Annotated in this window: 104 protein-coding genes and 1 tRNA gene (2 of these 105 cut by a window edge); 56 read left to right on the top strand and 49 right to left on the bottom strand. The window is 60.2% G+C overall.

All coding sequences use genetic code 11. The annotated features are described in order from the left end of the window. The 3 genes in view from FIV39_RS00600 to FIV39_RS00610 are tightly spaced (at most 60 nt apart) and all read right to left on the bottom strand, a layout consistent with a single transcriptional unit that may run on beyond the window. On the bottom strand, window positions 1-1,229 hold the 5' portion of the coding sequence (locus FIV39_RS00600) for an NAD(P)/FAD-dependent oxidoreductase (RefSeq protein ID WP_090409555.1). 70 nt of this gene lie to the left of the window's left edge; 1,229 of the gene's 1,299 nt are visible here — the first part of the coding sequence; its start codon is at window positions 1,227-1,229; its stop codon lies off the left edge, out of view. 60 nt (window positions 1,230-1,289) lie between these two features. After that, window positions 1,290-1,463 (bottom strand): DUF3094 family protein, encoded by a 174-nt coding sequence (locus FIV39_RS00605; protein WP_016976295.1) that lies wholly within the window; start codon window positions 1,461-1,463, stop codon window positions 1,290-1,292. A 54-nt stretch (window positions 1,464-1,517) separates the two neighbouring features. Continuing rightward, window positions 1,518-2,147: a DUF1780 domain-containing protein gene (locus tag FIV39_RS00610; RefSeq protein WP_032886189.1), complete on the bottom strand. Its 630-nt coding sequence runs from the start codon at window positions 2,145-2,147 to the stop codon at window positions 1,518-1,520. Window positions 2,148-2,252: 105 nt separating this feature from the next. On the opposite strand from FIV39_RS00610, the gene FIV39_RS00615 reads away from it, so the two are divergent. The 3 genes from FIV39_RS00615 to FIV39_RS00625 all read left to right on the top strand — a co-directional run bounded on the left by FIV39_RS00615 (window position 2,253) and on the right by FIV39_RS00625 (window position 3,697). Beyond that, on the top strand, window positions 2,253-2,720 hold the full coding sequence (locus FIV39_RS00615) for an FAD/FMN-containing dehydrogenase (protein WP_090409553.1): 468 nt from the start codon (window positions 2,253-2,255) through the stop codon (window positions 2,718-2,720). Further along, window positions 2,717-3,406: an energy-coupling factor ABC transporter permease gene (locus FIV39_RS00620; RefSeq protein ID WP_090409551.1), complete on the top strand. Its 690-nt coding sequence runs from the start codon at window positions 2,717-2,719 to the stop codon at window positions 3,404-3,406. The genes FIV39_RS00615 and FIV39_RS00620 overlap by 4 nt, the downstream gene beginning before the upstream one ends. Window positions 3,407-3,481: 75 nt before the next feature. Continuing rightward, complete coding sequence (locus tag FIV39_RS00625) at window positions 3,482-3,697, top strand: hypothetical protein (RefSeq protein WP_003171680.1); 216 nt, start codon at window positions 3,482-3,484, stop codon at window positions 3,695-3,697. On the opposite strand, the gene yacG is transcribed toward FIV39_RS00625, so the two are convergent. The 4 genes from yacG to FIV39_RS00645 are packed head-to-tail and all read right to left on the bottom strand — an operon-like array spanning window position 3,694 to window position 6,582. After that, window positions 3,694-3,894 (bottom strand): DNA gyrase inhibitor YacG, encoded by a 201-nt coding sequence (gene yacG, locus FIV39_RS00630; protein ID WP_027604888.1) that lies wholly within the window; start codon window positions 3,892-3,894, stop codon window positions 3,694-3,696. The genes FIV39_RS00625 and yacG overlap by 4 nt on opposite strands. Further along, a complete protein-coding gene (gene coaE / locus FIV39_RS00635) occupies window positions 3,891-4,514 on the bottom strand; it encodes a dephospho-CoA kinase (protein WP_090409548.1) in 624 nt (207 codons plus the stop codon). The genes yacG and coaE overlap by 4 nt, the downstream gene beginning before the upstream one ends. Next, window positions 4,511-5,377 (bottom strand): prepilin peptidase, encoded by an 867-nt coding sequence (locus FIV39_RS00640; protein WP_090409546.1) that lies wholly within the window; start codon window positions 5,375-5,377, stop codon window positions 4,511-4,513. Before FIV39_RS00640 ends, coaE begins: the two co-directional genes overlap by 4 nt. Continuing rightward, the gene (locus FIV39_RS00645; RefSeq protein ID WP_090409544.1) at window positions 5,374-6,582 is read right to left on the bottom strand and encodes a type II secretion system F family protein; all 1,209 of its coding nucleotides are present in this window, start codon (window positions 6,580-6,582) and stop codon (window positions 5,374-5,376) included. The genes FIV39_RS00640 and FIV39_RS00645 overlap by 4 nt, the downstream gene beginning before the upstream one ends. A gap of 202 nt (window positions 6,583-6,784) precedes the next feature. Here FIV39_RS00645 and FIV39_RS00650 point away from each other — a divergent pair, with 202 nt between their 5' ends. The 4 genes from FIV39_RS00650 (at window position 6,785) to FIV39_RS00665 (ending at window position 9,250) form a co-directional block, all read left to right on the top strand. Next, the gene (locus FIV39_RS00650) at window positions 6,785-7,195 is read left to right on the top strand and encodes a pilin (RefSeq protein ID WP_090410148.1); all 411 of its coding nucleotides are present in this window, start codon (window positions 6,785-6,787) and stop codon (window positions 7,193-7,195) included. A gap of 35 nt (window positions 7,196-7,230) precedes the next feature. Next, a complete protein-coding gene (locus FIV39_RS00655; RefSeq protein WP_090409542.1) occupies window positions 7,231-8,631 on the top strand; it encodes an O-antigen ligase family protein in 1,401 nt (466 codons plus the stop codon). A 48-nt stretch (window positions 8,632-8,679) separates the two neighbouring features. Next, window positions 8,680-8,752, top strand: a tRNA-Thr gene (locus FIV39_RS00660). Window positions 8,753-8,944: 192 nt separating this feature from the next. Next, window positions 8,945-9,250 (top strand): DUF6388 family protein, encoded by a 306-nt coding sequence (locus FIV39_RS00665; protein ID WP_027604882.1) that lies wholly within the window; start codon window positions 8,945-8,947, stop codon window positions 9,248-9,250. An 81-nt stretch (window positions 9,251-9,331) separates the two neighbouring features. Here the strand turns inward: FIV39_RS00665 and nadC are convergent, their stop codons facing one another. Beyond that, complete coding sequence (gene nadC, locus FIV39_RS00670) at window positions 9,332-10,180, bottom strand: carboxylating nicotinate-nucleotide diphosphorylase (RefSeq protein ID WP_090409540.1); 849 nt, start codon at window positions 10,178-10,180, stop codon at window positions 9,332-9,334. Window positions 10,181-10,425: 245 nt separating this feature from the next. On the opposite strand from nadC, the gene FIV39_RS00675 reads away from it, so the two are divergent. From FIV39_RS00675 to FIV39_RS00695, 5 genes are all read left to right on the top strand, one after another. Next, entirely contained in the window at window positions 10,426-12,576 is a 2,151-nt protein-coding gene (locus FIV39_RS00675; RefSeq protein ID WP_090409537.1) for a DUF1631 domain-containing protein, read from the top strand. Window positions 12,577-12,637: 61 nt separating this feature from the next. Continuing rightward, on the top strand, window positions 12,638-13,201 hold the full coding sequence (ampD, locus tag FIV39_RS00680; protein WP_090409534.1) for a 1,6-anhydro-N-acetylmuramyl-L-alanine amidase AmpD: 564 nt from the start codon (window positions 12,638-12,640) through the stop codon (window positions 13,199-13,201). Beyond that, on the top strand, window positions 13,198-14,034 hold the full coding sequence (gene ampE, locus FIV39_RS00685) for a regulatory signaling modulator protein AmpE (protein ID WP_090409533.1): 837 nt from the start codon (window positions 13,198-13,200) through the stop codon (window positions 14,032-14,034). The genes ampD and ampE overlap by 4 nt, the downstream gene beginning before the upstream one ends. Window positions 14,035-14,215: 181 nt before the next feature. Beyond that, complete coding sequence (locus tag FIV39_RS34095; RefSeq protein WP_090409531.1) at window positions 14,216-16,246, top strand: methyl-accepting chemotaxis protein; 2,031 nt, start codon at window positions 14,216-14,218, stop codon at window positions 16,244-16,246. 126 nt (window positions 16,247-16,372) lie between these two features. After that, complete coding sequence (locus FIV39_RS00695) at window positions 16,373-16,804, top strand: hypothetical protein (protein WP_090409529.1); 432 nt, start codon at window positions 16,373-16,375, stop codon at window positions 16,802-16,804. Here FIV39_RS00695 and FIV39_RS00700 read toward each other — a convergent pair. Both FIV39_RS00700 and cra read right to left on the bottom strand, forming a co-directional pair. Beyond that, window positions 16,751-17,527, bottom strand: a complete 777-nt coding sequence (locus tag FIV39_RS00700) for a TatD family hydrolase (protein WP_090409527.1) — start codon at window positions 17,525-17,527, stop codon at window positions 16,751-16,753. The genes FIV39_RS00695 and FIV39_RS00700 overlap by 54 nt on opposite strands. Window positions 17,528-17,529: 2 nt before the next feature. Beyond that, window positions 17,530-18,525 (bottom strand): catabolite repressor/activator, encoded by a 996-nt coding sequence (gene cra / locus FIV39_RS00705; RefSeq protein WP_090409526.1) that lies wholly within the window; start codon window positions 18,523-18,525, stop codon window positions 17,530-17,532. 294 nt (window positions 18,526-18,819) lie between these two features. Here cra and ptsP point away from each other — a divergent pair, with 294 nt between their 5' ends. From ptsP to FIV39_RS00740, 7 genes are all read left to right on the top strand, one after another. Continuing rightward, window positions 18,820-21,678, top strand: coding sequence for a phosphoenolpyruvate--protein phosphotransferase (gene ptsP, locus FIV39_RS00710; RefSeq protein WP_090409524.1), 2,859 nt, complete (start codon window positions 18,820-18,822; stop codon window positions 21,676-21,678). Further along, a complete protein-coding gene (gene pfkB / locus FIV39_RS00715) occupies window positions 21,679-22,599 on the top strand; it encodes a 1-phosphofructokinase (RefSeq protein WP_090409522.1) in 921 nt (306 codons plus the stop codon). It abuts the gene before it with no gap. Between the two features lie 11 nt (window positions 22,600-22,610). Continuing rightward, the gene (locus tag FIV39_RS00720; protein ID WP_090409520.1) at window positions 22,611-24,329 is read left to right on the top strand and encodes a PTS fructose-like transporter subunit IIB; all 1,719 of its coding nucleotides are present in this window, start codon (window positions 22,611-22,613) and stop codon (window positions 24,327-24,329) included. 175 nt (window positions 24,330-24,504) lie between these two features. Then, on the top strand, window positions 24,505-25,287 hold the full coding sequence (locus FIV39_RS00725) for an HpcH/HpaI aldolase family protein (RefSeq protein WP_090409518.1): 783 nt from the start codon (window positions 24,505-24,507) through the stop codon (window positions 25,285-25,287). 48 nt (window positions 25,288-25,335) lie between these two features. Further along, window positions 25,336-26,256 (top strand): branched-chain amino acid transaminase, encoded by a 921-nt coding sequence (locus tag FIV39_RS00730; RefSeq protein ID WP_090409515.1) that lies wholly within the window; start codon window positions 25,336-25,338, stop codon window positions 26,254-26,256. A 216-nt stretch (window positions 26,257-26,472) separates the two neighbouring features. Then, window positions 26,473-26,946 (top strand): Lrp/AsnC family transcriptional regulator, encoded by a 474-nt coding sequence (locus FIV39_RS00735; protein ID WP_090409513.1) that lies wholly within the window; start codon window positions 26,473-26,475, stop codon window positions 26,944-26,946. 78 nt (window positions 26,947-27,024) lie between these two features. Further along, complete coding sequence (locus tag FIV39_RS00740) at window positions 27,025-28,566, top strand: alkaline phosphatase D family protein (RefSeq protein ID WP_090409511.1); 1,542 nt, start codon at window positions 27,025-27,027, stop codon at window positions 28,564-28,566. Window positions 28,567-28,622: 56 nt separating this feature from the next. Here the strand turns inward: FIV39_RS00740 and FIV39_RS00745 are convergent, their stop codons facing one another. The 6 genes from FIV39_RS00745 to FIV39_RS00770 form a co-directional block, all read right to left on the bottom strand. Then, window positions 28,623-31,148: a PepSY domain-containing protein gene (locus FIV39_RS00745; protein WP_146371461.1), complete on the bottom strand. Its 2,526-nt coding sequence runs from the start codon at window positions 31,146-31,148 to the stop codon at window positions 28,623-28,625. 141 nt (window positions 31,149-31,289) lie between these two features. Further along, complete coding sequence (locus tag FIV39_RS00750; RefSeq protein WP_090409507.1) at window positions 31,290-32,453, bottom strand: type III PLP-dependent enzyme; 1,164 nt, start codon at window positions 32,451-32,453, stop codon at window positions 31,290-31,292. 472 nt (window positions 32,454-32,925) lie between these two features. Further along, window positions 32,926-34,083, bottom strand: a complete 1,158-nt coding sequence (locus FIV39_RS00755; protein WP_090409505.1) for an osmoprotectant ABC transporter ATP-binding protein OsmV — start codon at window positions 34,081-34,083, stop codon at window positions 32,926-32,928. Continuing rightward, a complete protein-coding gene (locus FIV39_RS00760) occupies window positions 34,080-34,733 on the bottom strand; it encodes an ABC transporter permease (protein ID WP_027604864.1) in 654 nt (217 codons plus the stop codon). The genes FIV39_RS00755 and FIV39_RS00760 overlap by 4 nt, the downstream gene beginning before the upstream one ends. Before the next feature lie 12 nt (window positions 34,734-34,745). Beyond that, on the bottom strand, window positions 34,746-35,639 hold the full coding sequence (locus tag FIV39_RS00765; RefSeq protein WP_090409503.1) for a glycine betaine ABC transporter substrate-binding protein: 894 nt from the start codon (window positions 35,637-35,639) through the stop codon (window positions 34,746-34,748). 20 nt (window positions 35,640-35,659) lie between these two features. After that, window positions 35,660-36,376, bottom strand: coding sequence for an ABC transporter permease (locus FIV39_RS00770; protein WP_032886220.1), 717 nt, complete (start codon window positions 36,374-36,376; stop codon window positions 35,660-35,662). 331 nt (window positions 36,377-36,707) lie between these two features. Between FIV39_RS00770 and FIV39_RS00775 the strand changes: the two genes are divergently transcribed. From FIV39_RS00775 to FIV39_RS00785, 3 genes are all read left to right on the top strand, one after another. After that, window positions 36,708-38,291, top strand: coding sequence for a peptide chain release factor 3 (locus tag FIV39_RS00775; protein ID WP_090409501.1), 1,584 nt, complete (start codon window positions 36,708-36,710; stop codon window positions 38,289-38,291). 195 nt (window positions 38,292-38,486) lie between these two features. Further along, window positions 38,487-38,732 (top strand): hypothetical protein, encoded by a 246-nt coding sequence (locus tag FIV39_RS00780; protein WP_090409499.1) that lies wholly within the window; start codon window positions 38,487-38,489, stop codon window positions 38,730-38,732. A gap of 98 nt (window positions 38,733-38,830) precedes the next feature. Beyond that, window positions 38,831-39,097 (top strand): hypothetical protein, encoded by a 267-nt coding sequence (locus FIV39_RS00785; RefSeq protein WP_090409497.1) that lies wholly within the window; start codon window positions 38,831-38,833, stop codon window positions 39,095-39,097. Window positions 39,098-39,301: 204 nt separating this feature from the next. On the opposite strand, the gene FIV39_RS00790 is transcribed toward FIV39_RS00785, so the two are convergent. From FIV39_RS00790 to FIV39_RS00840, 11 genes are all read right to left on the bottom strand, one after another. Continuing rightward, a complete protein-coding gene (locus tag FIV39_RS00790; RefSeq protein WP_017138288.1) occupies window positions 39,302-40,273 on the bottom strand; it encodes a peptide ABC transporter ATP-binding protein in 972 nt (323 codons plus the stop codon). Next, a complete protein-coding gene (locus FIV39_RS00795; RefSeq protein ID WP_090409495.1) occupies window positions 40,273-41,241 on the bottom strand; it encodes an ABC transporter ATP-binding protein in 969 nt (322 codons plus the stop codon). The genes FIV39_RS00790 and FIV39_RS00795 overlap by 1 nt, the downstream gene beginning before the upstream one ends. A gap of 10 nt (window positions 41,242-41,251) precedes the next feature. Beyond that, window positions 41,252-42,163 (bottom strand): ABC transporter permease subunit, encoded by a 912-nt coding sequence (locus FIV39_RS00800; RefSeq protein ID WP_027604858.1) that lies wholly within the window; start codon window positions 42,161-42,163, stop codon window positions 41,252-41,254. A gap of 10 nt (window positions 42,164-42,173) precedes the next feature. Continuing rightward, the gene (locus FIV39_RS00805) at window positions 42,174-43,184 is read right to left on the bottom strand and encodes an ABC transporter permease subunit (RefSeq protein WP_003171721.1); all 1,011 of its coding nucleotides are present in this window, start codon (window positions 43,182-43,184) and stop codon (window positions 42,174-42,176) included. Between the two features lie 76 nt (window positions 43,185-43,260). Continuing rightward, complete coding sequence (locus FIV39_RS00810; protein ID WP_090409493.1) at window positions 43,261-44,856, bottom strand: ABC transporter substrate-binding protein; 1,596 nt, start codon at window positions 44,854-44,856, stop codon at window positions 43,261-43,263. 80 nt (window positions 44,857-44,936) lie between these two features. After that, window positions 44,937-46,334: an OprD family porin gene (locus tag FIV39_RS00815; RefSeq protein ID WP_090409491.1), complete on the bottom strand. Its 1,398-nt coding sequence runs from the start codon at window positions 46,332-46,334 to the stop codon at window positions 44,937-44,939. Window positions 46,335-46,505: 171 nt separating this feature from the next. Continuing rightward, window positions 46,506-48,050 (bottom strand): ABC transporter substrate-binding protein, encoded by a 1,545-nt coding sequence (locus FIV39_RS00820; protein ID WP_390620682.1) that lies wholly within the window; start codon window positions 48,048-48,050, stop codon window positions 46,506-46,508. 364 nt (window positions 48,051-48,414) lie between these two features. Then, complete coding sequence (locus tag FIV39_RS00825; protein ID WP_090409486.1) at window positions 48,415-50,043, bottom strand: ABC transporter substrate-binding protein; 1,629 nt, start codon at window positions 50,041-50,043, stop codon at window positions 48,415-48,417. Window positions 50,044-50,301: 258 nt separating this feature from the next. Next, window positions 50,302-51,903 (bottom strand): ABC transporter substrate-binding protein, encoded by a 1,602-nt coding sequence (locus FIV39_RS00830; RefSeq protein ID WP_090409484.1) that lies wholly within the window; start codon window positions 51,901-51,903, stop codon window positions 50,302-50,304. Window positions 51,904-52,023: 120 nt separating this feature from the next. After that, window positions 52,024-55,371 carry a dermonecrotic toxin domain-containing protein gene (locus FIV39_RS00835; protein WP_090409482.1) on the bottom strand — a complete coding sequence of 1,116 codons (3,348 nt, stop codon included), beginning with the start codon at window positions 55,369-55,371 and terminating at the stop codon, window positions 52,024-52,026. 192 nt (window positions 55,372-55,563) lie between these two features. After that, window positions 55,564-56,274, bottom strand: coding sequence for an SIMPL domain-containing protein (locus FIV39_RS00840; RefSeq protein WP_090409480.1), 711 nt, complete (start codon window positions 56,272-56,274; stop codon window positions 55,564-55,566). A 248-nt stretch (window positions 56,275-56,522) separates the two neighbouring features. Between FIV39_RS00840 and FIV39_RS00845 the strand changes: the two genes are divergently transcribed. From FIV39_RS00845 to FIV39_RS00855, 3 genes are all read left to right on the top strand, one after another. Beyond that, entirely contained in the window at window positions 56,523-57,785 is a 1,263-nt protein-coding gene (locus FIV39_RS00845; protein WP_090409478.1) for an ATP-binding protein, read from the top strand. Beyond that, window positions 57,778-58,338: a response regulator transcription factor gene (locus tag FIV39_RS00850; RefSeq protein WP_003171731.1), complete on the top strand. Its 561-nt coding sequence runs from the start codon at window positions 57,778-57,780 to the stop codon at window positions 58,336-58,338. The genes FIV39_RS00845 and FIV39_RS00850 overlap by 8 nt, the downstream gene beginning before the upstream one ends. A 100-nt stretch (window positions 58,339-58,438) precedes the next feature. Continuing rightward, on the top strand, window positions 58,439-60,163 hold the full coding sequence (locus FIV39_RS00855) for an ABC transporter ATP-binding protein/permease (protein WP_090409476.1): 1,725 nt from the start codon (window positions 58,439-58,441) through the stop codon (window positions 60,161-60,163). 69 nt (window positions 60,164-60,232) lie between these two features. Here the strand turns inward: FIV39_RS00855 and FIV39_RS00860 are convergent, their stop codons facing one another. Next, complete coding sequence (locus FIV39_RS00860; protein ID WP_003171734.1) at window positions 60,233-60,670, bottom strand: YhcB family protein; 438 nt, start codon at window positions 60,668-60,670, stop codon at window positions 60,233-60,235. 147 nt (window positions 60,671-60,817) lie between these two features. Between FIV39_RS00860 and FIV39_RS00865 the strand changes: the two genes are divergently transcribed. The 3 genes from FIV39_RS00865 (at window position 60,818) to zapE (ending at window position 64,001) form a co-directional block, all read left to right on the top strand. Next, entirely contained in the window at window positions 60,818-61,447 is a 630-nt protein-coding gene (locus FIV39_RS00865) for an alpha/beta hydrolase (protein ID WP_090409474.1), read from the top strand. Window positions 61,448-61,471: 24 nt separating this feature from the next. After that, window positions 61,472-62,827 carry a tryptophan--tRNA ligase gene (locus FIV39_RS00870; protein WP_090409472.1) on the top strand — a complete coding sequence of 452 codons (1,356 nt, stop codon included), beginning with the start codon at window positions 61,472-61,474 and terminating at the stop codon, window positions 62,825-62,827. Between the two features lie 79 nt (window positions 62,828-62,906). Next, window positions 62,907-64,001 (top strand): cell division protein ZapE, encoded by a 1,095-nt coding sequence (gene zapE / locus FIV39_RS00875; protein ID WP_090409470.1) that lies wholly within the window; start codon window positions 62,907-62,909, stop codon window positions 63,999-64,001. Window positions 64,002-64,111: 110 nt separating this feature from the next. Here the strand turns inward: zapE and FIV39_RS00880 are convergent, their stop codons facing one another. Further along, window positions 64,112-65,032, bottom strand: coding sequence for a GlxA family transcriptional regulator (locus FIV39_RS00880; RefSeq protein ID WP_186731499.1), 921 nt, complete (start codon window positions 65,030-65,032; stop codon window positions 64,112-64,114). Window positions 65,033-65,252: 220 nt separating this feature from the next. Between FIV39_RS00880 and FIV39_RS00885 the strand changes: the two genes are divergently transcribed. Continuing rightward, window positions 65,253-66,389, top strand: coding sequence for an acyl-CoA dehydrogenase family protein (locus FIV39_RS00885; RefSeq protein WP_090409466.1), 1,137 nt, complete (start codon window positions 65,253-65,255; stop codon window positions 66,387-66,389). A 113-nt stretch (window positions 66,390-66,502) separates the two neighbouring features. Here FIV39_RS00885 and FIV39_RS00890 read toward each other — a convergent pair whose 3' ends face one another. After that, window positions 66,503-67,543: an NADP(H)-dependent aldo-keto reductase gene (locus FIV39_RS00890; RefSeq protein WP_090409464.1), complete on the bottom strand. Its 1,041-nt coding sequence runs from the start codon at window positions 67,541-67,543 to the stop codon at window positions 66,503-66,505. Window positions 67,544-67,791: 248 nt separating this feature from the next. Between FIV39_RS00890 and rplM the strand changes: the two genes are divergently transcribed. The 7 genes from rplM (at window position 67,792) to FIV39_RS00925 (ending at window position 72,678) form a co-directional block, all read left to right on the top strand. Further along, the gene (gene rplM / locus FIV39_RS00895) at window positions 67,792-68,220 is read left to right on the top strand and encodes a 50S ribosomal protein L13 (RefSeq protein ID WP_090409462.1); all 429 of its coding nucleotides are present in this window, start codon (window positions 67,792-67,794) and stop codon (window positions 68,218-68,220) included. Window positions 68,221-68,234: 14 nt separating this feature from the next. After that, on the top strand, window positions 68,235-68,627 hold the full coding sequence (gene rpsI / locus FIV39_RS00900; RefSeq protein WP_003171743.1) for a 30S ribosomal protein S9: 393 nt from the start codon (window positions 68,235-68,237) through the stop codon (window positions 68,625-68,627). A 267-nt stretch (window positions 68,628-68,894) separates the two neighbouring features. Next, entirely contained in the window at window positions 68,895-69,488 is a 594-nt protein-coding gene (gene petA, locus FIV39_RS00905) for a ubiquinol-cytochrome c reductase iron-sulfur subunit (protein WP_027604843.1), read from the top strand. Then, on the top strand, window positions 69,488-70,699 hold the full coding sequence (locus FIV39_RS00910) for a cytochrome b (RefSeq protein WP_017845421.1): 1,212 nt from the start codon (window positions 69,488-69,490) through the stop codon (window positions 70,697-70,699). Before petA ends, FIV39_RS00910 begins: the two co-directional genes overlap by 1 nt. Next, window positions 70,699-71,475 carry a cytochrome c1 gene (locus tag FIV39_RS00915; RefSeq protein ID WP_090409460.1) on the top strand — a complete coding sequence of 259 codons (777 nt, stop codon included), beginning with the start codon at window positions 70,699-70,701 and terminating at the stop codon, window positions 71,473-71,475. The genes FIV39_RS00910 and FIV39_RS00915 overlap by 1 nt, the downstream gene beginning before the upstream one ends. A 148-nt stretch (window positions 71,476-71,623) precedes the next feature. Continuing rightward, complete coding sequence (locus tag FIV39_RS00920; protein ID WP_090409458.1) at window positions 71,624-72,241, top strand: glutathione S-transferase N-terminal domain-containing protein; 618 nt, start codon at window positions 71,624-71,626, stop codon at window positions 72,239-72,241. A gap of 17 nt (window positions 72,242-72,258) precedes the next feature. Then, complete coding sequence (locus FIV39_RS00925) at window positions 72,259-72,678, top strand: ClpXP protease specificity-enhancing factor (RefSeq protein ID WP_090409456.1); 420 nt, start codon at window positions 72,259-72,261, stop codon at window positions 72,676-72,678. 61 nt (window positions 72,679-72,739) lie between these two features. Here FIV39_RS00925 and FIV39_RS00930 read toward each other — a convergent pair whose 3' ends face one another. Then, complete coding sequence (locus FIV39_RS00930; protein ID WP_090409454.1) at window positions 72,740-74,329, bottom strand: glucan 1,4-alpha-maltotetraohydrolase domain-containing protein; 1,590 nt, start codon at window positions 74,327-74,329, stop codon at window positions 72,740-72,742. Window positions 74,330-74,606: 277 nt separating this feature from the next. On the opposite strand from FIV39_RS00930, the gene FIV39_RS00935 reads away from it, so the two are divergent. Further along, a complete protein-coding gene (locus FIV39_RS00935) occupies window positions 74,607-75,353 on the top strand; it encodes a FadR/GntR family transcriptional regulator (RefSeq protein ID WP_090409452.1) in 747 nt (248 codons plus the stop codon). A 552-nt stretch (window positions 75,354-75,905) separates the two neighbouring features. Here FIV39_RS00935 and FIV39_RS00940 read toward each other — a convergent pair. After that, window positions 75,906-77,060: a phospholipase gene (locus tag FIV39_RS00940; RefSeq protein ID WP_090409450.1), complete on the bottom strand. Its 1,155-nt coding sequence runs from the start codon at window positions 77,058-77,060 to the stop codon at window positions 75,906-75,908. Window positions 77,061-77,303: 243 nt separating this feature from the next. Between FIV39_RS00940 and kdgD the strand changes: the two genes are divergently transcribed. The 5 genes from kdgD to FIV39_RS00965 all read left to right on the top strand — a co-directional run bounded on the left by kdgD (window position 77,304) and on the right by FIV39_RS00965 (window position 83,861). Then, window positions 77,304-78,215 carry a 5-dehydro-4-deoxyglucarate dehydratase gene (gene kdgD, locus FIV39_RS00945; protein ID WP_053131601.1) on the top strand — a complete coding sequence of 304 codons (912 nt, stop codon included), beginning with the start codon at window positions 77,304-77,306 and terminating at the stop codon, window positions 78,213-78,215. A gap of 54 nt (window positions 78,216-78,269) precedes the next feature. Beyond that, on the top strand, window positions 78,270-79,715 hold the full coding sequence (locus tag FIV39_RS00950) for an aldehyde dehydrogenase family protein (RefSeq protein WP_027604836.1): 1,446 nt from the start codon (window positions 78,270-78,272) through the stop codon (window positions 79,713-79,715). A 98-nt stretch (window positions 79,716-79,813) separates the two neighbouring features. After that, window positions 79,814-81,178, top strand: a complete 1,365-nt coding sequence (locus FIV39_RS00955; RefSeq protein ID WP_146371463.1) for an MFS transporter — start codon at window positions 79,814-79,816, stop codon at window positions 81,176-81,178. Between the two features lie 11 nt (window positions 81,179-81,189). Next, a complete protein-coding gene (garD, locus tag FIV39_RS00960) occupies window positions 81,190-82,743 on the top strand; it encodes a galactarate dehydratase (protein WP_090409447.1) in 1,554 nt (517 codons plus the stop codon). A 176-nt stretch (window positions 82,744-82,919) separates the two neighbouring features. Further along, the gene (locus FIV39_RS00965) at window positions 82,920-83,861 is read left to right on the top strand and encodes an AEC family transporter (RefSeq protein WP_090409445.1); all 942 of its coding nucleotides are present in this window, start codon (window positions 82,920-82,922) and stop codon (window positions 83,859-83,861) included. On the opposite strand, the gene FIV39_RS00970 is transcribed toward FIV39_RS00965, so the two are convergent. The 6 genes from FIV39_RS00970 to gatC all read right to left on the bottom strand — a co-directional run bounded on the left by FIV39_RS00970 (window position 83,858) and on the right by gatC (window position 89,097). Further along, entirely contained in the window at window positions 83,858-84,238 is a 381-nt protein-coding gene (locus FIV39_RS00970; RefSeq protein WP_065924306.1) for a carboxymuconolactone decarboxylase family protein, read from the bottom strand. The two genes, FIV39_RS00965 and FIV39_RS00970, sit on opposite strands and share 4 nt — an antisense overlap. Continuing rightward, window positions 84,235-85,281, bottom strand: coding sequence for a calcium/sodium antiporter (locus tag FIV39_RS00975; protein WP_090409442.1), 1,047 nt, complete (start codon window positions 85,279-85,281; stop codon window positions 84,235-84,237). Before FIV39_RS00975 ends, FIV39_RS00970 begins: the two co-directional genes overlap by 4 nt. A gap of 58 nt (window positions 85,282-85,339) precedes the next feature. Continuing rightward, the gene (locus FIV39_RS00980) at window positions 85,340-85,711 is read right to left on the bottom strand and encodes a septal ring lytic transglycosylase RlpA family protein (RefSeq protein ID WP_090409440.1); all 372 of its coding nucleotides are present in this window, start codon (window positions 85,709-85,711) and stop codon (window positions 85,340-85,342) included. A gap of 174 nt (window positions 85,712-85,885) precedes the next feature. Next, a complete protein-coding gene (gene gatB, locus FIV39_RS00985; protein ID WP_090409438.1) occupies window positions 85,886-87,331 on the bottom strand; it encodes an Asp-tRNA(Asn)/Glu-tRNA(Gln) amidotransferase subunit GatB in 1,446 nt (481 codons plus the stop codon). A 10-nt stretch (window positions 87,332-87,341) separates the two neighbouring features. Then, a complete protein-coding gene (gene gatA / locus FIV39_RS00990) occupies window positions 87,342-88,793 on the bottom strand; it encodes an Asp-tRNA(Asn)/Glu-tRNA(Gln) amidotransferase subunit GatA (RefSeq protein WP_090409436.1) in 1,452 nt (483 codons plus the stop codon). A 16-nt stretch (window positions 88,794-88,809) separates the two neighbouring features. After that, entirely contained in the window at window positions 88,810-89,097 is a 288-nt protein-coding gene (gene gatC / locus FIV39_RS00995; protein WP_003171764.1) for an Asp-tRNA(Asn)/Glu-tRNA(Gln) amidotransferase subunit GatC, read from the bottom strand. 210 nt (window positions 89,098-89,307) lie between these two features. Between gatC and mreB the strand changes: the two genes are divergently transcribed. From mreB to tldD, 8 genes are all read left to right on the top strand, one after another. After that, on the top strand, window positions 89,308-90,345 hold the full coding sequence (mreB, locus tag FIV39_RS01000; protein WP_015093487.1) for a rod shape-determining protein MreB: 1,038 nt from the start codon (window positions 89,308-89,310) through the stop codon (window positions 90,343-90,345). 138 nt (window positions 90,346-90,483) lie between these two features. After that, window positions 90,484-91,593, top strand: a complete 1,110-nt coding sequence (gene mreC / locus FIV39_RS01005) for a rod shape-determining protein MreC (protein WP_090409434.1) — start codon at window positions 90,484-90,486, stop codon at window positions 91,591-91,593. After that, window positions 91,593-92,081 (top strand): rod shape-determining protein MreD, encoded by a 489-nt coding sequence (gene mreD, locus FIV39_RS01010; RefSeq protein ID WP_027604826.1) that lies wholly within the window; start codon window positions 91,593-91,595, stop codon window positions 92,079-92,081. The genes mreC and mreD overlap by 1 nt, the downstream gene beginning before the upstream one ends. A gap of 51 nt (window positions 92,082-92,132) precedes the next feature. Beyond that, window positions 92,133-92,729: a Maf family protein gene (locus FIV39_RS01015; RefSeq protein WP_090409432.1), complete on the top strand. Its 597-nt coding sequence runs from the start codon at window positions 92,133-92,135 to the stop codon at window positions 92,727-92,729. 70 nt (window positions 92,730-92,799) lie between these two features. Beyond that, window positions 92,800-94,257: a ribonuclease G gene (gene rng, locus FIV39_RS01020; RefSeq protein ID WP_010213134.1), complete on the top strand. Its 1,458-nt coding sequence runs from the start codon at window positions 92,800-92,802 to the stop codon at window positions 94,255-94,257. A gap of 76 nt (window positions 94,258-94,333) precedes the next feature. After that, window positions 94,334-98,149 (top strand): YhdP family protein, encoded by a 3,816-nt coding sequence (locus FIV39_RS01025; RefSeq protein WP_090409431.1) that lies wholly within the window; start codon window positions 94,334-94,336, stop codon window positions 98,147-98,149. 48 nt (window positions 98,150-98,197) lie between these two features. Continuing rightward, window positions 98,198-99,046 carry a carbon-nitrogen hydrolase family protein gene (locus FIV39_RS01030; protein ID WP_090409430.1) on the top strand — a complete coding sequence of 283 codons (849 nt, stop codon included), beginning with the start codon at window positions 98,198-98,200 and terminating at the stop codon, window positions 99,044-99,046. A gap of 16 nt (window positions 99,047-99,062) precedes the next feature. Then, window positions 99,063-100,505, top strand: a complete 1,443-nt coding sequence (gene tldD / locus FIV39_RS01035) for a metalloprotease TldD (RefSeq protein ID WP_090409429.1) — start codon at window positions 99,063-99,065, stop codon at window positions 100,503-100,505. 45 nt (window positions 100,506-100,550) lie between these two features. Here tldD and yjgA read toward each other — a convergent pair whose 3' ends face one another. Further along, on the bottom strand, window positions 100,551-101,072 hold the full coding sequence (gene yjgA, locus FIV39_RS01040) for a ribosome biogenesis factor YjgA (RefSeq protein ID WP_017138246.1): 522 nt from the start codon (window positions 101,070-101,072) through the stop codon (window positions 100,551-100,553). A 108-nt stretch (window positions 101,073-101,180) separates the two neighbouring features. Between yjgA and pmbA the strand changes: the two genes are divergently transcribed. The 6 genes from pmbA to FIV39_RS01070 all read left to right on the top strand — a co-directional run bounded on the left by pmbA (window position 101,181) and on the right by FIV39_RS01070 (window position 106,434). After that, complete coding sequence (gene pmbA / locus FIV39_RS01045) at window positions 101,181-102,527, top strand: metalloprotease PmbA (protein WP_090409428.1); 1,347 nt, start codon at window positions 101,181-101,183, stop codon at window positions 102,525-102,527. A gap of 146 nt (window positions 102,528-102,673) precedes the next feature. Further along, window positions 102,674-103,069 (top strand): FagA protein, encoded by a 396-nt coding sequence (locus FIV39_RS01050; RefSeq protein WP_090409426.1) that lies wholly within the window; start codon window positions 102,674-102,676, stop codon window positions 103,067-103,069. Further along, a complete protein-coding gene (locus FIV39_RS01055) occupies window positions 103,062-104,438 on the top strand; it encodes a class II fumarate hydratase (RefSeq protein WP_090409425.1) in 1,377 nt (458 codons plus the stop codon). The genes FIV39_RS01050 and FIV39_RS01055 overlap by 8 nt, the downstream gene beginning before the upstream one ends. A gap of 27 nt (window positions 104,439-104,465) precedes the next feature. Further along, entirely contained in the window at window positions 104,466-104,894 is a 429-nt protein-coding gene (locus FIV39_RS01060) for a hypothetical protein (RefSeq protein WP_090409423.1), read from the top strand. Between the two features lies 1 nt (window position 104,895). Further along, complete coding sequence (locus FIV39_RS01065; protein ID WP_090409420.1) at window positions 104,896-105,507, top strand: superoxide dismutase; 612 nt, start codon at window positions 104,896-104,898, stop codon at window positions 105,505-105,507. A gap of 33 nt (window positions 105,508-105,540) precedes the next feature. Further along, window positions 105,541-106,434: a ZIP family metal transporter gene (locus tag FIV39_RS01070; RefSeq protein ID WP_090409418.1), complete on the top strand. Its 894-nt coding sequence runs from the start codon at window positions 105,541-105,543 to the stop codon at window positions 106,432-106,434. Window positions 106,435-106,454: 20 nt separating this feature from the next. On the opposite strand, the gene FIV39_RS01075 is transcribed toward FIV39_RS01070, so the two are convergent. From FIV39_RS01075 to FIV39_RS01120, 10 genes are all read right to left on the bottom strand, one after another. Continuing rightward, window positions 106,455-106,727 carry an HPr family phosphocarrier protein gene (locus FIV39_RS01075; RefSeq protein ID WP_047283939.1) on the bottom strand — a complete coding sequence of 91 codons (273 nt, stop codon included), beginning with the start codon at window positions 106,725-106,727 and terminating at the stop codon, window positions 106,455-106,457. A 16-nt stretch (window positions 106,728-106,743) separates the two neighbouring features. Then, complete coding sequence (rapZ, locus tag FIV39_RS01080) at window positions 106,744-107,601, bottom strand: RNase adapter RapZ (RefSeq protein ID WP_027604814.1); 858 nt, start codon at window positions 107,599-107,601, stop codon at window positions 106,744-106,746. Window positions 107,602-107,603: 2 nt separating this feature from the next. After that, window positions 107,604-108,068, bottom strand: coding sequence for a PTS IIA-like nitrogen regulatory protein PtsN (gene ptsN, locus FIV39_RS01085; protein WP_027604813.1), 465 nt, complete (start codon window positions 108,066-108,068; stop codon window positions 107,604-107,606). Window positions 108,069-108,078: 10 nt separating this feature from the next. Then, entirely contained in the window at window positions 108,079-108,384 is a 306-nt protein-coding gene (gene hpf, locus FIV39_RS01090) for a ribosome hibernation-promoting factor, HPF/YfiA family (protein ID WP_090409416.1), read from the bottom strand. 75 nt (window positions 108,385-108,459) lie between these two features. After that, on the bottom strand, window positions 108,460-109,953 hold the full coding sequence (locus tag FIV39_RS01095) for an RNA polymerase factor sigma-54 (RefSeq protein WP_017526133.1): 1,494 nt from the start codon (window positions 109,951-109,953) through the stop codon (window positions 108,460-108,462). A 197-nt stretch (window positions 109,954-110,150) separates the two neighbouring features. After that, window positions 110,151-110,876, bottom strand: a complete 726-nt coding sequence (lptB, locus tag FIV39_RS01100) for an LPS export ABC transporter ATP-binding protein (protein ID WP_016974288.1) — start codon at window positions 110,874-110,876, stop codon at window positions 110,151-110,153. Continuing rightward, a complete protein-coding gene (lptA, locus tag FIV39_RS01105; RefSeq protein WP_027604809.1) occupies window positions 110,876-111,409 on the bottom strand; it encodes a lipopolysaccharide transport periplasmic protein LptA in 534 nt (177 codons plus the stop codon). The genes lptB and lptA overlap by 1 nt, the downstream gene beginning before the upstream one ends. Further along, entirely contained in the window at window positions 111,396-111,968 is a 573-nt protein-coding gene (gene lptC, locus FIV39_RS01110) for an LPS export ABC transporter periplasmic protein LptC (protein WP_090409415.1), read from the bottom strand. The genes lptA and lptC overlap by 14 nt, the downstream gene beginning before the upstream one ends. A gap of 8 nt (window positions 111,969-111,976) precedes the next feature. Then, a complete protein-coding gene (locus FIV39_RS01115; protein WP_090409411.1) occupies window positions 111,977-112,501 on the bottom strand; it encodes a KdsC family phosphatase in 525 nt (174 codons plus the stop codon). Beyond that, window positions 112,502-113,085, bottom strand: partial view of a KpsF/GutQ family sugar-phosphate isomerase gene (locus FIV39_RS01120; RefSeq protein ID WP_090409409.1) — the 3' portion only. The gene runs 391 nt beyond the window's last position; the window shows 584 of its 975 coding nt (coding positions 392-975); its start codon lies beyond the right edge, outside the window — the gene reads right to left on this strand; its stop codon occupies window positions 112,502-112,504.

A 113,085-nucleotide genomic window follows, 5' to 3' on the forward strand; every position in this document is an offset into this window, starting at 1 on the left:
AAGAAGCCATACAGCGCCATCTGGTGCATGCGGTACAGCGACACGTAGAACATCCGCGCCAGCCAGCCTTCCAGCATCACGCTGCCGGTCAGGTTGCCCATCAGGTTACCCACCGCCGAGAATCGTGACAGCGAGATCAGCGACCCATAGTCGGTGTACTTGTACGATGGCAGGTCCTTGCCTTCGATACGCAGTTTCAGCGACTTGGCCAGCAACGAGGCCTGTTGGTGCGCGGTCTGGGCGCGTGGCGGTACATTGCGGTCGCTGTCCGGTTGCGGGCAGGCGGCGCAGTCGCCAAAGGCGAAGATGTTTTCATCGCGAGTGGTTTGCAGCGTTGGCAGCACTTGCAGTTGATTGATGCGGTTGGTTTCCAGGCCATCGATGTCCTTGAGGAAACCCGGTGCACGAATCCCTGCGGCCCACACCTTGAGGCTGGCAGGAATCACCTGGCCACTGCTGGTGATCAGTGCGTCGGCGGTCACTTCGCTGACCGCTGAGTTGGTCAGTACCGTCACCCCGAGCTTCTCCAGGGTTTTATGCACAGGCCCGCCAATCCGCTCCGGCAGGGCAGGCAGTACACGTGGGCCTGCTTCGATCAGGGTGATGTGCATGTTTTCCGGCTTGATGCGATCCAGGCCGTACGCCGCCAGTTCGTGGGCCGCGTTATGCAGCTCTGCGGCCAGCTCGACGCCCGTTGCACCCGCACCAACGATGGCGACGCTGATCTTTTCCACCGCATCGGTCTGCCCGGCATGGGCGCGCAGGTAGTGGTTGAGCAACTGTTGGTGGAAGCGCTCGGCCTGCTTTCGGGTATCAAGGAACAGGCAGTGCTGTGCCGCGCCCTCGGTGCCGAAATCATTGGTGGTGCTGCCCACTGCAATCACCAGGCTGTCATAGCCCAGCACGCGCGCAGGCACCAATTCGCGGCCTTCTTCGTCGAGGGTGGCGGCCAGCTGGATTTTCTTCTGCTCACGGTCGAGTCCGCTCATGCGCCCCAGCTGGAACTCGAAGTGGTTCCATTTGGCCTGGGCGACGTAATTGAGTTCGTCTTCCGAGGAGTTCAGTGAGCCGGCAGCCACTTCGTGCAGCAAAGGCTTCCAGATATGGGTGAGGTTGGCGTCCACCAGCGTGATGCTGGCGGTGCCGCGCTTGCCCAGGGTCTTACCCAGGCGGGTAGCCAACTCCAGACCGCCGGCGCCGCCGCCGACGATAATAATACGATGGGTCATGGGGGTATCTCGCAAGGCTAAAGGAAATCGGAGCAGTTACCCCCGCGAGCGCCAGGCAGCTCATAGCGTCAGGTAACTCAAAAGGCGGCTCAGCAGGCCGAGCCCGATCACCACCACCAGCACCACACCAAGGAGCAGCCACGGCCGGAAAGGCTTGCGCTCGACTCGGTTTTGGGAGAGTTGCAGGTACTCTTCGACATGCTGTTGGTCGTCGGGGTTCAGGCGGCTGGTCATATAAGGCCTCGTCAGGTAGACGTTGCAAAGGGGCGCCACGTTACAGTCAGGGGATCAGAGGCTGATGCCCACATCGAACACTATGCTGCGCCCCAGGTTGTTGCGCAAGAAATCCGGCGCGTCCGGGTGGGCGAACAGCACCCGTGCAAATGTCGGCCCCACCAGCGACAGCGAGCGCCAGCCCTGGCGCAAGTATTCGGTGGGGGGTGGAAAGTGGCTGTTGAGGTCGAGCACTTCACGCTTGAGGCTGGTGAATGCGACAAGGTCCAATTCGCCCAAGTCCATCCCGCGCTCTTTGTAGTTGTGGGCCTTCTTGCGCAACGTGGGCGCCAGGCGCAGCAGGAACTCATGGGCCGGGATGCGCCGAGGCTTGGCTTCGCGCCGCACCAGTTGGCTCAGGGAGAATGCACTGCGTCGGCGCAGCAGTTCGTCACGCCATTCGTCGTTCAGTCGTCGCCCTTCATCGAGGACGAAAAAAACCTCGAAACTGGCATCGCGAAACAGCACGTCGGGCGGTTCTTGCCCGGCGGCGTGAAACTCTTCGGCGCGATAGGGCACATTCAAGCCTTGCAGCAGGCGCTGGCAGACCCAACGCTCACGCTCCCATTTGCGGGCATTGGACAGGAACGCATTGGCTTGTTCGGCTGCTACGGTGAGCAGGCGCAAATAATCTGAGTCATCCATGCTTGCAGCTTAGCGTCCAAATGATGACCGCAGGAAGTCCCGCTGCAAAAGCCAGGGTGTAGACTGGCCTTTCAAGCGTAATTCCCCCCTTATGAGGAGCGTACAGTGAAGTTTCTTGTGGTGCTGTTGCTGAGTCTTTTACCAGTATGGGCACAGGCTGTTGAAGTGGGCGAGCGCGTCGCTCCCTGGACCTTGCTCGATCAATTCGACCAAGCCTATACCCTCGATAACCAGGCGCAGATTCTGTTGGTGGCGCGCAGCATGGATGCGGCCAAGCTGGTAGACGCGGCGCTGCAAGGCCAGCCTAAAGGCTACCTCGAAGCGCGGCATGCAGTGTTCGTCGCGGACATCCAGCGCATGCCTCGACTGATCGCCAAATTGTTCGCGGTACCTGCCATGCAATCCTACAACTACCGGGTCATGCTGGACCGTGAGGCGCGTATTGCCCCACGTTACCCCGCGGCGGCGGATAAAGTGCTGTGGCTGCAGCTGGATAACGGTACGTTGGTTTCTCAACATGAATACGGCACTGCTGCCGAACTGCGCCAGGCCCTGGAGCAGGTGAAGCCGTGATCAGCGCCGCAGTGCTGGCGCCCACAACCCTCGGCATCGGCTGGCTGTTGTATGCGCCGGTGCTGTTATGGGCGATCCTGCGCTCGCCCTGGGTCGAGTTGTTTGCCGACCGGCGGCGCCAGCATTTGCTATTCGGTACGGTGTTCGCACTGTTCATGTTGTGGCTGGTACGACGGGATTTCGACACCGGTGTGTCCTACCACTTTATCGGTATGACCGCCGTAACCCTGCTGCTGGATTGGCCCCTGGCCATCGTCGGTGGTTTTGCCGCCCAGTTCGGGTTAGTGCTGCTTGGGCGCCAGGACTTGGCAGCCCTTGGCATCAACGGCCTGCTGCTGATCGTGCTGCCGGTGCTGGTCACCGAAGGTTGTGCGCTTGTGGTCGAGCGAGCCCAGCCGCGCAATCCCTTCGTGTATATCTTCTGCTCCGGTTTTTTTGCTGCCGCGCTGTCGGCCTTGTTTTGCCTGCTGCTGGGGCTGGGGTTGCTGTGGTTCGACGGTCGTTTTGCCATGCCGGAATGGCTGGAGGATTTCGTCGGCTACCTGTGGTTGATCATCTTCCCAGAAGCCTTTATCAACGGCATGGTGATCAGTGCCCTGGTGGTGTTTTGCCCGGAATGGCTGGAGACATTCAACCGCACACGCTACCTCTCGGCACCCTGGAAGGATGACGAATCGCGGCGTTGACCCAGATCAAATCCCGCGCAGCCGAGCGGGCCCATGCTCTGCAAAATTTTCCTAGGCAAGGCGGGAGCACGAATCATGAGTGTGTACGAGTGGGCAAGGCAGGAGTTGCGCAGAAGCCAGGATGCGGCACAGGAAATCGGTTTCGACCCAGGCTTGACCCTGCGCGCGATGCTCAGTGCGGTAGTGCAGCAGAGCAAGGGCGTACGCAGTTTTGAAGACCTGGCCGACGAGCTGCAATACCTTGCAGAGAACCTCGACGACCAGCAGGAATACGCCTTTATGCGGCCTTAGTGGCGCGGCGGTAAATCTTCGGAAAACAGCTCGTCTTCGGCATCCGGAGCCACGGGAATCTTGTGTTCCTCAGCGGCCCAGGCGCCCAGGTCGATGAGTTTGCAACGGTCCGAGCAGAACGGCCGGTTGGGGTTGGCTGCATTCCATTCCACGGGTGCGCCGCAGGTTGGGCAGTCGACGGTCAAGGGTTGGCTCATGATCGGCCTCCACGCAAAGTAAGGTAAAAGTGGTGCAGTCGCTCGACCTCGCTGTGCAGCCAAGCGAGGTCCTGGTCATTGACCAGCACGTCATCGGCATGGTTCAGGCGGTCTTCACGGCTGGACTGGGCCTTGAGGATCGCCTGAACCTGTTGTTCGCTGATGCCGTCGCGCTGCAGGGTACGCTGAATCTGCAGCGATTGCGGCACGTCGATCACCAGGATGCGCTGGGTCATGCTGTACTGGCCGGATTCGATCAGCAGCGGTGACACCAGGATCGCATAAGGCGACCGGGCGCGAGCCAGGTGACTACGAATCTCTTCGCCAATCAGCGGGTGCAGCAGGGCTTCCAGCCAGCGGCGCTCTTCGGGCACCTCAAAGATCAGCTTGCGCAGCGCGGCGCGGTCCAATTGGCCGTCAGGCTGCAATACGCCAGCACCAAAATGCTCGGCAATGCGGGCCAGTGCCGGCCGGCCGGGTTCGACCACCCAGCGCGCGGCGTGATCGGCGTCCACGACGTCAATGCCCAGGTCGATAAAGTGCTGGGCGGCCGCACTTTTCCCGCTGCCGATGCCGCCAGTGAGGCCAAGAATCCAGGGTGTTGCAACAGGAGTGGTCATCTGAAACCGACAGACTGCAAATAGAAGTCGGTTATTTGACCACCCCAGAGCAATGCAATCCAGCCGGCAATTGCCAAGTACGGACCAAACGGCATCGGCGTGGACGCCTGGGTCTTGCGCAGGCGCATCAGTATCAACCCGACAAACACCCCCACCAGCGACGACATCAACAGCGTCAGCGGCAATATCTGCCAGCCACCCCACGCGCCGAGCATGGCCAGTAACTTGAAATCACCGTGGCCCATGCCATCTTTGCCGGTGACCAGCTTGAATAGCCAGAACACGCTCCACAGGCTCATGTAGCCGATCACGGTGCCCCATAGCGCGTCGGGTAATGTCGTCAGTAATCCAAAGCTGTTGGCGATCAGCCCCAGCCACAGCAATGGCAGCACCAGCACATCCGGCAGCAACTGGTGGTCTGCGTCGATCAGGCTCATTGCCAGCAACCCCCAACTCAACACCAGCACCGCTGCGGCTTGCCAGCCAAAGCCGAAATGCCAGGCGACCCATGCCGAGATCAACCCACATGCGAGTTCGGTGAAAGGGTAGCGGGGGCTGATGGCTCCCTGGCAGTGGGCACAGCGGCCCCTGAGCATCAGGTAGCTGAGCAGTGGGATATTTTCCCACGGCCGGATTGGATGATCACAGTGCGGGCAGCATGAGTTGGGGTGCATCAGGTTGTAGGTCGGCCCGTCAGGTTCGGCAGGTAGACCGAGCGCCTCATGGGCCTGGGCACGCCATTCCCGTTCGAGCATTTTAGGCAGGCGCCAGACCAGCACGTTGAGGAAGCTGCCGACGATGAGCCCCAGTACCAACGCTATGGCGACAAAAGCCCATGGATGCTCGTTCAGCAGCACGCTCAAAATGCGCTCCCTAATTGGAAGACCGGCAGGTACATGGCGATGACCAGCGCGCCGACAATCCCCCCCAGGACCATCATGATCAACGGCTCCATCAGGCTGGTGAGGTTGTCGACCTGGTTGTCCACGTCCGTCTCATAGTGGTTGGCGACCTTTTCCAGCATGTGTTCCAGGGTGCCCGACTCTTCGCCGATCGCCGTCATCTGGATCGCCATGCCGGGAAACAGACCGCTGTTGGCCATGGATTGATTCAGTTGCATTCCTGTGGATACATCGTGACGCATATGTTCGATTGCCTGTTTGAACGGGCCATTTCCCACGGCTCCGGCGACTGAATCCAATGCCTGTACCAGTGGAACACCGGCGGCAAAGGTAGTCGAGAGCGTGCGGGCGTAAAGGGCCACGGCGGATTTTGTCAGCAGTTTGCCTGCCAGGGGCGCTTTCAACAAACCGGTGTCCAGCCAGTAGCGAAAGCCCGACGATTTCCGATAGGCCTGGCGCAGCCCAGCGGCTCCCGCGACTATGCCCAACACCAGCATCCACCATGCGTGCTGCATGAACGCCGACCAGGCGATCACATATAAGGTAAATGCCGGCAGTTTGCTGTCGACTCCGGCGAACAGGGCCTGGAACTGCGGCACCACGTGGACCAGCAGTATGCCGGTGACCAGGCTGGCAACCACCAGGACTGCAATGGGGTACGTCATGGCCTTTTTGATCCTGGCCTTGAGCTGCTGACTTTTTTCCCGGTGGATCGCCACCCTTTCCAACAGAGTCTCAAGCGCCCCGGCCTGTTCGCCGGCTGCCACCAGGTTGCAGTACAACTCATCGAAATAACGCGGTTGTTTGCGTAATGCTTCAGCCAGGCTGCTGCCGGCAGCGATCGCCTGTTTAAGCCCCTGCACGCGTTCACGCACAGCGCGATTGTCGACGCCTTCGCTGATGATGTCGAAGGCTTGCAGCAGTGGAACCCCAGCCCTCAGCAGCATAGCCAGTTGGCGCGTGAACAGCGTGATGTCAGCCGCTTTGACTGATGGGGCGAGGCTTGGCAGCAGCGGGGATTGCTTGCGCACACGGCCGGGGCTGATCCCTTGCTGGCGCAGTTGCGCCTTGACCAGGGCAGGGTTGTGCCCCTTGGTTTGCCCGGACACCCTGCGCCCTTTGCGGTTGATGCCTTCCCAGGCGTAAATCGTTGACGCGTCGTTCATGTCGCGGTTCCGCATACAGGCTGTCGAAGATTTATAGCTTAGTCAGGTGACGGATTCGGGCATGCCGATGGCGCAGGATAAAAATGTCAGAATGTGCGTCTTGAGCGCGATTGACCGCTTGCGGGTGAGTACACTGGCGCCGTTGCAAAAACGGGGTGCAGGACGCGCCTTGTCATGAGTTCTATTCTGGAGAGTGAATGTGATACGTCAGAAAGGCTTTACCTTAATCGAGTTGTTGATCGTCGTAGCAATCATCGGCATTTTGGCCACGATCGGCCTGCCCATGTACACCACACACCAGGCCAAGGCCAAGTTCACTGCCGGCCTGGCTGAAGTTGCCGCGTTGAAGGCCGGTTACGAAGACACTATCAACCAGGGCACCGTACCTACCTTGGCCTTGATCGGCGGCACCAGCCCCACCGCCAACTGCAAGATCGACGTGGCAGGCGACGTGGCCACGGGAGCCGGCTCCATCAGCTGCGAAATACTCGACGCGCCGGCACCGGTGCTGGGCAAGACCATCAGCCTGACGCGCAGCGCCACCGGCTGGAAGTGCACGACTACCGCTGAAGCGAAATATGTCGGCAAGGGCTGCGGCGCCGACGGGGCATAACTGCTAAACCATCCACAGGGAAGTAGAGGTGGCCGATGGCGTTATCCGTACAGCAGCGAGGCGGTGTTTTCCTGATAGCAGCGGTGTGCCTGTTGACTGTCGGGATTTGCGCACCGTTCGGTGGGCATGATCTACAGCGTGTAATGCAAATTGCCATCGGGTTTTGCGCGGTGCTGTATGGGTTATCAGTTACCTCCACTGAGCCCTGGGTGGACAGGCCCACGGCCTGGGGAGTAGCGCTGGTTGTCGGGCTGGGTCTGCTGTCTTCGGCGCTGGCCCATCAGCCGCTGTGGGCGCTCACCGAAGTGGCGCTGTTTGTCGGCTGCGCGGCGATCGCCGTCGCCTTTACTCTGCTTCGCCGCCATGGCGGCGAGTCTTTGGATCGCGTGCTGATCCTGGTTGTGGTGTTGCTGTGCCTGATCAAGTCGGTCCAGTATCTGTATGCCGGTACGCATGCGCTCTCCAGTGGCGAGCGCATGCTGGACCTTGACCGGCTGCTGACCGGCTTTTCCAACAAGCGTTTCTACGGTCAGTTTCAGACGTTTACCCTGCCCTTGCTGGCGCTGCCCTTGCTGATCCCCAATCTCTCCCGAGCCCTGCGCGGTGCGGTGTTTACGTTGCTGTGTGTCTGGTGGCTGATCGCAATTAGCGGCGGTACGCGGGGCACCTGGCTCGGTATGGGCGTGGCAGGCGTGGTGTTGGCGGTGCTCGGGCCTTGGGGCCGTCGCTGGCTGGGCTGGCAGTTGGCCGCAGCGTTGGTTGGGCTGTTGCTGTATTGGCTGATATTCACGGTGCTGGCGGATTACCTGGGGATTGAGCTCTCCAGTGGTGCCAGTGATCGCCTTACCACCTCGCTGTCGGGGCGCGGCCCGATCTGGTGGCAGGCGTGGCACATGCTTGTCGAGCGGCCGTGGCTCGGTTTCGGGCCGATGCATTTTGCCGATATTGCCAACAAGATTGCCGCTCACCCCCATCAGGCGGTTCTGCAGTGGGCCAGCGAATGGGGTGTGCCGTCGGCTCTGTGCGTGGCGGTTTTGGCATGGCGAGGCGGCTGGGCCACGTTGGCAGTGCTGCGCGCGCGAGCGCTGTCTGCCGAGCGTGTTGACCTGCTGCGTTTGTGCCTGTTTGCAGCGTTGATCGGTGCGCTGGTGCAGTCCATGGTCGATGGTGTGATCGTGATACCCAACTCCCAGGTCTGGTTGGCGCTGGTGGTGGGCTGGCTGATGGCGCTGCATGTGTCGCGCACGCCAGCAAGTGCTGCGCTGCCGTTGGCCCGGAACCTATGGAAAGCCTTGGGGGTGTTGGCCGTTGGTCTGTTGGTGTTTATCGCGATGCGCGATGTGCCTCATATCCAGCAAGCCCAGCAGCAGTACCTGGACGGCGAAGGCAGTCACCTGCAACCACGCTTCTGGGCTCAGGGGGTCATTGCCCGTTGAAGGGCGCAAGTTGCCGGACGCCCGATGCGGTGCTAGCTTTAGCCCACCGCCCGTGTAGCTCAGTTGGTAGAGCAGCGCACTCGTAACGCGAAGGTCGCAGGTTCGATTCCTGTCTCGGGCAAAAAGGCACTACTGTTTTAAGGGCGGTGTTTTAAGGCCAGTGTTTTAGCGGCAGTGTTTCAAAGGAAATGTTTTCAGATGATCCCAGAATGGTTCTGAAGGCCAGACGAGTTGGCACTTGTGCCCACTCTTTTGTATCTGCGCAACCTTGATGACCCAGATGCATCCCCATTCCTCGATCTAAGAGAACAACATGACCACGACTGAAATGACCCAGGAAGTTCGGCACCAAGCAGCCCTCGAAAAATACCTTGAGGAATCGCCGCAGCTTAAAGAAGAGATCAAGGACCTGAGCGCCGATGATCAGCGCGACCAGATCCAGTGGGCTTTCGAGGACGAGGCCGAGAGCCAGGGCTTCCAGCCTTGGGAACTGACCCTCAAGTACACCTCGACGCCGGAAGAATTTGAAGCGGCACGGCTGGCCCTGCACAAGGAGGCGGCCGAGGTGCTGGGTGTCGAATGGGAAGAGTATTGCGAGATGAACGACCTGGTCGTTTAGACGCTGCTGCAAGTTTCAAGCTGCAAGCTGCAAGTTGGAACGCAGCCCTCTTGCAGCTTGAAGCTCACCGCTTGCCTCTCCTCAGATACTGAGGCGCATCGACAAATCCACCGCCTTCACATCCTTGGTCATCGCACCAATGGAAATGTAGTCCACTCCTGTCTCGGCGATAGGCAGCAGGGTGTTTTCATTGATCCCGCCGCTGGCTTCCAGCTTGGCCTTGCCGCCGTTCAGGCGCACGGCTTCACGCATATCTTCCAGGCTCAACTCATCGAGCATGATGATGTCGGCGCCCGCCGCCAGCGCCTCGCGCAGTTCGTCCAGGCTCTCCACTTCGATTTCCACCGGCTTGCCGGGTGCGATCTTGTGGGCGGCGCTGATGGCTTGGGCAATTCCGCCGCAGGCAGCGATGTGGTTTTCCTTGATCAGGAACGCGTCATACAAACCGATGCGGTGGTTATGGCAGCCACCGCAGGTCACCGCGTATTTCTGCGCCAGGCGCAGACCGGGCAGGGTTTTTCGAGTGTCCAGCAGCTTGACCTGGGTGCTGGCGACAAAATCCGCCAGGAACCGGGCGCGGGTGGCGACTCCGGACAGCAACTGCAGGAAATTCAGGGCAGAGCGTTCGCCACTGAGCAGCGAACGCGCCGGGCCTTCCAGGTGGAACAGTGCCTGATTGGGGCTGACACGCTCGCCGTCGGCCACCTGCCAGTGCACGGCGACCCTTGGGTCCAGTTGGCGGAATACTGCATCCACCCACGCCGTGCCGGCGATGACGGCGGCGTCGCGGGTAATGATGGTGGCCGTGGCCAGCCGTTCGGCCGGGATCAACTGCGCGGTGATGTCGCCGCTGCCGATGTCTTCCAGCAGCGCGCGGCGCACGTTGGCTTCGATTTCGGCGGTGAGGTCGGCAAGACGGAGGTTCGGCATAACAGGCTCCACAAACAAAGTGTCCCGATTATAGGGGCTGCGTGCGTTCGAACCCAGGCTCACCACTCATTTACAGCGCAATGTCAGAGTTTGCTGGCGCAACGGCACTCATTTGCAAGATAATCTCGCGCCTTGCAATTGGCGTCATAGCTTTGACGTACTGGTGATGGGCGGTTATCCACAGTGCTTATTGGGCCTGTACCCGATCTTTCCCCAACTCTTTACCGCCGTTTCAGGAGGCCAGGATGCACAATGACGGAAAGGTGGTGCCAATCAACAAGGCACAAGCCACGCCATCGCCGCTCGCGCGCCTGCCGGTGGTGTTGCTGCAGGTTCGCGACAAGGCGGCGCAGCAGTTGCAGCAGGGTTTGCAGGAACTGTTCGATAACGCCGACGACACTTTGTTCGAAATGGCCGACAAGGCCCGCAACAACGTGGACCACCATATCTTTTTTGAAGCCATGCGCGACTTGCGCCTCAAGCGCAAGAATTTCGAGCGGGTGTTCATGGAGCGGCTGTTCGAAGCCTTTGGAAACCTGGGGCAGGCGGGGCGTACTGAGCTTCAGTTGGTGCCGGTGGTGTCCTATGAGGCGGCCTCAGGCACGTCCAGGGATGACTTGGAAAAAGCCGTGGCACTTGAGGCCATGCTTGGCCGGGTGCGCCACCGCGACGGCCTGGCGCTGTCGCAACTCACTGCACGCTTAAGTGTCTTGCTCGGCAATCGCCTGGATGACCGTGAGAACCCCCTGGGCCCGGCGCTGCTGTGCGAGTTCTTCCTGCGTGCCGGGCGTAGTCTGGGCGTGGAGATCCGCGTCAAGCTGATCATGCTCAAGCTGTTTGAAAAGTACGTACTCAGTGACGCTGACCAACTGTACGGTGAGGCCAATCAACTGCTGGCCGCGACCGGCGTGTTGCCGGAACTCAAGGCCGCGCCATCCCGTCGTCCCTGTGGCCGTGCCACGCGTGATCATCATCGCGAAGAGGTATTGCCGAGCGTCGACCAACCGATCGACGAAAATGGCCTGCAAGCCTTTACCGCCTTGCAGGCGTTGTTGACCGCCGTGCGCGGTAGCGTGTCGCCTACGCTTGAAGCCAGCGCCGAACCCCAGCCTATCGCCACCCGCGATCTGCTGCGCCTGTTGTCCCATTTGCAGCAGTACGTCCCGGAGCCGGAAGCCGAAGATGATTTCGACCTGCGTAACCAACTCGAGCAGTTGCTCACCCGTGTCAGCGTCAAGAGTGGCAAGTCGCGGGTGGTGGAGGATGCGGACGAAGATGTGATCAACCTGATCGCCCTGCTGTTCGAATTTATCCTCAATGACCGCACGGTGCCGGACGCCTTCAAGGTCTTGATTGGCCGCCTGCAGATCCCGATGCTGAAAGTGGCGGTGCTGGACAAGAGCTTTTTCAGTCGGCCCGGCCACCCGGCTCGGCGCCTGTTAAATGAAATCGCTACGACAGCCATGGGCTGGAGCCCCGTCGATGACTTCCAGCGCGACAGCCTGTACCTGCGCATAGAGCAGGTGGTTCAGCGGTTGCTGAATGAGTTTGTGGAAGACCCGGCGATTTTTTCCCAATTGCTTACCGAATTCACTGCGTTCACCGCCGATGAGCGTCGGCGCAGCGCGCTGCTTGAGCAGCATACCCGCGATGCTGAAGAAGGGCGCGTGCGCACGGAAGCGGCGCGTGCGCGGGTGGCCGAGGTACTGAATCGGCGGATGCTGGGCAAGGTTTTGCCGCAGGCGGTGGTGCAGTTCCTGCAACAGGCCTGGAGCCAGGTGCTGTTGCTGGCCAGCCTCAAGCACGGCGAGCAGTCGGTGCAATGGCAAGCAGCGCTGCGCACCATGGATGAGCTGATCTGGAGTGTCAGCCTGCAGGCAGACACTGAAGCCGGGGTGCACTTGTTGGAGCAGTTGCCGGGGTTGCTCAAGGCACTGCGTGACGGGTTGACCAGCGCTGCATTCGACCCCTTCAGCACGCGTGATTTTTTTGTTCGCTTGCAGACCCTTCACGTCCAGCCGCCCGAGGGTGGCGATGGATGGCTCGAAGTGCGTGAGCCCTTTGTGTTCAACACACTGCCGCTCGATTCGGTCGAGGGCCTGCCGGAGGATGATCCGGACCTGCTCAAGGTGCACCAACTGCGAGTCGGCGACTGGTTCGTGTTCCAGCAGGGCCAGGCAGGCACCCTGCGGTGCAAGCTGACGGCGATCATGGTACCGACCAATACCTATATTTTTGTCGGCCGCACGGGGCTTAAAGTCCTGGAGAAGAGCGCCGGCCAACTGGCGATGGCATTCAAGCGTGGCGCGCTGCATAGCCTGGACGATGAACCGCTGTTCGAGCGGGCGCTGGCGGCGGTGGTGGGTAAGCTGCGTCAACTCAATCGCGGCAAGTGATCGCAACCACGGGGTCGAACGCGGCATACTGGTCACACTTAGTCACGTTCAAGGATCCTGTATGCAGTTGGACCCCGCCAGTGGTTGGTGCCAGGGCATTCGCCATTGCCCTTCACCCAACTTCAACGAGCGCCCGACAGGCGAAATCTCACTGTTGGTGGTGCATAACATCAGCCTGCCACCCGCGCAGTTCGCGACTGGAAAAGTGCAGGAGTTTTTTCAGAACCGCCTGGACGTCACGGAACATCCTTACTTTGAAGGGATTGCCGACCTACGGGTGTCTGCGCATTTTCTGATTGAGCGTGACGGCACGGTGACGCAATTTGTGTCCTGTATCGACCGGGCCTGGCATGCCGGGGTCTCGTGCTTCGAAGGGCGTGAGACGTGCAATGACTTTTCCCTGGGGATAGAGCTTGAGGGCACGGATGATTTGCCGTTCACCACCCCCCAGTATGTGTCGCTGATCGACCTGACCCGTCAGTTGCTGGCAGCCTATCCAGGTATTACGCCGCAGCGTATTTGTGGCCATAGCGACATCGCTCCGGGGCGCAAGACCGATCCCGGCCCCGCTTTTGATTGGACGCGCTTTCGCAGCGCCCTGCAGGATGGAGGACATGCACGATGAGTTTCCTGGTGTTGGTGTTGGCGGTGTGGATCGAGAAGTTCTCGGCCATGCGCCAGAGGTTGCAGCGTGATGGTGGCTGGTTGCGCGAATTGGCCAAGTTGGAATCTAGCCCGCGTTTGGGCAAGCAGCCTTGGCTGATTCTGGCCCTGCTGGTGCTGCTGCCGGTAGCGTTGCTGGCGTTGTTGCTGCTGGTGCTGGAGCCGGTGGCCTATGGTTTGTTGGCGCTGCCGGTGCACCTGCTGGTAGTGATCTACAGCCTGGGCCGTGGCGATCTATTGGCTGGATTGGGGCCATTTCGCGATGCCTGGCGCCGTGGCGACCTGCAGGCTGCCGAACATGTGGCCGAGCGCGACCTGAAGCTGGGCGCCGACAGCGGCGAGCAACTGTTGGAGCGCGTCCAGGGCCATCTGTTGTGGCAGGCCTACCAGAGCTTTTTTGCGGTGATTTTCTGGTACTTCCTGTTGGGGCCGGTCGCCGCGCTGGCTTATCGACTCTTGGCGCTTGCCAGTGAGCATAGCCAGAACCCTCTGGTGGCTGAGCGCGCCGGGCAACTGCGTCACGCGTTTGACTGGTTGCCGGTGCGCTTGCTGGCGGCCAGTTTTGCGCTGGTGGGCAACTTCGTCGCGGTCAGCCGGGTAATGCTTCACGAGCTGCTGAGCTGGGACATCAGCGCCGCGCAACTGGTGGAGAAAGTCGGCCTGGTCGCCGCTGAAATCCCGCCTCCGGCCGTGGGTGCCGACGGCATCAATAGCCTGGATCGCCTGTGGGAACTGCTGCTGCGTGCGGCGGTGCTGTGGTATGCCGGGTTCGCCATCTGGACGGTGTTGCCCTGATTGCTCTGATAAGCGGGCTTGTCCCGCGCCGGGCTGCCCAGCAGCCCCCTGCAATCTTGGCTCGTTAACTTTACGTTACAAAACTCCCTTTCAAATTGAGCTATACAGACAGAGCGCCAAATAGTGGCTTTCTGCCGCCGCCCTGCGCCTCAATAAAAATAAAAGAAAGGGGAGGTCACCTGTGAAGAGCTTGCTCTATCCCGCCGTCGCGCTGATGAACCGTCTTAGCTTCGGCATGAAGTTCAGCCTGATCAGCGTGCTGTTCCTGCTGCCGATGCTGGCCACCAACTATTACCTGGTGCGTGATTCCTGGCGCGAGTTCCAGGGCACCCGTGTCGAGCTGCAAAGCCTGGATTTGCTCGGCAGCAGCCTGGTGCTGCGCCGTGACTTGGAAACCCTCAATAACCAGGTGCAGATCAACGCAACCCTCGGCCAGTCGGGGAAGGCTGCTGACCTTGAGGGCAAGATCAGCGCCTTGGAGCAGAGCGTGCTCGCCCGTCTGCAAAGCCTCAACCCGATGGCTACCGAGCCTGACCAAATCGCGGCCTTTGAAGGTAAGCGCGACGAACTGATCGCGGCCTTCCAGGCCCAGCAACAGGAAAGCTCGCTGCAAAGCAAAAGTGCGTTGATCGGCAAGTTGCTCAACAAGGCACAGATGCTCAGCCAGATCATTGCCAGCCAGTCCGGCTTGAGCCGCGACCCCCAGAGTGACTTGCGCCAGCTCAGCGAACTGATCACCAGCGTCACCCCGCAAGTCACCCAGATCTTGGGGGAGGGCCGGGCGATGGGCGCCTATTCCCTTGGCCAGGGTTTTCTCAATTCATCTTCCAGTACCCGCTTCGACGAACTGCTGCAACAGTTGGAAAAGCTCCAGGCCGAATACGGCTTGAAATTGCAGGACGCCCTGGGCGCCAGCAAAGCCGCTCACGCGGCACTCGACAGCCCGGCCAAGGCCAGCAATGCCAGCCTCAAGCAGGGCAGTGAGCTGTTTGAAGAACAGGTGGTGATGGCCGAAACCCTTGACGCACCCTGGCAGGGTTTCTATGACAGCGTCAGCCAATTGATGGACCACACCTATCAGCTCGATGACGCCACCCTGACGTTTCTCGGGCAGCAGCTGGAGCAGCGCCTGGCGCAGAACCGTACGCACATGGTGCTGCTGGTCTCGGCGCTGACGGCGGTGTTTTTGCTGATCTTCTATCTGTATGCGGGGTTCTACGCGTCTACGCGCACCACGTTGCGGCGCCTGGGGGCGATGATGGACAAGGTGGCTGCCGGCGACATGACCGTTACCTTTGTCGCCCACAGCCGCGATGAGTTGGGCGATTTGGGCCAGGTGTTCAACGGCACCGTGGCGAAGATCCATGATTTGATCGAGCGCGTGGGGCACACCGTCAGCCAGGTCGAATTGCAGGCCGGCCAAGTGGAAACCGTCTCGGCCCGGAGCAATGAGGCGGTCTCAGGCCAGCGCATGCAGATTGAGCAGGTGGCGACGGCCATGAACCAAATGTCGTCCACCGCCCAGGAAGTGGCGCGCAGTGCCGCGGCGGCGGTCAGCAGTGCCCACAGCGTCAACGATGAAACCGTCAACGGTCGCGGCTTGGTGCAATCCCAGCAGGGCAGCATTGCGCGGCTGGCCTCTGAGATCGACCAGTCGGTAAGGGTGATCAACCAGTTAGCTACCGACAGCCAGTCCATCAGCGGCGTCCTGGAGGTGATCAAAAGCATCGCCGAGCAAACCAACCTGCTGGCACTCAATGCTGCCATCGAGGCCGCACGGGCCGGTGAGCAGGGGCGCGGCTTTGCCGTGGTGGCCGACGAGGTGAGAACCCTGGCCCGGCGTACCCAGCATTCCACCGAAGAAATCGAACAAATGATCAGCCGCCTGCACAGTGGCGTGGCAGCGGCCGTGAAGGCCATGGGCACCAGCCATGAAATGGCCAACGGTACCGTGGAGCAGTCGGATAAGGTCCAGCAGGCCCTGGAAAATATCCTCGGTGCCGTCGGCATGATCGTCGACCAGAATCAGCAGATCGCTACGGCTGTGGAGCAGCAGACCGCCGTGGCCCACGACATCGACCAGAATATCGTCGAAATCAATCGTGCCGGCGAACATGCTGCCCAAGGTGCGCATCAGACTGAAGCGGCGAGCCGGCAGCTATCGATCCAGGTGATTGAATTGAAGCAACTGATCGGGGCCTTTCGTGTGTAAGACAGTGGCGTAGGATTGGTCTTCTATCGATGTAGTGCCTGTCTTGAATTCCCGGAGTGCCTTTTTTGCGCGCGTGAATAAGTGAAAATTTGTTTCACTCAATTCAGGTCCAGGGGAGGCACGACGATGACCACTGCAGTCGGCATCAAGGGGCACTGCGCCCATTGCGACATCACGTTTGAACTCAAGCCTTGGCAGTTGAATGCCATCGCCATCGAAGAACCCTTTGATTGCCCGTATTGCCAGCACGTCCTGGAGTTGAACTGCCCCCGGCAGTTGCGCCATTTCAAGGCGCTGGACCACTGGGCACTGGTACGCCCGAGCATGGCCGTGCTGACCTGCGTGGTGTTGATCGTGGCGCTGGTGGCGGAGTGGGTGGGCCTGATCAGTGTGGTCGGGCAACTCAATGTGTCACTGGTGGTGCTGCTGGTGCATTTTCTGGTGTTGCGCTATGCCCGTCATCGGCAGCGAATGACCTTGAACCTGCAAGCGGTTACCCCGGCACTACCAATTGAACAGCTCGCACGCATTGCGTGTACTCGCCTCGGCCAGCAATAGAGGGCTGGTGCCCATGCGCTCGGCCAGGGCGGTGCAGATCGCCGGCAGGTGCGCCGGGCTATTGCGCTGGCCCGGGTACATGGCCGGCGCCATGTCGGGGGCGTCGGTTTCCAGCACCACCGCGCTCAGCGGCAGTTGTGCCAGCACCTTGTGCATACGCAGGGCCTGGGGCCATGTGGCTGCGCCGCCCAGGCCGAGCTTGAACCCCAGCTTGATGTATTCGTGGGCTTCTTCCCGGCTGCCGGCAAACGCGTGGATGATACCGCCCCGTGGCAGGCGGATGCGTTTGAGCGTGGCGATTACGGCAGCGTGGCTACGGCGTACGTGCAGCAGCGTCGGTAGTTGGAAGTCCACCGCCAATTTGAGTTGGGCCTCGAACAGGCTTTGCTGGCGCTCGCGATCCAGTTGTTCAAGAAAGTAATCCAGGCCGATTTCACCCACCGCGCAGAGCTGTCGATGGCCGTGCAGGCGCGTCAGCCAGTCGCCCAACTCCGTCAGGTCGGTGGGCTTGTGGTCATCGAGATACACCGGGTGCAGGCCAAAGGCTGCGAACAAACCCGCATCCGCCTGCACCAGATCCCACAGCCGCTGCCAATTCTGCTGATACACCCCCAACACCACCATGCGCCGCACGTCTAATGCACGGCTGTGGGCGAGGACTTCCCGGCGATCGCTGTCGAACTCCGGGAAATCCAGGTGGGTGTGGGTGTCGATCAGCTCCACGCTCAGGCCTCGTGGATACGCTGCTTGAAGGTCCGGCCGATGGCGTGCACGCCCGGTTGGTACTGCTCTTCTTCAATGGCTGCCAGGGCCAGGCGCAGGGCGGTGTCGGCAATCAGCTGATGTTGCTGGGCCATTGCGTTGACCGGCAGCGGTAGAAAGTCCAGCAACTGGGTGTCACCAAAGGTGCCCAGGCGCAGCGGTCGCGACTTGAGCGGGAAGTCATGCAGTGCGTCGAACACGCCTTGCAGCAACACGTAGGAAGTGGTCACCAGTGCGTCAGGCAGGTGCCCCAGTTGATGTAGAAGTTGCACCATCAACTGTCGGCCGCAGTCACGGCTGAAGGCTTCGCCGTGTTCGACGATCACCTCACCAGTGAAGCCTTGCAGCGCTTCACGGAAACCGGCGGCGCGCTCCTGGCTGATACTCAGCTCGGGCCGCGCGCCGATCAGCACGATCTGCTTGGGCAAGGGCTGCAGCAGGCTGCTGGTCAGCTGCTGGCAGGCCTGACGGTCGTCGCTGACCACCGAGCAGAAGTGTTCCGGCTCCATCACCCGGTCGATGGCGATCACCGGCAAGCCCTTTGCTTGCAGCTCACGGTAGCTGTCGTCACCGGCGGGCAGGCAGCTGGCCACGAACAACGCATCGCAGCGGCGAGCGCGGAACAGTTGCAGCAATTGACGCTCGCTGCCGGCCTCGTCGTCGGAACTGGCAATCAGCAATTGATAGCCGCGCGCGCGCGCGCCTTGTTCCAATAGCTTGGCGATCCGTGCGTAACTGGGGTTTTCCAGGTCGGGCAGGATAAAGCCCAAGGTGCGCGTGTGCCGGCTGCGCAGCCCGGCGGCCTGGGGGTTGGGCGTGAAGCCATGGGCTTCAACCACGGCACGCACCCGCTCGACGGTAGCGTTGCTGATGCGTTGCTGTTCGGCTTTGCCATTGATGACATAGCTGGCGGTGGTCACGGACACACCGGCGAGACGCGCGATATCACTGAGTTTCAAACCGGGATTTCCTTGTTTTTTGGAGCTTGCCCCGACATTTTGTCCAATCGTAACCGATTCCTGCACACGACTATTGTCTCAGCTCAAATGCCGAGTGGTCCTTCAAGGATGCACAATTAACGCGTAATCTGCCTTAAATTCTAGATTAAACGTTTCAGCCAGCGTATTTTTACGACGTTCGCGACTGAGTGCCTACTGCCAATTGACTGCTCAGTCAGTTACTTTCGAACGCCCTTACACTGTTTTATTCAAAACAATACCTAGTGCGTCCATCGCACTAACTAGGAGAACGGCATGCTTGAGCTCACTGTAGAGCAGATATCCATGGGCCAGGTGGCTGTGGATAAATCTGCCGCCCTGCACCTGCTCGCAGACAAACTGGTGGCCGATGGCCTGGTCGCCGAGGGGTATCTCAGCGGCTTGCAAGCCCGTGAAGCCCAAGGCTCGACGTTTCTTGGCCAAGGTATTGCCATCCCCCACGGCACCCCCGAAACCCGCGACCAAGTGTTTTCCACCGGTGTGCGCCTGTTGCAGTTCCCCGAAGGGGTGGACTGGGGCGATGGGCAGATTGTGTACCTGGCCATTGGTATTGCCGCCAAATCCGATGAACACCTGCGCCTGCTGCAACTGCTCACCCGCGCCCTCGGTGAAACCGACCTGGGCCAGGCGCTGCGCCGCGCCGGCACGGCTGAAGCGTTGCTGAAACTGCTGCAAGGCGCACCCCAGGAGCTGGCGCTGGACGCGCAGATGATCAGCCTGGGCGTGTCTGCCGATGACTTCGAAGAGCTGGTCTGGAGAGGCGCACGCCTGCTGCGCCAGGCCGATTGTGTGAGCAATGGGTTTGCCGCCGTGTTGCAGCAGGTCGATGCGCTGCCGCTGGGTGATGGCCTGTGGTGGCTGCATAGCGAGCAGACCGTCAAGCGCCCGGGCCTGGCGTTTGTCACCCCCGACAAACCCATGCGCTACCTCGGTCAGCCCCTTAACGGTCTGTTCTGCCTGGCCAGCCTGGGTGAAGCCCATCAGGCCTTGCTCGAACGCTTGTGCGCCTTGTTGATTGAAGGTCGTGGCCAGGAATTGGGGCGCGCCACCAGCAGTCGCGCGGTGCTCGAAGTGCTCGGCGGCGAACTGCCACCTGACTGGCCCAGCGCCCGCATCACCCTGGCTAACGCCCATGGCCTGCACGCGCGGCCGGCGAAGATCCTCGCGCAATTGGCAAAAAGTTTTGACGGCGACATCCGTGTGCGCATCGTCGATGGCCCGGTGGGCGCCGTGTCGGTGAAGAGCCTGAGCAAGTTGCTCAGCCTTGGCGCCCGGCGTGGCCAGGTGCTGGAGTTTGTCGCCGAGCCAACCATTGCCGGTGATGCGCTGCCCGCGTTGTTGGCGGCGGTCGAGGAAGGCTTGGGCGAAGAGGTCGAGCCACTGCCGACCGTCAGCGCGCAGCCCGAACCCCTCGACATTGCTCCGGTGCTCAGCGCACCGCCGACCGGCAGCCAGATCCAGGCCATCGCTGCCGCGCCTGGCATCGCCATAGGCCCTGCGCATATCCAGATCCAGCAGGTGTTCGACTATCCCCTGCGCGGCGAGTCCTCGGCCATTGAGCGCCAGCGCTTGCAGGACGCCTTGGCCGATGTACGCCGGGACATCCAGGGCCTGATCGAACGCAGCCAATCCAAAGCCATCCGCGAGATTTTCATCACCCACCAGGAAATGCTCGACGACCCGGAACTCACCGATGAAGTCGACACCCGTCTCAAGCAAGGTGAAAGCGCACAAGCGGCGTGGATGAGCGTGATCGAAGCCGCCGCCAAGCAGCAGGAGTCGTTGCAGGATGCCTTGCTCGCCGAGCGCGCCGCCGACTTGCGCGACATCGGTCGCCGGGTGCTGGCGCAATTGTGCGGCGTCGAAACCGCCCAGGAGCCGAGCGAACCCTACATCCTGGTGATGGACGAAGTCGGTCCTTCCGACGTCGCGCGCCTGGACCCGGCCCGCGTCGCCGGCATCCTCACTGCCCGTGGCGGCGCAACGGCCCACAGCGCCATCGTCGCCCGTGCCCTGGGTATTCCGGCGTTGGTCGGCGCCGGCCCGGCGGTGTTGCTGCTGGCCGCCGGTACGCCGTTGCTGCTGGATGGCCAGCGGGGTCGCCTGCATGTAGACGCCGACGCGGCCACCCTGCAACGCGCCACCGTTGAGCGTGATACCCGTGAGCAACGCTTGCAAGCCGCCTCGGCCCAGCGCCACGAACCGGCGCTGACCCGTGATGGTCACGCCGTGGAAGTGTTCGCCAATATCGGCGAAAGCGCCGGTGTGGCCAGCGCGGTGGAGCAGGGCGCCGAAGGCATCGGCTTGCTGCGCACCGAACTGATTTTCATGGCTCACCCGCAAGCCCCGGACGAAGCCACCCAGGAAGCCGAATACCGCCGCGTCCTCGATGGCCTCGGGGGCCGTCCGCTGGTGGTGCGCACCCTCGATGTGGGCGGCGACAAACCGCTGCCGTATTGGCCGATTGCCGAGGAAGAAAACCCCTTCCTCGGCGTACGCGGTATTCGCCTGACCCTGCAACGCCCGCAGATCATGGAAGCGCAATTACGCGCGCTGTTGCGCTCGGCGGATAATCGCCCGTTGCGCATCATGTTCCCCATGGTCGGCAGCGTGGATGAGTGGCGTGCGGCGCGGGATATGACCGAACGCCTGCGCCTGGAAATCCCGGTGGCCGACCTGCAATTGGGCATCATGATCGAAATCCCGTCGGCGGCCTTGCTCGCGCCGGTGCTGGCCAAGGAAGTGGACTTCTTCAGTGTCGGCACCAACGACCTGACCCAGTACACCCTGGCTATCGACCGTGGCCACCCGACCTTGTCGGCCCAGGCCGATGGCCTGCACCCGGCGGTACTGCAACTGATCGACATCACCGTGCGCGCGGCCCATGCCCACGGCAAATGGGTCGGTGTGTGCGGCGAACTGGCGGCAGACCCGCTGGCGGTGCCGGTGCTGATCGGCCTGGGTGTGGATGAGTTGAGCGTGTCGGCCCGCAGCATTCCCGAAGTGAAGGCGCGGGTGCGTGAATTCAGTCTGAGCGAGGCCCAGGGCCTGGCGCAAAAAGCACTGGTGGTGGGCTCGCCCGCCGAAGTGCGTGCCCTTGTGGAGGCCGTGTAGATGGCAAGGATTCTGACCCTGACGCTGAACCCGGCGTTGGACCTGACGGTGCGCCTGGCGCGCCTGGAACCGGGTGAAGTCAACCGCAGTGAAACCCTGCTCACCCATGCCGCCGGCAAAGGCGTGAATGTGGCGCAAGTCTTGGCCGACCTGGGTCATCAAGTGACGGTGGGCGGCTTTCTCGGTGAGGACAATCCCCAAGCCTTCGAGGCGCTGATCGCACAACGTGGTTTTGCCGACGCGTTTATCCGCGTGCCCGGCGAAACCCGCAGCAATATCAAGATTGCCGAGCAGGACGGCCGGGTCACCGATATCAATGCGCCGGGGCCGTTGGTCAGTGAGCAGGCGCAGCAAGCGTTGCTCGACCAATTGACGCGCAGTGCGCCGGGCCACGATGCGGTGGTCGTCGCTGGCAGCTTGCCGCGCGGCGTCAGCCCGCAGTGGTTGCAGGGGCTGTTGGAACACCTGAAGCGTCTGGGCTTGAAAGTCGCCCTGGACACCAGCGGCGAGGCGCTGCGTGCCGGTCTCAAGGCGGCCCCGTGGTTGATCAAACCCAATACCGAAGAGCTCGCCGATGCCCTGGGCAATGCCACCAACGTCATCAGCCAACTGCATCAGCAGGGTGTTGAACATGTGGTCGTCTCCGACGGTGCCGCGGGCGTGAGCTGGTACAGCCGGGCTACGACCCTGCATGCCACGCCGCCCAAGGTGACGGTGGCCAGTACGGTAGGTGCCGGCGATTCGTTGCTGGCCGGCATGCTCCACGGCTTGCTCAGTGGCGAGGCACCGGAACACACCCTGCGCCGCGCCACGGCAATCGCCGCCATGGCGGTGACACAGATCGGTTTTGGCATCGGCGACGCTGCGCAGTTGGCGCGTCTTGAAAGCGGCGTCGCTGTACGCCCGCTGACAGAACAATAAGAGGGTTTGTCATGAAGTTAGCCATTGTTACTGCCTGCCCGAACGGCATGGTCACCAGTGTGCTGTGCGCCCGCTTGTTGGACGCCGCCGCACAGCGCCAGGGCTGGAGCACCAGCGTCGAGGTGGTGGATGTGCAGCGCCCTGAGCGCCAGTTGTCCCAGGCCACCATCGACGATGCCGAATGGGTGTTGCTGGTCACCAGCACCGCGGTGGATATGCAGCGGTTTGTCGGCAAGCGTGTGTTCCAGAGCACACCGGCCCAGGCGCTGGCGGATGTCGAAGCGGTGTTGCGCCGGGGCGCTGAAGAGGCCCAGGAGTATGTCGCCAGCCAAGCACCGGCTGCGTCGAAGCATGCCCCGCGTATCGTCGCGATTACCGCCTGCCCGACCGGCGTGGCGCATACCTTCATGGCCGCCGAAGCCTTGCAGCAGACGGCCAAGCGCCTGGGCTATGACTTGCAGGTCGAGACCCAGGGCTCGGTCGGTGCGCGCACGCCGTTGAGCCCGGAGGCCATCGCCGAGGCCGACGTGGTCCTGCTGGCGGCCGATATCGAAGTCGCTACCGAGCGCTTCGCCGGCAAGAAGATCTACCGTTGCGGCACCGGTATTGCGCTCAAGCAATCCGAGGCGACCCTCAACAAAGCCCTGGCCGAAGGCGCAGTGGAAAGTGCGGCCAGCGGTACCGTGGCCAAGAAAGAAAAAACCGGCGTCTACAAACACCTGCTGACCGGTGTGTCGTTCATGTTGCCGATGGTGGTGGCGGGCGGGTTGCTGATCGCCTTGTCGTTCGTGTTTGGCATTCATGCGTTTGAACAGGAAGGCACCCTGGCCGCTGCGCTGAAAACCGTCGGCGACCGCGCCTTTATGCTGATGGTGCCGTTGCTGGCGGGTTACATCGCTTACTCGATTGCCGACCGCCCGGGGATTGCTCCCGGCATGATCGGTGGTCTGTTGGCGGGCACGTTGGGAGCCGGTTTTATCGGCGGCATCTTCGCCGGTTTTCTCGCCGGCTACTGCGTCAAGCTGATCACCCGTGCGGTGAAGTTGCCGCAGAGCCTGGAGGCCCTCAAGCCGATCCTGATCATCCCGTTGCTGGCGAGCCTGTTCACGGGCTTGGCGATGATTTACCTGGTGGGGCCGCCGGTGGCGCGCATGCTCACAGGCCTGACCGATTTTCTCGCGACCATGGGCACCACCAATGCGGTGCTGCTGGGCATCTTGTTGGGCGGCATGATGTGTGTCGATCTGGGCGGGCCGATCAACAAGGCGGCGTATGCGTTTTCCGTCGGCTTGCTGGCGGCGCAGAGCGGCGCACCGATGGCCGCGACCATGGCGGCCGGCATGGTGCCGCCGATCGGCATGGGCATCGCCACGTTCCTGGCGCGACGCAAGTTCGCCCAGACTGAACGCGAGGCCGGCAAGGCGGCGATGATTCTGGGCATGTGCTTTATCTCCGAAGGCGCGATTCCGTTTGCCGCCAAGGACCCGTTGCGCGTGATCCCGTCCAGCATCGCCGGTGGCGCGTTGACAGGGGCGTTGTCGATGTACTTCGGTTGCAAACTTGCCGCCCCGCATGGCGGCCTGTTTGTGTTGATCATTCCGAACGCGATGAACCACGCGCTGCTGTACTTGCTGGCGATTGTCGCCGGTAGCCTGCTGACGGGCCTGGTGTACGCGCTGATCAAGCGTCCGGAAGCCATCGAGCTGGCGGTCAGCCCTGTAAAAGCCTGATCCATTCGCACCTGCTTTCAGCGGATTGGAACAACCGAGCGGTGAACGCCTGAGAAATGGAATGACCATTTCGTAGCCGGGCATTCACGCTCGGAAAATGCGCAAAAAAGTACCCCTGGCGTCTGCCTACCATAGGCCTGCGATACCCATCGCATTACGACGCCAGGAGCCTGCCATGCCCAATTCCATTAAACACCACCTCTTGCATTCGATACCCTCTGTGGGGTGCTGGCTGACACTTGCCAGCCCTGCGGTCACCGAGCTGCTTGCCCACTGCGGGTTTGACTGGCTGGTCATCGATACGGAGCACGGTCCAGGCGATGTCCAGGATGTCGCCGCGCAATTGCGTGCTATCGACGCCGCCAACGCGCAGGGCGCAAGGGTCACCGGCGCCGTGCGGGTGACGACCAACGACGCTGCCCAGGTCAAGCGTGTGATGGATTGCGGGGCGCTGACCCTGGTGTTTCCCAACATCGACAATGCAGCCCAGGCGCAGGCAGCCGTGGCCTCCATGCGCTTCCCGCCAAGCGGGGTCAGGGGCGTTGCCGCGATGGTCAGGGCCGGGCGGTATGGGCTGGACGCTCACTACGTCGAATTAGCCAACAGCCAGGCCTGCGCCATTATCCAGATCGAGTCGGCCGTCGCTGTCGAGCATATCGACAGCATCGCCCAGGTCGAGGGCGTGGATTGCCTGTTCATCGGCACCGCTGATCTTTGCGCGAGCATGGGCTTGCTCGGGCAACCCGGTCATCACACGGTCACGCAGGCGATCGACCAGGTGCTCGAGGCCGGCCGCAGATACTCCAAGGCCGTGGGGATCTTTGCGACGTGCGTCGAGCAGGCCTGCCATTACCGTGAACGGGGCGTGACCTTTATTGCATTGCACTCCGATACCGGTTGGCTGGCCAAGGGTGCAGTCGGTGCCCTCGAGGCTTTCGGTTCCACCTCTCAGAAATAATGCGCGATGAGCCTCGCGAGGCTGTTCACCGTTTGTGGAGATGCACGTATGTCGATGTCTGATCGTGATGGAAAAATCTGGATGGATGGCCAATTGGTCGAATGGCGCGATGCCAATGTCCATGTGCTTACCCATACCCTGCATTATGGAATGGGCGTATTTGAAGGCCTGCGCGCCTATGAAACGGTGCGCGGCCCTGCCATTTTTCGCCTGGAAGCCCATACCCGGCGCCTGTTCAATTCCGCCAGGATCTTTCAGTTGGAACTGCCCTTTGATGAAGAGGTGATGAGTGCTGCATGCGGGCACGTGATTCGTGCGAATGGCTACGGCGCGTGCTACCTGCGCCCCTTGGCCTGGATCGGCTCGCAGGTGCTGAGTATCGCGGCAACGAATAACCGGATTCATGTGGCGGTGGCGGGATGGCCCTTGGGTGCCTACCTGGGTGATGAGGGCATGGAGAGGGGGATCCGAGTGAAAACCTCGTCGTTTACCCGTCATCATGTCAATGCCGCGATGGTCCGCGCCAAAGCATGCGGCCATTACGTCAATTCGATCCTTGCCAACCGGGAAGCCGTATCTCTTGGGTTTGATGAGGCGTTGCTGCTGGATACCGAGGGGTATGTCAGCGAGGGGGCAGGGGAGAATATCTTCGTGGTGCGGGATGGGATCATCTACACGCCCGATGTGGCGTCGTGCCTGGATGGTATTACCCGTGACTCGGTCAAGGTGATCGCCCAGGACCTGGGCTTCGAGGTGCGGGAGAAGCGCCTTACCCGTGACGAGGTGTACTGCTGCGACGAGGCTTTTTTCACCGGTACCGCTGCAGAGGTCACCCCGATTCGCGAACTCGACGGGCGAAAAATCGGGGCAGGGTCGCGAGGTGCCGTTACCCATGCAATCCAGCAGGCGTATTTTCGTGCCGTGCAGGGCGTCGATGAACAGTATGCCCATTGGCTGACCTATGTCTGATCGTTCCAAAAAAACGCCGGCTCGGCCCGTTGTAGCGAGGATCCTGCACAACCCGTCGCTCTTGTTGCTGATGCTGGTCGCCGTCCTGTTTTGCCTTGGCTGACAATGTTTTGCTGGATGTTTACGCGTGCCGTAGGCTTGAACAATCGTGCGATAACGTCGCCTTCCATTCATGCCCTGGAGCACGGCATCCAGCGTCGATGAGGTGAAACGGAGGTGGCAAAAATAAAACTGGATGCGACGGACCGTCGGTTATTGGCTGCTCTTCAGAAAAACGCCAGGCTCTCCAGCGCGGAGCTTGCCGAGTTGGTGTCGTTGAGTGCGTCACCCTGTTGGCGACGGGTCAAACGGCTTGAAGAGGCCGGCGTGGTGCGGGGCTACCATGCGAGTATCGATGCGAAAATGCTGGGGTACAGCGTCAGGGCGTTTGTCCAGGTGGCGCTGGATCAGAAGGATACCGCTCACATGCAGGCTTTCGAGGTCTCCATGACGTCATTCGAACAAGTGATTGCCTGCCACTGCATTTCCGGTGTTTTTGATTATCAGCTGACCGTCCTGGCCACCGACATGCCGGCTTTCAGTGAGTTTGCCAGGCAACATATCAACGGATTTCCCGGAGTGAAGGATGTGTGCACCGCGTTCGTCGTCAATGAGATCAAGGCGGTCAACATAACGGCCGGGTTGCTCTAGCCCGTCCCGGAGCAGGTGTCATACGTCTTTCACGCACGCGTGCTTAAGTGCCTTTTTGATCCGAAAAAGGGACCCTCCATGAGCCACTTCGATCTCGGCCGTCGCCGTGTGATGCAAGCCGTCGGCGCCGGTCTGTTGCTGCCGGGCCTGGCCCCGGCGGTGATCGCCTCGGTGAAAGACCGGCCGCAACTCACCGACGGCGTGCAGTCCGGCGATGTGCTGGGCGACCGCGCGATGATCTGGAGCCGCAGCGACCGCCCGGCAAAAATGGTGGTGGAATGGGACACCCGCAGCATGTTCAGCAACCCGCGTAAATTCGTCTCGCCCCTGGTCGACAGCCGCACCGATTTTACCGCCCGCGTCGAACTCACCGGGCTGCCTGCCGACCAGGCGATTTTCTACCGCGTGCACTTTGAAGACGCCCAGACTGGTGTCGCCAGCGAGCCGTGGTTCGGTCACCTGCGCAGCGTGCCGCAACAGCGTCGCGATATCCGTTTTGTGTGGAGTGGCGACACCGTCGGCCAGGGCTTTGGCATCAACCCGGACATTGGCGGCATGCGTATCTATGAAGCCATGCGCCTGCGCCTGCCGGACTTCTTCATCCACAGCGGCGATACCATCTACGCCGACGGCCCGGTACCCGCGCAATTGCCCACCGAGGGCGGGCGTATCTGGCGCAATATCACCACCGACGCCAAGAGTAAGGTCGCCGAAACCCTCGACGAATATCGCGGCAACTACCGCTACAACCTGCTGGATGAAAACGTGCGCCGCTTCAATGCCGAAGTGCCGCAGATCTGGCAGTGGGACGATCACGAAGTGGTGAATAACTGGTCGCCCGGCAAACAACTCGACGAGCGCTACCAGACCAAGGACATCAACACCTTGGTCGGCCGCGCACGCCAGGCCTGGCTGGAATATTCACCCATGCGTCGGCAAAGCGCAGACGGCGGCGGACGGATTTATCGCAAGCTCAGCTATGGCCCGCTGCTGGATGTATTCGTGCTCGACATGCGCAGTTATCGCGGCCCCAACGATGACAACCTGGGCGGCGAAAAAGCCTTCCTCGGCCGCGAACAGTTGGACTGGCTCAAGCACGAACTCAAGGCCTCCCAGGCCCAGTGGAAAGTGATCGCCGCCGACATGCCCATCGGCCTCGGCGTGCCCGACGGCGAAGTCAGCCCCGGCGTGGCGCGTTGGGAAGCCATCGCCAACAATGACCCCGGCCCGGCGCAAGGCCGCGAGCTGGAAATCGCCGAATTACTGGGCTTTCTGCGCGCGCAGAAGGTGCGCAACCATGTGTGGCTGACGGCGGATGTGCATTACTGTGCGGCCCATCACTACCACCCGGATCGCGCGGCGTTCCAGGATTTCGAGCCGTTCTGGGAGTTTGTCGCCGGGCCTCTGAATGCGGGCAGCTTCGGCCCGAACCCACTGGATAAAACCTTTGGCCCTGAGGTGGTGTTCGAGAAGGCCCCACCGGCGCAGAACACCTCACCGTTTGCCGGGTTTCAGTTTTTTGGCGAAGTACAGATTGATGGGCAGACGGCGGAGTTGACCGTTATTTTGCGCGACCTGGATGGGGTCTCGGTATTCGAACAGAAGCTGCAACCCACCTGACTTGAAATGCAATCCAAGTGTGGGAGGGGGCTTGCCCCCTCCCACATTGGATCGCCTCAGTAGACATCCCGGCGGTAGCGACCTTGTTCGATCAAGCGCTCCACCGCTTCACTCCCGAGGATGTCGTGCAGCGCCTGGTCTACGCCCGCCGCCATCCCCTGCAAGCTCCCACACACATAAATCGCCGCGCCGTCCGCGAGCCATTTACGCAGTACATCGGCGGATTCGCGCAGGCGATCCTGCACGTAGATTTTCTCCTCCTGATCCCGGGAAAATGCCAGGTCCAGCAGCGCCAGATCACCACTGGCCAGCCAGCCTTGCAGTTCTTCCTGGCAGAGGAAGTCGTGGGCGATGTTGCGCTCGCCGAACAGCAGCCAGTTGCGTTGCTGGCCATCGGCAATGCGTGCCTTGAGCAAGCTGCGCAGGCCGGCCAGGCCGGTGCCATTACCGAGCAGAATCAGCGGTATGGGCGCGTCCGGCAGGTGGAAGCCACTGTTGCGGCGCAGGCGCAGGCTGATGCTCGAGCCGATGGCCGCGTGTTCTGTGAGCCATCCCGAGCCCAGGCCCAGGCTGCCATCCGGATGGCGTTCCTGGCGCACGATCAGTTCCAACACGCCGTCGCTGGCAATCGAGGCGATGGAGTATTCGCGCATGCCCAGGGGCGCGAGCGCATTCACCAGCGCTTGGGCATGCAGGCCCACCAGATGTGCGCGGTTGTCCGGCAGTTGGCGGGTCGCCAGGGCTTGGTTGAGGGTATGCGCGAGGCCGTCGACCAGCACGCCGTCGGCGCCGGTCAGGCCCAGGCCTTCGAGGAAGTGCTCGATGGCCCCGGGACAATTGCGCGGCAGGATTTCCACCAGGTCACCGGCCAGCCAACGTTGCGGCGATGGTGAGGTGAGGCCCAGCAGGTAGACGCCCGCGCTGGCGCTGCCAGGGTTCAGCAGGGTGCGCTGGCTCAGTGTCCAGTTTTCATACTGGGCGGTCGGCCAGGCCGCCGCCGGCGCGTGGCCGGTCAGTTGGCCAAGCTGTTGTTGCCAGTGCAGCAGGGCGTCAGTGTCGCCGCTGTCTACTTCCACCGGGGCGAACAGTGGGCTACCGCCTTGGTGGGTCAGCCAGAAATGCAGGCGCCGGGCAAAACCACAGAAGTGTTCGTACTGGCGATCACCCAGGGCCAAGATCGAGTAGTTCAGGCCCTTGAGCGACAGGTCCTGGCCGAGCACGCTGCGCTCGAAACCTCGGGCACTGTCGGGCGCCTCGCCGTCGCCGAAGGTGCTGACTACGAACAAGGCATTTTCCGACTGGCGCAAATCGTCCTGGCTGACCCTGCCCAAGGGCTGCACCTTCACCGGCAGGCCGGCCGCCTGCAATTGCCCGGCGGTCTGCCAGGCCAGTTGCTCGGCAAACCCGCTCTGGCTGGCAAAGCCGATCAGCCAGGCCGGGGCATCACTGTGGTTGGTGTACAGGCCTTTACGTGCATCGCGCACCTGACGTTTTTTGCGGCGACGGTCCAGGTACAGCAGCCAGCCGGTGATGAAAAACAGCGGCATGAGCAGCGAGCTGACGGTGAGGATAATGCGCCCCGCCAGGCCGAAATAACTGCCGGTGTGCAGCGCATAGATGCTGGTCAGTAACTGCGACTTAAAGGTTTTGCTGGCGTATTGGTCATGGGATTTGACCTCACCGGTGGCCGGGTCCAGGTTGATCTGGTTCAGTGCGCGGTCATGGGATGAGTCTTTCAGCAGGTAATAGACGATGGCGGGTTGCCCGGCGACGGCGGGCATGCGGATGTTATAGGCACTCAAGCCTGGGCCGGCATTGCTGTAGATGCTGCTCCAGATCGCGTCGTAGTTGGCCACCGGTGCCGGGCCTTCGGGCGGCGGGCCGCGCTTGCGCATCCGTTCATTTTGCGGCGCGTCGGACAGCAGTTTGGTCAGGCCCTGGCTGTACCAGTCGTAGGACCACGACAGCCCGGTCAGTGCCGCCAGCAGGTAGGCCAGCAGGCACCAGGTGCCGAACACCGAGTGCAAATCCCAGTTGAAGCTGCGGCCCTTTTTGCGCCAGTCCAGCGTCAGCCAGGCACGCCAGCTTGCGACCTGGCGCGGCCAGCGCAGGTACAGGCCGGACAGGCAGAAGAACACCAGGATCAACGTACAGGCGCCAGTGATCTGCCGGCCGGTTTCGCCCATGGCCAGGAAACGGTGCAGTTGCAGGATAAAGCCGAGCACATCCTGGCCGACCGCGTCGCCCATGTAGTCGCCGGTGTAGGGGTCGAAGTAGCGCATCTGGCCACGGCGCTCACCCGGCGGTGGGGTGAAAAATACACGGGCGGCGTTGCCGCTTTCGCTCTCCACCCACAGCATGGACACGGTCTTGCCTTCGGTGGCTTCCAGCTTGCGCACCAGTTCGGCGGGCGGCAGCACGCCGGCTTCGCGTTTCTCCACGCTCAATACGTTCGGGTTGAGCGCCTGCAGGATCTCATCCTGAAACGAGACCGCGGCCCCGGTGATCCCCATCAGGGCCAGCACCAGCCCGGCAGTGATGCCGAAGAACCAGTGCAACTGGAACAGGGTTTTCTTCAACACGTCGGACTGCCTCGTCTGTCTGGATGTAAATGCCAAGGCGCGCATTATGCCGTGAGTTATCGAGAAACATTCTTTTTAAACACAAAAAAGCCCACGACAGGGCGTGGGCTTTTTCTTGCAGCTTAAGGCTTGGCGATACGGTTATACGTAGAACGACTTCAACGGCGGAAAGCCATTGAACTCAATCGCGCTGTAGCTGGTGGTGTACGCACCGGTCGACAACCAGTACAAACGATCACCGATCGCCAGGTTCAGCGGCAGGCCATACTTGTAGTTTTCGTACATGATGTCGGCGCTGTCGCAGGTCGGGCCGGCGATGACCACTTCTTCCATCTCGCCTTTCTTCTCGGTCCAGATCGGGAACTTGATCGCTTCGTCCATGGTTTCGATCAGGCCGGAGAACTTGCCCACATCCGTGTACACCCAACGCTCGACGGCAGTACGGGATTTACGTGCAACCAATACCACTTCACTGACCAGGATACCGGCGTTGGCGATCAACGAACGGCCCGGCTCCAGGATGATTTCCGGCAGGTCATCGCCGAAGTCTTCCTTGAGGAAACGGATGATCTCTTCGGCGTAGGTTTCCAGGCTATTGGTACGGGTGATGTAGTTGGCCGGGAAGCCACCGCCCATGTTGATCAGCTTGAGGTGGATGCCGTCTTCTTCCTTCAGGCGTTCGAAGATCACTTTGACCTTGGCGATTGCCGCGTCCCACACGCTGATGTCGCGTTGCTGCGAGCCAACGTGGAACGAAATGCCGTACGGCACCAGGCCCAGGTCACGAGCGAGGATCAGCAGGTCCATGGCCATGTCGGTCTGGCATCCGAACTTGCGCGACAAAGGCCAGTCTGCGGTGGTCGAGCCTTCGGTGAGGATACGCACATACACTTTCGAACCCGGAGCGGCCTTGGCGATGTTGCGCAGGTCGGCTTCGGAGTCGGTGGAGAACAGGCGCACGCCCTTCTCGTAGAAGTAGCGGATGTCCTTGGATTTCTTGATGGTGTTGCCGTAGCTGATACGGTCGGCGCTGACGCCGCGGTCCATGACCTTGTCCAGCTCATAGATCGAGGCGATGTCGAAGCTCGAACCCTTGTCTTTCAACAGGTCGATGATCTCGACGGCAGGGTTGGCCTTGACCGCGTAATACACCTTGGCGAATTCGAAACCAGCGCGCAGGTCATCGTAGGCCTGGCTGATCATCGCGGTGTCGATCACCACGAACGGGGTTTCTTGCTTGTCGGCGAACGCCTTCATTTTGTCAAAAGTGGCGCGCGCGAAATAATCTTCGACGTTGATCGACATGCTGGGAACTCCTAAGGGCAAACTAAATTGATCAATGGGTGCAAATGAACGTCCTCCGTATCCCCACTTTGGTTCGCCTACTTCCCAAGGCATGTCGCCGAAAGCAAAAAGGCCATGGGAACAACCGCTTCCCTTGGCCTTGCTGTCTCGTCGTCAGTACTTGAGCCGGATGGATCGTTTCCAGCATGGACGTTCGGCGCGAACTTTAGGACGTGAGGGGCTATAGATCAACTAAAAATGTCGCGTTTTTGCACGCGTTCGTCGCGGGACCGCGTGCAGCTACTTATGTAACCGACACGTGTGACGGAATGATGTTCCCCGCTGAGTGGTAATCGAGGCGATTTCCCTGACTCACCGAAGGGGAAATGTGGGAGGGGGCTTGCTCCCGATAGCGGTGGATCAGTGACAGATGAAGTGACTGACACACCGCCATCGGGAGCAAGCCCCCTCCCACATTTTTTACCGCGTTGTGTCAGGCCAGGGCGGTCTCGGCAGGGGAGACAATACTGGTCTTGCCCCCACGGGACTTACCGGAACTCAGGTACTCGGCAATCGACTCCTGGGTCACTTCACCCAGGAACACCCGCTCCGCGTCCATTACCGGCAGCCACGAGCGATTGAACTCGTACATGCGCGACAGCAGGATGCGCAAATGCTCGTCGTACGCCGCCGTGGCGTTGAACTCGCGCAGGTACTGGCCGCAGGTGCCGGCCTGACGGTGCAGGTCGCGACGCCGGACATAACCCAGCGCCTTGTTCTCCGCACAGGTGACCACCACATAGCGGCGGTCGGTTTCGTCCATCAACTCCAGGGCCTCGGCCACCGGGGTTTCCGGGCTCACCGACGGGGCGTTGTCCGCCGCATCCTCAGCCTTCACCAGCAGCAGGCGCTTGAGGGTGCTGTCCTGGCCCACGAAGTTGCTGACGAACTCATCGGCCGGATGCGCCAGCAGGGTGTCTGGATGGTCGATCTGCAGCAGCTTGCCGGCGCGGAAGATGGCGATCTTGTCACCCAGCTTGATGGCTTCGTCGATGTCGTGGCTGACCATGATCACGGTCTTGTTCAACGCGCGCTGCATCTCGAAGAATTCGTTCTGGATCATCTCGCGGTTGATCGGGTCGACCGCGCCGAACGGCTCATCCATCAGCAGCAGCGGTGCATCGGCCGCCAGTGCGCGGATCACGCCGATGCGCTGTTGCTGGCCGCCCGACAGTTCACGCGGGTAGCGATGCAGGTACTGCTTGGGTTCCAGCTTGATCATGCTCATCAACTCACGGGCGCGGTCGTGGCATTTCTGTTTGTCCCAACCGAGCAGCTTGGGCACGACCACGATGTTTTCCTCGATGGTCATGTTCGGGAACAGGCCGATCTGCTGGATCACGTAGCCGATGTTGCGACGCAGGGTCACTTCGTCGAGGTCGGTGGTGTCTTCGCCGTTGATCAGGATCTTGCCCGAGGTCGGCTTGATCAGGCGGTTGATCATTTTCAGCGTGGTGCTCTTGCCGCAACCCGAAGGGCCGAGGAATACGCAAATCTCGCCTTCGTTGACGGTCAGGCTTACGTCGTTCACGGCCGAAACAGTTTTGCCGTTGCTTTGAAAAGTCTTGGTCAGGTTTTGAAGTTCGATCATTTGAGCAGTCCTTTTGGAGTCAGCGAGCGTTGCAGCCATTGCAGAAGCAGGTCGGCGAAGATGGCCAGGAGACTGACCAGCACGGCGCCAACGATCAGCATCGACATGTCGCTGCGGCTGATGGAAGCCAGAATAAGTACACCCAGGCCACCGGCACCGATGGTAGCGGCGATGGTCATGACGCCGATGTTCATCACCACGGCGGTACGCACACCGGCGAGGATCACCGGCACGGCGATGGGCAGTTCGACCATGCGCAGGCGCTGGCCGAAGGTCATGCCGATGCCTTTGGCGGCTTCGCGAATACCCGGTTCAACCCCGGTGAGGGCCAGGTAGGTGTTACGCATGATCGGCAGCAGTGAATAGAGGAACACGGCGGTGATCGCCGGCATCGGCCCCAGGCCCTGGCCGAACTTGGAGTAGAACGGCAGCAGCAGGCCGAACAGCGCGATGGACGGCACGGTCAGCAGCACCGTGGCGCTGGCTTGCAAGGGGCCGGCGAGGGTTGGGAAGCGGGTCATCAGCACGCCGAGGGGCACGCCGACGACAATCGCCAGGATCACCGCGATACCGACCAGGGTGATGTGCTGCCAGGTCAGGTGCAGGACCTGGGCCCAATCAAGATGGGAAAAGGCGTTCAGGAATTCCATGTCTTCTCCTTCTTAGTTGATCGGATGTTGGCGCAGGAAATCGGCGGCAACAGCGGATGGGCTTTCATGCTCGACGTCGACCCGTGCATTCAACTCGCGCATGGTTGCGTCGTTGAACAGTTCGGCCAATGGCTTGAGCTCGGCGGCCAGTTGAGGGTGCTGGTCGAGGTATTGCTGGCGAATCACCGGGGCGGCGGTGTAGTCCGGGAAGTAGTGCTTGTCGTCTTCCAGCAGCTTCAATTTGAACGCGTTCAGGCGACCATCGGTGGTGTAGACCAGACCGGCAAACACCTGGCCGTTACGCAACGCGGTGTAGACCAGGCCGGCGTCCATCTGCCGGGTGTTTTTACGCGTCAGGTTCATGTCGTACAGCTTGACCATGCCGCCCATGCCGTCGGAACGGTTGGCGAACTCGGTGTCCAGGGCCACCAGGCGCGTGCCTTTGGTTTTCTCGGCAAGGGCTTGGGTCAGGTCGCTGATGGTGTTGATCTGCGGGAATTCCTTGGCCACGTTTTCCGGCAATGCCAGGGCGTAGGTGTTGCTGAATTTCGACGGCGACAGCCAGGCCAGGCCTTTTTTCGCGTCGAGCTCTTTAACCCGGGCGTAGGACTGTTCGCTGTCGAGCTTCTCGTCCACATGGTTGTAGGCCACCAGCGACACGCCGGTGTATTCCCAGATCAGGTCCAGTTGCCCGCTTTCCTGGGCACTGCGCGCCAGGTTGCTGCCCAGGCCGCCGGTCACGCGGGCGTCGTAGCCCTTGGTGCGCAGGTACTGGGAGGTGATTTCGGCCAGCAGGGTCTGTTCGGTGAACACCCTGGCGCCGATGCGGATCACGGGTTTTTCAGCGGCTTGCGCAATACCTGCAAACAGTAGGACGCAGCTCAATATCAGGGTCAGTCTTTTCATGTGATTTCCTTTGCCAAGCCTTAAGACGGACGCAACCCGCGTTCCAGCCAGAGGCGGCTGGCCATGGTCACCAGACCGTCGAGCAGCAACGCCAGCAACGCGGTGCACGCGGCGCCGAGCAGCAGTTGCGGCTGATTGTTCAGGGCGATGCCGGGGAAAATCAGGCTGCCCAGGCTGTTGGCACCAATCAGAAACGCCAGTGGTGCGGTACCGACGTTGATCGCCAGGGCCACGCGCACGCCGCCGATGATGATCGGCACGGCGTTGGGCAATTCGACGCGAAACAGCACCTGGCGCGGGGTCATGCCGATGCCGGTGGCGGCTTCTTTCAGCGAGCCTTGAACGTTTTTGAGGCCTTCGTAGGTGTTGCGCACGATGGGCAACAAGGAGGCGAGGAACAGCGCGAAGATGGCCGGGCCACTGCCGATGCCGAGGACGCCGAGGGCGATGGCCAGTACGGCCAGGGGCGGGACGGTGTTGCCGATGTTGAAGATCTGCATGAAGCGTTCTGCACGCCCGACCATGTTCGGTCGGCTGAGCAGGATACCGGCGGGGATGCCCACAATCAGGGCCGCCAGCATGGAGACTAGAACAAGGATCAAATGAGCTTGCAGGTAAAACAACAAATCGTCGCGGTACAGTTCGATCGTGTTGATGCCGATCCAGTGGACCAGCAGGGCCAGGAGAGCGACGACAACCACTCCTCCTATCAGCCCTTTGCCATAGCGAATAGCCACAGGCGGACTCCTTTTTTCTTTTGTCGGCGAACACATTTCCGAGCGGCAATGCCATTCCTGGCTGTCGGCGAATGTAGTCGCGAAAAGCAGCTCGCCAATACCGGCAACGCGGTATCAAATCGAGCCATGAGCGCAGCCTCGTCAGGCTAACTTGCTGATTTTTCAGCCCCTGTTACGAGTGCGGTAGCAGGGGAGTGGACGTCTCTACCTTTTAAAAGGTTCCATACTTGGCAGCATTTAGCCACCCCCAATAGGCTGAACGGTGGTCCGGCCTCCTGGGTTTGCGCTATACTCGCCGCCCTTTTTTGACTCACCTGCCAGGCGATTTCCCATGACCCACCAGGCCGCCGAAGTCGCGAAACGCCGCACTTTCGCCATTATTTCCCACCCCGATGCCGGTAAAACCACCATCACCGAGAAGCTCCTGCTGATGGGCAAGGCGATCGCAGTGGCCGGCACGGTGAAATCGCGCAAATCCGACCGCCATGCCACCTCCGACTGGATGGAAATGGAAAAACAACGGGGTATTTCCATTACCACGTCGGTCATGCAGTTCCCGTATCGCGACCACATGGTCAACCTGCTCGACACCCCGGGTCACGAAGACTTCTCCGAAGATACCTACCGTACCCTGACTGCGGTGGACTCGGCACTGATGGTCCTCGACGGCGGTAAGGGCGTCGAGCCACGTACCATCGCGCTGATGGACGTATGCCGCCTGCGCGACACGCCGATCGTCAGCTTCATCAACAAACTCGACCGCGACATCCGCGACCCGATCGAATTGTTGGATGAAATCGAAGCCGTCTTGAAGATCAAGGCCGCGCCGATTACCTGGCCGATCGGTTGCTACCGCGACTTCAAGGGTGTGTACCACCTGGCCGATGACTACATCATTGTCTACACCGCCGGTCACGGTCACGAACGCACCGATGTGAAAATCATCGAGAAGCTCGATTCCGACGAAGCCCGCGCCCACCTGGGTGACGAGTACGACCGCTTTGTCGACCAGTTGGAACTGGTGCAGGGCGCCTGCCACGAGTTCAACCAGCAGGAATTCCTCGACGGCCAGCTGACCCCGGTGTTCTTCGGGACCGCATTGGGCAACTTCGGCGTCGACCACGTGCTCGACGCTGTCGTGGACTGGGCACCGAAGCCTCTGGCCCGTGTTGCCAACGAGCGTACTGTCGAGCCTGTGGAGGAGAAATTCACCGGCTTCGTGTTCAAGATCCAGGCGAACATGGACCCCAAGCACCGTGACCGCATTGCCTTCATGCGCATCTGCTCCGGCAAATACGAAAAAGGCATGAAGATGCGCCACGTGCGCACCGGCAAGGACGTGCGCATCGGCGACGCCCTGACGTTCTTCTCCTCCGAGCGTGAACAGCTCGAAGAAGCCTACGCCGGCGACATCATCGGCCTGCACAACCACGGCACCATCCAGATCGGCGACACCTTCACCGAAGGCGAAGCGCTGGGCTTCACCGGCATCCCGCACTTCGCGCCGGAACTGTTCCGCCGCGTGCGCCTGCGTGACCCGCTGAAATCCAAGCAACTGCGCCAAGGCTTGCAGCAACTGGCGGAAGAGGGCGCCACCCAGGTTTTCTTCCCCGAGCGCAGTAACGACATCATCCTCGGCGCCGTCGGCGTGCTGCAGTTCGATGTGGTCGCCAGCCGCCTGAAAGAGGAATACAAGGTCGAGTGCTCCTACGAGCCGATTACCGTGTACTCCGCGCGCTGGATCGATTGCAGCGATAAGAAGAAGCTGGAAGAGTTCTCCAACAAGGCCGTGGAAAACCTCGCGGTCGATGGCGGCGGTCACCTGACCTACCTGGCGCCGACCCGGGTCAACCTGGCGTTGATGGAAGAGCGCTGGCCGGATGTGAAATTCCGCGCGACCCGCGAGCACCACTAAGGTCCGAGCGCCGCAAAACAAAATGTGGGAGGGGGCTTGCCCCCAATAGCAGTGTGTCAGCCAGTACCTTGGGGGCTGACACTACGCTATCGGGGGCAAGCCCCCTCCCACATTTTTGGTCTCCACCAGGCATGGGATTGGCGAGAATCCGGCATCGGGTCTAGCGTTTACCCACCAACTGCAAAGGAGACCACCGTGCGAAATGCTCAACGCGCCATTCCCCTGGTGTTGCTGGCTGCCCTGGGGCTTACGGCCCTTCCGGCCCTGGCGGGCGCAGGAGCGCCGCAGTGGAAAGACACCGGCCCGGTCACCAAGAAAAAGCAGAACGAGGTCAACTCCGGCAGCTGGCAACCCCAGGCCCAGCCCGCGCCCAAGGAAGATGCAGAAAACCCCTACAACGAAGGGGAAGACAGCGAAACCTATGACGATGGGGATACCTGACAGCTGGCGCAAACCCTGTATCCCAACTAGCTTCAAAGGCTGGCGATGGTAAATCGCTGTCGTGCGGGACTCACCTACTGACGGGACGGAAATCGACCATGAGTATTTTTCAGCGAGTAGTGCTGTTGATAAAAGTGCTGGTGCTGATGTCGTTGGGCATGTCGGCGGCCTGGGCGCATAACCCGGTGCAGAGCCAGGCGGGCTTGTCGGCGGTGCAGAGCGAGCAGGGCAAGCCCCTGCAATTGGCCAAGTCCGAGGCCGAGCCGGGTGATCAGGACCAGGGCGGCAGTAAGGACGACGATGACACCACCAACGACCCGGACAGCGACGACCCGGACGACGATGATGGTGACAGCCAGACGTAGGTTCCAGCCAAAAGAAAGCCCCTCCCGCCAGGCTGATGCGCAACCTGACGGGAAGGGCTGTAGAACGCTGTATCACTTCTCACATATTTCTAATCTGACCTCCAGTAGCCGCTGCCGAGCCTTGGCGAGGCTGCGTTTTCGGTCTGTCTGACACACCGCTGACGCAGCCTCGCCAAGGCTCGGCAGCGGCTACGGGCCAGGGTTTCAGGCCACGAATTGCTCCGCGTAGTGGCAAGCCACCTGGCGATTATCCAACGCCCGCAACTGCGGCTCCTCGCTGCTGCAACGCGCTGTCGCATAAGGGCAGCGCTTGTGGAAAGCGCATCCCGGCGGCGGGTTCAGTGGGTTAGGCAACTCGCCAACGATTTTGATCTTCGGTTTGTTCGGATCCGGATGAATGGTCGGGGTGGCCGACAGCAGCGCCTGGGTGTACGGGTGCAAGGGGCGGGCGTAGATGTCTTCCTTGGGGCCCACTTCCACCGGACGGCCGAGGTACATCACCATCACGTCATCGGCGACGTGCTGCACCACCGCCAGGTTATGGGAGATGAACACGTAGGCGGTGTTGAATTCCTGCTGCAAATCCATGAACAGGTTGAGCACCTGGGCCTGGATCGATACGTCGAGTGCCGAGGTTGGCTCATCCGCCACCAGCACTTTCGGTTGCAGCATCATCGCGCGGGCCAGGGCGATCCGTTGGCGCTGACCACCGGAGAACATGTGCGGGTAGCGCTGGTAATGCTCAGGGCGCAGGCCCACTTGCTTCATCATCGCCTGCACTTTCTCGCGGCGTTCGGCGGCGGACAGGTTGGTGTTGATCAGCAATGGTTCGCCCAGTTGATCACCGACCTTCTGGCGTGGGTTCAACGAGGCGTAGGGGCTCTGGAACACCATCTGCACGTCTTTGCGCAATTGCTTGCGCTGGGCCTTGTCGGCACCGGCGACTTCCTGGCCGGCGATTTTCAGGGAACCGGACGACGGCTCTTCAATCAGCGTCAGTGCTCGGGCCAGGGTGGATTTTCCGCAACCCGACTCGCCCACAACGGCAAGGGTCTTGCCGGCTTCCAGTTCAAATGACACACCATTAAGCGCGCGTACCAGTGCATGGCCCTTGAACAGGCCACGGGACACTTCGTAGTGACGGGTCAGGTCGCGGGCGGTAAGAACGACGGCCATTACGCCACCTCCTGGTTCAAGGGGTAGAAGCAGCGCGCGAGGCTGTTGGATTTAGGGTCAAGACCTGGGCGGGTCTGGCGGCAGCTTTCCTGCACGTACGGGCAGCGTGGCGACAGCAGGCAACCCTGCGGGCGGTCATAGCGGCCGGGTACGATACCCGGCAGCGTGGCCAGGCGCGTGGCGCCGAGGCTGTGCTCGGGGATCGCCTTGAGCAGCGCTTCACTGTATGGATGCGCCGGGATGTCGAACAGTTGCGGCACCTGGCCGACCTCCACCGCTTGGCCGGCGTACATCACGCACACGCGCTGGGCGGTTTCCGCCACGACCGCGAGGTCGTGGGTGATCAACACCAGGCCCATGTTCTGCTCTTTTTGCAGGGCCAGCAGCAGGTCCATGATCTGCGCCTGGATGGTCACGTCCAATGCCGTGGTCGGCTCATCCGCGATCAGCAACTTCGGCTCGCCGGCAATCGCCATGGCGATGGCCACACGCTGGCTCATACCGCCGGAGAGTTGGTGCGGGTAGGCGTCCATACGGCTGGCGGCGCCTGGGATCTCGACTTTTTCCAACAGTTCGATGGCGCGTTTGCGCGCTTGCTTGCCGGACATCTTCAGGTGCAGGCGCAGCACTTCTTCAATCTGGAAACCCACGGTGTAGCTGGGGTTCAAGGCGGTCATCGGGTCCTGGAATACCATCGCCAGGTCTTTGCCAACGATCTGGCGACGCTGGCGGTTGCTCAGCTTGAGCATGTCCTTGCCGTCGAAGTTCAGGGCGTCGGCGGTGACGATGCCGGGGTGCTCGATCAGGCCCATCAGCGCCATCATGGTCACGGATTTACCCGAGCCCGACTCGCCAACGATGGCCAGGACTTCGCCTTTGTCGACGCAAATGTCGAGGCCATCGACCACCGGCACGGCGGTCTTGTCGCCGAAGCGGACGTTGAGATTCTTGATTTCTAACAGTGACATGGGAATCTCCTCAGGCGGCGTTCTTGAGTTTCGGGTCCAGCGCATCGCGCAGGCCGTCACCCATCAAGTTGATTGCCAGCACGCTGAGCAAAATGGTCAGGCCAGGCAGGCTCACCACCCACCAGGCGCGTTCGATGTAGTCACGGGCCGAAGCCAGCATGGTGCCCCACTCCGGGGTTGGCGGTTGTACGCCAAGGCCAAGGAAGCCCAGGGCCGCGGCATCGAGGATCGCCGAAGAGAAACTCAGGGTCGCCTGCACGATCAGCGGCGCCATGCAGTTAGGCAGCACGGTGATGAACATCAGGCGTGGCAGGCCGGCGCCGGCGAGGCGGGCGGCAGTCACGTAGTCGCGGTTCAGTTCGCCCATCACCGCAGCGCGGGTCAGGCGCACGTAGGACGGCAGCGAGACGATGGCGATGGCAATCACGGTGTTGATCAGGCCAGGGCCGAGGATCGCGACAATGGCAACCGCCAGCAGCAACGAGGGCAGGGCCAGCATGATGTCCATCAGGCGCATGATGGTCGGCCCGAGCAGGCGCGGGAAGAACCCGGCGAACAGGCCCAGCAGGATGCCCGGGATCAGTGACATCACCACCGACGACAAACCGATCAGCAGGGACAGGCGCGAGCCCTGGATCAGGCGCGACAGCAGGTCGCGGCCCAGCTCATCGGTGCCGAGCAGGAACTGGATCTGCCCGCCTTCCAGCCACGACGGCGGGGTGAGCAGGAAGTCGCGGTATTGCTCGCTGGGGTTATGCGGCGCTACCCAGGGGGCGAAGATCGCGCAGAACACGATCAGCAACATGAACAGCAGGCCGGCAACCGCGCCTTTGTTCTTGGAGAAGGCTTGCCAGAATTCTTTGTACGGCGACGGGTACAGCAGGCTTTGATCGACTGCTGACACTTGAGTAGGTGTGGTCATGGTCATGATCTCAGCGCTGGTGACGGATGCGTGGGTTGGCGAAGCCGTAGAGGATGTCCACCACGAAGTTCACCAGGATCACCAGACAGGCGATCAGCAGGATGCCGTTTTGCACCACCGGGTAGTCCCGCGCGCCAATGGCTTCGATCAGCCATTTGCCGATGCCGGGCCACGAGAAGATGGTTTCGGTCAGGACCGCACCGGCCAGCAGGGTGCCGACTTGCAGGCCGACCACGGTGAGGACCGGGATCAACGCGTTACGCAGGCCGTGCACGAACACCACGCGCGCTGGCGACAGGCCTTTGGCCTTGGCGGTACGGATGTAGTCTTCACGCAGCACTTCGAGCATGGATGAGCGGGTCATCCGTGCGATCACCGCCAACGGGATGGTGCCGAGCACGATGGCCGGCAGGATCAGGTGGTGCAGCGCATCCCAGAACGCGTCCGGCTCGTCAGCCAGCAGGGTGTCGATCAGCATGAAGCCGGTGCGCGGCTCGATGTCGTAGAGCAGGTCGATACGCCCGGAAACCGGGGTCCATCCCAGGCTCACGGAGAAGAACATGATCAGGATCAGGCCCCACCAGAAGATCGGCATCGAATATCCCGCCAGGGAGATGCCCATCACCCCATGGTCGAACAGGGATCCTCGCTTGAGTGCCGCGATCACCCCGGCCAACAGGCCCAGGATGCCGGCGAACAACAGGGCGGCCATGGACAGTTCCAGGGTCGCCGGGAAGAGGGCGGTGAACTCGGTCCACACGCTGGTACGGGTACGCAGCGATTCGCCAAGGTCGCCTTGGGCGAGCTTGCCGACGTAGTCCAGGTATTGCGCATACAACGGCTTGTTAAGGCCAAGGCGTTCCATTGCCTGTGCGTGCATCTCGGGGTCGACGCGCCGCTCGCCCATCATGACTTCGACGGGGTCGCCAGGGATCATGCGAATCAACGCAAACGTGAGCAACGTGATGCCGAAAAACGTGGGGATCAATAACCCCAGTCGGCGGGCAATAAAACTAAACATCTTGTGGTGTACCTCAATCAGCCGGTTAGGCAGGTTCGGCACCGTCCTGGTGGGCGGTGCCGAGCGTTTCTCTTATTTACTTCACCTGGGTAGTGGCGAAGTTATTGTTCGTCAGAGGACTTTGGGTATAACCCTCGACGTTCTTGCGCATGGCGGTGAACATTTTCGGGTAAGCCATGGGGATCCATGGTTGGTCCTTGTCGAAAACGTCCAGTGCTTGTTCATAGAGTGCGGCGCGTTCGGTGGGTTCAGCGATTGCGCGGGCCTTATCGATCAAGTCCTGAAACTCTTTGTTACACCAGCGCGCGTAGTTTTCGCCGTTTTTTGCTGCATCGCAACTCAGGTTCGGCGTGAGGAAGTTGTCCGGGTCGCCGTTATCACCGGCCCAGCCGGCAGAAACCATGTCGTGCTCGCCGGCTTTGGCGCGCTTGAGCATCTCGCCCCATTCCATGACCTTGATGTTCACTTTCAGGCCGATTTTCGCCAGATCCGCCTGCATGCGCTGGGCGCCGAGCATCGGGTTAGGGTTGGTCGGGCCGCCGCCGTTACGGGTGAACAGGGTGAACTCGGTGCCTTCCGGTACGCCGGCTTCCTTGAGCAGGGCACGGGCCTTGTCCAGGTCGCGCTCAGGGTTTTTCAGCTTATCGTTGAAGCCCAGCAGCGTCGGTGGGTACGGACCGGTGGCATCAACGGCGTTGCCTTTGCCGTACAGGGATTCGTTGTAGCCTTTCTTGTCGAACGCGATATTGATCGCATGACGCACCCGCGCGTCGCTCATGTACTTGTGGGTGGTGTTCAGGGCGGTGTAGGCGGTGGTCATCGCCGCCAGTTCGGCGACCTTCAGGTTCGGGTCTTTCTTGATGCTGGGCAGGTCATCGGGCTTGGGATACAGCGCGATCTGGCATTCGTTGGCCTTGAGCTTCTGCAGGCGCACGTTGTTGTCGACTGCAATGGCCAGGATCAACGGATCGGCCGGAGGCTTGCCACGGAAGTACTCCGGGTTGGCCTTGAAGCGCACCTGAGCATCCTTCTGGTAGCGCGTGAAAATGAACGGGCCGGTGCCGATCGGCTTGCTGTTGAGCTCTTCGGTCTTGCCGGCGGCGAGTAGCTTGTCGGCGTACTCGGCGGAATGGATGGCGGTGAACGGCATCGCGACATCGGCCAGGAACGGCGCCTCAGGGCGGGTCAGGGTGAAGACCACGGTATGGTCATCGGTCTTCTCCACGCTCTTGAGCAGTTCCTTGAAGCCCATGCTTTCAAAGTACGGGTAGCCCACGTTGGACTTGTTGTGCCATGGGTGTTTTGGGTCCAGCTGGCGCTGGAAGCTCCAGAGCACGTCGTCGGCATTCATGTTGCGCGTGGGTTTGAAGTAGTCGGTGGTGTGGAACTTGACGTCGTCGCGCAGGTGAAATGTATAGGTCAGGCCGTCGTCACTGATTTCCCAGGAAGTGGCGAGCGCTGGCACGATCTCGGTGGTGCCGGGCTTGAAGTCCACCAGGCGGTTGAACATGGTTTCAGCGGCGGCATCGGCGGTGACGGCGGTGGTGTACAGGACCGGGTCAAAACCTTCCGGGCTGGCTTCGGTGCAGACCACCAGGGGTTTGGCCGATACGCCGATAGCGACGCTTAACAGCGCAGCGGCAACGGCAGCTTGTAGCGGGAGCATTTTCATTCAGAGCCCTCTGCAATCGATGGGACCAGACAAGCGTAGACGGCGGGCTCGTCCTGAGCCCGCCGTCTACCTAGCGCTAATTAAAGAATGTTGAACGGGATGGTGGTGACCAGGCGGAACTCTTTGATGTTGCCGTCAGCCTGTTGTGCGCTGGCGCGGTGAGTCACGTAGGTGCCACGGATGGTGGTGGCCTTGAGTGGGCCGCTCTGAATCGCGTAGGACGTGCCAACGCCGTATTCCTGGTGTTTCTCGCCGTCCATCAGGCGCAGGTCGCTGCGGCTCTCACCGGCAGTACCGTAGGCGGTACCGTTGTAGTGAGTACCGTCGATGCCCCAGCCGCGCGCGGAGTAGACGTTGAACTTCAGGCCCGGCACGCCGTATTCGGCCATGTTGATGCCGTAGGCGATCTGGAAGGACTTCTCGTTCGGGCTGTTGAAGTCAGAAGTCAGGGAGTTGGCCAGGTAGATGCCGTTGGTTTCGTGCAGGTAGTCGAAGTACTCGTCACCGTTAACTTCCTGGTACGAGAAGGTCAGGCTGTGGGCCTGGTGGGTCAGCCCCAGGGACAACGAGTATGTGTCGTTGTCGATGTTGCCCATCTTCTTGCTGCCGGTGTCGGTGGTTTTGTAGTAGTTCAGGCCGGTGGTCAGTGCCAGGGTCTGTGCATCACCCAATTCGTGGGTGGCACCGAAGTAGTACTGGTTCCAGAAGTCTTCGACGTTAGCCGCGAACACACTGGTTTTCAGGCTCTTGAACGGCTGGTAGTTGAAGCCCAGGGTCTTGACCTTGTCGGTTTCCTGGCCATTGCCGTACTCGGAACGGAATTTCGACAGGCTTTGTTCGGTACGCGGCGAAACGCGATCAAAGATGCCGCCCTGGAACGACAGGTTGCTGAACTCTTCGCTGTTGAAGCTCACACCTTCGAAGCTCGAAGGCAGGGCACGGTTGCCGATGGTGTCGACGATGCCGCTGCTGAAGTTCTGGCGACCGGCGGTCAAGGTGGTGTTGGACACGCGGAACTTGACGTTGGCCAGGCCCAGTTTGCTCCATTGGCCTACTGCATCACCGTCGGAGTCAGCCAGGGTACGGTTGGAGCCGCCCTTGATATCACGCTTGCTGCGGTCCAGGACCACCGCGTTGTAAGCCGCGACTTCGGTCGCCACACCTACGGTGCCTTGGGTGAAGCCCGAGGAGTAGTTGAGGATGGTGCCTTGTACCCAGTTTGTGCGGTTCGCGTCGGTGCGTGTCTGATTGTGTTTCTCATAGGAGAAACGCTGGCCACGGAATTTCTTCTCGGTGGAGTACCAGTTACGGGTAGTACCGCCCAGGCTTTGACCGTCGATAAAGCCCTTGGCCTCGCTTTGGGCGCTGGCGCCGGCGAGTGTGGTCGGAACGAAGTCCTGGCTGGCGGGTTCAGCGTAGGCGGTGGCCGTGATGCTGCTGATGGCCAGGGCCAGAAGCGCTTTGCTGCTCAGTTTCATGGGTTGAAGCTCCTTTGGTTCTCTTTTTAATGCCGGTCTTTTTTGGTGATCCGGCTATTGGGTGTGTAACTCGATCAAGCTGGTGCAAACGTTTGCTGTAGGAAAAATCCCGACAAAAGGCTGCACGTTTACGAGAGAGCCAACTTCGCTCTCTGCAATCCGGTTATTTTCTTATGGGGTAATGCTGACGCCCGAAAACACGTTGCGGCCGAAGGGGCTTACTTTGAAGCCTTCGACTTTGGCGCTTAACGGCTGGTTGACCGTCGAGTGGGCGACGGGCGTGATCGGCACCTGCTGCTTGAGCAGTTGCTGCGCCTGTTTGTACAGAACAGTCCTTTGTTCTCGGTCGGTCACGACCTTGGCTTGCTTGATCAGCTTGTCGTACGCCGGGTCACACCACATGGAGTAGTTGTTCCCGCCGATGGCGTCGCAGCTGTAGAGGGTGCCCAGCCAGTTGTCCGGGTCGCCGTTGTCGCCGGTCCAACCGATCAGGCTGACATCGTGCTCACCGTTCTTGGTGCGCTTGATGTATTCGCCCCACTCGTAGCTGACGATCTTGACCTTGAGGCCGATCTTGGCCCAGTCGCTTTGCAGCATCTCGGCCATCAGCTTGGCGTTGGGGTTGTACGGACGTTGTACCGGCATCGCCCACAGGGTGATCTCGGTACCTTCCTTCACGCCGGCAGCCTTGAGCAGTTCCTTGGCTTTTTCCGGGTTGTAGGCGGCGTCCTTGATGCTGTCGTCGTAGGACCATTGGGTCGGTGGCATGGCATTGACTGCCAACTGCCCGGCGCCCTGGTACACGGCGTTGAGGATGCTCTGCTTGTTCACCGCCATGTCCAGCGCCTGGCGCACTTCGAGCTGGTCGAATGGCTTGTGGCGCACGTTGTAGGCGATATAGCCCAAGTTGAAACCGGGCTTGGTCAGCAGTTGCAGGTTCGGGTCGGCCTTGAGCGCGTCGACGTCGGCCGGGCGCGGATGCAGGGTGACCTGGCATTCGCCGGCCTTGAGTTTCTGCACGCGCACCGAGGCGTCGGTGTTGATGGCAAAAATCAGCTGATCCAGCTTGACCTTGCTCGGGTCCCAGTACTGTTTGTTACCCACATAGCGGATCTGCGAGTCTTTCTGGTAGCGCTGGAAGACAAAGGGGCCAGTGCCGATCGGCTTTTGGTTGATGTCGCTGGGTTTGCCTTCCTTGAGCAACTGCTCGGCGTATTCGGCCGACAGGATGGCGGCAAAGCTCATGGCGATGTTCTGCACAAACGCGGCGTCGACCGTGTTGAGTGTCATCACCACGGTATGCGGGTCGGTTTTCTCGACCTTGGCGATGTTCTTGTTCAGGCTCATCCCGTTGAAGTACGGAAACTCGGTAGGGTAGGCCTTGCGAAACGGGTGGTCGGGGTCAAGCATGCGGTTGAAGGTGAACAGCACGTCGTCGGCGTTGAAGTCCCGCGTCGGCTTGAATTCCTTGTTGCTGTGGAATTTCACCCCTTCACGCAGGTGAAAGGTGTAGGTCAGGCCGTCTTCGGAAATATCCCACTTGGTCGCCAACCCAGGTACGACGTTTGTCGCTCCCTTTTCAAACTCAACCAGGCGGTTGTACAGCGGCTCGGCCGCATCGTTATCGGTGGCGGTGGTGTACTGCGCGGTGTCAAAGCCTGCCGGGCTGCCTTCGGAGCAGAACACCAGGCTTCGCTTATCGGCGGCGTGGCCCATCGTGGCCACAGCCAGCAGGCTGGTGCCAAAAATTGCGGATAGAACGGTGGTATGGCGCATGACGATCCCGATCCTTGTTTGTAGTTGTCATCAGCAAGCAATCACCCCGGCGTATGGCCAGGGGGACATTACTGATCCCACACACAGCAAGTGCCTTTCCCAGATTGGAGCCTCTGCTGTCCTACGACGGTATGGGTCGCGGACTTCGCAGTAAATGCGCCAAATCGGACTGACCTTGTAGGCAAAAGAGCTGCTTATCGCAGTTCGCAGCTGTAGGAAGCGGCGATTGCGAGCGTGGTCTCTTTCCTACGGTCCTGGCGGATGCAATAACGGCGACGTTATGAAACGTCGCCGTCATTGGTCCTTACTTGCCGCTTACGCTCACGCCATAGAAGGAGTTCAGGCCAAACGGGCTGATCTTGAAGTCCTGTACGGTGTTGCGCATGGGTTGATACACCGTCGAGTGCGCGATAGGTGTCATCGGGACTGCATCTTTGAGGATATGTTGCGCCTGCTTATACAGCTCGGTGCGTTTGGCGACGTCCGACGTAGCCTTGGCTTCTTTCACGATGCCGTCGAATTTCTTGTCGCACCATTTGGAGAAGTTGTTGCCGCTCAGGGAATCGCAGCCGAACAGCACGTTCAGCCAGTTGTCCGGGTCACCATTGTCGCCGCTCCAGCCAATGATCATGGCCTGGTTCTCGCCGCCTTTGGAGCGCTTGATGTATTCGCCCCATTCATAGCTGACGATGTTGACCTTCAGGCCGATCTGTTTCCAGTCGTTCTGCAGCATCTCGGCCATCAGCTTGGCGTTCGGGTTGTACGGACGCTGAACCGGCATCGCCCACAGGGTGATCTCGGTACCTTCCTTGACGCCGGCTTCCTTGAGCAAAGCCTTGGCTTTGGTCACGTCGTGCGGGGCATCCTTGATGGTGGTGTCGTAGGACCATTGGGTCGGCGGCATGGCGTTGACGGCCAGTTGGCCGGCGCCCTGGTACACGGAATCGATGATCTGCTGCTTGTTCACCGAGATGTCCAAGGCCTCGCGTACACGCAGGTCGGACAGTGGGTTAGGCGCGGTCTGGCCTTTGAGAACAGGCATCACGTTGTAGGCGATGTAACCCAGGTTGAAACCGGCCTGGTGCGGCAGTTTCAGGTCCTTGTCTTCGCCCAGCGCCTTGAGGTCGGCCGGGCGTGGGAACAGGGTGATCTGGCATTCGTTTTTCTTCAGCTTCTGGATACGCACCGACGGGTCGGTGGTGATGGCGAAGATCAGGTTATCGATCTTCACGTCTTCAGGTTTCCAGTAGTCCTTGTTGCCGGTGTAACGAATGTTCGAGTCTTTCTGGTAGCTCTTGAACACGAACGGGCCAGTGCCGATTGGCTTCTGGTTGATGTCCTGAGGCGTGCCGTTTTTCAGCAACTGGGCGGCGTACTCGGCGGACTGGATCGACGCGAAGCTCATCGCCAGGTTCTGAATGAAAGCGGCGTCCACGGTGCCAAGGGTGAACTTGACGGTGTGGGCATCGACTTTCTCGATGTTCTTGATGTTGGTGTCCATCCCCATGTCCGTGAAGTACGGGAACTCGGTGGGGTAGGCCTTACGGAATGGATCGTCTTTGTTGATCATCCGATTGAAGGTGAACAGTACGTCGTCAGCCGAGAATTCACGAGTGGGCTTGAAGTACGGGGTGGTATGGAACTTGACGCCTTCGCGCAGGTGGAAGGTGTAGGTCAGGCCATCCGGGGATACGTCCCAGCTGGTGGCCAGGCCAGGAACAACGGCGGTGCCGCCCCGTTCGAACTGGCTCAGACGGTTGAACATGGTTTCGGCCGAAGCATCGAAGTCTGTTCCGGTGGTGTACTGGCCTGGATCGAAACCGGCCGGGCTCCCTTCGGAGCAGAACACCAGGTTAGTCGCCGCTTGGGCGAATGGGGCCGCAGCCAAAAGGCCTGCGCTCACTAATAACGGAAGGACTGCGTGTTTAAGCATGTTGGCCTCATGATTTGTTGTCATTTTTGGTGGTGAGGGCGACCTCGTGAGTCGGCCTGCGGATACTTATGCAGGCGCCATACCCATTGCAAGATGCGGAACCGTTGCAAGGTGGAAAGAGTGGTACGAACGTACAGGAATGTCGCAATTATGAAAGTTTTGACATATTTGAGCATATTTATAGGTTTTTTTCGGTGCAGGAGGCGCACCAGGAAGGGTCAGCCGAGGCGTCTGGCGCACTCGGCTGGGGCGTTGCTGTTACTTATCTAGACTCACGCCGTAGAACGGCGTCAGCCCAAAGGGGCTGATCTTGAAGTCCTTCACTTCCTTTCGCAGGGGTTGGAAAACCGTCGAGTTCGCAATAGGCGTTATAGGTACTTGTTCCTTAAGGATTTTCTGTGCCTGTTGATACCACTTGATGCGTTGCTCGCGGTCGCTGCTGACCTTGGCCTGCTGCACCAGTTTGTCGTAGGCCGGGTTACACCATTTGGCGTAGTTGCTGCCCTTGACCGCAGCACAACTGTAGAGCACGCCGAGCCAGTTATCCGGGTCGCCATTGTCGCCGGTCCAGCCATAAATCATCGCATCGTGCTCGCCATTTTTGGCGCGCTTGATGTACTCGCCCCACTCATAGCTGACGATATTGGCCTTGATGCCAACTTTTTCCCAATCCTGCTGGATCATCTGCGCGGACATGCGCGCATTCGGGTTGGAGGCGCGTTGCACGGTCATCGCCCAGAGGTTGATGGTGGTGCCGGGGGCAATCCCTGCTTCTTTTAGTAGCGCGCGGGCTTTGGTCGGATCGTGCGGGGCATCCTTGATGGAGGGGTCATAAGACCACTGCGCCGGTGGCAGTGCGTTCTGCGCCAATTGTCCGGCGCTCTGGTACACCGCCTTGATGATCGCCGGCTTGTCGATGGCCATGTCCAGGGCCTGGCGGACCTTGAGTTGGTCCAACGGCGGGTGGGTCACGTTGTAGGCCAGGAAGCCCAGGTTGAACCCGGCTTGCTGCAGTACACGCAGGTTGGGGTCCTGTTTCATCACTTCGATGTCCGACGGGCGCGGGTAGCCGCTGACCTGGCATTCGCCGGCCTTGAGTTTTTGCAGGCGCGACGCCGCATCCGGGGTGATGGCGAACACCAGGTTGTCGAGCTTCACATCCTCGGGCTTCCAATACTGTTTATTGGCCACGTAGCGGATTTGCGAGTCTTTCTGATAGCGCTTGAACACGAAGGGGCCAGTGCCGATCGGCTTCTGATTGATGTCTTCGGCCTTGCCTTCCTTTAGGAGTTGGGCGGCATATTCGGCCGATTGCACCGAGGCGAAACTCATTGCCAGATTTTGCACGAAGGCCGCATCGACGTTGTTCAGGTTGAAACGCACGGTGTGGTCGTCGAGTTTGTCGACGCTCTTGATCGTGGTGTTCAAGCCCATGTCGGTGAAATAGGGCGACTCGGAAGGGTAGGCCTTGCGAAATGGGCTGTCGGCATCCAGCAGTCGGTTGAAGGTGAACAGCACGTCGTCTGCGTTGAAATCGCGGGACGGTTTGAAGAAATCGGTAGTGTGGAATTTGACCCCATCGCGCAGGTGGAAGGTATACGTCAGCCCGTCTGTGGACACCTCCCAACGGGTTGCAAGGCCAGGTTCGACTTCGGTACCGCCGCGCTTGAACTGGGTCAGGCGGTTGAATACGGTTTCGGCGGACGCATCAAAGTCGGTGCCGCTGGTGTACTGGCTGGGGTCGAAGCCGGCGGGGCTGGCTTCGGAGCAATAGACCAGGGTAGTGGCGGCCTGGGCCATTGGCATACAGGCTAGAAGTCCAGCGGCGAGGAGCAGCGGTTTGAAGGCGATTCTTTCCATGGAGACCCCTGAAGTGGCAGGCATATAAAAGCTGCCTAAACGAAAACGGCGGTCACCGAGGTTACCGCCGTTTATGGCGTATCAGGTAGGGTAAATCACGTTATCCACCGGTTCAGACGCTCATACCACAGAGGGTGTCGATACCTCTATTTTGGTCGGTGCGGATCGGTCGATGCTGAAACCTCCGCTGTCCAATTCGTTGCTCTCACGTATGGTGAAGGTTCTCGTACTGACAATATCCAGGTCTTTAACATTAATCATTGCGTCATCGGCGATCTGCCTTAGCTGCCATTGAGTCATGGCCTTGACCGTATGAACCTGGCCAGCAGGGTCGTAATTGATGATGAAGTTCTTCTCCCTGGCACTTACGGAAAAACCCTCTTTAAGGGTCGGCGGCATTAGCTCGATGAGGGCCGGGAACGAACTCCCCTGGTGGGCGACTTCAGAGATGCGGGCGCGGAGCTCCGGGTCAGGAACCGTTTTCTCCAGGGTCGCGATCCTACGCTCGACGGTATCTTCAAACGTCTCTCCCTGATAATCGATATTAGTCCGCACCTCTCCAGTGGGTTGCTTTGTGATTACGCTGTAGCGTTCCCGGTTCAAATCGGGGGCGAAGCTGGAAGAGTATTTACTGCCAGAGACGGAGATGGGTTGAGCCTTTTCCCCTGGGGAGACGGTAAATGCGCGATCGTCAACTTGCCATGAAGTGGTGAGCCTACGCTTTATGGTGGTGCCGTCCTGATAAAGGCTATTGCTGAAGAGGTAGTCATTGTTTTCCTTGAAGTTGAGATAGTCGTCGAACTTTTCTGCGCTCTCGTTTTTCGAGCCGTCGGCCTGGAGAAAGCGCTCGGAAAACTTGGATAAACCTCTTGTTTCACTGCTGGGGATCTGCGAAGGCGTGCTCCTCCATGGCAGTCTGATACCTCCATCCGCCGGAGCGCGCACCCATTCACCGTCCACGCCGAGGCCGACCCGCAGCGCCGGTTTTCCGGTTTTCGGGTTGATGATCTGCGTGACTTTCCCGCCGATCTTATAATCCTGCGCGATTTCGAACACCCTGCTGGTGTCGGTTTCATCGATACACCGGATGAACTGCCAGTACGCGCCTTCGCTGTCTTTGACTTGATAGACACCCTCTGCGTTGGGCGTGACGCCCTCGATGAACTGCTCGCCATTGGGCACCGCGTGCTCGCTCATTTTGACCAGGCTGGTGGAAGGTGGCTGTGGTGCGCTTTTTGGCACGCGTACGCCTGAACTAGTGCCCGGAACCGGTTCTTCCTGAAGGGAAGGTACGACCTCCGCACCTTCCGAGGTGGCCGGGGTTTCGAGGGGCTTTGGCAGTTCGCCTTCAGGTATGCCCAGGGGGCGGGCAGAGCCCTTCAGGCCCCCTACTGAAAACAAGACGTTAAGCAAACCGTCGAATGCCTTGGACGCGCCGTCCTCGCGTTCGGCGAGTGTATCGCCGGAGGAACTTTTTTCCTCACCGAGGGCCAGCTCAGCGAGCCCGGTGACCCCTGCGGCCGCGGCCACGGGCAGTGCGATAGGCGCCAGCTTGGCCAGCAGGCCGGCAGCCACAGTGATGTCGTTGAGCCAAGTATCCCGCGTCACCTCGCTGTTGGATTTGATCATGACGTCGGCATCGCTCGTCATCCGCGCTTTGCTGGATGAGGTCATTGCCGCGAACACATCGCCCTTGATGCTCGCCCGCTCGCCTTGGTAGGTCGGCTTGTCCAGCGTCCCGTTGGCGAGTTTTTCGAGGGTCGTGTCCAGGCCGTCTGTTTTGTCGCCGACATTCGTAAACCACAAGATAGGCATGAATACCTTCGCCGTGTGTACGAGGGTGCTGGCTTCATGGTCCTGGCGCGTGAGCAGCGGAAAGTGTGCGGCCAGGGCGGCGCGCTTTTTAGAAGCCTTGGTCTGATCGATGACCCACTCATCCAGTTTCTCCATGGAATCGAAGCGCAGAAACGCCGGCTCGGCCCCAGGGATGTAAAGGACTTGCCGACCATCGTTGGCATCGGTGAAGCGGAGAATGTCGTTGGACACAAAGCCCCTGATATTGAAGGCATGGGCCTGGACCGCACCTTTTTCAGGGGCTTCGGCCTTGAGTTGTGCGACGTTGAGCGGTGCATTTTCGTCGAGTGGAAGATTGGACACCGCGCCCATGACCAAGCGGTAGTCCTCCCGGGTGAACCGATGCTCGGGTGCTTGCAGCGCTTGCTCGGCCGGCGGCCTGGCGGCGGCTGTCTTCAGTTGTTTTCGAGCCTGGTAGGCGAACTCGCCTTTGATCGCTGTCTGGTAGTCCTTGCTGTGGGTGTTCCAGAAATCGTCTATTTTTTGCGTCATGACCGATTGGAAGTCGGTTTTCCAGCTCGTATGCATAAGCGCCGAAGGGGCCAGCGGGAATTGGTTATGCGCACCGTAACCCACCGTTTTACTTTTACCTGGGCCGTCTATATATAAACCGGCTTCCGAGTCCAGATTGCCGGGGACCCAATCGTTTTCAGAGAAGTTCTTCAGCAATGCATCCGGCAGGCGCAGGGAGACAGTCGGCTCCTCGTCCATATGTTCCCAGCCGGTAGCGGTGGGAGCGCTTTGCGAGCCATTGAAACGGTTCAAATAAAGGGTATCGGCATCCACGTGTTTGCCTGTCAGTTTGAAAATGACGGATTCCGCCCATTGTTTTGCTTGCGCGCGCACGTTTGGCAGCGTCTCGGCAACCTCTACTGCCAGGTGTTTATAGGCCAATGCCTGGGGCGCCTGGGTATAAAACGTTTCGACACTGAGTTTGAGCTTTTCAAGGGCTTGCGTAGAGCGCTGGTTGGCCGGGCGCACGAGATCATCCGGCGGGATGGGGTCGAAGGCGTGGTTGTGTTCCAGGCGCCTGATTTGCGTCCTCGCCTCGGCCAGTGAGGTCGGAAGGCGTTCACCCTGGAAGTTGGCGACCAGCCCTGCGCGGACTTGTATGGAGTCGTCGCCGAAGCGCACCTGCAACCGCTCGACAGTTCCCGGCGCAATGACTTTGGCAGCTTCAAGAAGCGGGCGGCTAATTTGGCCCCAGCCGGAGTTGTCCGTGAGGGAGAAGGTTTTCACTTTCCCGTCCGCTGCGGCTGTCAGCGTGCCTGTGCGGGGGTTGACGGTTAAAATCGTGGTCTGGTCGATCTTCTGATCGTGCATCCAGCCTTGGACCACAGGGTGTTGCAATTGCGTCCGATACACCTCGAGCCACTGGCCCAAATTGCTCTGGGGGGGGACTTTTATAAGTTTGGGATTGTTACCCAGCACTTTGCTCTGCACCGCTGCCAGGTAGTTGTTAAGCAGCGCTGTTTCGTGAGGGGACGTCGACAGCTCAGGATTGTCTTGCGGTGCCCGCGTGATGGCTGATTCGGTGTTCGTTGTCGAACCGTTTGAAAGAGGATTGATGTGTTGTCGAAGAGGCGAGGTGGTAGTGCTGGGAGATGCGAGCATGGTTTTCAGTTCTCATGAAGTAAATAAATACCGCCACAGCACTCCCTGTTAGCTTTGGCGCTGGTTTGTGTAACGAAAACCGGGTGGTTGATTCCAACGAATATGCCGCTGGATATGACGTTGCCGTGTGGGCCAAGCGCAAAAAAGGCGCAAACCCGTGAGGGCTGCGCCTTTATTTTGTCGCGACAGGGGTTATTGCAAGACTTCGATCACCCCATCGGCACTCATGCTCACCTGGCTGGTACCTGCTTCTACTTCCGGCGTTGGCGCCGAATCCATCATGGCGGCTTTCATCATCATCCCGCCGCGCGCGTAGGGCTGTGGATAACCATTGGTGTTGAAGTTCAAGTTGACGATCTTGTAACCCTTACCGCCCAGGGCGTCGGTGGCCAGTTGTGCGCGTGCTTTGAACGCGGCAACCGCGTCCTTGAGCAGGGCGTCTTCGCTGGCCTTGCGCGTGGTGTCGGCAATGGCGAAGTCCATGTTTTCCATTTTCAGGGTGTTGAGCAACTCGCCGGTGAGTTTGGACAGCGCCGGGAAGTCCGCGCTTTCCAGGCGCAGTTCGGCGCGCTCACGCCAGCCGGTGATCTTCTGGTTCTTGTTGTCGTAGATCGGGTAGCTGTTGCGACTGCCCTGGCGCAAGGTCACGCCGTTGACTTCGCGAGCCTGGCCGAGGGCCTTGTTCATGGTAGTGGTGATTTCTGCGGCGAGCTTGGCCGGGTCGGGGTTCTGGGACTCGGTGTAGAGGGTGACGATCATCTTGTCGCGCGCCACTTCCTGGCTGACCTCGGCGCGCAGGGAAATCTGGTTGTAATTCAGTGCATCGGCGGCCAGTGCCGGAAGGCTGGCCAGGGCGCTGGCGCTGAGGGTGAGAACGGCTGCACTGCGAATGAAACGAGACATGGAAGCTCCTTAGGGTGTTCGTATCGGTATGACTGTAGACGGTGGTATCGGGTTCTTCGGGTTTACGAATTAGAAAAAAAGTTTCAAGCGGCAAGCTGCAAGTTGACGGCGAAGAGGTTTCTTGCAGCTTTTGACTTGGGGCTTGCTGCCGCGGTGCCCATGCGTCAAAGAGCCACACACCCAATGTCCGAGGCGCCGCTTCGTTTATACTCCTGCCGATCCGCCTGCTGCGCTCATCGGGAGAGCTCATGCTCGCCGCCGTAAAACTGACTTCCGCCACCCGCCAGAACCTCTGGCGCCTGACGTTCATTCGCACCCTGGTACTGGCCGCACAGGCCGGTTCGGTCGGGCTCGCCTATTGGTTCGACCTGCTGCCGCTGCCCTGGCTGCAACTGGGCGTGACCTTGGGTTTCTCCATCGTGCTGTGTGTGTTTACCGCCATTCGGTTGCGCACCACGTGGCCGGTGACCGAGCTGGAATACGCCCTGCAATTGGCCTGCGACCTGTTTATCCACAGCGTGTTGCTGTATTTCTCCGGCGGTTCCACCAACCCGTTCGTTTCTTATTACCTGGTACCACTGACCATTGCTGCGGTGACCTTGCCGTGGCGCTATTCGGTGGTACTGTCGGGTATCGCCCTGACCCTGTACACCCTGCTACTGGCGCGGTTCTATCCGTTGCAAACATTCCCCATTGCCCGCGAAAACCTGCAGATCTACGGGATGTGGCTGAGCTTTGCCCTGTCTGCCGCCGTGATCACTTTCTTTGCCGCGCGCATGGCCGAGGAGCTGCGCCGTCAGGAAGAGCTGCGTGCCATTCGCCGCGAAGAAGGCTTGCGTGACCAGCAACTGCTCGCCGTCGCCACCCAGGCCGCCGGCGCGGCTCACGAATTGGGCACGCCACTGGCAACCATGAGCGTGCTGCTCAACGAAATGACCCAGGACCATCACGACCCGGCGCTGCAAGAGGATCTCGGCGTACTGCGCGAACAGGTCAAGCAGTGCAAACAAACCTTGCAGCAACTGGTGCGCGCGGCTGAAGCCAATCGCCGGCTGGCGGTCGATATGCAGGACGTGACCCAGTGGCTCGACGAAGCCCTGAACCGCTGGCACCTGATGCGCCCCGAAGCCAGCTACCGTTTCCATTTGCTGGGGCAGGGCACTGTGCCGCGCCTGGCACCACCGCCGGACCTGACCCAAGCCTTGCTCAACCTGCTCAACAACGCCGCCGACGCCTGCCCCGAAGGCCTGGAAGTCCGGCTGGATTGGGATGTGGATGACCTGACGATCAGCATTCGCGACCACGGCGCAGGCGTGCCGCTGGCGATTGCCGAGCAGATCGGCAAACCTTTTTTTACCACCAAGGGCAAAGGCTTCGGCCTGGGCCTGTTTTTGAGCAAGGCCAGCGTGACCCGCGCGGGCGGCTCAGTGAAGCTCTATAGTCATGAGGAAGGCGGCACGCTCACCGAGCTGCGCCTGCCCCGTGTCGCACGAGGAGATATCGATGAGTGACGAGATCCAAGTCGAAGGCGAAGAACTGCCGCACCTGTTGCTGGTAGATGATGACGCCACGTTTACCCGCGTGATGGCGCGCGCCATGAGCCGTCGCGGCTTTCGCGTGAGTACTGCAGGCTCCGCCGAGGAAGGACTGACCATCGCCCAGGCCGACTTGCCGGACTATGCCGCGCTCGACCTGAAAATGGACGGCGACTCCGGCCTGGTGCTGTTGCCCAAACTGCTGGAACTCGACCCGGAAATGCGCGTGGTGATCCTCACCGGTTACTCCAGCATCGCCACTGCCGTCGAAGCCATCAAGCGCGGTGCCTGCAACTACCTGTGTAAGCCGGCGGATGCCGATGACGTACTGGCTGCGTTGCTGTCCGAGCACGCCGACCTCGACACCCTGGTGCCGGAAAACCCGATGTCGGTGGACCGCTTGCAGTGGGAACATATCCAGCGCGTACTCACCGAACACGAAGGCAACATCTCCGCCACTGCCCGCGCCCTGGGCATGCACCGCCGCACCCTGCAACGCAAGCTGCAAAAGCGCCCGGTACGACGCTGAACCTGGGCTGAACAACCCGCTTCAGGCCGCACGGATACCTGAACCGATCATCTATGATCGGTTCAAACGCCTGTCACCTCCCTCCTATCGAGCCTGAACGATGAATCAGAACGCTGAGTATTCCGCGGTCAATGACGCGGTGCGTGGGCAATTTTTTCGCCGAACGTGGGCGATGATCACGCCTTATTGGCGCAGTGAAGAGAAGGGCAAGGCCTGGTTGTTGCTCGCAGTGGTGATCGGCCTGTCGCTGTTCAGCGTGGCCATTTCCGTGTGGCTTAACCACTGGTACAAGGATTTCTATAACGCTCTGGAAAAGAAGGACACCGCCGCCTTCTGGCAGCAGATCGTTTATTTCTGTGGTATCGCCACGGTGGCGATTCTCGGCGCGGTCTACCGCCTCTACCTCACGCAGATGCTGACCATTCGCTGGCGCGCATGGCTGACCGAAAAGTACTTTGCCCGCTGGCTTGGCAACAAGAACTACTACCAGCTGGAGCAGGGCGGCTACACCGATAACCCGGACCAGCGGATTTCCGAAGACCTCAATAGCTTTACCTCGAACACCTTAAGCCTTGGCCTGGGCCTGCTGCGCAATGTGGTCAGCCTGGTGTCATTCTCGATCATCCTGTGGGGCGTTTCGGGCAGCATCGAAGTATTCGGGATCACCATCCCCGGCTATATGTTCTGGTGTGCACTGGTCTATGCCGGGGTCGGCAGTTGGTTGACCCATCTGATCGGTCGGCGTTTGATCGGCTTGAGCAACCAACAACAACGTTTCGAAGCGGACCTGCGTTTCTCGATGGTACGGGTGCGGGAGAATGCCGAGAGCATCGCCCTGTACAACGGCGAGCCCAACGAGAATCAGCGTTTGAGTGCGCGGTTCGGGAAGGTCTGGCATAACTACTGGGACATCATGAAGGTGTCCAAGCGCCTGACGTTCTTTACCGCCGGCTACGAACAGATTGCGATCGTGTTTGCGTTTATCGTGGCTGCACCGCGCTATTTCTCCGGCAAGATCGAGCTGGGCGAGTTGATGCAAATCAACTCGGCGTTCGGCAATGTCCAAGGCAACTTCAGCTGGTTTATCAGCGCGTACGCCGACCTGGCCAGCTGGCGCGCGACCAGCGACCGTCTGCTGAGTTTTCAGCAGGCCATGAGTGAGAACGAGCAACGCCCAGCCGCCATTGATGTGAGCGCGGAGGGCGAGCGTCTTGTGGTGCAAGGGCTGGGCATGAACCTGGCGGATGGTCGTCACCTGCTCACCGATGCCAACATGATCGTCGAGCCGGGTCAGCGGGTCATGCTCAGCGGCCGCTCCGGCAGCGGCAAAAGTACCCTGCTGCGTGCGATGGGGCATCTCTGGCCTGCGGGTCACGGCAGCATTCGCCTGCCGGCCAAACGTTACCTGTTCCTGCCGCAGAAGCCCTACCTGCCAATCGGCACCCTGAAGGCCGTGTTGAGTTATCCACAGGACGACAGCGTCTACTCGGCAGAACGTTATGCACAGGTCCTGCAAACCTGTCGCCTGCCGCACCTGGTGGCGCACCTGGATGAAGCCAACCACTGGCAACGCATGCTCTCGCCGGGCGAACAACAGCGCCTGGCCTTTGCCCGTGCCCTGTTGTTCGCACCGCAGTGGCTGTATATGGACGAGGCCACTTCAGCCATGGATGAAGAGGATGAAGCGACGCTGTATCAAGCGTTGATCGATGAGTTGCCGGGGTTGAGCATCGTCAGTGTCGGGCATCGCAGCAGCCTCAAGCGCTTCCATGGACGGCATGTGCGGATCGAGGGCGGTTGGTTGCAAGAACAAACCATGTCCTGAAGAGTGAGGCCCAATAAAAAGCCCGGTTGATCATCGATCAACCGGGCTTTTTTATTGCTTGAAAATAACTTACTTCTTCAAGCCGTAATGCTCATCCAGCATGCCCGGGGCGTTCGGCGTTTTTGGCGCGTAGTCCCGAGGTGGTTCCTGGTTTTCCCGGGGTGGGGTCAGGCGTTCCCGTGGAGTTTGCGGTGCATCGGAATGCAGCGCGGCCAGCAGACGCTGACGGGTGATGTCGTCGAGGGCCAGGCGGTTTGCGCCATCGGCGAGGTGATCCTGTACTTCCTGGTAGCTCTGGGTGAGTTTCTTGACCAGGGTCGCGGTGCTGTTGAAGTGGGTAACAACCTCGTTCTGATAACTGTCAAAACGTTCCTGAATGTCATCCAACTGACGCTGCGTGCGGTTAGGCGCGGCATTCGGCAGCAGGCGGGCAACCAGGAATCCAATGGCGACACCGGCAACCAAGGCGAGAGTCGGCAACAACCAAACTAAGAGCGAGTGTTCCACGAGTCCTTCCTCTATAAACGGCTTTGCTTTACGTTAACGGCTCAAACCTGCGCTGTATACCGCGATTAAGCTCGCAATGATGCCATGCACAGACTTTTAGCTAGACGAGTCGACCCTTTGAGAGGTCACGGAGTTCATTCCTTGCTCATGCGTGAAACCCCCGTTTTGATCGATGGCCCGGTAGGCCAATTGGAAGCCCTGTACCTGGATCACCCCGAGCCACGTGGCCTGGCGCTGATCTGCCACCCTAATCCGGTGCAGGGCGGGACCATGCTCAATAAAGTCGTTTCGACCCTGCAACGCACCGCCCGCGATGCTGGTTTGATCACGTTGCGTTTTAATTATCGCGGTGTCGGCGCCAGTGCCGGCAGCCACGACATGAGCACCGGTGAAGTGGACGATGCCGAAGCGGCTGCCACCTGGTTGCGGGAAAAGCATCCCGAACTGCCGATCACCTTGCTCGGTTTTTCCTTTGGCGGTTACGTCGCAGCCAGCCTCGGCGGTCGCCTGGAAGCCAAGGGCGAAAAGCTGGCCCACCTGTTCATGGTCGCTGCTGCGGTGATGCGCTTGCGCGACACTGATGTGCTGCCCCAAGGCTGTCCGTTGACCCTGATCCAACCGGAAACCGACGAAGTGGTCGACCCGCAACTCGTCTACGACTGGTCCGCCGCCTTGAAACGCCCCCATGAGCTGCTGAAAGTGGCAGAATGCGGGCACTTTTTTCATGGCAAGCTCACCGATCTCAAGGATCTGGTGCTGCCGCGCCTCTCGAATTGATAGCAGTCTGATAAGCGATTACCCATGACGACTCGTACCCGTATCCTCACCGGCATCACCACCACCGGCACGCCGCACCTGGGCAACTACGCCGGTGCGATCCGCCCGGCGATCCTTGCCAGCCAGGACGCCAATGCCGACTCCTTCTACTTCCTGGCCGACTACCACGCCTTGATCAAATGCGATGACCCGCAGCGCATCCAGCGCTCGCGCATGGAAATCGCCGCGACCTGGCTGGCTGGTGGCCTGGATGTGAACCGGGTGACCTTTTATCGTCAGTCCGACATCCCGGAAATCCCCGAGCTGACCTGGCTGCTGACCTGCGTGGCTGCCAAGGGCCTGCTCAACCGCGCCCATGCCTACAAGGCCTCGGTGGACAAGAACGTGGAGACCGGCGAAGACCCGGATGCGGGCATCACCATGGGCCTGTACAGCTACCCGGTGCTGATGGCGGCGGACATCCTGATGTTCAACGCGCACAAGGTGCCGGTGGGTCGCGACCAGATCCAGCACGTGGAAATGGCCCGCGACATCGGCCAGCGCTTCAACCACCTGTTCGGCAACGGTAAAGAGTTCTTCACCATGCCCGAGGCGTTGATCGAAGAAAGCGTTGCCACCTTGCCGGGCCTGGATGGCCGCAAGATGTCCAAGAGCTACGACAACACCATCCCGCTGTTCACCAGCGCCAAGGACATGAAGGACGCGATCTCGCGGATCGTCACCGACTCCCGCGCGCCCGGCGAAGCCAAGGATCCGGACAATTCGCACTTGTTTACCCTCTACCAGGCGTTCGCGACCAAGGCCCAGGAAGAAGAATTCCGCGGCGAGCTGCTGCAAGGCCTGGGCTGGGGCGAGGCGAAGAGCCGTCTGTTCCAACTGCTGGACAGCCAGCTGGGCGAAGCGCGCGAGCGTTACCACCAGTTGATGTCGCGCCCGTCGGACATGGAAGACCTGTTGCAGGTCGGCGCCAAGAAGGCTCGTGCGGTGGCGGCACCCTTCCTGGCTGAACTGCGGGAAGCGGTGGGCCTGCGTTCGTTCGTCAACCAGGCTGCGGCGCCGGTCGCGACCAAGAAGAAGGCCGCGAAAGCCGCGCGTTTCGTGAGCTTCCGTGAAGCTGACGGCAGCTTCCGCTTCCGCCTGTTGGCCGCCGATGGCGAGCAATTGCTGCTGTCGCGCAACTTTGCCGATGGTAAAGCGGCCGGCGCGGTGACCAAGCAACTGCAAAGTGGCGCTGCGCTGGACGTACGCACCGACGCCCTGAGCTTCAGCGTATGGCTGGACGGTGCCGCAGTGGCCGACAGCGCCGAGTTCGCCGATGGTGCATCACGTGATGCCGCCGTCGAAGCCTTGCGTATTGCGTTGACCCCAATCGAGGATTAACCCGACCAAGGGTTGATTGCCATTATCCAGGGCCGTCGTTACAGTGACGGCCCGTTTTTGTTGCCTTGCTAACGAAATTATGACGCCCCTAGAACGATACCAAGCTGATCTGAAACGCCCTGAATTCTTCCATGACGCGGCCCAGGAAACGGCGGTGCGTCATTTGCAGCGCCTGTACGACGATCTGGTCGCGGCCTCGCAAAGCAAGCCGGGGATGCTCAGCAAGCTGTTTGGCAAGAAAGACCGCACGCCGGTCAAAGGCTTGTATTTCTGGGGCGGTGTAGGCCGAGGCAAGACCTACCTGGTTGATACGTTCTTTGAAGCGCTGCCCTTCAAGGAAAAGGTCCGTACTCACTTCCACCGCTTCATGAAGCGCGTGCACGAAGAGATGAAGACCCTGCCGGGCGAGAAAAACCCGCTGACCATCATCGCCAAGCGTTTCTCCGACGAAGCGCGGGTCATCTGCTTCGATGAGTTCTTCGTCTCCGATATCACCGATGCCATGATCCTCGGCACCCTGATGGAAGAGCTGTTCAAGAACGGCGTGACCCTGGTCGCCACCTCGAACATCGTGCCCGACGGCTTGTACAAGGACGGCCTGCAACGCGCGCGCTTCCTGCCGGCCATCGCGCTGATCAAGCAGAACACCGAGATCGTCAACGTCGACAGCGGCGTCGACTACCGTCTGCGGCACCTCGAGCAAGCCGAGTTGTTCCACTTCCCGCTGAACGAAGCGGCGCATGAAAGCCTGCGCAAAAGCTTCCGCGCCCTCACGCCGGAATGCACCCAGGCGGTGGAAAACGACAAGCTGATGATCGAGAACCGCGAAATCATCGCCCTGCGTACCTGTGATGACGTGGCCTGGTTCGAATTCCGCCAACTGTGCGACGGCCCGCGCAGCCAGAACGACTACATCGAACTGGGCAAGATCTTCCACGCAGTGATCCTCAGTGGCGTGGAGCAGATGAGCGTCACCACCGACGACATCGCGCGACGGTTTATCAACATGGTCGACGAGTTCTACGACCGTAACGTCAAGTTGATCATCTCGGCGGAAGTCGAGCTCAAGGATCTGTATACCGGCGGTCGCTTGAACTTCGAGTTCCAGCGCACCTTGAGCCGCTTGCTGGAAATGCAGTCCCACGAGTTCCTGTCGCGCGGGCACAAACCTTAAGAACGATGCAGGTCAAATGTGGGAGGGGGCTTGCCCCCGATAGCGGTCTTTCAGTAACAGATGCACTGACTGATCCACCGCTATCGGGAGCAAGCCCCCTCCCACATTTGCTACGCGGCCTGTTGGAACTGTTGCCGATATTGGTTCGGTGACAGCTCCGTGTGCTGCCTGAACAACCGCGCAAAGAAACTTGCATCGTCGTAACCCACCTCATAACTGATGGTCTTGATGCTCTTTCGGCTGCCCGAGAGCAGGCCCTTGGCCGTCTCGATACGCAGTCGTTGCAGGTAATGCAGCGGCTTGTCGCCGGTGGCGGTCTGGAAGCGGCGCATGAAGTTGCGGATGCTCATGCCGTGTTCCCGGGCGACGTCTTCGAAGCGGAATTTGTCGGCGAAGTGCTCTTCGAGCCAATGCTGGATCTGCAGGATGATCACGTCCTGGTGAAGCTTCTGGCCGCCAAAACCGATGCGTCCGGGTGAATAGCTGCGCTGCACTTCGTAGAGGATGTCGCGGGCCACGGCCTGGGCGATGTTGGCGCCGCAGAAGCGTTCGATCAGGTAGATATAGAGGTCGCACGCCGAGGTGGTACCGCCGGCGCAATACAGGTTGTCGGCGTCGGTGAGGTGTTTGTCCCGATTGAGCTGGACCCTGGGGAAGCGTTCGCTGAAGGCGTTGAAGAAACGCCAGTAGGTGGTCGCCTCCTTGCCATCGAGCAGGCCGGCTTCGGCCAACCAGAACACCCCGGTGGCTTCGCCGCAGAGTACGGCGCCGCGTGCGTGTTGTTCGCGCAGCCAAGGCAGCACTTGCGGGTAGCGCGAGCACAGGGCGTCGAAGTCATCCCAGAAGGCCGGTAGTACGATGATGTCGGCGTCTTCCAGGCCGCCATCCACCGGCATGATCACATCACTGAAGCTGCACACCGATTTTCCGTCGGGGCTCACCAGGCGGGTTTCGAACGCTGGGGTCAGGCCCAGGCCTTGCTGTTTGCCATAACGCAGGCTGGCGAGATGGAAGAAATCCTTGGCTTGCATCAGGGTTGAAGCGAATACCCGATCAATCGCCAAAATGCTGACGCGCCGCAACGGCGTGGAGATTTGGTTAGACATAATTTCATTTATTCTTATAGGGGAAAGTGGTCACCAGACGGCTGGATCGTCTTATTTTTTGTCGCATGTGTCCAGTGTCCTGTGAGGCCATCGGGGCATAGGCTCTGTGGGCTCGTCCTTGTCCGACAATCCACGCAGGTGACCCATGATTCCGAGAACCTTGTTCAGCCCGGAGCACGAACTCTTCCGCCAGAGCGTGCGCACTTTTCTTGAAAAAGACGCTGCACCGTTCCACGGGCAATGGGAGAAACAGGGCTACATCGACCGTAACCTGTGGAGCAAGGCGGGGGAGGCGGGGATGTTGTGTTCCCATCTGCCGGAGGAATACGGCGGGCTGGGCGCGGACTTTCTCTACAGCGCGGTGGTGATCGAGGAGATCAGCCGCCTGGGCCTGACGGGCATCGGCTTCTCCCTGCATTCGGACATTGTCGCGCCCTACATCCTGCATTACGGCAGTGAGGCGCTGAAGCACAAGTACCTGCCCAAGTTGATCTCCGGCGAGATGGTCACGGCCATCGCCATGACCGAGCCGGGTGCCGGGTCGGACTTGCAAGGGGTCAAGACCAGCGCCGTGCTGGACGGTGATGAGTACGTGATCAATGGCTCCAAGACCTTTATCACCAACGGGTACCTGGCTGAGCTGGTGATCGTGGTCGCCAAGACCGATCCCAAGGCCGGCGCCAAGGGCACCAGCCTGTTTCTGGTGGAGGCTGACACGCCTGGCTTCGCCAAGGGCAAGCGCCTGGAGAAGGTCGGCATGAAGGCCCAGGACACCTCGGAACTGTTCTTCCAGGACGTGCGGGTGCCCAAGGAAAACCTGCTGGGCCAGGCCGGCATGGGCTTCGCCTACTTGATGCAGGAGCTGCCTCAGGAGCGATTGACGGTGGCAATTAACGCACTGTCATCTGCTGAGGCTGCGTTGCAATGGACCCTGGAATACACCCGTGAGCGCAAGGCGTTCGGCAAGGCGATTGCCGACTTCCAGAACACCCGCTTTAAGCTGGCGGAGATGGCCACGGAGATTCAGATTGGCCGCGTGTTCGTCGATAAATGCATGGCGCTGCACCTGGAGGGCAAGCTGGATGTGCCCACCGCCGCGATGGCCAAGTACTGGGCCACGGACCTGCAGTGCAAGGTGCTCGATGAGTGCGTGCAGTTGCACGGCGGTTACGGGTTCATGTGGGAGTACCCGATTGCGCGAGCCTGGGCGGATGCGCGGGTGCAGCGGATTTATGCGGGGACCAACGAGATCATGAAGGAGATTATTGCGCGGGCGCTTTGATGGTGGGGTGTTGCTGAGGACCCCATCGGGAGCAAGCTCCCTCCCACATTTGAAAGTACTCACAAATCAAAGTGTGGGAGGGGGCTTGCTCCCGATAGCGGCCTAAAGGTCAATCAAGGTGCCGGGTTCGGATGATCCTTCTGAATCGCCTCAATCCCCTCCAATACCTCTTTCGACAGTTTCAGGTCGGCGCTGGCAATGTTGCTGTCCAACTGCTCCAGGCTCGTCGCCCCAATAATGTTGCTGGTCACGAACGGTTGCTGGGTCACGAATGCCAACGCCATCTGCGCCGGATCCAGGCCATGCTCCCGCGCCAGTGCCACATAACGGCTGCATGCCGCCTCCGACTGCGGGTTGAAGTAGCGGCTGAAACGGCTGTACTCGGTCAGGCGCGCCTTGGCCGGGCGGGCGCCACCTTCGTACTTGCCGCTGAGCATGCCGAACGCCAGGGGCGAGTAAGCCAGCAGGCCGCACTGCTCACGAATGGCAATTTCCGCCAGGCCCACTTCAAAGCTGCGGTTGAGCAGGTTGTAGGGGTTCTGGATCGATACCGCACGCGTCCAGCCACGGGCTTCGGCCAGCGCCAGGAACTTCATGGTGCCCCATGGGGTTTCGTTGGACAGGCCGATATGGCGGATCTTGCCGGCCTTCACCTGTTCATCCAGCGCTTCGAGGGTTTCCTCCAGCGGGGTCAGGTCGTCTTCGTCCTTGTGCTTGTAGCTCAGTTGGCCGAAGAAGTTGGTGCTGCGCTCCGGCCAGTGCAACTGGTAGAGGTCGATCCAGTCGGTTTGCAGGCGCTTTAGGCTGGCGTCCAGGGCTTCGACGATGTGCTTGCGGTTGTGGCGCAGGTGGCCGTCGCGGATGTAGTCGATGGTGTTGCCGGGGCCGGCGATCTTGCTGGCGAGGATCCAGTCGGCACGGTCGCCACGGCTTTTGAAGTAATTACCGATGTAGCGTTCGGTGGTGGCGTAGGTGTCGGCCTTGGGCGGCACCGGGTACATTTCCGCGGTGTCGAGGAAGTTGATCCCTGCGGCCTTGGCCCGTTCGATCTGCGCGAAGGCCTCTGCCTCGCTGTTTTGCTCGCCCCAGGTCATGGTGCCCAAGGCTATCGCGCTCACGTTCAGATCCGTACGGCCCAGCTGTCGATAATCCATCGGGTACTCCTTCAGGGAAAACAATCATAAAAGCAGGTTGAATTTTTTTTCGCAATCTGCATAATTGCCCACCTCTTTCTGCAGTGGAAGTGATGCGCCGCCTGCCGAAGAATCTTGCCGTTGAACGGACGCGCCGACCCGAGCCCCCGATAGCGTCTGTATCCGGCTGCCTTTGACTTGTCAAAGTAAGCACTATTCAGTAAGATCCGCCGTCTAATTTACAGGGCGGCCCCTGAGGCTATTAAAGAATGACAACTTTTACTGCAAAACCGGAAACAGTTCAGCGCGACTGGTTTGTCGTCGACGCCGCTGGTCAGACCCTGGGTCGTCTGGCCACTGAAGTCGCCAGCCGTCTGCGTGGCAAGCACAAGCCTGAGTACACCCCTCACGTTGACACCGGTGACTACATCGTGATCATCAACGCTGAGCAGGTACGTGTTACCGGCAACAAAACGCAAGACAAAATGTACTACCGTCACTCCGGTTTCCCAGGCGGTATCAAGTCTTCCAACTTTGAAGGCCTGATCTCCAAGAAGCCTGAAGCCCCGATCGAAATCGCGGTCAAAGGCATGCTGCCGAAGGGCCCACTGGGTCGCGATATGTTTCGCAAGCTGAAAGTCTATGCGGGCGCTGTACACCCTCATGCTGCTCAGCAGCCCCAAGAACTGAAGTTTTAACGGAATAGTTCATTATGTCGGCGACTCAAAATTACGGCACTGGCCGTCGCAAAACCGCAACCGCACGCGTTTTCCTGCGTCCGGGCACTGGTAACATCTCGATCAACAACCGCACTCTGGACAACTTCTTCGGCCGCGAAACTGCCCGCATGGTAGTTCGTCAGCCGCTGGAATTGACCGAGACTGTTGAAAAGTTCGACATCTACGTCACCGTTATCGGTGGCGGTGTAAGTGGTCAAGCTGGCGCAATCCGCCACGGTATCACTCGCGCTCTGATGCAGTACGACGAAACCCTGCGTGGCGCTCTGCGCAAAGCTGGCTTCGTAACTCGCGATGCTCGTGAAGTTGAACGTAAGAAAGTCGGTCTGCGTAAAGCGCGTAAGCGTCCGCAGTACTCGAAGCGTTAATTCGCTTTACGTTCCACAAAAACGCCCAGCCTCCTTTATGGAGCTGGGCGTTTTTTATTGCCTGCGATTTATGCACATTTTTCACCGTGACAACTTGCCACATCCGTAGACCCCCTATACTACAAGGCCTGGAGGCGGAGGCCCGGGCAATTCCCTTGTCAGACGTGGGGCTTTTCATTACCATTCGGCAAAATTTTTATAAGTTCAGATTTAATACTTAGTAGACGCCTGATTTAACAGGCCAAAAAGCTGATGGGAGAGGACTGAATGAGCAATGACGGCGTGAATGCAGGCCGGCGTCGCTTCTTGGTAGCAGCCACATCCGTGGTGGGTGCTGCAGGAGCGGTGGGGGCTGCGGTCCCGTTCGTGGGGTCATGGTTTCCCAGTGCCAAGGCGAAAGCCGCAGGTGCACCGGTGAAGGTGAATATCAGCAAGATCGAACCAGGCCAGCAGATGATTGCTGAGTGGCGCGGCCAGCCGGTATTCATTGTTCGTCGTACTGAGGAAATCCTGGGAAATCTGAAAAAGATCGAAGGCCAGTTGTCTGACCCCAAATCTGAGAAATCCGACCAACCCGCCTACGCCAAAAACGAAGCACGTTCGATCAAGCCAGAGATTCTGCTGCTGGTCGGCCTGTGTACCCATTTGGGATGCTCACCTACCTTCCGCCCGGAAGTCGCCCCAGTCGATCTGGGTAAAGACTGGGTCGGTGGTTATTTCTGCCCCTGCCACGGTTCCCACTACGATCTGGCGGGTCGCGTCTACAAGTCCCAGCCCGCGCCCTTGAACCTGCCCGTGCCTCCGCATACCTACGAAACTGACGACCTCATTGTCATTGGCCTCGATAAGGAGAACGCGTGATGAGCAAGTTCATGGATTGGGTGGATGCGCGCTTCCCCGCCACTAAAATGTGGGAAGACCATCTCAGCAAGTATTACGCCCCGAAGAACTTCAACTTCTTCTACTTCTTTGGCTCCCTGGCACTGCTGGTGCTGGTCAACCAGATCGTCACGGGTGTCTGGCTGACGATGAGCTACACCCCGTCGGCGGAAGAGGCGTTTGCTTCCGTCGAATACATCATGCGTGACGTCGAGTACGGCTCGATCCTGCGCCTGCTGCACTCCACCGGCGCTTCAGCGTTCTTTATCGTGGTCTACCTGCATATGTTCCGTGGGTTGCTCTACGGTTCGTACCAGAAGCCCCGCGAGTTGGTGTGGGTGTTCGGCATGCTGATCTACCTGGCGCTGATGGCGGAAGCCTTCATGGGCTACTTGCTGCCATGGGGCCAGATGTCGTACTGGGGCGCGCAGGTGATCATCTCGCTGTTCGGTGCCATTCCGGTCATCGGCAACGACCTGACCCAGTGGATCCGTGGTGACTACCTGATCTCCGGCATCACCCTGAACCGCTTCTTCGCCCTGCACGTCGTGGCGCTGCCGATCGTGATCCTGGGCCTGGTGGTGCTGCACATCCTGGCGCTGCACGAAGTGGGCTCCAACAACCCGGATGGCGTGGACATCAAGAAGCACAAGGACGAGAACGGCATCCCGCTGGATGGCATTCCTTTCCACCCGTACTACACCGTGAAAGACATTGTCGGCGTGGTCGTGTTCCTCTTCGTGTTCTGCTCGATCGTGTTCTTTTTCCCGGAGATGGGGGGTTATTTCCTCGAGAAGCCCAACTTCGAACAGGCGAACGCCTTCAAGACACCTGTGCACATTGCCCCGGTCTGGTACTTCACGCCGTTCTACGCGATCTTGCGGGCGATCCCCGACAAGCTCATGGGCGTAATCGCCATGGGCGCGGCCATTGCGGTGCTGTTCGTGTTGCCGTGGCTCGACCGAAGCCCGGTCAAGTCCATGCGCTACAAAGGCTGGCTGAGCAAAATCTGGCTGTGGGTGTTCTGCATTGCATTCGTGATTCTGGGCGTGTTGGGCGTATTGGCGCCGACCCCTGAGCGTACGCTGCTGTCGCAGGTCTGCACCTTCCTGTACTTCGCCTACTTCATTCTGATGCCGTTCTACACCCGGCTCGAGAAGACCAAACCGGTTCCGGAAAGGGTGACTGGCTGATGAAAAAATTATTCGTTGCATTGATGCTTGCGGCGCTGCCGCTACTGTCCTTCGCCGCCGAGCAGGGTCCTGAGCTGGAAAAAGTCGATATCGACGTGTCAGACAAGGCCGCGTTGCAGGATGGCGCTCGTACCTTCACCAACTACTGCATGGGCTGCCACAGCGCCAAGTTCCAGCGTTATGAGCGTGTCGCCGATGACCTGGGCATCCCCCATGAAGTGATGCTGGATAAGCTGGTGTTCAGCGGCGCCAAAATCGGCGATCACATGACCATCGGCATGAAGCCGACAGACGCCAAGGCCTGGTTCGGTGCTGCACCGCCGGACCTGACCCTGGTGGCGCGCGTGCGCGGTACCGACTGGCTCTATGGCTACCTGAAGTCCTTCTATGAGGACCCTACGCGGCCTTACCAGGTGAACAACCGAGTATTCCCGAACGTCGGCATGCCTAACGTTCTGGTCGGCCTGCAAGGCAAGCAAGTGGTAGGATGCAAGCAGGTTCAGGTCGTTGAAGACGGCAAGAAGCAATATGATCCGTTGACCGGTACGCCTTTGACTCATGAAGCGTGCGATCAACTGAAGATAGAAACCCCTGGTTCGTTGACTGACGAGCAGTTTGACGAGAAGGTCAAGAATCTGGTGACCTTCCTGGCCTATTCGGCTAACCCGGTCAAACTGCAACACCAGCGCATCGGGACGTATGTCTTGCTGTACCTGGCTTTCTTCTTCGTATTCGCTTATCTGCTTAAGCGCGAATACTGGAAGGATGTGCATTGATCCAACCGTAAGCAATTGCTGTTAATCTTGCGCGCCCAGCGGCATCTCTAACCCGTAGCGATCTGGACTTTCCAGAGGCTGCAGAGATGCTTTCTGGGCGCGCTCGTTTTTGAGCTTTCCATAATTTCAACAAGCGAGGAGGACCGCCATGGGCGTGACCAATCGGTTGGCCTGTTACTCCGACCCCGCCGACCACTATTCCCACCGAGTACGCATCGTACTCGCAGAGAAGGGTGTCAGCGCCGAGATCATCAGTGTGGAGGTGGGTCGTCATCCGCCGAAACTGATCGAAGTGAACCCTTACGGCAGCTTGCCCACCCTGGTCGATCGTGACCTGGCGTTGTGGGAGTCAACCGTGGTGATGGAATATCTGGATGAGCGTTACCCGCATCCGCCTTTGCTGCCGGTGTATCCGGTGGCCCGTGCCAACAGCCGCCTGCTGATCCATCGGATCCAGCGAGACTGGTGTGGGTTGGTGGATTTGATTCTGGATGCCCGCAGCAAAGAAGCCGCTCGTGTGCAGGCGCGTAAGGAATTGCGCGAGAGCCTGACAGGCGTTTCTCCGCTGTTCGCGGATAAGCCTTTTTTCCTCAGTGAGGAACAAAGTTTGGTGGATTGCTGCCTATTACCGATACTCTGGCGTTTGCCGATTCTCGGTATTGAACTGCCACGGCCAGCCAAGCCGTTGCTTGATTACATGGAGCGCCAGTTTGCGCGTGAGGCTTTCCAGGCAAGTCTGTCTGGTGTCGAACGCGATATGCGCTAAGGCTTAAGGAGCCGTTGATGAACTCCAGTCGACCTTACCTGGTCCGCGCGCTCTATGAGTGGATTGTGGATAACGATTGCACCCCGCACATGCTGGTTAATTCCGAATTTCCTGCGGTTCAGGTACCGCAGGGGTTTGCCAGTGATGGGCAGATTGTGTTGAACGTGTCACCCAGTGCTGTGCGCCACCTGCACATGGACAATGAAGCGGTCAGCTTCGAAGGGCGTTTCGGTGGTGTGCCGCACACGCTGTTCGTGCCGATTGGCGCTATCCTTGGCATCTATGCCCGGGAGAACGGCCAAGGCATGGTGTTCGATCTGGAGTCGCCTTTCGAGGACGACGAGGCGATTGAAAGCGAAGACGGTGATGATGTGCCGCCACCGGATACCGAGCCGCCGCGTCCAAGCGGTCGACCGAGTTTGAAAGTGGTGAAGTAAAATGCGTAAGTCTCCGGGCCTGCGTTAAAAAATGCCTCGGCTCTGCCGGGGCATTTTTTTGTCAAAAACTCCCCGCTGTTTCGCTGGCGGCCCCCGTGGTGAACTGAGTGTTGAGGCCGTCTTGCCAGTAGACCTCGTTGACATTGCTCAGGCTGCGGATCAGGCATTTCCATTCGATGTGTTGCTGTGTCGGCCACACGACGGTGCCGCTCCAGCGATTGGATGCGCCGGGTTGCAGTGCGATGGCATGGGCCGGGTCCCAGGCGCCGAGCTCGATAGGCGATCCCACTGCGTAGACTGCCTGGCCGAGCCCCGGCCTGACGTTGTCGCAGTGCAAAATGGTCGTGGTGTCGGAAGATGCCGGGGCGGCCTGCCACGAGCGGATGCGCTGCCCGTCCGCAAACAGAGCAGGGCTGAAGCCGTCAGGCACCTTGGAGAGGTCGGAGTCCAAGGCGATCAGCAGGCGCTTGCGGCTGCCTTGGATGGCGGCCACCAACCCGGAATAGTTGGGCTGGAAACTGATGGGTGAATCGGCCCTGATGCCGGCGCCCTTGCGCAGGCTGATCAGCTCGCGGATCAGGTCGCCCCGGCCCCAGTCGTACATGTCGGGCCAATACACAGCCGGCGTACCGGGGCTCAGCAGGATATAGGCATAGGCGATATTGCGTTGCGGATCGGCAAGAGACCAATGGTGCTGCCCGCCGTATTGCCCTGGCGAATAACCGGTGTCGTGGTTATCGACAAAGGTCACCGCGATCTGTCGCCATGCCGGGTCGGGGTTGCCATTCAAGCCATGGCGCCACTCGGCCACGCTGCCATTTTGCATGCGCTCCTTGAGGGCGAAATCGAACACGCTGCAGTGGGAGCGATCCGACCAGTCCTTCAACGCATCCTGCCAACTGGCCTGACTGCGCCAGTCGTTCGCCGGATATTCGCTGGGGCCTTTCCACAACTCGCCGACGCAGAACGCTTGGTCACCAAAGTTTTTCATCCACACATCGACCCGCTCCGCCGCGTAGCCGCGCGCAAAATCGAAGCGCAAGCCTTTGGCGCTGTAGTTGTCCCGCAGGTTCCTGAATTCCTGCATGAAGCGCTGCGAGACTTCCGAGTTGCTTGTGTTGAGGTCGGCCGAGCCGCTCATGAACGCGTCGCCCTCATCACAGACGATGGGCGTTGTGCAGTCATCGCGCCACAGCTTGAGGCCCCTGGGGAAGCGTATCTGTTGACTCGGTAGCTTGTCGTTCATATGGTTGGGCACCAAGTCGTATATCGCTTGAACGCCGGCGCCTGCCAAGGCGGCGACCGCCTGTTTGAGCTGGCTGTCACTGCCGTATCGGCTGTTCTTGTCGAAGTCGCTCCAGAAGTAACCTTCACCGCCGCCGGATGTTCCCGACGCCGCGTCGCTCCAACTGGATTGATCGGTCCAGGCGGGCGGCAGCCAGATTTTGGTGAAGCCGTCCTGGCCGATAGTGGGGGCCATTTGTGCCAGCACCTCATACCATTTCTGCGGGGTATTGCGGCTGGAGTTCCAGTGGAAGCCTTGCAGCAGGATGTCTTCGCCACCGCCATTGCGCACACTCGGCGACGCAGCGTGGACGGTGCATGCCAGCAGCCAGACAATCGTTGTGCAATACCAGCCTGTGCGTTTCATCACCCGTCACCTGTTTGCTGGAACAGGCTTTACTCTGCTACGGGGAGGGAACATCGTCTGCTGTCATAATTGCCAGGTGCGCGAGAACATTTGGCACTAATACCCAGGCTTGAAGTAGCCGTGCGTTATGTTCGAGTTTGAACCCGTTTGTGCGGGTGCCGTTGGTGGCTGGGGCTGAAAGCTGACGGCGTGTATATGAAAGTGCGGTACAAACGGTGATCGTACAACCGCCATGGGCTATGATGCTGCTTTAGTCCACCGAGATAGATGACCCCAAATGGAAAACGCCAGCACCGCCCCTCGTCTTCCCCGCAAGCGCCGCAGCCTTGCCCAGGAATTGGTCACGGTGTTGTCCGAGCAGATCAGGGACGGTGAGCTCAAACGGGGCGACAAGCTGCCCACTGAGTCAGCCATCATGGAAGCCCATGGCGTCAGCCGCACCGTGGTGCGCGAAGCCATCTCACGTTTGCAGGCAGCGGGGCAGGTGGAAACCCGTCACGGTATCGGCACCTTTGTGCTGGATACGCCGAGCCCCAGCGGCTTTCGCATCGACCCGGCTACCGTCGTTACCCTGCGGGACGTGTTGGCGATCCTGGAACTGCGTATCAGCCTGGAAGTGGAGTCGGCAGGGTTGGCTGCGCTGCGTCGCAGCGATGAACAACTGGCAGCCATGCGCGCGGCGCTCGATGCGCTGAATGAAAGCGCGGCCCATGCTGGCGATGCAGTTGCTTCCGACTTCGCCTTCCACCTGGAAATTGCGCTGTCCACCGGCAACCGCTATTTCACCGACATCATGACCCACCTGGGTACCAGCATCATTCCGCGTACCCGCCTGAACTCGGCGCGCCTGGCCCATGATGACCAGCAGCACTACATGGGACGCCTGAGCCGCGAACACGAAGAGATTTACGAGGCGATTGCCCGCCAGGATTCGGATGCGGCGCGCGCGGCCATGCGTTTGCACCTGACCAACAGCCGCGAGCGGCTGCGCCATGCTCATGAAGAGGCTGAAAGGGCAGGCTGATTGTCAGCAGATGGCTCATGTGCCGTTCAGCGTTTTTCCATGACGCTTGCATTGATTGGATGTAGGACGCTAACGAGTCTAGTGTCGCTTCATTCGCCACGTCGTCAGGAAGGTTCAACTGAAGCGCCTTCACGGACGTGTCAATCACACGACGCCTTTCGTTCTCGTCAGCAATCAGCTCGGCCAAAGGCATATCGGGATCAAAGTCTTGATTCTTTATCCCGATTGGCTTCGAAACTGGAGGCCAGTAGGCCGAAAATTTCATCAGTGGTTTTCATGACGCACCTCTCTCATCAACCTTAGTAAAAGAAGCAAAAATCAAGCACAGACTGGAGCTGGCGCAACGTTATGGCCTTTGATGTTCAGTTGCATTGATTGTCGTGGGGCCCATTCCCTTGCCGGCCTACGATGCGGTGGCCTGAGGCTTCAGGCATCGGAAGGGCTGCAACAAATCGCCTCAGGAGCCAATTCCTAAGCCCCTGAGGTGTGTTATCCGCCCTTGATGAACGGTGCATAACTGTTAGAACTCACAGTATCGACAGGCGATACCGCTTAAGCCGGGGTATTTGGCTTGTAATCCTTGAGCAACAAATACGTACTCCACCCCCACCAATCATTGGTCCAGTGCTGGTCGTTGAGGTCATTCACGTCCTTGCGTCGCAGCACCTTGTCGCCCTCCATCTTGAACAGCGGCGAGAAATTATTTGCCGGGTTTTGCGCCGCGTTCAGGTCCGGCACATGCAACGGCGCCTTGAAGTTGGCGGGGGAGGGGGCGACACCGCTGATAAAGGTCTCGAAGAGCTCATCGGCCGAAGCCTGCACCGCGCGTTTGACCTGCACCCGATTGGCCGCGTCGATTGTGTCGAAATAGCGTTTGTCGCCATAGGCATGCCACTCGTCATTCAACGCATTGCGCACCTTGAGGCCGAACTTGCTGTCTTCATCGTGCATGAAGCGGCTGATCAGAGAACCCAATTCGCCCGGTGTGACGACCGCTGCCAGCTGTTTGCGCGGCACTCGCAGGTGCCCGGCAGAAAATAGATCGGTCAAGAAGTGATCAGCAAAGCTGTTCATGGCATAGGCCAGCTCCAACGCTTGGTCGGTACCGGTTTGATGGGCCACCACGGCCTGTTGCAACGCTGCAGTATGCCCCGCCAGGTAGGCTGCCAGCGCCCATTCGCCGAAGTGGTCGGCATTGTCCGCCGCCAGTTTCAGGTAGCGCCCCAGTGGGATCAGTGCCGAAACCGCGCTGCCGCCACCGGTGATGCGGTTCCATTCCTCGGACAACGCATCACCCAGGGCGTCATAGGCCTCGTGGGCTTGCTTGCCGTCTTTGATCGCCTGGTTGACCGCGTTGATCTCTTTTTGCATCACCGCCAGGATCTTCGGCGCTTCGTCCCGTGAGGCTGGTAGCACGGCCAGTGAGTTGAACGCTGCGCTAAAGCGTTGCACGCGATCGGCAGGTGAGGTGCCCTCGTTGATGGACTGGCCGGGAATGCCATAAAAATCACCGCCCAGGGCGATCACCTGGCCGTAGGTCAGCGCCAGCCCGTTGGGCAGGTGCAGTTCGACTTGGCGGGCGGGAATCGCCGGCGTGTCCTTGGCAAAACGCAACAACGTGTCGTCGCCGATGGCGGTGTGTTCACCCCCTTCGAAACGCAGGGTGGGCGGATTTTCTTCGGGTGCTGCGAGTTCAAGACCTGACATGTTAGCTCCTTGCTATGTCGTAGGAATCTTCCTTGATTACTGTATGCATATACAGTTAATGCCGAGCATAGAGGAATAATTTCCTACGTCAAGAACGCGGCCGCCAACGCTATTCAGCTCACACAAGTGCTCAACGCCGATGAATTGCAGTTGACGAAATTATTTATAGTTGTACGATGACGTACGACATCAACAAAACCAACAACCTTTCAATAGAAAGTCTTCGCCCAGGGTGTTCGAATAATGAATCCACAAGAACTGAAGTCCATCCTCTCCCACGGTCTGCTGTCTTTCCCGGTGACCGATTTCAACGCCCAGGGTGACTTCCACCAGGCGGGCTACATCAAGCGCCTGGAATGGCTGGCCCCTTACGGCGCCACCGCTTTGTTCGCAGCGGGCGGCACCGGTGAGTTTTTCTCCCTCGCCGCCAGCGAATATTCCCAAGTGGTCAAGACCGCCGTTGATACCTGCGCCACCAGCGTGCCGATCCTCGCCGGTGTCGGTGGTTCCACTCGCCAGGCCATTGAGTACGCGCAAGAGGCCGAGCGCCTGGGCGCCAAAGGCCTGCTGCTGCTGCCGCACTACCTCACCGAAGCCAGCCAGGACGGCGTTGCCGCCCACGTTGAAGCCGTGTGCAAATCGGTCAAAATCGGTGTGGTGGTCTACAACCGCAACGTGTGCCGCCTGACCGCTCCGCTGCTGGAACGTCTGGCCGAACGCTGCCCGAACCTGATCGGCTACAAGGATGGCCTGGGTGACATCGAGTTGATGGTGTCGATCCGCCGTCGTCTGGGCGATCGTTTCAGCTACCTCGGCGGCCTGCCGACCGCAGAGGTTTACGCCGCTGCCTACAAGGCCCTGGGCGTGCCGGTGTACTCCTCGGCGGTGTTCAACTTCATCCCGAAAACCGCGATGGACTTCTACCACGCCATTGCCAAGGATGATCACGCCACCGTCGCCAAGATCATCGATGACTTCTTCCTGCCTTATCTGGACATCCGTAACCGCAAGGCCGGCTATGCCGTGAGCATCGTCAAGGCGGGTGCAAAAATTGTCGGCTATGACGCAGGCCCTGTGCGCACGCCGCTGACCGATCTGCTGCCGGAAGAATACGAAGCCCTGGCCGCGCTGATCGACAAGCAAGGTCCGCAATAAATTATCCACAAGGCCGCTGAGCAATCAGCGGCCTTTTGCGTCAGGAGAAGATTCGTGTCCCAAGTAAAGCGTTTTGAGAACTACATCAACGGTGAATGGGTTGCCGGCGCCGACTATTGCGTCAATCTCAACCCGTCGGAGTTGTCCGATGTCATTGGTGAATACGCCAAGGCTGACGTCACCCAGGTCAACGCCGCCATCGACGCCGCCCGCGCCGCGTTCCCGGCCTGGTCCACTTCCGGTATCCAGGCTCGCCACGATGCCCTGGATAAAGTCGGCAGCGAAATTCTCGCCCGTCGCGAAGAACTCGGCACCCTGTTGGCCCGTGAAGAAGGCAAGACCCTGCCTGAAGCCATCGGTGAAGTGACCCGCGCCGGTAACATCTTCAAGTTCTTCGCCGGTGAATGCCTGCGGTTGTCCGGCGACTACGTGCCGTCGGTGCGCCCGGGCGTCAATGTTGAAGTCACCCGCGAAGCCCTGGGTGTGGTCGGCCTGATCACCCCGTGGAACTTCCCGATTGCCATTCCTGCCTGGAAGATCGCCCCGGCCCTGGCCTACGGTAACTGTGTGGTGATCAAACCGGCTGAACTGGTACCGGGCTGCGCCTGGGCCCTGGCGGAGATCATCTCCCGCGCCGGTTTCCCTGCCGGTGTGTTCAACCTGGTGATGGGCAGCGGTCGTGTGGTGGGCGACGTGCTGGTCAACAGCCCGAAAGTCGACGGCATCAGCTTCACCGGTTCCGTCGGTGTGGGCCGTCAGATCGCTGTCAGCTGTGTGTCTCGCCAGGCCAAAGTGCAGTTGGAAATGGGCGGCAAGAACCCGCAGATCATTCTTGACGACGCCGACCTCAAGCAGGCCGTCGAGTTGTCGGTACAGAGTGCGTTCTACTCCACCGGCCAGCGTTGCACCGCGTCCAGCCGCCTGATCGTCACTGCTGGCATTCACGATCAGTTCGTCGCGGCCATGGCCGAGCGTATGAAGTCGATCAAGGTCGGCCACGCGCTGAAAAGCGGCACCGACATCGGTCCGGTGGTTTCCCAGGCCCAACTGGACCAGGACATGAAGTACATCGACATTGGCCAAAGCGAAGGCGCGCGGCTGGTGAGCGGTGGCGGTCTGGTGACCTGTGACACCGAAGGCTACTACCTGGCGCCGACGCTGTTTGCCGACAGCGAAGCCGCCATGCGCATCAGCCGTGAAGAGATCTTCGGCCCAGTGGCCAACGTCGTGCGCGTGGCGGACTACGAGGCGGCGCTGGCCATGGCCAACGACACCGAGTTTGGTTTGTCGGCGGGCATTGCCACCACGTCGTTGAAGTACGCCAACCACTTCAAGCGTCATTCCCAGGCGGGGATGGTGATGGTGAACCTGCCGACGGCAGGTGTGGATTACCACGTTCCATTCGGTGGCCGTAAAGGCTCCTCCTATGGCTCGCGGGAGCAAGGTCGCTATGCGCAAGAGTTCTACACCGTGGTGAAAACCAGCTACATCGGTTCGTAATACGCAACACCCAGTGGGGGCCGGATGCCTGCCGGTCTCCACGACAAAAACAGAAAACCATTACCCGCAAAAAAAATAATTAGTGGGAGTACTTCTACATGCAAGCGACCAAGCCGACCCATGTCCGCTATTTGATCCTGTTCATGCTGTTCCTGGTGACCACGATCAACTACGCCGACCGGGCCACCATCGCCATCGCGGGCTCCAGCCTGCAAAAAGACCTCGGCATCGACGCGGTCACCCTCGGTTATATCTTCTCCGCATTCGGTTGGGCCTACGTGGCCGGGCAAATTCCCGGCGGCTGGCTGCTGGACCGTTTCGGCTCGAAAAAAGTCTACGCCCTGAGCATCTTCACCTGGTCGCTGTTCATCGTGCTGCAAGGCTATGTCGGTGAGTTCGGTGTCTCCACTGCGGTTGTTGCGCTGTTCATGCTGCGCTTCATGGTGGGCCTGGCCGAAGCGCCGTCCTTCCCCGGTAACGCGCGTATTGTCGCCGCCTGGTTCCCAACCGCCGAACGCGGTACGGCGTCGGCGATCTTCAACTCGGCGCAGTACTTCGCCACGGTGCTGTTCGCACCGTTGATGGGCTGGATCGTCTACCGCTTCGGCTGGCAGCACGTGTTTATCGTGATGGGCGTGATCGGCATCGTGTTCTCGCTGATCTGGCTGAAAGTTATCCACAGCCCACGCCAGCACCCGATGATCAACGAAGCCGAGCTCAATCACATCGCCGCCAATGGCGCGATGGTCGATATGGACCAGGACAAAGGCAAGGGTAAGAAAACCGACGGTCCGAAGTGGGATTACATCCGTCAGTTGCTGACCAACCGCATGATGCTTGGCGTGTATCTGGGCCAGTACTGCATCAACGGCATCACCTACTTCTTCCTGACCTGGTTCCCGGTGTACCTGGTGCAGGACCGTGGCATGACCATCCTCAAGGCCGGTTTCATCGCCTCGTTGCCGGCGATCTGCGGGTTTATCGGTGGCGTGCTGGGCGGGGTGATTTCCGACTACCTGCTGCGCAAAGGCCATTCGCTGACGTTCGCCCGCAAGGCACCGATCATCGCGGGCCTGCTGGTTTCCAGCAGCATCATTGCGTGTAACTACGTTGACGTTGAATGGATGGTGGTGGGCTTCATGGCCTTGGCCTTCTTCGGCAAAGGCGTTGGCGCACTGGGCTGGGCGGTGGTGTCCGACACCTCGCCGAAACAAATAGCCGGTCTCAGTGGCGGCTTGTTCAACACCTTCGGTAACCTGGCGTCGATCACCACGCCGATTGTCATCGGCTACATCATCAGCACCACCGGCTCGTTCAAATGGGCACTGGTGTTCGTCGGCGCCAACGCGCTGGTGGCGGTGTTCAGCTATCTGGTCATCGTCGGTCCGATCAAGCGTGTAGTACTCAAAGAGCCGCCAAGCAAGGGGCCTGAGTTGACCAACCTAACCGAAGCGCATTCCTGAGAGGCCCCGTGATGCAGTTGATTGAACATGCCGACTCGCCGCGCTCCATTCGCCTGCACGAGCGCGACAACGTAGTGATCGTGGTCAACGACCAGGGCGTACCGGCCGGGACCGAGTTCCCGGACGGCCTGGTGACCGTGGATTTCATCCCCCAGAGCCACAAAGTGACCCTGGAAGACATCCCCGAAGGCGGTCAGATTATTCGCTACGGCCAGACCATCGGTTACGCCCTGGCGCCGATTCCGCGCGGCAGTTGGGTCCAGGAGGATCAACTGCGCATGCCGACCGCGCCGCCGCTGGACAGCTTGCCGCTGTCCACCGAGGTGCCTGAAACCCAGGCACCGTTGGAGGGGTTTACCTTCGAAGGCTATCGCAACGCCGACGGCACCGTGGGCACGCGCAATATCCTCGGCATCACCACCACGGTGCAGTGCGTGACGGGTGTGCTGGACCATGCGGTCAAGCGCATCAAGGACGAATTGTTGCCCAAGTACCCCCACGTCGATGACGTGGTGGCGCTGACCCACAGCTACGGCTGTGGGGTGGCGATTACTGCGACGGATGCCTACATCCCGATCCGTACCGTACGCAACCTGGCGCGCAACCCGAACCTGGGCGGCGAAGCCCTGGTGATCGGCCTGGGCTGCGAGAAATTGCAGGCCGGGCAGGTGATGCACGACAACGACAGCTCCGTCGACCTCAGCGAGCCATGGCTGTATCGGTTGCAGGATTCCAGTCATGGCTTTACCGAGATGATCGAGCAGATCATGGACTTGGCCGAAGTCCGCCTGAAGAAGCTCGACCAGCGCCGCCGGGAAACCGTGCCGGCGTCCGAGCTGATCCTGGGCATGCAGTGCGGCGGCAGTGATGCGTTTTCCGGTATCACCGCCAACCCGGCGCTGGGCTATGCCTCGGATTTGTTGCTGCGGGCGGGGGCGACGGTGATGTTTTCCGAAGTCACCGAAGTGCGTGATGCCATCTATCTGCTGACTTCGCGTGCGCAGACCAAGGAAATTGCCCAGGAGCTGGTGCGGGAAATGGACTGGTACGACCGTTACCTGGCCAAGGGCGAGGCGGATCGCAGTGCCAATACCACGCCGGGCAACAAGAAGGGCGGGTTGTCGAACATTGTCGAGAAGTCCCTGGGTTCCATCGTCAAGTCCGGCAGCAGCGCGATCAACGGTGTGCTGGGCCCGGGCGAGCGCTTCAAAAGCAAGGGTCTGATCTTTTGCGCGACGCCGGCCAGTGATTTTGTCTGCGGCACGCTGCAATTGGCGGCGGGGATGAACCTGCATGTGTTCACCACCGGGCGTGGCACGCCTTACGGGTTGGCGATGGCGCCGGTGGTGAAGGTTTCGACGCGTACAGAGCTGGCACAGCGCTGGCCGGACCTCATCGATATCGACGCCGGGCGCATTGCCACCGGGCGCGCGACCATCGAGGAGCTGGGCTGGGAGTTGTTCCACTTCTATCTGGACGTGGCCAGCGGTAAGAAGCAGACCTGGGCGGAGCATCACAAGCTGCATAACGACATTACGTTGTTCAACCCGGCGCCGATCACCTGAGACCGAGTCGCCTGCATCGGGGTTAAGCCCCCTCCCACACTCGACCGCATTCCTACAGGATAAATGCGGTCAAACTGTGGGAGGGGGCTTGCCCCCGATAGCGGTCTATCGGGCACTGCGCGTTTGTATGGCTTATCATTAGCCACCTAACGACGCTCACCAAGGTTCTCCCCGGCATGCTGGCTATCTTCCTCACCACCCTCACCATCACCGCGCCGGTATTCGCCATGCTGTTCCTGGGTGTGCTGCTCAAGCGCATCAACTGGATCAACGACAACTTTATCCACACGGCTTCGTCCCTGGTGTTCAACGTCACCATGCCGGCGTTGCTGTTCCTGGGCATCCTGCATGCCGACCTGCACTCGGCGCTCAAGCCGGGTTTGCTGATCTATTTTGCCGTTGCCACGCTGGTGAGCTTTGTCCTGGCCTGGGGCTGGGCGATCTTTCGCTGCAAGCGTGAAGACCGCGGTATCTACACCCAGGGCGCCTTTCGCGGCAATAACGGGGTGATCGGCCTGGCCCTGGCCGCCAGCATGTACGGCGACTACGGCATCTCCCTCGGCGCGATCCTCGCGGCGCTGGTGATCCTCTTCTACAACACGCTCTCGACCATCGTGCTGGCGGTGTACAGCCCGGTGATCAAGTCCGACCCGTGGAGCATCTTCAAAAGTGTGGTGGCCAACCCGCTGATCATCAGCGTGATCGTGGCGGCACCGTTTGCCTATTTCCAGCTCGGCCTGCCCGGCTGGCTGGAAAAATCCATGCAGTACCTGGCGGACACCACCTTGCCGCTGGCATTGATCTGTATTGGTGGCACATTGTCCCTGGCGGCGTTGCGCAAGAGCGGCAATATGGCGCTGAGCGCGAGCTTGATGAAGATGGTCTGGCTGCCGGTGGTCGCGACTCTGGGCGCGTGGCTGCTGGGCTTTCGCGGGCCGGAGTTGGGGATTCTGTTCCTGTACTTCGGCGCACCGACCGCCGCGGCGAGCTTCGTGATGGCCAGGGCGGCCGAGGGCAATCATGAACTGGCGGCGGCGATTATCGTGATCACCACGCTGATGGCGGCAGTGACCACGAATATCGGGATTTTCGTGTTGCAGGCGGGTGGCTGGATCTAACCTTCTTTCTGATAGGTGTCGATCACTTCCTGCGCCGCCCGAAACGCATCAATCGCCGCCGGTACGCCGGCATACACCGCGCAATGCAGCAGCGCTTCGCGAATTTCCTCCACGGTGCAGCCATTGTTCAGCGCGCCGCGTACGTGGCCCTTGAGCTCCTGCGGGCACTTGAGCGCGGTGAGGGCGGCGAGGGTGATCAGGCTGCGCGTCTTCAGCGGCAAGCCTTCGCGGGTCCACACGCTGCCCCAGGCGTGTTCGTTGACGAAGTCCTGCAGTGGCTGAGTGAACTCGGTGGCGTTGCCCAGGGCGCGGTCGACGAATACATCGCCCATCACCTGGCGACGCATTTCAACCCCGGGCTTTTTCTGATCGGTCATTGCGATTCCCTCTTGTGTTGGCGGCGCCAGGCTCGCAGCGTGCTGAACAACAGGAAAGCCACCAGCACTGGCAGGACGTAATACAGCATCAGTTGTTCAAGCTTGTTGGCCAGGGGCATGCCGGTGGTGAACGACATCACATGCAGTCCATACGCCAGGTACAGGCCCAACAGCACCAGGCCTTCGGCGCGGGTGACGCGGTAACCGGTATAAAACACCGGCAGGCACAGCACCACCACGCCAAGCATCACCGGCAAGTCGAAGTCCAGGGCGTTGGGCGACACCGACAGCGGCGAGGGCGCGAGCAGCGCGGTCAGCCCCAATACGCCCAGCAGGTTGAACAGGTTGCTGCCGATCACGTTGCCTACGGCAATTTCCCGCTGGCCGCGCAGGGCGGCAACCAGTGAGGTGGCCAGGCATGGCAGCGATGTGCCGACGCCGATCAGCGTGAGGCCGATGATGCGCTCCGACAGGCCCAGGTCCGCCGCCACATCCACCGCTGCGCCGAGCAGCAAGTGCCCGGCCAGCACCAGGATCAACAGCCCGCCGAGCATCTGCAGCACACTGCTTAGCCAGGGCGCCCGGGCGACGGTATCCAGGGTGCGCGGACGGCGGGAATGGCGAGTCTGGTAATGCAGCACGCCGAGGTAGGCCAGCAGGGCAATCAGCAGCAGCAGGCCGTCGACCGGTGTCAGCTCTTCATTCGCCGCCAGGGTAAACACCAGCAACCCCGCGAGGATCATCATCGGAATATCCAGGCGCACCAGCTGCCGCGAGACGCGCAGGGGGATGATCAGCGCCGACAGGCCCAGGGTCACGAGGATGTTGAAGATACTGCTGCCGATCACGCTGCCCACGGCAATGTCGGTATTGCCGGCCAGGGTGGCCTGCAGGCTGACGGTCATCTGTGGCGCGCTGCTGCCGAACGCGACGACCGTAAGGCCGATGATCAGCGGCCGCACCTTGAGGCTGGCGGCCAGGCGCACGGCGGCGCGCACCAGGATTTCGGCGCCGAGGATCAGCAGCAACAGGCCGCTGACCAGTTCAAGCAGGCTCCAGGGCGAGAGGGCGGTTAATCCGAAAATGGCCAGGGCTCCCTCTTCAGTTGCTCAGGGCTTGCACGCGAACCCGTGCAGTGCCGCTGCTCAGCATGCCCAGTTGCTCGGCAGCCTTGCGTGATAGATCGATCAAGCGCCCGCGGGTATGCGGGCCGCGATCGTTGATGCGGACCACGACGGATTTGTCGTTGTCGAGATTGGTGACCTTGACCTGGGTGCCGAAGGGCAGTTGCCGGTGGGCGGCGGTCAGGGCGTTCTGGTTGAAAGGTTCACCGCTGGCGGTTTTTTTGCCATGGTGCTTGGCGCCGTAATAAGAGGCGGTGCCGGTTTCGTTGTAGCCGTTGGGGTCGATGAGGCCGCTGGCGCAGCCGGCCAGTAGGGAGAACAGGGCTAAAAGGCCAAGTAAACGCTTCATTTCCAAGCTTACCCCTGTATCGAATATGGGCGCGGGCTTATGTGGGAGGGGGCTTGCCCCCGATAGCGTTCTGTCAGACACAGATGTGCAAGCTGATAGACCGCTATCGGGGGCAAGCCCCCTCCCACAGGGTCCGAGGCAATTATGAAATCTGCCTCGGGCTAATCATTGCAATCAGCCTTCGAGCTTGCTTTTCAGCAGTTCGTTCACCTGTTGCGGGTTGGCCTTGCCTTTGGAGGCTTTCATCGCCTGGCCGACAAAGAAGCCGAACATCTTGCCGCGCTTGGCTTCGTCTGCCGCACGGTACTGTTCGACCTGCTCGGCGTTGGCCGCCAGCATTTCATCCAGCACGGCGGAGATGGCGCCGCTGTCGGTGACTTGCTTGAGACCGCGCTTGTCGATGATCTCGTCGGCGCTGCCTTCACCGTTGGCCATGGCTTCGAACACGGTCTTGGCGATTTTGCCGGAGATGGTGTTGTCCTTGATGCGCAGCAGCATGCCGCCCAATTGCTCGGCCGACACCGGCGCTTCGTCGATCTCCAGGCCCTGTTTGTTTAACAGGCTGCCCAGCTCGACCATCACCCAGTTGGCCGCCAGCTTGGCGTCACCGGCAATGCTCACGACTTTTTCGAAGTAGTCGGCTTGCTCACGGCTCGAAGCCAGCACGCTGGCATCGTAGACCGACAGGCCGAACTGCGCCTGGAAACGCTCGCGTTTTTGCGGTGGCAATTCCGGCAGGGTGGCGCGGATGTCATTGAGGAACGAATCTTCAAGCACCACCGGCAACAGGTCCGGATCGGGGAAGTAACGGTAGTCGTTGGCTTCCTCTTTGCTGCGCATGGCGCGGGTTTCGTCTTTGTTCGGGTCGTACAGGCGCGTTTGCTGGATCACCTTGCCGCCGTCCTCGATCAGTTCGATCTGGCGACGCACTTCGGTGTTGATCGCCTTCTCGATGAAGCGGAACGAGTTGACGTTCTTGATCTCGCAGCGAGTGCCGTACTCGACCTGGCCTTTTGGCCGCACCGAGACGTTGCAGTCGCAACGCAGCGAGCCTTCGGCCATGTTGCCGTCACAGATGCCCAGGTAACGCACCAGCGCGTGGATCGTCTTGACGTAGGCCACGGCTTCCTTGGCGCTGCGCATGTCCGGCTCGGACACGATCTCCAGCAGCGGCGTGCCGGCACGGTTCAGGTCGATACCGGTGGCACCGTTGAACTCTTCGTGCAGGCTCTTGCCGGCGTCTTCTTCCAGGTGCGCACGGGTGACGCCGACACGCTTGATGGTGCCGTCTTCCAGCGGGATGTCCAGGTAGCCCTTGCCGACGATCGGCAATTCCATCTGGCTGATCTGGTAGCCCTTGGGCAGGTCCGGGTAGAAGTAGTTCTTGCGCGCGAACACGTTGTGCTGGCCGATCTCGGCGTCAATCGCCAGGCCGAACATCACCGCCATGCGCACCGCTTCCTGGTTCAGCACCGGCAGTACGCCGGGCATGCCCAGGTCGACCAGACTGGCCTGGGTATTCGGCTCGGCACCGAACGTGGTGGCGCTACCGGAGAAAATCTTCGATTGGGTGGCGAGCTGGGTATGAATCTCCAGTCCGATCACAACTTCCCATTGCATAGTGTTTTCCTCAGAAGCCGGTAGGGGTGCGAGTGTGCCAGTCGGTGTTCAACTGGTACTGGTGCGCCACATTGAGCAGGCGGCCTTCCTGGAAATACGGGGCGAGCAATTGCACGCCCACCGGCAGGCCATCGACGAAACCGGCAGGCATGGACAAGCCCGGCAGGCCCGCGAGGTTGGCGGTGATGGTGTAGAGGTCTTCCAGGTACTCGGCAATCGGGTCGCCGGTCTTGGCGCCGATTTTCCAGGCCGGGTTCGGCGTGGTTGGGCCGAGGATCACGTCGACTTCTTCAAAGGCAGCCATGAAGTCGTTCTTGATCAGGCGCCGGATTTTTTGCGCCTTGAGGTAGTACGCGTCGTAATAGCCGGCCGACAGGGCGTAGGCACCGACCATGATCCGGCGTTGAACTTCGGCACCGAAGCCTTCACCTCGGGAGCGTTTGTACAGGTCGGTCAGGTCCTTCGGGTTTTCGCAGCGGTAGCCGAAGCGCACGCCGTCGAAACGCGACAGGTTGGAGGAGGCTTCTGCCGGCGCGATCACGTAGTAGGCAGGAATCGCATGCTGGTTGTTCGGCAGGCTGATTTCCTTGATCACCGCGCCGAGCTTTTCCAGCTCCTTGACGCTGTTGTGCACCAATTCGGCGATGCGCGGGTCGAGACCGGCGCTGAAGTATTCCTTCGGCACGCCGATGCGCAGGCCCTTGAGCGAGGTATTGAGGCTGGCGCTGTAGTCCGGCACCGGTTCATCGATGCTGGTGGAGTCCTGGGCGTCGAAGCCTGCCATGCCTTGTAACAAAGTTGCGCAGTCTTCGGCTGTGCGGGCCAGGGTGCCGCCCTGATCGAGGCTGGAGGCGTAGGCGATCATGCCCCAACGGGAAACGCGACCGTAGGTCGGCTTCAGGCCGGTGAGGTTGGTGAAGGCCGCCGGCTGGCGGATCGAGCCGCCGGTGTCGGTGGCCGTGGCGGCCGGCAGGAAGCGCGCGGCAACGGCCGCAGCCGAACCGCCGGACGAACCGCCGGGCACGTGTTCCAGGTTCCACGGGTTCTTGACTGCGCCGTAGTAGCTAGACTCGTTGGCCGACCCCATGGCGAATTCGTCCATGTTGGTCTTGCCCAGGGTCACGGCCCCGGCAGCGGCCAGCTTGGATACCACGGTGGCGTCGTAGGGCGCCTTGAAGTTGTCGAGCATCTTCGAGCCGCAGCTGGTGCGAATGCCCTGGGTGCAGAACAGGTCCTTGTGGGCGATAGGTGCACCCAGCAGGGCACCGTTTTCACCGTTGGCGCGGCGTACATCCGCGGCCTTGGCCTGGCTCAAGGCCAGCTCTTCGGTGAGGCTGATGAAGCTGTTGACCTTGGGATCCAGCTCGGCGATGCGCGCAAGCAGGGTCTTGGTCAGCTCTTCGGAAGAAAACTTTTTGTCGGCGAGACCGCGGGCGATCTCGGCCAGAGTCATGTGATGCATTGCAGGCTCTTTCCCTTTAGTCGATGACTTTCGGAACCAGGTACAGGCCGTTTTCGACCGCTGGCGCGATGGACTGGTAGGCCTCGCGATTATTGCGCTCGGTCACGACGTCTGCGCGCAGGCGCTGGCTGGCTTCCAGCGGGTGAGCCAGGGGCTCGATGCCGTCGGTATTCACGGCCTGCATTTGGTCAACCAGCCCTAGAATGCTGTTCAGGGCTGCGGTGGTCTGTGGAAGATCGGCTTCATTCAGGCCAAGCGAGGCCAGATGAGCGATTTTTTCCACGTCGGAGCGTTCAAGCGCCATGGGAATCTCCAGTGGAAAACAGAACGGAGGCTGTCCGTGTGTTAGATTGTCGGAACACTACCGCATTTCTACGGTCTTACGGCCGCGATTGTGGGGGTTGGTGCACAGAAAGTCGGCCAATTTAGCACATTGGCGCCTTGCCCAAAATCCCTGTCGTTGTTAGAGTTTGCCGCACTTTTTTACCCACGCGTTGCCTAGGGTCCTTTCCCCATGTTCAAGAAACTGCGTGGCATGTTTTCCAGCGATCTTTCCATTGACCTGGGCACTGCCAACACCCTTATTTACGTGCGCGAGCGCGGTATCGTCCTGAATGAGCCATCGGTTGTGGCCATTCGGACCCATGGTAATCAGAAAAGTGTCGTTGCCGTCGGCACCGAGGCCAAGCGCATGCTCGGCCGAACACCAGGCAATATTGCTGCCATTCGTCCGATGAAAGACGGCGTGATCGCCGACTTCAGTGTCTGCGAGAAGATGCTGCAGTACTTCATCAACAAAGTTCACGAAAACAGTTTCCTGCAGCCCAGCCCTCGTGTGCTGATCTGCGTCCCGTGCAAGTCCACCCAGGTGGAGCGTCGTGCCATCCGTGAATCGGCCCTTGGCGCCGGTGCCCGCGAAGTGTTCCTGATCGAAGAGCCGATGGCTGCTGCGATCGGTGCCGGCCTGCCGGTTGAAGAAGCCCGCGGTTCGATGGTGGTGGATATCGGTGGTGGTACCACTGAAATCGCCCTGATTTCCCTGAACGGTGTGGTGTATGCCGAATCCGTACGTGTCGGCGGCGACCGCTTCGACGAAGCGATCATCACTTATGTGCGTCGCAACTACGGCAGCCTGATCGGCGAATCCACCGCCGAGCGCATCAAGCAGGAAATCGGTACCGCTTACCCGGGCGGCGAAATTCGCGAAGTCGATGTTCGCGGTCGCAACCTGGCCGAAGGCGTTCCACGTGCCTTCACCCTGAACTCCAATGAAGTGCTGGAAGCTCTGCAAGAGTCCCTGGCCACCATCGTTCAGGCTGTGAAGAGTGCCCTGGAGCAATCGCCGCCGGAACTGGCTTCCGACATCGCCGAGCGAGGCCTGGTGTTGACCGGTGGTGGCGCCTTGTTGCGCGACCTCGACAAATTGCTGGCCCAGGAAACCGGCCTGCCGGTGATCGTCGCCGAAGACCCGCTGACCTGCGTTGCCCGTGGCGGTGGTCGTGCACTGGAAATGATGGATAAACACACCATGGACCTGCTCTCCAGCGAATAAGATCGTTGGTTGCACCATGTTTCGCCCACAGGCAGCACTTTGCAGTGCTGCCTGTTGGCGTTTATCTTCTTCAATCTGCATCCAGGCCGGTTAGATGCCGTATGAATAAAGAGAATATTTGCCTGGGAGGAGCGGCTTATTAAACCGCTTTTCGCCAAAGGCCCCTCATTGGGCGTGCGCTTATTGGTGCTGGTCGTGCTTTCGGTCGCATTGATGGTGGTCGATGCCCGCTTTGCACTGCTCAAGCCGGTGCGTAGCCAAATGTCGCTGGTGTTGATGCAGACCTACTGGATCACCGACCTGCCGCAACGTCTCTACCAGGGCGTGGCCAGCCAATTTGGCAGCCGCACCGAGCTGGTTGCCGAGAACGAAAAACTCAAGACCGAAAACCTGCTGTTGCAGGGGCGCATGCAAAAGCTGGCGGCCCTCACCGAGCAGAACGTTCGGCTGCGCGAGTTGCTCAACTCTTCCGCGTTGGTCAACGAAAAGGTCGAAGTGGCCGAATTGATCGGCATGGATCCCAACCCCTTTACCCATCGCATCATCATCAACAAGGGTGAACGTGACGGAGTGGTCCTTGGTCAGCCGGTACTGGATGCTCGGGGACTGATGGGGCAGGTCGTAGAGTTGATGCCCTACACCTCGCGGGTCCTGCTGCTGACGGACACCACCCACAGCATTCCGGTGCAGGTGAACCGTAACGGCTTGCGCGCGATCGCCAGCGGCACCGGCAACCCTGAGCGCCTGGAATTGCGTCACGTCGCGGACACGGCCGACATCAAGGAAGGCGACCTGTTGGTCAGCTCCGGCCTGGGCCAGCGCTTCCCGGCGGGTTACCCGGTGGCAACGGTCAAGGAAGTGATCCACGATTCCGGCCAGCCATTCGCCATTGTGCGCGCCGTGCCCACTGCCGCCCTGAACCGCAGCCGCTACCTGTTGCTGGTGTTCAGCGACAATCGCACTCCGGAAGAGCGCGCCAACGACGCCGCCCAGGCCCAGGAAGCGGAAGACAAGAAGAACGGCACTGCGCCGATCATTCCCGCGACCGTGCCCAAGCCTCAGTCGACTACCCCCGTTGTACCGGCGGCAACTCCGGCAGCTACTGCGCCTGTGGCCACACCGGTCAAGCCGGCGGCCCATAGCGTGCACCCGGTGAAGCCGACTGCCGCGAAACCACCTGCCACCACGACGCCCGCTGCGAAGCCTCCAGCCGCAGCCCCGGCAACCACACGGCAGAGGGAGGAATAATGGCCGGTACTCATTCGAGCAATGGCTGGATCGTCTGGCTGACATTCGCCATCGGCCTGCTGCTCAGCGTTTCGCCGCTGCCGCAGTTCATGGAGATCCTGCGTCCGCTCTGGCTGGCATTGCTGCTGGCATTCTGGTCGCTGAACCTGCCGCATAAAGTGGGCATGGTTACCGCCATGTTCCTGGGCTTGGCGGAAGATGTGCTGTATGGCACCTTGCTGGGCCAGAACGCGTTGATCCTGACCCTGATCACCTTCCTGGTGCTGTCGTTGCAGCAGCGCCTGCGGATGTTCCCGATGTGGCAGCAATGCCTGGTGATCCTGGTGATCTTCGGCCTGGCGCAGTTGGTACAGCTGTGGCTCAGTGCCTTGACCGGTAACCGCCAGCCAACCCTGGCGCTGGTATTGCCGGCCCTGGTCAGTGCGCTGCTGTGGCCGTGGATCAGTTTCGGCCTGCGCGGGTTACGTCGTCGCTATAAAATCAATTGAATGGATTGCGAGGCTCTGCCTGGTTATCGAACTCCACAGGGAGAGCCTGCAATGAATTCGCTTTATCTGGCCTCAGGCTCCCCGAGACGGCGTGAACTGCTGACCCAGATCGGTGTGCCTTTCACCGTGGTCAGCGCCGCTATCGATGAAACTCCCTTTACCAATGAATCGGCTGTTGCCTACGTTGAGCGTCTTGCGCGCGGCAAGGCGGCGGCGGGATTTGCTGCGCTTGGGGAAACCCCAGGTGCTTGCGTACTGGGCGCCGATACGGCGGTGGTTGTGGACGGCCAGATCCTTGGCAAGCCGGTGGACCAGGCTGATGCCCTGGCGATGTTGATGGCTTTGGCTGGGCGTGAGCATGAAGTCCTCACCGCCATCGCGCTCACCGACGGCCCGCGCTGTGAAACCCGATGTGTCAGTAGTCGAGTACTTTTTCGTGGGATTTCTGTCGAGGAGGCTACAACCTACTGGCACAGTGGCGAACCCCAGGACAAGGCGGGCGGCTATGCTATTCAAGGGCTTGGGTCGGTGTTTGTGGCCGGGCTCAACGGCAGCTATTCCGCCGTGGTAGGGCTGCCGGTGTGCGAAACCGCGCAACTGCTCGACCAATTCGGCATACCCTGTTGGCAAAACCTTACCGCGCGCTGAACGCGTTACTCCAGCGCCCAGCCTTAAGCGACCGGTCACTATTGTGAAAACGCCTGAACGAGACCCAGCCATGAGTGAAGAGATTCTGATCAATATCACGCCGATGGAATCGCGCGTGGCGGTGGTAGAGAACGGTGTTCTGCAAGAAGTGCATGTCGAGCGCACCCAAAAGCGCGGGATCGTCGGCAATATCTACAAGGGCAAGGTGGTGCGGGTGTTGCCGGGGATGCAGGCGGCATTTGTCGACATCGGCCTGGACCGGGCGGCGTTTATCCACGCCTCGGAGATCTCCCTGCGCGAAGGGCCGGCGGTGGAAAGCATCAGTGCCTTGGTGCATGAGGGGCAAAGCCTGGTGGTGCAAGTCACCAAGGACCCCATCGGCTCCAAGGGGGCGCGGCTGACGACTCAGCTGTCGATTCCTTCGCGCTACCTGGTTTACATGCCGCGCACCGCCCATGTCGGCATCTCCCTGAAGATTGAAGACGAAGCCGAGCGCGAGCGCCTGAAAAAGGTGGTCAGCGACTGCGTGGCCGCCGAAGGCATCAAGGAAGCGGGTGGCTTTATCCTGCGCACCGCCGCCGAGGGCGCCGGTGCTGACGAAATCCTCATGGACATTCGCTACCTGCGGCGTTTGTGGGACCAGATCGGCGCACAGATCAAGACCATCGGCGCGCCGAGTGTGATCTACGAAGATCTGGGCCTGGCCCTGCGCACCTTGCGCGACCTGGTCAGCCCCAAGATTGAGAAAATCCGCATCGACTCGCGGGAAACCTTCCAGCGCACCACGCAGTTTGTTGCCGAGCTGATGCCGGAAATTGCCGACCGCCTGGAGCACTACCCTGGTGAACGGCCGATCTTCGACCTGTATGGCGTCGAGGACGAAATCCAGAAAGCCCTGGAACGCAAGGTACCGCTCAAGTCCGGTGGCTACCTGGTGGTGGACCCGGCGGAAGCCATGACCACCATCGACGTCAACACCGGCGCGTTTGTTGGCCATCGCAACCTTGAAGAAACCATCTTCAAGACCAATCTCGAAGCCGCCACGGCGATTGCCCGCCAACTGCGCCTGCGTAACCTGGGCGGCATCATCATCATCGACTTCATCGACATGGAAGATGAAGAGCACCAGCGCCAGGTGCTGCGCACGCTCGAAAAGCAGCTGGAGCGCGACCACGCCAAGACCAATATCATCGGTATCACCGAGCTGGGCCTGGTGCAGATGACCCGCAAGCGCACCCGCGAGAGCCTGGAGCAGGTGCTGTGCGAGCCGTGCAGCAGTTGCCAGGGCCGTGGCAAGTTGAAGACCCCGGAAACGGTTTGCTACGAGATTTTCCGGGAAATCTTACGAGAGGCACGGGCCTATCAGGCCGAAGGCTATAGAGTGCTTGCCAACCAGAAAGTGGTTGACCGCCTGCTGGATGAAGAGTCCGGTAACGTGGCTGAACTGGAGGGTTTTATCGGACGTACGATTCGCTTCCAGGTCGAAACCATGTACTCCCAGGAACAATACGACGTGGTGCTGCTCTGATCCCCATTCGCTTTCTTTTTACGAGACTCGCAGACCTGGATCTGCAGTCCGACTACTGCCTTGAGGGTCGCCTGACATGGAGCGTCTGATACGCTTTTTTGCCGCTTTGACCCGTTGGGGCCTAGGCCTGTGCGCCTTGCTTCTGGTATTGGCGGCGGTGTATGTGAGCCTGGGTCGTGAATTGACCCCGCTGGTGGCCGAATACCGCGCGGAAATCGAAGCCAAGGCCCAGGCTGCGGTGGACATGCCTGTGCACATCGGCAGCCTCGAAGGCCGTTGGAGCGGCTTCGCGCCCGTGTTGCTGGCCCACGACGTGATGGTCGGCGAGGGCAGCAGTGCCTTGCGCCTGGACCAGGTTGAAGTGGTGCCGGACATGTGGGCCAGCCTGATGGCGCGCGAAGTACGTATTGCGCACCTGGAAGTCAGTGGCCTGCAACTGAGCGCCAAGGAAGACAAGGACGGCCATTGGGCGCTGCAAGGCCTGCCGATGCAGGACGACCAGCCGCTGGATCCTGAGCAATTGCTCAAGCGCATGCAGATGGTCAAGCGCGTGTCGCTGCTCGACAGCCAGGTCACCCTGCAACCGCTCGACCAGGCCCCGCTGACCCTGACGTATGTAGGCTTGAGCCTGCACACGGGCGTCACCCGCCAGCGCCTGGACGTTCGCCTGACCTTGCCCGACGGCCAGCCCCTTGCCCTGAGCCTGCGCAGCCGCATTCGCGCGAGCCAGTGGAAGGACGCCGAAGTCCAGGCCTACCTGAGCCTGCCGCAGAGCGACTGGGCCAAGTGGATTCCCGCCAGGCTGACCCAGCAGTGGAAACTCACGCAGTTCAAGGCTGGCGGTGAGTTCTGGCTGAACTGGGGTAAAGGCACTGTGCAAAGTGCGGTAGTGCGCCTCAACTCGCCGCAAGTGAAGGGCAGCTACGCCGAGCGCAAGCCGGTCCATATCGAAAACCTTGCACTCACGGCCTATCTGCAGCGCAGTGATACCGGCTTGAAGGTGTTGTTTGACTCCTTGGCGATGAACCTGGGCGAGACCCGATGGGAATCGCGCCTGCAATTGCAGCAGACCCTGGCTACCGACAAGGACCAGGAAGCCTGGCAGCTGCAGGCTGATCGCCTCGACCTGACCCCCATCACACCGTTGCTCAACGCCCTGGCACCGCTGCCGGAAGGCGTCGCCAAGACCGTCGAGCATCTGAAGGCCACCGGCCTGCTGCGTAATGTGCTGGTGGATTTCCGTCCTCAGGACACTACCGATCAAAAAGTCAGCTTTGCCGCCAACCTGGAGCGGGTCGGGTTTGACGCTTACTTCGGTGCACCGGCCGCGCGCAACGTTTCCGGCAGCATCAGCGGCGACCTGGGCCATGGCGAGTTGCGCATGGACAGCAAGGATTTCTCCCTGCACCTCGATCCGATCTTTGCCAAGCCCTGGCAGTACCTTCAGGCTAATGCCCGCCTCACGTGGAAGCTGGATAAAGAAGGCTTCACCCTGATCGCCCCGTATATCAAGGTGCTGGGGGAAGAAGGCAAGATCGCCGCCGATTTCCTGATTCGCCTGCATTTCGACCAAAGCCAGGAAGATTATATGGACCTGCGGGTCGGTATGGTCGATGGCGATGGACGCTTTACCCCTAAATACCTGCCGGCCGTGCTGAGTCCCGCGTTGGATGAGTGGCTGCGCACGGCGATTCTCAAGGGCGCAGTGGATCAGGGGTTCTTCCAGTATCAGGGGGCGCTGAACCACGACGCGTTGCCGGCCGCGCGCAATATCAGCCTGTTTTTCAAGGTGCATGACGCCGAACTGGCGTTCCAGCCGGGCTGGCCCCATGTGAACAAGGTCAATGGTGAAGTGTTTGTCGAAGAGACTGGCGTGCGCATCCTGGCCAGCAAGGGGCAGTTGCTCGACACCAAGGTCAAGGACGTCTACGTCAATATTCCCCACGCGCCGTCCGGAAAGGAAAGCCATCTGCTGCTGACCGGTGGTTTTGCCGGTGGCCTGGGTGATGGGCTGAGGATCCTCCAGGAAGCGCCAATTGGTACTGCATCCACCTTCGCCGGCTGGAAAGGCGAAGGAGACCTGCAAGGTTCACTGGATCTGGACGTTCCGCTGGTCAAGGGCATCGAACCCAAGATCGTGGTGGATTTCCAGACAGATAAGGCCCGTCTGCAATTGGCGGAACCGCCCTTGGACCTGACGCAGCTCAAGGGCAGTTTCCGCTTCGATAGCGCCAAAGGCCTGAGCGGCGAAAAGATTACAGCCCAGGCATTTGACCGGCCGATCACCGCGCAGATCTTTGCCGATGGCAAGCCGGGCAACATCAGCACCCGTGTCGCCGCCAGGGGGCAGGTGACGGTCAAGCGCCTGACGGATTGGTTGAAAGTCAGCCAGCCGTTGCCGGTGTCCGGTGATATTTCATATCAGTTGCAGCTCAATCTGGACGGTGCCGACAGCCAACTGATGGTCAGCTCCAACCTCAAGGGCGTTGCGGTGGACTTGCCTGCGCCGTTCGGCATGCCGGCCAGCCAGGGACGTGACAGCGTATTTCGCATGACCTTGCAGGGAGCTGAACGCCGCTATTGGTTTGATTACGGTGAGTTGGCCAACTTCACCTTTGCCGCACCGCCGGACAAACTCAATGACGGCCGTGGCGAGTTGTTCCTCGGCGATGGCGATGCCGTACTGCCAGCAGCCAAGGGCCTGCGCATCCGTGGCGTGCTCTCGGAACTGGATGTTGATCCGTGGAAAAAACTGGTGAACCAGTATGCTGGCAATGACCCTGGTGGCAGTGCCAAGCAACTGCTGAGCGGTGCCGAATTCAAGATTGGCAAGCTCACCGGCCTGGGTACCCAGTTCGATCAGGTCAACCTGTTGCTGGATCGAAAGTCCGCTGCCTGGGGCTTACAGTTCGACAGCCAGCAGGCCAAGGGTGCCGTGAACTTGCCGGATGCCAAGGGCGCGCCGATTGCGGTCAACCTGCAATATGTGAAGCTGCCGGCGGTGGACCCGACGGTACAGGCTGATGAAAATGCACCGGATCCGTTGGCCAGTATTGATCCCAAGGATATTCCGGCGCTGGATATTGCTATTGACCAACTGTTTCAGGGGCCGGACCTGATAGGCGCCTGGTCACTCAAGATCCGACCCACTGCCAAAGGCCTGGCCTTCAATAATCTGGACCTGGGCCTCAAGGGCATGCAACTTAAGGGCGCCGGCGGATGGGAAGGGGTTCCGGGTGACAGCAGCAGTTGGTACAAGGGCCGCCTGGACGGCAAGAACATCGCCGATGTACTCAAAGGCTGGGGCTATGCGCCCACGGTAACCAGCGAGGACTTCCACTTGGACGTGGATGGGCGTTGGCCGGGTTCGCCGGCCTGGGTCGGGCCTAAACGTTTCTCCGGCAGCCTGGATGCGACGTTCCGTAAGGGGCAGTTTGTTGAGGTGGAAGGTGGCGCCCAGGCACTGCGGGTGTTCGGCCTGCTCAACTTCAATTCCATTGGGCGCCGGCTGCGCCTGGACTTCTCCGACTTGCTGGGCAAAGGCTTGAGTTATGACCGCGTCAAGGGTCAATTGGCCGCCAGCAATGGTGTGTTCGTGACGCGCGAGCCGATCACCATGACCGGCCCGTCGAGTAACCTGGAGCTCAATGGCACACTGGACCTGGTGGCCGATCGTGTCGATGCCAAGTTGCTGGTGACGTTGCCGGTGACCAACAACCTGCCGATTGCCGCGCTGATCGTGGGTGCGCCGGCGATTGGTGGCGCACTGTTCCTGATCGACAAGCTGATCGGTGACCGTGTTTCGCGTTTCGCCAGCGTGCAATACAAGGTGGAAGGCCCTTGGAAGGATCCAAAAATCACCTTCGACAAACCATTTGAAAAACCAAACTGAGAGCCTGTGGAGTAGCATGGCCGCATGCCTTTTGCGGAGTATCGGCCCATGTCCTTTGCGGTAATTCAAATGGTCAGCCAAAGCGATGTGCTGGCCAATCTGGCCCAGGCCCGGCGGTTGTTGGAACGAGCGGCGGCCGGCGGTGCGAAGCTGGCGGTGCTGCCGGAAAACTTTGCCGCCATGGGCCGCCGCGACGTGGCGGATATTGGTCGTGCCGAGGCGCTGGGTGAAGGTCCGATCCTGCCATGGTTGAAACAGACCGCCTGCGACCTCACCTTATGGATAGTGGCTGGCACACTGCCGTTGCCGCCCAAGGATCAACCGCACGCCAAATCCAATGCCTGCTCGCTGCTGATCGATGATTGCGGCGAAGTCGTTGCCCGTTACGACAAGCTGCATTTGTTTGATGTGGATGTGGCGGATGCCCGGGGTCGCTATCGGGAGTCCGATGACTATGCTTTCGGGAACAACGTGGTGGTGGCGGATACGCCGGTCGGCCGTTTGGGCCTGACGGTATGTTACGACCTGCGCTTCCCCGAGCTGTACAGCGAGCTGCGCGCGGCGGGGGCTGAATTGATTACCGCGCCCTCGGCCTTTACTGCCGTGACCGGTGCCGCCCACTGGGATGTACTGATTCGTGCGCGGGCCATCGAAACCCAGTGTTACCTGCTGGCGGCCGCCCAGGGCGGTGTACATCCAGGGCCACGGGAAACCTATGGTCATGCGTCTATCGTCGACCCATGGGGCCAGGTGCTGACACAACAGGATCAAGGCGAAGCGGTGTTGCTGGCCGAACGCAATAGCAGTGAACAGGCGTCGATACGGGCGCGCATGCCGGTGGTCAACCATCGGCGCTTTTTCTCGCAGGGCGCACAGCGGCCTGCTTCAGAACGATGAATTTAAGGCCAAACCTATGAGCGAGTTGTTGTCCTCAGTCAGTGAACACCTCCTGGCACCCGGTGGCGTGACCATCGAAAGCTTGCAAACCGTGCTCGGCGATCTGGCCGGGCCGGGCATCGATGCAGCGGACCTGTATTTCCAGGGGCAGATCTCCGAGTCCTGGGCCCTGGAAGATGGCATCGTCAAGGAAGGCAGTTTCAATCTTGACCAAGGTGTAGGCGTACGCGCGCAATCCGGTGAAAAGACCGGTTTTGCCTACAGTAACGCGATCACCCTGGAGGCGCTGGGCCTCGCTGCGCGTGCCGCGCGTTCGATCTCCCGTGCCGGCCAAAATGGCACGGTGCAGGCGTTCAGTACCCAGGACGTGGCGCAGTTATATGCGCCGGACAACCCTCTTGAAGTGATCAGCCGTGCGGAAAAGGTCGAGCTGCTCAAGCGTATCGATGCGGCCACCCGCGCCCTGGACCCGCGTATCCAGCAGGTCTCCGTGAGCATGGCCGGTGTGTGGGAACGCATCCTGGTGGCGTCCACCGACGGTGGCCTGGCGGCGGATGTGCGGCCGTTGGTGCGTTTCAACGTCAGTGTGATCGTCGAGCAGAATGGCCGCCGCGAGCGCGGTGGTCATGGCGGCGGCGGGCGTACCGACTACCGTTACTTCCTCACCGACGACCGTGCGATGGGCTATGCCCGTGAGGCTTTGCGCCAGGCGTTGGTAAACCTGGAAGCTATTCCGGCGCCGGCCGGCACATTGCCGGTGGTATTGGGCTCGGGCTGGTCCGGCGTATTGCTGCACGAAGCCGTGGGTCATGGCCTGGAAGGCGACTTCAACCGCAAGGGCAGTTCCGCCTACAGTGGGCGTATGGGCGAGATGGTTGCGTCCAAGCTCTGCACCATTGTCGATGATGGCACCCTGGCCGGTCGTCGTGGCTCGCTGAGCGTCGATGATGAAGGCACGCCGACCGAGTGCACCACCTTGATTGAAAACGGTGTGCTCAAGGGCTACATGCAAGACAAGCTCAATGCCCGTCTGATGGGCGTGGCGCGCACCGGTAATGGCCGTCGCGAATCTTATGCGCACCTGCCGATGCCCCGCATGACCAACACCTACATGCTCGGTGGCGAAAGCGACCCGGCGGAGATCATCGCTTCGGTGAAGCGCGGCATCTACTGCGCCAACCTCGGCGGCGGCCAGGTGGATATCACCAGCGGCAAGTTCGTGTTCTCCACCAGCGAGGCGTACCTGATCGAAGACGGCAAGATTACTGCGCCGGTCAAAGGGGCAACGTTGATTGGCAATGGCCCGGAAGCCATGAGCAAGGTGTCGATGGTCGGCAACGACCTGGCCCTGGACAGTGGTGTGGGCATGTGCGGGAAAGATGGGCAGTCGGTGCCGGTAGGTGTCGGCCAGCCAACGCTGAAAATTGATGCGATCACCGTGGGTGGTACGGGGTCGTAAGGGGTGGAGCTTCGGGTGGCGAAGACCGCCACCCGGGGAAGGGCATCAACGCAGGCCGCGTTGAGTCTCGTCCAGCTCACGGATGTATTTGAAGATTTTACGGCTGGTGGCCGGCGCCTTGTTATGCGCCTGCTCGTGCTGGGCCTGACGGATCAGGGAGCGCAGTTGCTGGCGGTCCGCGTCCGGGTAGTCCAACACGAATTTCTCCAGCACCGCGTCATCGCCCGAGATCAGGCGGTCACGCCAACGTTCCAGGTTATGGAAACGTTCGTTGTACTGGCGAGTGGAGGCATCGGTTTGATCAAGCAAAGCGAGAATGGCGTCAGTGTCCTGATCGCGCATCAGCTTGCCGATAAACATGATGTGCCGTTTACGCGCGATATTCGCGGTGTGCTTGGGTGCATCCGCAAGCGCCCGGCGCATTTCGTCGGTCAGTGGCAGTTTTGCAATCAAGTCTTTCTTGAGCGTTGTAAGGCGCTCGCCGAGGTCAACCAGCGCATGCAGCTCGCGTTTGACCTGGGTTTTGCTTTTCTCCCCATCGAGGGAGTCGTCGTAAGAATCAACCATGGTGGCAGTCCGCAAAGAAACGCCGCCATGATAACCAGTCGGGGGCCGCTTGTCCGGCCCGGTCGCTCGATGGCCTTAACCGAAAGCAGAATTTGAGTGGAGAAAACCATGAGTGCAGCCCAAAGCGTCGGTCCGCAAGCGTTACCGGCCCTGCAGGAACAAGTCGAGCAGATCCTTGCCGAGGCCAAGCGCCAGGGGGCCAGCGCCTGTGAAGTGGCGGTGTCGCTGGAGCAGGGGCTGTCGACGTCGGTGCGCCAGCGGGAAGTGGAAACCGTCGAATTTAACCGTGACCAAGGCTTTGGCATCACTTTGTACGTGGGGCAGCGCAAAGGTTCGGCCAGTACGTCGGCCAGCGGCCCGGAGGCGATTCGCGAAACCGTTGCCGCCGCGTTGGCGATTGCCCAGCATACCTCCGAGGATGAAAGCTCGGGCTTGGCCGATAAGGCGCTGATGGCCAAGGACTTGAAGGATTTCGATCTGTTCCATGCCTGGGATATAACGCCTGAACGGGCCATCGAGCTGGCGCTGACCTGCGAAGCGGCTGCGTTCGATGCCGATGCCCGCATCAAGAACGCCGATGGCACCACGTTGAACACTCACCAGGGCTGTCGCGTATACGGTAACAGCCACGGGTTTATCGGGGGGTATGCGTCCACTCGCCATAGTTTGAGCTGCGTGATGATCGCCGAGGCCAATGGCCAAATGCAGCGTGATTACTGGTACGACGTAAGTCGTCAGGGCGAATTGCTCGCAGACCCGGTCAGCATTGGTCAACGTGCTGCACAACGTGCCGCGAGTCGCTTGGGCGCGCGCCCGGTGCCGACGTGTGAAGTGCCTGTGCTGTTTTCGGCGGAACTGGCAGGTGGTTTGTTTGGCAGTTTCCTGGGGGCCATTTCTGGCGGCAATCTGTATCGCAAGTCCTCGTTCCTTGAGGGAGCGATCGGCCAGACGTTGTTTCCCGAGTGGCTGACCATCGATGAGCGTCCGCACTTGATGCGGGCCATGGGCAGTTCGGCGTTCGATGGGGACGGCCTGGCCACGTATGCCAAGCCGTTCGTCGAAAACGGTGAGCTGGTGTCTTACGTACTCGGCACCTATTCAGGCCGCAAACTCGGACTGCCCAGTACCGCGAACGCCGGTGGCGTGCATAACCTGTTCGTGACCCATGGTGACGAAGACCAGGCGGCGCTGTTGCGGCGCATGGGACGTGGCCTGCTGGTGACCGAACTGATGGGCCATGGCCTGAATATGGTCACTGGGGATTATTCTCGTGGCGCGGCGGGTTTCTGGGTGGAAAACGGTGAGATTCAGTTCGCTGTCCAGGAAGTGACCATTGCCGGCAATATGCGCGATATGTTCAAGCAGATCGTTGCTGTGGGAAACGACCTGGAGCTGCGCAGTAATATTCGCACAGGCTCGGTCCTGATCGAGCGGATGACCGTCGCGGGCAGCTAATTCCGCGACAGCTTCACAAAAGGCGCGCCATCTTACGGATGGCGCGCCTTTTTTTGTAGCGGGTTTCAGGCGGATTGCTGTGCCACTCTTGTTTTGATTCTCAATATCATTTAATAATAAATATCATTACCGAGCGAGTGTGGATCATGAGTTCTGTCCTGCATGAGGATCCGTATCTGGAAAGCTGGCGCTGGATGAGTCGTCAGATTCGCTGCGGTCTGGATCCCAATGAGCCTCGCCTGATCGAACATTACCTCAATGAGGGCCGATACCTGGCGTGCTGCACCGCGACCCATCCGTGGACTATCGCTGAAACCTCATTCCGCCTGCTGATCGACACCGCCAGCGATATTGCACTGCCGTGGCATTGGCGCTCCATGTGCCTTGACCAGGCCTGGCGCCCATTAAGCGACCTGGAAAAACTCTCTCACTGTGCCTGCCGCCTCAAGCGCTGGCAGACCTTTGCCTGGCAATTGGCCACCTGCGAATTGCTTCCTTCCATTTCCGTTTCTGACCTGGTGCAAGGATCTTCCGATGAGTAACACCCGTATCGAACGCGACAGCATGGGCGAACTGCAAGTCCCCGCCGAGGCCTTGTACGGCGCGCAAACCCAGCGCGCGGTGAACAACTTTCCGATCAGCCACCAACGCATGCCGGCGCAATTCATTCGCGCGCTGATACTGGCCAAGGCGGCGGCGGCCAAGGTCAACGTCGACCTCAAGCAGATCAGCGAAGGGCAGGGCAAAGCCATCGTAGACGCGGCCCAAGGCTTGCTCGAAGGCGATTACATGCGGCACTTCCCGGTGGACATCTTCCAGACCGGCTCCGGCACCAGTTCCAATATGAACGCCAACGAAGTGATTGCGACGCTCGCCAGCCGTTTGCTCGGCGAAGCGGTCAACCCCAACGATCATGTGAACTGTGGCCAAAGCAGCAACGACATCATCCCGACCACCATCCACGTCAGCGCAGCGCTGGTGTTACATGAGCAGACATTGCCAGCATTGCTGCACCTGGTGCAGGTGATCGAGCAGAAGGCCGAAGAGGTTCACCCGTTCATCAAGACCGGCCGCACGCACCTGATGGACGCCATGCCCGTACGCATGAGCCAGGTGCTCAATGGTTGGGCTCAGCAACTCAAGGCCAACATCGGCCATCTGCAAGATTTGCTGCCGAGTCTGCAGGCTTTGGCCCAGGGTGGTACGGCGGTGGGTACCGGGATTAACGCGCACCCGGAATTCGCCGCGCGTTTCAGTCAACAACTCAGCAGCCTGGCAGGCGTGAAATTCACGCCGGGTAAGAACCTGTTCGCGCTGATTGGCTCCCAGGACACTGCCGTCGCCGTCTCCGGCCAGTTGAAGGCCACCGCCGTATCGCTGATGAAAATCGCCAACGACCTGCGCTGGATGAACTCGGGCCCACTTGCCGGCCTGGGGGAAATCGAGCTGGAAGGTCTGCAACCGGGGTCCTCGATCATGCCAGGCAAGGTCAATCCGGTGATTCCGGAAGCCACCGCCATGGTGGCTGCACAAGTCATCGGCAATGACACGGTGATCACCGTTGCCGGCCAATCCGGCAACTTTGAATTAAACGTGATGCTGCCGATCATTGCCCAGAATTTGCTCAGCAGCCTCGAGTTGCTGGCCAATTCCAGCCGTCTGCTGGCAGACAAGGCGATCGCCAGCTTCAAGGTCAACGAAGCCAAGCTCAAGGAAGCGTTGTCGCGCAACCCGATCCTGGTTACCGCACTCAACCCGATCATTGGTTACCAAAAGGCCGCTGAAATTGCCAAGAAGGCCTATCAGCAAGGCCGCCCGGTGATTGATGTGGCCCTTGAGCACACCGATCTGCCCCGTAGCCAACTGGAAATCCTGTTGGATCCGGAAAAACTCACGGCTGGCGGCGTGTAATCACCGACCCTGCTTTGGAGGCTCACCATGGAGCACTGGAAGCGCACGATCGAGCGGGCCAATCGCTGTTTTATGCAGGGCGAATTGGTTGACGCTCGCGAGGCCTATCTGCAAGCCCTGGCCCTGGCTCAAGTGCTGTTCGAGCGCTGGGCGAATGCCGACGAAGCAGTGGCGGCTTGCGTCATTTCCCATCACAACCTGGCGGACTTGCACTTGCGCCTGAATCAGCCCGAGGAAAGCGCCGAATACCTCTGCGCTATCCATCAGCGCTTGCTGCAGGCCATGCAGGACGAGCGTCTGAGCCCGCAGCTACGCGAAGCGGCCCTGCGCCAGAGCAGCAAGACGTACGTCGAACTGCTGAGTTTCATCAGCGATCACGGCGAGTACCCGCGCACCCATCGCTTACTGGGCGGTACTGCGGTGCAGCCGACCACGTCTCAATACGGAGCACATTGATATGACCTACACCTTGCCTGCCTTGCCCTATGCCTACGATGCCCTGGAACCGCATATCGATGCGCAAACCATGGAGATTCACTACACCAAGCACCACCAGACCTACATCAATAACCTCAATGCGGCGGTTGAGGGCACCGAGTTTGCGGATTGGCCAGTGGAGAAGCTGGTGTCCAGCGTGCAGCAATTACCGGAGAAACTGCGTGCGGCTGTGATTAACCAAGGCGGTGGCCACGCCAACCATTCGCTGTTCTGGGCAGTGATGTCGCCTAAAGGTGGCGGCAAGCCCGACGGCGCGCTGGGAAAAGCCGTTGAAGAGCAACTCGGTGGTTTCGACAGTTTCAAGGAAGCCTTCACCAAAGCTGCTTTGACCCGTTTTGGCAGCGGCTGGGCCTGGCTGAGCGTCACGCCGCAGAAGACTTTAATAGTGGAAAGCAGCGGCAACCAGGACAGCCCGCTGATGAATGGCAATACGCCAATCCTCGGCTTGGACGTCTGGGAGCATGCTTATTACCTGCGGTACCAGAACCGTCGCCCTGAATACATCAATGCCTTCTACAGTGTCATTAACTGGCCGGAAGTTGCCGCACGCTATCAGGCTGCGTTGGCCTGACATTCACCTCGATAACAAGATCTAAGGCCGACTATGGGCACTGAAACACTGGCGATCAGCAGCGTGCGAATGTTTCGTTATGCGTTTGGCTCGCTGCTGCTATTGGCGGGTATTGCATTGCTGGTGGCCCACGGGCTGGCCTGGCTGGACCTGGAGCCGCGCATCATGCGCGCCTTGCAGGGCGGAGCGATTTGCGCGCTCGGCACGGCACTGGGTGCGGTTCCAGTATTGGTGATTCGGCGGATGCCGGTGGCGTTGAGCGATACCTTGTTGGGCTTTGGTGCCGGTGTAATGCTGGCAGCGACTGCCTTTTCGCTGGTCGTGCCGGGTATTGCCGCTGCCGAAGCCCTTGGTCTTTCGCTGTGGGGCGCTGGTGGGCTGATCAGCTTCGGCATCATGCTGGGGGCATTCGGGTTGTATCTGGTGGACCGCAAGGTCTCCGGCGCCAGCCCGGAGATGTTGGTGGGCACGCCGGATAAACCAGTGATTCCACCGCGCATCTGGCTGTTCGTGTTTGCCATCATCGCCCACAACATTCCCGAAGGCATGGCTGTTGGCGTCTCGGCCGGTGGTGGCATGCCGGATGCCGACAGCTTGGCGATGGGCATTGCTTTACAGGATGTGCCCGAAGGTCTGGTGATTGCGCTGGTATTGGCAGGGGCCGGGATGTCGCGGGTCAGGGCATTCCTGATCGGCGCTGCGTCAGGCTTGGTGGAGCCGGTGTTCGCGGTGCTTTGCGCCTGGCTGGTGACCCTGGCCGAGGTACTGTTGCCGTTGGGCCTGGCGCTGGCCGCTGGTGCGATGTTGTTGGTCGTCACTCATGAAGTGATCCCGGAGTCGCGCCGCAATGGCCACGAAAAGCTTGCCAGCCTGGGGTTGTGCATGGGGTTCTGCTTGATGATGGTGATGGATACTGCTTTGGGGTGAAACCTGCTCCTGCAGAGGGGTTATTCGCCTTCATCGAAGAAGTTATTGATCAGCGCCACCAGGGCGTCCATCGCTTCCTGTTCTTGCTCGCCTTCGGTCTTCAGGTGGATCTTGGTGCCTTTGCCGGCGGCCAGCATCATCATCGCCATGATGCTTTTGCCATCGACCATGCTGTCCGGTGTGCGCCCGGCGCGGATCTGGCAAGGGAACTGCCCGGCAACACCGACGAATTTGGCCGAGGCGCGGGCATGCAGGCCCAGTTTGTTGATGATTTCAATTTCCAGAGCGGGCATCGCGGGGGTGTTCCTTTCAGCTAAGGTCGCGGTGGCGAACCTGGACATTCTTGAGGGTTTGTTGCAGCACCTGGCCCAGGCGCTCGGTCAGGTACACGGAGCGGTGGTGGCCGCCGGTGCAGCCGATGGCAATGGTGACATAGGCTCGGTTGCTCGCGGCAAAGCGCGGCAACCATTTGAGCAGGTAGCTGGAAATGTCCTGGAACATCTCCTCCACATCCGGTTGCGCGGCCAGGTAATCGGCTACAGGCTGATCCAGCCCCGATTGGTCGCGCAGCTCCGGCTTCCAATAAGGATTAGGCAGGCAGCGCACATCGAACACCAGGTCGGCATCCACCGGCATGCCGCGCTTGAAGCCAAACGACTCGACCAGAAATGCCGTGCCAGGCTCCGGCTGGTTCAGCAGGCGTAGCTTGATGGCATCGCGCAGCTGGTACAGGTTGAGGCTGGTGGTGTTGATCTTGAGGTCGGCGAGGTCAATGATCGGCCCCAGCAGCTTGGTTTCGTCCTCGATGGCTTCGGCCAGAGAACGGTGTGGGCTGCTGAGAGGGTGGCGTCGACGTGTCTCGGAGAAACGCTTGAGCAGAGTTTCTTCGTCGGCGTCCAGATACAGCACATCGCAATGAATGTGCTTGGCGCGCACCTCTTCGAGCAATTCCGGAAAGCGCGTGAGGTGGCTCGGCAAGTTGCGGGCGTCAATCGAGACGGCAACCAGAGGCTGCGCCAATTCGGTATGGATCAGCGCGCGCTCCGCCAATTCCGGGAGGAGACCGGCCGGCAAGTTGTCGATGCAATAGAAACCGTTGTCCTCAAGAACGTTGAGGGCGGTACTTTTACCTGAGCCGGAGCGGCCGCTGACGATGATCAAGCGCATGATTACTGCCCGTTTTGTTCATCCAGAACAACTTGATACAGCGCTTCGTTACTGCTGGCGCTGCGCAGTTTGTCACGTACTTCCTTGCGGTCGAGCATGCTAGCGATCTGCCGAAGCAGTTCCAGGTGCGCATCGGTGGCGGCCTGTGGAACCAGCAGAACGAACAGCAGGTCGACCGGGGCACCGTCGATGGCGTCGAAATCGATAGGCGCGTCCAGGTGCAGCAGGGCGCTGACAGGTGTCTCGCAGCCTTTGAGGCGGCAGTGAGGAATGGCGATGCCGTTGCCAAAACCGGTGGAGCCGAGTTTTTCACGGGCAATCAGAGCCTCGAAGACATCTTGCATCTCCAGTTCAGGCACTTGGCTGCTGATCAGGTTGGCAATTTGTTCGAGGGCTTTCTTCTTGCTGCCGCCCGGCACGTTCACGAGGGAACGGCCGGGGGTCAGGATGGTTTCAAGTCGGATCATGGGGGGAGAGTTAACGACCTGTGCCCTGAAGCAGGCTCAGATTCTTTTCCTTATGCTTTTTGAGTTGGCGGTCAAGCTTGTCTGTGAGCAAGTCGATTGATGCATACATGTCTTCATGTTCGGCATTGGCGACCACTTCGCCGCCGGGTATCTGAAGTGTCGCTTCGATTTTCTGCTGAAGCTTGTCGACCTTCATGATGACCTGCACGTTGGTGATCTTGTCGAAATGGCCCTCAAGCTTCCTCAGCTTCTGCTCGACGTAGTCGCGTAGTGGAGGGGTGACTTCTATATGGTGTCCACTGATGTTGACTTGCATACAGCTTCTCCTTCGTTGCCAGTGCATAAAGCGGCGGGTAGGAATACCCGCCACTGGAACGCTGTGGCCCGCCCGTCACATCAAACGCTTACGCTCGCTGGAAGGCGCGATCCCAAGGGATTCGCGGTACTTGGCGACGGTTCGACGGGCGACCTGAATGCCTTGTGCTTCCAGTAAACCAGCGATCTTGCTGTCACTCAACGGCTTTTTCTGATTTTCCGCAGCAACCAGTTTTTTGATGATCGCGCGGATCGCCGTGGACGAGCATTCACCGCCTTCCGAGGTGCTGACATGACTGGAGAAAAAGTATTTCAACTCATAAATACCCCGTGGGGTATGCATGAATTTTTGTGTGGTCACCCGGGAAATCGTCGACTCGTGCATGCCCACGGCTTCTGCGATGTCGTGCAGAACCAGCGGCTTCATCGCCTCGTCGCCATATTCCAGGAAGCCGCGCTGGTGCTCGACAATCTGGGTGGCAACTTTCATCAGGGTTTCGTTGCGGCTCTGCAAGCTCTTGATGAACCAGCGCGCTTCCTGCAACTGGTTGCGCATGAAGGTGTTGTCGGCACTGGTGTCGGCGCGGCGAACAAAACCGGCGTATTGCGGGTTGACCCGCAGGCGCGGCACTGATTCCTGGTTCAGTTCTACCAGCCAGCGCTCGTTGTCCTTGCGCACGATCACGTCGGGAACGACGTATTCGGCTTCGCTGGACTCGATCTGTGAGCCTGGACGCGGGTTGAGGCTTTGCACCAGCTCAATGACCTGACGCAGGTCGTCTTCCTTGAGCTTCATGCGCCGCATCAACTGGCTGTAGTCGCGGCTGCCCAGCAGGTCGATGTAGTCGGTGACCAGGCGCTGGGCCTCGGCGAGCCATGGAGTCTTGGCAGGCAGCTGACGCAGTTGCAGCAGCAGGCATTCGCTCAGGCTGCGGGCTCCGATGCCGGCGGGCTCGAACTGTTGGATACGGTGCAGGACGGCTTCGATTTCGTCCAGCTCGATGTCCAGCTCCGGGTCGAAGGCCTCGAGAATCTCTTCGAGCGTCTCGTCCAGATAACCCTGGTTATTGATGCAGTCGATCAGGGTCACGGCGATCAGGCGATCGGTGTCCGACATCGGCGCGAGGTTCAGTTGCCACAACAGATGGCTCTGCAAGCTCTCGCCGGCGGAAGTGCGGGTGGTGAAGTCCCACTCGTCATCATCATTGCTGGGCAGGCTGCTGGCGCTGGTCTGGTAGACGTCTTCCCAGGCGGTGTCCACCGGGAGTTCGTTGGGAATACGTTCGTTCCAATCGCCTTCCTCAAGGTTGTCCACCGTGGGGGCGGTTTCCTGGTAGGAGGGTTCCTGTACGTCGGAATTGGGTTTTTGCTCGATGTTGTCAGCCAGCGGGTCTGCATTATCGAAGTCGTCGCCTTCTTCCTGGCGTTCGAGCATCGGATTGGACTCCAGGGCCTCCTGGATTTCCTGTTGCAGGTCCAGGGTCGACAATTGGAGCAGGCGGATGGCCTGTTGCAGCTGCGGTGTCATCGTCAGCTGCTGGCCCATTCTCAGGACTAGCGATGGTTTCATGGCAGGGGCTTAACACCTTATTCGCCGGCGCAATGCGCCATCCACGACAGGGCGCGTGAGCGCCAAACATAAGCAAATTATATGCCTGATATCGGGGGCTTTGCCTAGAGCGCGGTAACAATAAAAATCCGGAGGTTTTCATTGACTCCCGCGCATCAGGCAAGCGACCTGCCACCGCCTTGTTTTTGCAGGCGGCTTTACAGGCGGAACTCGTGACCCAGGTACACTTCCTTGACCAGCTCGTTGGCCAGGATGGTGGCAGAGTCGCCTTCGGCAATCAGCTGACCATCGTTGACGATATAGGCGGTTTCGCAGATGTCGAGGGTCTCACGCACGTTATGGTCGGTGATCAGCACACCGATGCCCTTTGCCTTGAGGTGATGGATGATCTGCTTGATGTCGCCGACCGAGATGGGGTCGACGCCGGCAAACGGTTCGTCCAGCAGGATGAACTTGGGGGCAGTGGCCAGGGCGCGGGCGATTTCCACGCGGCGTCGCTCGCCACCGGACAGGCTCATGCCAAGGTTGTCGCGAATGTGGTTGATGTGGAATTCCTGAAGCAGGCTTTCCAATTCTTTCCGGCGGCCGTCACGGTCGAGTTCCTTGCGGGTTTCAAGGATGGCCATGATGTTGTCGGATACCGACAGCTTGCGGAAGATCGACGCTTCTTGCGGAAGATAGCCGATACCAGCACGGGCGCGGCCGTGCATTGGCTGGTGGCTCACATCCAGGTCGTCGATCAGGACGCGACCTTGGTCCGCCTGGACCAGGCCGACGATCATGTAGAAGCATGTGGTCTTGCCGGCGCCGTTGGGGCCAAGCAAGCCGACGATCTGGCCGCTGTCGATCGACAGGCTGACGTCGCGCACGACCTGACGGCTTTTATAGGCCTTGGCCAGATGCTGGGCTTTCAGGGTTGCCATTACTCGGCCTTCTTCTTCGGCTGGATAACCATGTCGATACGTGGGCGTGGCGCGGTGACTTTGCTGCCATTGGCGCGACCGGCGTTGGCGATCTGCTTCACGGTGTCATAGGTGATCTTTTCGCCTTCCGTGGAGTTGCCATCGGGGCTGAGCACCTTGGCCTGGTCGATCAGCACGATGCGATTCTGTTGGGCGTGATACTGGATGGTCTTGCCGTAGCCCTTCATCGGGCCGGTATCGGTAGCTGACTGCTTTTGTTCGAAGTAAGCCAGGTTGCCCACCGACGTCACCACGTCGATATCGCCCGCCTGGGTGCGCGTCAGTGTCACCGTGTTGCCGGTGATCTTCATCGAGCCCTGGGTGATGATCACGCCGCCGGTGTAGGTGGCGACGCCTTGCTTGTCATCCAGCTGCGCATCGTCAGCCGAGATGTGGATCGGTTGCTGGCTATCGTTCGGCAGAGCCCAGGCGCTCACGCTTCCCAGTGCTGCGCCCAGACCGAGCAAAATAGGGAGAGTTTTAACGAGCCTCATACTGTCCTCTTACGTTCGATAGCAGGTGTATCCTGCTTTCTTTCAAATACGCTTTCATTCCCTTGCCAGTCGATACACCGCCAGCGCCGTCGATTCTAACGTCTTGCTCGGTCTGCGCATATTGCTTCTGTGGGAATACGGTCATGCGACTGCTGGTAATCACGGTGTCACGGTTTTTGGCGTCAGTACGCGCGACGCGTACCGAGTCAATCAGTTCTACCTCGGTGCCGTCCGGATTCACCTCGCCACGCTTGCTCGTGACATGCCATGGGAACTCGGTGCCGCGGTAGAGGTTCAGGTCCGGGTTGGTCAGCAGGGTGACTTCGGTAGCCTTCAAATGCTCGACCTTGTCCGAGGTCATCTCGTACTGCACCTTGCCGTCGGGCAGGAACTGCACGCTGTAGGCATTGGTTGCGTAATAGTCGATAGCCCCTCCGTCAACCTGCGCCGCAGGCTGGTCGAGGAAGCGCCCCGGGCTGATATTCCAGTAGCCCACCGCAAGGAACAGCGCGGCGATGACTCCGAATAGCAGGAAGTTGCGAATCTTTTTACTCAGCATAAAACGCTCTATAGGTAGGCGGCGTGGGCCGCTTCAAGACTGCCCTGGGCTCGCAGGATCAGTTCACAGAACTCGCGGGCGGCACCTTCGCCGCCACGGGCAATGGTGATGCCATGGGCGTGCTCGCGAACAAACGTCGCCGCATTGGCAACGGCCATGCCCAGGCCCACTCGGCGAATGACCGGCAAGTCGGGCAGATCATCGCCCAGGTAGGCGACCTGCTCATAGCTTAGGTTGAGTTGGCCAAGAAGCTCGTCCAGAACCACCAGTTTATCCTCGCGGCCCTGATACAGGTGAGGAATACCGAGGTTTTGTGCGCGGCGTTCCACAACGGGAGTTTTTCTGCCGCTGATAATCGCCGTTTGCACGCCCGCAGCCATCAGCATCTTGATGCCCTGGCCGTCTAGGGTGTTGAACGTCTTGAATTCGCTGCCGTCTTCGAGGAAGTACAGGCGGCCGTCGGTCAGCACGCCGTCAACGTCGAAAATCGCCAGTTTGATGTTTTTGCCGCGTTGCAACAGGTCGCTGGTCATTTACATCACTCCTGCACGCAGCAAGTCGTGCATGTTCAAGGCGCCAACCGGGTGGTCGTCGCTATTGACCACCACCAGCGCGCCGATCTTGTGGTCTTCCATGATCTTCAATGCTTCGGCTGCCAGCATTTCAGGGCGTGCAGTCTTGCCATGTGGGGTCATCACGGCGTCGATGGTCGCGGTGCGGATATCGATGGTGCGGTCCAGGGTGCGGCGCAAGTCACCGTCAGTGAATACCCCGGCCAGGCGTCCATCGGCTTCCAGGACGACGGTCATGCCCAAACCCTTGCGGGTCATTTCCATCAGCGCGTCCTTCAGCAGGGTACCGCGCTGGACGTGAGGCAATTCGTCGCCCGAGTGCATGACATTTTCCACTTTCAGCAACAGGCGGCGGCCCAGGGCGCCACCAGGGTGGGAAAACGCGAAGTCTTCAGCGGTGAATCCGCGGGCTTCCAGCAGCGCCACGGCCAAGGCGTCGCCCATGACCAGGGCGGCGGTGGTGGAGGAGGTCGGCGCCAGGTTCAGCGGGCAGGCCTCGTGGTCCACGTGAACATTCAGGTTCACGTCGGCGGCCTTGGCCAGCG

The sequence above is a fragment of the Pseudomonas grimontii genome (assembly GCF_007858185.1).
GTDB classification, from domain to species: Bacteria; Pseudomonadota; Gammaproteobacteria; order Pseudomonadales; family Pseudomonadaceae; genus Aquipseudomonas; species Aquipseudomonas grimontii.

What these genes read in the sequence shown, in the direction of transcription:
- FIV39_RS00695 (WP_090409529.1), top strand. Translation starts at nt 16,373, where the DNA reads ATGACCACTGCAGTCGGCATCAAGGGGCACTGCGCCCATTGCGACATC.
- zapE (WP_090409470.1), top strand. Translation starts at nt 62,907, where the DNA reads ATGACGCCCCTAGAACGATACCAAGCTGATCTGAAACGCCCTGAATTC.
- FIV39_RS01065 (WP_090409420.1), top strand. Translation starts at nt 104,896, where the DNA reads ATGACCTACACCTTGCCTGCCTTGCCCTATGCCTACGATGCCCTGGAA.
- gatA (WP_090409436.1), bottom strand. Translation starts at nt 88,793, where the DNA reads ATGCATCACATGACTCTGGCCGAGATCGCCCGCGGTCTCGCCGACAAA.
- FIV39_RS00925 (WP_090409456.1), top strand. Translation starts at nt 72,259, where the DNA reads ATGAACTCCAGTCGACCTTACCTGGTCCGCGCGCTCTATGAGTGGATT.
- yacG (WP_027604888.1), bottom strand. Translation starts at nt 3,894, where the DNA reads ATGAGCCAACCCTTGACCGTCGACTGCCCAACCTGCGGCGCACCCGTG.
- FIV39_RS00740 (WP_090409511.1), top strand. Translation starts at nt 27,025, where the DNA reads ATGAGCCACTTCGATCTCGGCCGTCGCCGTGTGATGCAAGCCGTCGGC.
- FIV39_RS00675 (WP_090409537.1), top strand. Translation starts at nt 10,426, where the DNA reads ATGCACAATGACGGAAAGGTGGTGCCAATCAACAAGGCACAAGCCACG.
- FIV39_RS00980 (WP_090409440.1), bottom strand. Translation starts at nt 85,711, where the DNA reads ATGAAGCGTTTACTTGGCCTTTTAGCCCTGTTCTCCCTACTGGCCGGC.
- FIV39_RS00720 (WP_090409520.1), top strand. Translation starts at nt 22,611, where the DNA reads ATGAAGTTAGCCATTGTTACTGCCTGCCCGAACGGCATGGTCACCAGT.
- FIV39_RS00725 (WP_090409518.1), top strand. Translation starts at nt 24,505, where the DNA reads ATGCCCAATTCCATTAAACACCACCTCTTGCATTCGATACCCTCTGTG.
- FIV39_RS00815 (WP_090409491.1), bottom strand. Translation starts at nt 46,334, where the DNA reads ATGAAACTGAGCAGCAAAGCGCTTCTGGCCCTGGCCATCAGCAGCATC.
- gatC (WP_003171764.1), bottom strand. Translation starts at nt 89,097, where the DNA reads ATGGCGCTTGAACGCTCCGACGTGGAAAAAATCGCTCATCTGGCCTCG.
- rpsI (WP_003171743.1), top strand. Translation starts at nt 68,235, where the DNA reads ATGTCGGCGACTCAAAATTACGGCACTGGCCGTCGCAAAACCGCAACC.
- FIV39_RS00870 (WP_090409472.1), top strand. Translation starts at nt 61,472, where the DNA reads ATGACGACTCGTACCCGTATCCTCACCGGCATCACCACCACCGGCACG.
- FIV39_RS01070 (WP_090409418.1), top strand. Translation starts at nt 105,541, where the DNA reads ATGGGCACTGAAACACTGGCGATCAGCAGCGTGCGAATGTTTCGTTAT.
- FIV39_RS00790 (WP_017138288.1), bottom strand. Translation starts at nt 40,273, where the DNA reads ATGGCCGTCGTTCTTACCGCCCGCGACCTGACCCGTCACTACGAAGTG.
- FIV39_RS00760 (WP_027604864.1), bottom strand. Translation starts at nt 34,733, where the DNA reads ATGGAATTCCTGAACGCCTTTTCCCATCTTGATTGGGCCCAGGTCCTG.
- FIV39_RS00920 (WP_090409458.1), top strand. Translation starts at nt 71,624, where the DNA reads ATGGGCGTGACCAATCGGTTGGCCTGTTACTCCGACCCCGCCGACCAC.
- pmbA (WP_090409428.1), top strand. Translation starts at nt 101,181, where the DNA reads ATGAGTGCAGCCCAAAGCGTCGGTCCGCAAGCGTTACCGGCCCTGCAG.
- FIV39_RS00795 (WP_090409495.1), bottom strand. Translation starts at nt 41,241, where the DNA reads ATGTCACTGTTAGAAATCAAGAATCTCAACGTCCGCTTCGGCGACAAG.
- FIV39_RS01015 (WP_090409432.1), top strand. Translation starts at nt 92,133, where the DNA reads ATGAATTCGCTTTATCTGGCCTCAGGCTCCCCGAGACGGCGTGAACTG.
- rplM (WP_090409462.1), top strand. Translation starts at nt 67,792, where the DNA reads ATGACAACTTTTACTGCAAAACCGGAAACAGTTCAGCGCGACTGGTTT.
- FIV39_RS00755 (WP_090409505.1), bottom strand. Translation starts at nt 34,083, where the DNA reads ATGATCGAACTTCAAAACCTGACCAAGACTTTTCAAAGCAACGGCAAA.
- mreB (WP_015093487.1), top strand. Translation starts at nt 89,308, where the DNA reads ATGTTCAAGAAACTGCGTGGCATGTTTTCCAGCGATCTTTCCATTGAC.
- FIV39_RS00750 (WP_090409507.1), bottom strand. Translation starts at nt 32,453, where the DNA reads ATGTCGATCAACGTCGAAGATTATTTCGCGCGCGCCACTTTTGACAAA.
- FIV39_RS00865 (WP_090409474.1), top strand. Translation starts at nt 60,818, where the DNA reads ATGCGTGAAACCCCCGTTTTGATCGATGGCCCGGTAGGCCAATTGGAA.
- FIV39_RS01025 (WP_090409431.1), top strand. Translation starts at nt 94,334, where the DNA reads ATGGAGCGTCTGATACGCTTTTTTGCCGCTTTGACCCGTTGGGGCCTA.
- FIV39_RS00835 (WP_090409482.1), bottom strand. Translation starts at nt 55,371, where the DNA reads ATGCTCGCATCTCCCAGCACTACCACCTCGCCTCTTCGACAACACATC.
- coaE (WP_090409548.1), bottom strand. Translation starts at nt 4,514, where the DNA reads ATGACCACTCCTGTTGCAACACCCTGGATTCTTGGCCTCACTGGCGGC.
- FIV39_RS00665 (WP_027604882.1), top strand. Translation starts at nt 8,945, where the DNA reads ATGACCACGACTGAAATGACCCAGGAAGTTCGGCACCAAGCAGCCCTC.
- FIV39_RS00880 (WP_186731499.1), bottom strand. Translation starts at nt 65,032, where the DNA reads ATGCAAGCCAAGGATTTCTTCCATCTCGCCAGCCTGCGTTATGGCAAA.
- FIV39_RS00930 (WP_090409454.1), bottom strand. Translation starts at nt 74,329, where the DNA reads ATGAAACGCACAGGCTGGTATTGCACAACGATTGTCTGGCTGCTGGCA.
- FIV39_RS00785 (WP_090409497.1), top strand. Translation starts at nt 38,831, where the DNA reads ATGAGTATTTTTCAGCGAGTAGTGCTGTTGATAAAAGTGCTGGTGCTG.
- rng (WP_010213134.1), top strand. Translation starts at nt 92,800, where the DNA reads ATGAGTGAAGAGATTCTGATCAATATCACGCCGATGGAATCGCGCGTG.
- FIV39_RS00840 (WP_090409480.1), bottom strand. Translation starts at nt 56,274, where the DNA reads ATGTCTCGTTTCATTCGCAGTGCAGCCGTTCTCACCCTCAGCGCCAGC.
- mreD (WP_027604826.1), top strand. Translation starts at nt 91,593, where the DNA reads ATGGCCGGTACTCATTCGAGCAATGGCTGGATCGTCTGGCTGACATTC.
- ampD (WP_090409534.1), top strand. Translation starts at nt 12,638, where the DNA reads ATGCAGTTGGACCCCGCCAGTGGTTGGTGCCAGGGCATTCGCCATTGC.
- FIV39_RS00830 (WP_090409484.1), bottom strand. Translation starts at nt 51,903, where the DNA reads ATGGAAAGAATCGCCTTCAAACCGCTGCTCCTCGCCGCTGGACTTCTA.
- FIV39_RS00765 (WP_090409503.1), bottom strand. Translation starts at nt 35,639, where the DNA reads ATGAAAAGACTGACCCTGATATTGAGCTGCGTCCTACTGTTTGCAGGT.
- FIV39_RS01055 (WP_090409425.1), top strand. Translation starts at nt 103,062, where the DNA reads ATGAGTAACACCCGTATCGAACGCGACAGCATGGGCGAACTGCAAGTC.
- FIV39_RS00610 (WP_032886189.1), bottom strand. Translation starts at nt 2,147, where the DNA reads ATGGATGACTCAGATTATTTGCGCCTGCTCACCGTAGCAGCCGAACAA.
- pfkB (WP_090409522.1), top strand. Translation starts at nt 21,679, where the DNA reads ATGGCAAGGATTCTGACCCTGACGCTGAACCCGGCGTTGGACCTGACG.
- FIV39_RS00655 (WP_090409542.1), top strand. Translation starts at nt 7,231, where the DNA reads ATGGCGTTATCCGTACAGCAGCGAGGCGGTGTTTTCCTGATAGCAGCG.
- FIV39_RS01075 (WP_047283939.1), bottom strand. Translation starts at nt 106,727, where the DNA reads ATGCCCGCTCTGGAAATTGAAATCATCAACAAACTGGGCCTGCATGCC.
- FIV39_RS00730 (WP_090409515.1), top strand. Translation starts at nt 25,336, where the DNA reads ATGTCGATGTCTGATCGTGATGGAAAAATCTGGATGGATGGCCAATTG.
- FIV39_RS00955 (WP_146371463.1), top strand. Translation starts at nt 79,814, where the DNA reads ATGCAAGCGACCAAGCCGACCCATGTCCGCTATTTGATCCTGTTCATG.
- petA (WP_027604843.1), top strand. Translation starts at nt 68,895, where the DNA reads ATGAGCAATGACGGCGTGAATGCAGGCCGGCGTCGCTTCTTGGTAGCA.
- FIV39_RS01115 (WP_090409411.1), bottom strand. Translation starts at nt 112,501, where the DNA reads ATGACCAGCGACCTGTTGCAACGCGGCAAAAACATCAAACTGGCGATT.
- FIV39_RS01050 (WP_090409426.1), top strand. Translation starts at nt 102,674, where the DNA reads ATGAGTTCTGTCCTGCATGAGGATCCGTATCTGGAAAGCTGGCGCTGG.
- FIV39_RS00935 (WP_090409452.1), top strand. Translation starts at nt 74,607, where the DNA reads ATGGAAAACGCCAGCACCGCCCCTCGTCTTCCCCGCAAGCGCCGCAGC.
- FIV39_RS01030 (WP_090409430.1), top strand. Translation starts at nt 98,198, where the DNA reads ATGTCCTTTGCGGTAATTCAAATGGTCAGCCAAAGCGATGTGCTGGCC.
- FIV39_RS00775 (WP_090409501.1), top strand. Translation starts at nt 36,708, where the DNA reads ATGACCCACCAGGCCGCCGAAGTCGCGAAACGCCGCACTTTCGCCATT.
- yjgA (WP_017138246.1), bottom strand. Translation starts at nt 101,072, where the DNA reads ATGGTTGATTCTTACGACGACTCCCTCGATGGGGAGAAAAGCAAAACC.
- gatB (WP_090409438.1), bottom strand. Translation starts at nt 87,331, where the DNA reads ATGCAATGGGAAGTTGTGATCGGACTGGAGATTCATACCCAGCTCGCC.
- FIV39_RS00850 (WP_003171731.1), top strand. Translation starts at nt 57,778, where the DNA reads ATGAGTGACGAGATCCAAGTCGAAGGCGAAGAACTGCCGCACCTGTTG.
- FIV39_RS00810 (WP_090409493.1), bottom strand. Translation starts at nt 44,856, where the DNA reads ATGAAAATGCTCCCGCTACAAGCTGCCGTTGCCGCTGCGCTGTTAAGC.
- lptB (WP_016974288.1), bottom strand. Translation starts at nt 110,876, where the DNA reads ATGGCAACCCTGAAAGCCCAGCATCTGGCCAAGGCCTATAAAAGCCGT.
- FIV39_RS01060 (WP_090409423.1), top strand. Translation starts at nt 104,466, where the DNA reads ATGGAGCACTGGAAGCGCACGATCGAGCGGGCCAATCGCTGTTTTATG.
- FIV39_RS00915 (WP_090409460.1), top strand. Translation starts at nt 70,699, where the DNA reads ATGAAAAAATTATTCGTTGCATTGATGCTTGCGGCGCTGCCGCTACTG.
- ptsP (WP_090409524.1), top strand. Translation starts at nt 18,820, where the DNA reads ATGCTTGAGCTCACTGTAGAGCAGATATCCATGGGCCAGGTGGCTGTG.
- FIV39_RS00890 (WP_090409464.1), bottom strand. Translation starts at nt 67,543, where the DNA reads ATGGATTATCGACAGCTGGGCCGTACGGATCTGAACGTGAGCGCGATA.
- ptsN (WP_027604813.1), bottom strand. Translation starts at nt 108,068, where the DNA reads ATGATCCGACTTGAAACCATCCTGACCCCCGGCCGTTCCCTCGTGAAC.
- kdgD (WP_053131601.1), top strand. Translation starts at nt 77,304, where the DNA reads ATGAATCCACAAGAACTGAAGTCCATCCTCTCCCACGGTCTGCTGTCT.
- hpf (WP_090409416.1), bottom strand. Translation starts at nt 108,384, where the DNA reads ATGCAAGTCAACATCAGTGGACACCATATAGAAGTCACCCCTCCACTA.
- FIV39_RS00965 (WP_090409445.1), top strand. Translation starts at nt 82,920, where the DNA reads ATGCTGGCTATCTTCCTCACCACCCTCACCATCACCGCGCCGGTATTC.
- FIV39_RS00645 (WP_090409544.1), bottom strand. Translation starts at nt 6,582, where the DNA reads ATGAACGACGCGTCAACGATTTACGCCTGGGAAGGCATCAACCGCAAA.
- FIV39_RS00805 (WP_003171721.1), bottom strand. Translation starts at nt 43,184, where the DNA reads ATGTTTAGTTTTATTGCCCGCCGACTGGGGTTATTGATCCCCACGTTT.
- FIV39_RS00885 (WP_090409466.1), top strand. Translation starts at nt 65,253, where the DNA reads ATGATTCCGAGAACCTTGTTCAGCCCGGAGCACGAACTCTTCCGCCAG.
- FIV39_RS00800 (WP_027604858.1), bottom strand. Translation starts at nt 42,163, where the DNA reads ATGACCACACCTACTCAAGTGTCAGCAGTCGATCAAAGCCTGCTGTAC.
- FIV39_RS00845 (WP_090409478.1), top strand. Translation starts at nt 56,523, where the DNA reads ATGCTCGCCGCCGTAAAACTGACTTCCGCCACCCGCCAGAACCTCTGG.
- garD (WP_090409447.1), top strand. Translation starts at nt 81,190, where the DNA reads ATGCAGTTGATTGAACATGCCGACTCGCCGCGCTCCATTCGCCTGCAC.
- FIV39_RS00855 (WP_090409476.1), top strand. Translation starts at nt 58,439, where the DNA reads ATGAATCAGAACGCTGAGTATTCCGCGGTCAATGACGCGGTGCGTGGG.
- tldD (WP_090409429.1), top strand. Translation starts at nt 99,063, where the DNA reads ATGAGCGAGTTGTTGTCCTCAGTCAGTGAACACCTCCTGGCACCCGGT.
- FIV39_RS00820 (WP_390620682.1), bottom strand. Translation starts at nt 48,050, where the DNA reads ATGGGCCACGCCGCCGATAAGCGAAGCCTGGTGTTCTGCTCCGAAGGC.
- ampE (WP_090409533.1), top strand. Translation starts at nt 13,198, where the DNA reads ATGAGTTTCCTGGTGTTGGTGTTGGCGGTGTGGATCGAGAAGTTCTCG.
- nadC (WP_090409540.1), bottom strand. Translation starts at nt 10,180, where the DNA reads ATGCCGAACCTCCGTCTTGCCGACCTCACCGCCGAAATCGAAGCCAAC.
- FIV39_RS00825 (WP_090409486.1), bottom strand. Translation starts at nt 50,043, where the DNA reads ATGCTTAAACACGCAGTCCTTCCGTTATTAGTGAGCGCAGGCCTTTTG.
- FIV39_RS00625 (WP_003171680.1), top strand. Translation starts at nt 3,482, where the DNA reads ATGAGTGTGTACGAGTGGGCAAGGCAGGAGTTGCGCAGAAGCCAGGAT.
- FIV39_RS00940 (WP_090409450.1), bottom strand. Translation starts at nt 77,060, where the DNA reads ATGTCAGGTCTTGAACTCGCAGCACCCGAAGAAAATCCGCCCACCCTG.
- FIV39_RS00970 (WP_065924306.1), bottom strand. Translation starts at nt 84,238, where the DNA reads ATGACCGATCAGAAAAAGCCCGGGGTTGAAATGCGTCGCCAGGTGATG.
- FIV39_RS00605 (WP_016976295.1), bottom strand. Translation starts at nt 1,463, where the DNA reads ATGACCAGCCGCCTGAACCCCGACGACCAACAGCATGTCGAAGAGTAC.
- FIV39_RS01095 (WP_017526133.1), bottom strand. Translation starts at nt 109,953, where the DNA reads ATGAAACCATCGCTAGTCCTGAGAATGGGCCAGCAGCTGACGATGACA.
- rapZ (WP_027604814.1), bottom strand. Translation starts at nt 107,601, where the DNA reads ATGCGCTTGATCATCGTCAGCGGCCGCTCCGGCTCAGGTAAAAGTACC.
- lptC (WP_090409415.1), bottom strand. Translation starts at nt 111,968, where the DNA reads ATGCTGAGTAAAAAGATTCGCAACTTCCTGCTATTCGGAGTCATCGCC.
- lptA (WP_027604809.1), bottom strand. Translation starts at nt 111,409, where the DNA reads ATGAGGCTCGTTAAAACTCTCCCTATTTTGCTCGGTCTGGGCGCAGCA.
- FIV39_RS00910 (WP_017845421.1), top strand. Translation starts at nt 69,488, where the DNA reads ATGAGCAAGTTCATGGATTGGGTGGATGCGCGCTTCCCCGCCACTAAA.